The organism is Streptomyces calvus (assembly GCF_006782915.1).
GTDB lineage: Bacteria > Actinomycetota > Actinomycetes > Streptomycetales > Streptomycetaceae > Streptomyces > Streptomyces calvus.
Genome location: NZ_VCNP01000010.1, coordinates 230687 through 345294, shown reverse-complemented (window position 1 = coordinate 345294; position 114608 = coordinate 230687). Strand labels below are relative to the sequence as shown.

Annotated in this window: 103 protein-coding genes (2 of these 103 running past the window's edge); 45 read left to right on the top strand and 58 right to left on the bottom strand. The window is 72.7% G+C overall.

What is annotated here, in order from left to right; all coding sequences use genetic code 11:
- A protein-coding gene (locus FGW31_RS05815) for a winged helix DNA-binding domain-containing protein (protein WP_142192247.1) crosses the window boundary here: on the top strand, positions 1-1020 show its 3' portion. It extends 102 nt beyond the left edge of the window; the window shows 1020 of its 1122 coding nt (coding positions 103-1122); the start codon falls outside the window, past its left edge; its stop codon occupies positions 1018-1020.
- A 321-nt stretch (positions 1021-1341) separates the two neighbouring features.
- Here the strand turns inward: FGW31_RS05815 and FGW31_RS05810 are convergent, their stop codons facing one another.
- The 3 genes from FGW31_RS05810 to FGW31_RS05800 all read right to left on the bottom strand — a co-directional run bounded on the left by FGW31_RS05810 (position 1342) and on the right by FGW31_RS05800 (position 6158).
- Positions 1342-2133 (bottom strand): S1 family peptidase, encoded by a 792-nt coding sequence (locus tag FGW31_RS05810; RefSeq protein WP_142192246.1) that lies wholly within the window; start codon positions 2131-2133, stop codon positions 1342-1344.
- 200 nt (positions 2134-2333) lie between these two features.
- Positions 2334-5144 carry a helix-turn-helix transcriptional regulator gene (locus FGW31_RS05805; protein ID WP_142192245.1) on the bottom strand — a complete coding sequence of 937 codons (2811 nt, stop codon included), beginning with the start codon at positions 5142-5144 and terminating at the stop codon, positions 2334-2336.
- A 156-nt stretch (positions 5145-5300) separates the two neighbouring features.
- Positions 5301-6158, bottom strand: a complete 858-nt coding sequence (locus tag FGW31_RS05800; protein ID WP_142192373.1) for a response regulator transcription factor — start codon at positions 6156-6158, stop codon at positions 5301-5303.
- A gap of 141 nt (positions 6159-6299) precedes the next feature.
- On the opposite strand from FGW31_RS05800, the gene FGW31_RS05795 reads away from it, so the two are divergent.
- Together FGW31_RS05795 and FGW31_RS05790 are read left to right on the top strand one after the other, a co-directional pair.
- Positions 6300-7973 (top strand): AMP-binding protein, encoded by a 1674-nt coding sequence (locus FGW31_RS05795; RefSeq protein ID WP_142192244.1) that lies wholly within the window; start codon positions 6300-6302, stop codon positions 7971-7973.
- Complete coding sequence (locus FGW31_RS05790) at positions 7970-9562, top strand: AMP-binding protein (RefSeq protein WP_142192243.1); 1593 nt, start codon at positions 7970-7972, stop codon at positions 9560-9562. Before FGW31_RS05795 ends, FGW31_RS05790 begins: the two co-directional genes overlap by 4 nt.
- Before the next feature lie 94 nt (positions 9563-9656).
- On the opposite strand, the gene FGW31_RS05785 is transcribed toward FGW31_RS05790, so the two are convergent.
- Positions 9657-10121 carry a GNAT family N-acetyltransferase gene (locus tag FGW31_RS05785; protein WP_142192242.1) on the bottom strand — a complete coding sequence of 155 codons (465 nt, stop codon included), beginning with the start codon at positions 10119-10121 and terminating at the stop codon, positions 9657-9659.
- A gap of 42 nt (positions 10122-10163) precedes the next feature.
- Complete coding sequence (locus tag FGW31_RS05780) at positions 10164-10829, bottom strand: hypothetical protein (RefSeq protein WP_142192241.1); 666 nt, start codon at positions 10827-10829, stop codon at positions 10164-10166.
- A 257-nt stretch (positions 10830-11086) separates the two neighbouring features.
- On the opposite strand from FGW31_RS05780, the gene gcl reads away from it, so the two are divergent.
- A complete protein-coding gene (gene gcl, locus FGW31_RS05775; protein WP_142192240.1) occupies positions 11087-12871 on the top strand; it encodes a glyoxylate carboligase in 1785 nt (594 codons plus the stop codon).
- A 61-nt stretch (positions 12872-12932) separates the two neighbouring features.
- Here the strand turns inward: gcl and FGW31_RS35500 are convergent, their stop codons facing one another.
- From FGW31_RS35500 to FGW31_RS05680, 18 genes are all read right to left on the bottom strand, one after another.
- Positions 12933-13763: a TIGR04222 domain-containing membrane protein gene (locus FGW31_RS35500; RefSeq protein WP_233452400.1), complete on the bottom strand. Its 831-nt coding sequence runs from the start codon at positions 13761-13763 to the stop codon at positions 12933-12935.
- A gap of 161 nt (positions 13764-13924) precedes the next feature.
- Positions 13925-14161, bottom strand: coding sequence for a hypothetical protein (locus tag FGW31_RS05760; RefSeq protein ID WP_142192239.1), 237 nt, complete (start codon positions 14159-14161; stop codon positions 13925-13927).
- Between the two features lie 342 nt (positions 14162-14503).
- Positions 14504-15961: a catalase gene (locus FGW31_RS05755; protein WP_142192238.1), complete on the bottom strand. Its 1458-nt coding sequence runs from the start codon at positions 15959-15961 to the stop codon at positions 14504-14506.
- 187 nt (positions 15962-16148) lie between these two features.
- Entirely contained in the window at positions 16149-17042 is an 894-nt protein-coding gene (locus tag FGW31_RS05750) for a 2-hydroxy-3-oxopropionate reductase (protein WP_142192237.1), read from the bottom strand.
- 32 nt (positions 17043-17074) lie between these two features.
- Positions 17075-17914, bottom strand: coding sequence for a TIM barrel protein (locus FGW31_RS05745; protein ID WP_142192236.1), 840 nt, complete (start codon positions 17912-17914; stop codon positions 17075-17077).
- Positions 17915-18065: 151 nt separating this feature from the next.
- A complete protein-coding gene (locus FGW31_RS05740; RefSeq protein ID WP_142192235.1) occupies positions 18066-18989 on the bottom strand; it encodes a hypothetical protein in 924 nt (307 codons plus the stop codon).
- A 26-nt stretch (positions 18990-19015) separates the two neighbouring features.
- Positions 19016-19570 (bottom strand): hypothetical protein, encoded by a 555-nt coding sequence (locus tag FGW31_RS05735; protein ID WP_233288525.1) that lies wholly within the window; start codon positions 19568-19570, stop codon positions 19016-19018.
- Positions 19537-20817: an MCE family protein gene (locus FGW31_RS05730; protein WP_142192234.1), complete on the bottom strand. Its 1281-nt coding sequence runs from the start codon at positions 20815-20817 to the stop codon at positions 19537-19539. Before FGW31_RS05730 ends, FGW31_RS05735 begins: the two co-directional genes overlap by 34 nt.
- A complete protein-coding gene (locus FGW31_RS05725) occupies positions 20814-22142 on the bottom strand; it encodes an MCE family protein (RefSeq protein ID WP_142192233.1) in 1329 nt (442 codons plus the stop codon). Before FGW31_RS05725 ends, FGW31_RS05730 begins: the two co-directional genes overlap by 4 nt.
- Positions 22139-23239, bottom strand: a complete 1101-nt coding sequence (locus tag FGW31_RS05720) for an MCE family protein (RefSeq protein WP_142192371.1) — start codon at positions 23237-23239, stop codon at positions 22139-22141. Before FGW31_RS05720 ends, FGW31_RS05725 begins: the two co-directional genes overlap by 4 nt.
- Positions 23240-23247: 8 nt before the next feature.
- Positions 23248-24357: an MCE family protein gene (locus FGW31_RS05715; RefSeq protein WP_182674479.1), complete on the bottom strand. Its 1110-nt coding sequence runs from the start codon at positions 24355-24357 to the stop codon at positions 23248-23250.
- Positions 24354-25391, bottom strand: coding sequence for an MCE family protein (locus FGW31_RS05710; RefSeq protein ID WP_142192232.1), 1038 nt, complete (start codon positions 25389-25391; stop codon positions 24354-24356). Before FGW31_RS05710 ends, FGW31_RS05715 begins: the two co-directional genes overlap by 4 nt.
- Positions 25388-26632, bottom strand: coding sequence for an MCE family protein (locus FGW31_RS05705; protein WP_142192231.1), 1245 nt, complete (start codon positions 26630-26632; stop codon positions 25388-25390). Before FGW31_RS05705 ends, FGW31_RS05710 begins: the two co-directional genes overlap by 4 nt.
- Positions 26633-26637: 5 nt before the next feature.
- Complete coding sequence (locus tag FGW31_RS05700) at positions 26638-27462, bottom strand: MlaE family ABC transporter permease (protein ID WP_142192230.1); 825 nt, start codon at positions 27460-27462, stop codon at positions 26638-26640.
- Positions 27463-27465: 3 nt separating this feature from the next.
- Complete coding sequence (locus FGW31_RS05695) at positions 27466-28236, bottom strand: MlaE family ABC transporter permease (RefSeq protein WP_142192229.1); 771 nt, start codon at positions 28234-28236, stop codon at positions 27466-27468.
- A complete protein-coding gene (locus FGW31_RS05690) occupies positions 28233-29162 on the bottom strand; it encodes an ABC transporter ATP-binding protein (protein WP_142192228.1) in 930 nt (309 codons plus the stop codon). Before FGW31_RS05690 ends, FGW31_RS05695 begins: the two co-directional genes overlap by 4 nt.
- Positions 29163-29318: 156 nt before the next feature.
- Positions 29319-30383: a sigma-70 family RNA polymerase sigma factor gene (locus tag FGW31_RS05685; protein WP_142192227.1), complete on the bottom strand. Its 1065-nt coding sequence runs from the start codon at positions 30381-30383 to the stop codon at positions 29319-29321.
- Positions 30384-30435: 52 nt separating this feature from the next.
- Positions 30436-31515 (bottom strand): lytic transglycosylase domain-containing protein, encoded by a 1080-nt coding sequence (locus FGW31_RS05680; RefSeq protein WP_182674477.1) that lies wholly within the window; start codon positions 31513-31515, stop codon positions 30436-30438.
- A 195-nt stretch (positions 31516-31710) separates the two neighbouring features.
- On the opposite strand from FGW31_RS05680, the gene FGW31_RS05675 reads away from it, so the two are divergent.
- The 7 genes from FGW31_RS05675 to FGW31_RS05645 all read left to right on the top strand — a co-directional run bounded on the left by FGW31_RS05675 (position 31711) and on the right by FGW31_RS05645 (position 37535).
- Positions 31711-31962 (top strand): thiamine-binding protein, encoded by a 252-nt coding sequence (locus tag FGW31_RS05675; protein ID WP_142192226.1) that lies wholly within the window; start codon positions 31711-31713, stop codon positions 31960-31962.
- On the top strand, positions 31959-32327 hold the full coding sequence (locus FGW31_RS05670; RefSeq protein ID WP_142192225.1) for a helix-turn-helix domain-containing protein: 369 nt from the start codon (positions 31959-31961) through the stop codon (positions 32325-32327). The genes FGW31_RS05675 and FGW31_RS05670 overlap by 4 nt, the downstream gene beginning before the upstream one ends.
- Before the next feature lie 214 nt (positions 32328-32541).
- A complete protein-coding gene (gene uraD / locus FGW31_RS05665; protein WP_142192224.1) occupies positions 32542-33051 on the top strand; it encodes a 2-oxo-4-hydroxy-4-carboxy-5-ureidoimidazoline decarboxylase in 510 nt (169 codons plus the stop codon).
- A gap of 7 nt (positions 33052-33058) precedes the next feature.
- Positions 33059-33460 carry a hydroxyisourate hydrolase gene (gene uraH / locus FGW31_RS05660; protein ID WP_142192223.1) on the top strand — a complete coding sequence of 134 codons (402 nt, stop codon included), beginning with the start codon at positions 33059-33061 and terminating at the stop codon, positions 33458-33460.
- Between the two features lie 6 nt (positions 33461-33466).
- Complete coding sequence (gene pucL / locus FGW31_RS05655; RefSeq protein WP_142192222.1) at positions 33467-34390, top strand: factor-independent urate hydroxylase; 924 nt, start codon at positions 33467-33469, stop codon at positions 34388-34390.
- A 122-nt stretch (positions 34391-34512) separates the two neighbouring features.
- A complete protein-coding gene (locus FGW31_RS05650; protein ID WP_142192221.1) occupies positions 34513-35892 on the top strand; it encodes an 8-oxoguanine deaminase in 1380 nt (459 codons plus the stop codon).
- A 254-nt stretch (positions 35893-36146) separates the two neighbouring features.
- Positions 36147-37535 (top strand): nucleobase:cation symporter-2 family protein, encoded by a 1389-nt coding sequence (locus tag FGW31_RS05645; protein WP_142192220.1) that lies wholly within the window; start codon positions 36147-36149, stop codon positions 37533-37535.
- A 44-nt stretch (positions 37536-37579) separates the two neighbouring features.
- Here FGW31_RS05645 and FGW31_RS05640 read toward each other — a convergent pair whose 3' ends face one another.
- From FGW31_RS05640 to FGW31_RS05615, 6 genes are all read right to left on the bottom strand, one after another.
- Positions 37580-38242, bottom strand: a complete 663-nt coding sequence (locus tag FGW31_RS05640) for a peptidoglycan recognition protein family protein (protein ID WP_142192219.1) — start codon at positions 38240-38242, stop codon at positions 37580-37582.
- 92 nt (positions 38243-38334) lie between these two features.
- Positions 38335-39216: a lysozyme gene (locus FGW31_RS05635; RefSeq protein WP_142192218.1), complete on the bottom strand. Its 882-nt coding sequence runs from the start codon at positions 39214-39216 to the stop codon at positions 38335-38337.
- Between the two features lie 544 nt (positions 39217-39760).
- Complete coding sequence (locus tag FGW31_RS05630; RefSeq protein ID WP_142192217.1) at positions 39761-40183, bottom strand: acyl-CoA thioesterase; 423 nt, start codon at positions 40181-40183, stop codon at positions 39761-39763.
- A gap of 111 nt (positions 40184-40294) precedes the next feature.
- A complete protein-coding gene (locus FGW31_RS05625; RefSeq protein ID WP_142192216.1) occupies positions 40295-40924 on the bottom strand; it encodes a hypothetical protein in 630 nt (209 codons plus the stop codon).
- 75 nt (positions 40925-40999) lie between these two features.
- Entirely contained in the window at positions 41000-44530 is a 3531-nt protein-coding gene (locus tag FGW31_RS05620; protein ID WP_142192215.1) for a serine/threonine-protein kinase, read from the bottom strand.
- 77 nt (positions 44531-44607) lie between these two features.
- Positions 44608-45498, bottom strand: coding sequence for a serine/threonine-protein kinase (locus FGW31_RS05615; protein WP_142192214.1), 891 nt, complete (start codon positions 45496-45498; stop codon positions 44608-44610).
- Positions 45499-45656: 158 nt separating this feature from the next.
- On the opposite strand from FGW31_RS05615, the gene FGW31_RS05610 reads away from it, so the two are divergent.
- The 4 genes from FGW31_RS05610 to FGW31_RS05595 all read left to right on the top strand — a co-directional run bounded on the left by FGW31_RS05610 (position 45657) and on the right by FGW31_RS05595 (position 48903).
- On the top strand, positions 45657-45983 hold the full coding sequence (locus FGW31_RS05610; protein ID WP_142192213.1) for a hypothetical protein: 327 nt from the start codon (positions 45657-45659) through the stop codon (positions 45981-45983).
- A gap of 57 nt (positions 45984-46040) precedes the next feature.
- The gene (locus tag FGW31_RS05605) at positions 46041-46742 is read left to right on the top strand and encodes a hypothetical protein (RefSeq protein ID WP_142192212.1); all 702 of its coding nucleotides are present in this window, start codon (positions 46041-46043) and stop codon (positions 46740-46742) included.
- A 174-nt stretch (positions 46743-46916) separates the two neighbouring features.
- A complete protein-coding gene (locus tag FGW31_RS05600; protein ID WP_142192211.1) occupies positions 46917-48158 on the top strand; it encodes a hypothetical protein in 1242 nt (413 codons plus the stop codon).
- Positions 48130-48903, top strand: a complete 774-nt coding sequence (locus FGW31_RS05595) for a hypothetical protein (RefSeq protein ID WP_142192210.1) — start codon at positions 48130-48132, stop codon at positions 48901-48903. Before FGW31_RS05600 ends, FGW31_RS05595 begins: the two co-directional genes overlap by 29 nt.
- A gap of 29 nt (positions 48904-48932) precedes the next feature.
- On the opposite strand, the gene FGW31_RS05590 is transcribed toward FGW31_RS05595, so the two are convergent.
- Complete coding sequence (locus tag FGW31_RS05590) at positions 48933-50141, bottom strand: pyridoxal phosphate-dependent aminotransferase (protein WP_142192209.1); 1209 nt, start codon at positions 50139-50141, stop codon at positions 48933-48935.
- Positions 50142-50222: 81 nt separating this feature from the next.
- On the opposite strand from FGW31_RS05590, the gene FGW31_RS05585 reads away from it, so the two are divergent.
- Positions 50223-50852 (top strand): winged helix-turn-helix transcriptional regulator, encoded by a 630-nt coding sequence (locus FGW31_RS05585; protein ID WP_142192208.1) that lies wholly within the window; start codon positions 50223-50225, stop codon positions 50850-50852.
- A 42-nt stretch (positions 50853-50894) separates the two neighbouring features.
- On the opposite strand, the gene FGW31_RS05580 is transcribed toward FGW31_RS05585, so the two are convergent.
- Genes FGW31_RS05580 through FGW31_RS05570 form a run of 3 tightly spaced genes read right to left on the bottom strand, consistent with a single transcriptional unit; the run spans position 50895 to position 54547 of the window.
- Positions 50895-51704 carry a hypothetical protein gene (locus FGW31_RS05580; protein WP_142192207.1) on the bottom strand — a complete coding sequence of 270 codons (810 nt, stop codon included), beginning with the start codon at positions 51702-51704 and terminating at the stop codon, positions 50895-50897.
- Positions 51704-52984, bottom strand: a complete 1281-nt coding sequence (locus tag FGW31_RS05575; protein WP_142192206.1) for a VWA domain-containing protein — start codon at positions 52982-52984, stop codon at positions 51704-51706. Before FGW31_RS05575 ends, FGW31_RS05580 begins: the two co-directional genes overlap by 1 nt.
- A gap of 45 nt (positions 52985-53029) precedes the next feature.
- On the bottom strand, positions 53030-54547 hold the full coding sequence (locus FGW31_RS05570; protein ID WP_142192205.1) for an IucA/IucC family protein: 1518 nt from the start codon (positions 54545-54547) through the stop codon (positions 53030-53032).
- 100 nt (positions 54548-54647) lie between these two features.
- Here FGW31_RS05570 and FGW31_RS05565 point away from each other — a divergent pair, with 100 nt between their 5' ends.
- From FGW31_RS05565 to FGW31_RS05545, 5 genes are all read left to right on the top strand, one after another.
- Positions 54648-56189 carry an IucA/IucC family protein gene (locus FGW31_RS05565; protein WP_142192204.1) on the top strand — a complete coding sequence of 514 codons (1542 nt, stop codon included), beginning with the start codon at positions 54648-54650 and terminating at the stop codon, positions 56187-56189.
- 149 nt (positions 56190-56338) lie between these two features.
- A complete protein-coding gene (locus FGW31_RS05560; RefSeq protein WP_142192203.1) occupies positions 56339-56713 on the top strand; it encodes a VOC family protein in 375 nt (124 codons plus the stop codon).
- A gap of 78 nt (positions 56714-56791) precedes the next feature.
- On the top strand, positions 56792-57397 hold the full coding sequence (locus FGW31_RS05555; RefSeq protein WP_233288524.1) for a GNAT family N-acetyltransferase: 606 nt from the start codon (positions 56792-56794) through the stop codon (positions 57395-57397).
- Positions 57394-57777: a hypothetical protein gene (locus FGW31_RS05550; protein WP_142192202.1), complete on the top strand. Its 384-nt coding sequence runs from the start codon at positions 57394-57396 to the stop codon at positions 57775-57777. Before FGW31_RS05555 ends, FGW31_RS05550 begins: the two co-directional genes overlap by 4 nt.
- A gap of 187 nt (positions 57778-57964) precedes the next feature.
- Positions 57965-58879, top strand: coding sequence for a HipA family kinase (locus tag FGW31_RS05545; protein ID WP_142192201.1), 915 nt, complete (start codon positions 57965-57967; stop codon positions 58877-58879).
- A 55-nt stretch (positions 58880-58934) separates the two neighbouring features.
- On the opposite strand, the gene aceB is transcribed toward FGW31_RS05545, so the two are convergent.
- On the bottom strand, positions 58935-60560 hold the full coding sequence (gene aceB / locus FGW31_RS05540; RefSeq protein ID WP_142192200.1) for a malate synthase A: 1626 nt from the start codon (positions 60558-60560) through the stop codon (positions 58935-58937).
- Between the two features lie 209 nt (positions 60561-60769).
- A complete protein-coding gene (locus tag FGW31_RS05530; protein ID WP_142192198.1) occupies positions 60770-61384 on the bottom strand; it encodes a nucleotidyltransferase family protein in 615 nt (204 codons plus the stop codon).
- A 202-nt stretch (positions 61385-61586) separates the two neighbouring features.
- Here FGW31_RS05530 and FGW31_RS05525 point away from each other — a divergent pair, with 202 nt between their 5' ends.
- Positions 61587-61901 carry a DUF5955 family protein gene (locus FGW31_RS05525; protein WP_142192197.1) on the top strand — a complete coding sequence of 105 codons (315 nt, stop codon included), beginning with the start codon at positions 61587-61589 and terminating at the stop codon, positions 61899-61901.
- An 80-nt stretch (positions 61902-61981) separates the two neighbouring features.
- On the opposite strand, the gene allR is transcribed toward FGW31_RS05525, so the two are convergent.
- Positions 61982-62788: an allantoin degradation transcriptional regulator AllR gene (gene allR / locus FGW31_RS05520; protein WP_142192196.1), complete on the bottom strand. Its 807-nt coding sequence runs from the start codon at positions 62786-62788 to the stop codon at positions 61982-61984.
- Positions 62789-63027: 239 nt separating this feature from the next.
- Between allR and allB the strand changes: the two genes are divergently transcribed.
- Positions 63028-64368 (top strand): allantoinase AllB, encoded by a 1341-nt coding sequence (allB, locus tag FGW31_RS05515; RefSeq protein WP_142192195.1) that lies wholly within the window; start codon positions 63028-63030, stop codon positions 64366-64368.
- A 32-nt stretch (positions 64369-64400) separates the two neighbouring features.
- A complete protein-coding gene (gene alc / locus FGW31_RS05510; protein WP_142192194.1) occupies positions 64401-65516 on the top strand; it encodes an allantoicase in 1116 nt (371 codons plus the stop codon).
- Between the two features lie 124 nt (positions 65517-65640).
- Here the strand turns inward: alc and FGW31_RS05505 are convergent, their stop codons facing one another.
- Positions 65641-66393 carry an SDR family NAD(P)-dependent oxidoreductase gene (locus FGW31_RS05505; RefSeq protein ID WP_142192193.1) on the bottom strand — a complete coding sequence of 251 codons (753 nt, stop codon included), beginning with the start codon at positions 66391-66393 and terminating at the stop codon, positions 65641-65643.
- Between the two features lie 143 nt (positions 66394-66536).
- On the opposite strand from FGW31_RS05505, the gene FGW31_RS05500 reads away from it, so the two are divergent.
- Both FGW31_RS05500 and FGW31_RS05495 read left to right on the top strand, forming a co-directional pair.
- Positions 66537-67163, top strand: coding sequence for a dihydrofolate reductase family protein (locus tag FGW31_RS05500; RefSeq protein ID WP_142192192.1), 627 nt, complete (start codon positions 66537-66539; stop codon positions 67161-67163).
- Between the two features lie 141 nt (positions 67164-67304).
- Positions 67305-67730, top strand: a complete 426-nt coding sequence (locus FGW31_RS05495; RefSeq protein WP_142192191.1) for a guanyl-specific ribonuclease — start codon at positions 67305-67307, stop codon at positions 67728-67730.
- A 39-nt stretch (positions 67731-67769) separates the two neighbouring features.
- Here FGW31_RS05495 and FGW31_RS05490 read toward each other — a convergent pair whose 3' ends face one another.
- Positions 67770-67970 (bottom strand): hypothetical protein, encoded by a 201-nt coding sequence (locus FGW31_RS05490; protein ID WP_142192190.1) that lies wholly within the window; start codon positions 67968-67970, stop codon positions 67770-67772.
- 178 nt (positions 67971-68148) lie between these two features.
- Between FGW31_RS05490 and FGW31_RS05485 the strand changes: the two genes are divergently transcribed.
- Positions 68149-69399, top strand: a complete 1251-nt coding sequence (locus tag FGW31_RS05485; protein WP_142192189.1) for a sensor histidine kinase — start codon at positions 68149-68151, stop codon at positions 69397-69399.
- Positions 69400-69460: 61 nt separating this feature from the next.
- A complete protein-coding gene (locus FGW31_RS05480; protein WP_142192188.1) occupies positions 69461-70132 on the top strand; it encodes a response regulator transcription factor in 672 nt (223 codons plus the stop codon).
- A gap of 223 nt (positions 70133-70355) precedes the next feature.
- Here the strand turns inward: FGW31_RS05480 and FGW31_RS05470 are convergent, their stop codons facing one another.
- Positions 70356-71378: a Gfo/Idh/MocA family protein gene (locus FGW31_RS05470; protein WP_142192186.1), complete on the bottom strand. Its 1023-nt coding sequence runs from the start codon at positions 71376-71378 to the stop codon at positions 70356-70358.
- Between the two features lie 128 nt (positions 71379-71506).
- Here FGW31_RS05470 and FGW31_RS05465 point away from each other — a divergent pair, with 128 nt between their 5' ends.
- The 8 genes from FGW31_RS05465 (at position 71507) to FGW31_RS05430 (ending at position 82785) form a co-directional block, all read left to right on the top strand.
- Positions 71507-72244, top strand: a complete 738-nt coding sequence (locus tag FGW31_RS05465; RefSeq protein ID WP_182674533.1) for a GntR family transcriptional regulator — start codon at positions 71507-71509, stop codon at positions 72242-72244.
- 160 nt (positions 72245-72404) lie between these two features.
- Entirely contained in the window at positions 72405-73409 is a 1005-nt protein-coding gene (locus FGW31_RS05460) for a sugar ABC transporter substrate-binding protein (protein WP_142192185.1), read from the top strand.
- Positions 73406-74488: an ABC transporter permease gene (locus FGW31_RS05455; RefSeq protein WP_142192184.1), complete on the top strand. Its 1083-nt coding sequence runs from the start codon at positions 73406-73408 to the stop codon at positions 74486-74488. The genes FGW31_RS05460 and FGW31_RS05455 overlap by 4 nt, the downstream gene beginning before the upstream one ends.
- Complete coding sequence (locus tag FGW31_RS05450) at positions 74485-75327, top strand: ATP-binding cassette domain-containing protein (protein WP_142192183.1); 843 nt, start codon at positions 74485-74487, stop codon at positions 75325-75327. Before FGW31_RS05455 ends, FGW31_RS05450 begins: the two co-directional genes overlap by 4 nt.
- Before the next feature lie 64 nt (positions 75328-75391).
- Positions 75392-76540, top strand: a complete 1149-nt coding sequence (locus tag FGW31_RS05445) for an ROK family glucokinase (RefSeq protein ID WP_142192182.1) — start codon at positions 75392-75394, stop codon at positions 76538-76540.
- Entirely contained in the window at positions 76537-77115 is a 579-nt protein-coding gene (locus FGW31_RS05440; RefSeq protein WP_142192181.1) for a sugar kinase, read from the top strand. Before FGW31_RS05445 ends, FGW31_RS05440 begins: the two co-directional genes overlap by 4 nt.
- 517 nt (positions 77116-77632) lie before the next feature.
- Entirely contained in the window at positions 77633-80701 is a 3069-nt protein-coding gene (locus FGW31_RS05435; protein WP_233288523.1) for a DEAD/DEAH box helicase, read from the top strand.
- Positions 80698-82785 (top strand): SWIM zinc finger family protein, encoded by a 2088-nt coding sequence (locus FGW31_RS05430; RefSeq protein ID WP_142192180.1) that lies wholly within the window; start codon positions 80698-80700, stop codon positions 82783-82785. The genes FGW31_RS05435 and FGW31_RS05430 overlap by 4 nt, the downstream gene beginning before the upstream one ends.
- 98 nt (positions 82786-82883) lie before the next feature.
- Here FGW31_RS05430 and FGW31_RS05425 read toward each other — a convergent pair whose 3' ends face one another.
- The 7 genes from FGW31_RS05425 to FGW31_RS05395 form a co-directional block, all read right to left on the bottom strand.
- Entirely contained in the window at positions 82884-83438 is a 555-nt protein-coding gene (locus tag FGW31_RS05425) for a hypothetical protein (protein WP_220510648.1), read from the bottom strand.
- Positions 83439-83534: 96 nt separating this feature from the next.
- Positions 83535-83945 (bottom strand): hypothetical protein, encoded by a 411-nt coding sequence (locus FGW31_RS05420; RefSeq protein ID WP_142192179.1) that lies wholly within the window; start codon positions 83943-83945, stop codon positions 83535-83537.
- 640 nt (positions 83946-84585) lie between these two features.
- Entirely contained in the window at positions 84586-85596 is a 1011-nt protein-coding gene (locus FGW31_RS05415) for a DUF5914 domain-containing protein (protein ID WP_142192178.1), read from the bottom strand.
- Positions 85597-85810: 214 nt separating this feature from the next.
- Positions 85811-87352, bottom strand: coding sequence for a phytoene desaturase (locus FGW31_RS05410; protein ID WP_167530002.1), 1542 nt, complete (start codon positions 87350-87352; stop codon positions 85811-85813).
- Positions 87349-88500, bottom strand: coding sequence for a polyprenyl synthetase family protein (locus FGW31_RS05405; protein WP_142192177.1), 1152 nt, complete (start codon positions 88498-88500; stop codon positions 87349-87351). Before FGW31_RS05405 ends, FGW31_RS05410 begins: the two co-directional genes overlap by 4 nt.
- Before the next feature lie 134 nt (positions 88501-88634).
- The gene (locus FGW31_RS05400) at positions 88635-88988 is read right to left on the bottom strand and encodes a hypothetical protein (RefSeq protein WP_185907419.1); all 354 of its coding nucleotides are present in this window, start codon (positions 88986-88988) and stop codon (positions 88635-88637) included.
- Between the two features lie 298 nt (positions 88989-89286).
- Positions 89287-90936 (bottom strand): CocE/NonD family hydrolase, encoded by a 1650-nt coding sequence (locus FGW31_RS05395; RefSeq protein WP_142192365.1) that lies wholly within the window; start codon positions 90934-90936, stop codon positions 89287-89289.
- Between the two features lie 186 nt (positions 90937-91122).
- Between FGW31_RS05395 and FGW31_RS05390 the strand changes: the two genes are divergently transcribed.
- The 6 genes from FGW31_RS05390 to FGW31_RS05365 all read left to right on the top strand — a co-directional run bounded on the left by FGW31_RS05390 (position 91123) and on the right by FGW31_RS05365 (position 100746).
- Positions 91123-91839 carry a TetR/AcrR family transcriptional regulator gene (locus FGW31_RS05390; protein WP_142192176.1) on the top strand — a complete coding sequence of 239 codons (717 nt, stop codon included), beginning with the start codon at positions 91123-91125 and terminating at the stop codon, positions 91837-91839.
- 388 nt (positions 91840-92227) lie between these two features.
- Positions 92228-92632, top strand: coding sequence for a hypothetical protein (locus FGW31_RS05385; RefSeq protein ID WP_142192175.1), 405 nt, complete (start codon positions 92228-92230; stop codon positions 92630-92632).
- Between the two features lie 87 nt (positions 92633-92719).
- Positions 92720-93445: a DUF6766 family protein gene (locus FGW31_RS05380; protein WP_142192174.1), complete on the top strand. Its 726-nt coding sequence runs from the start codon at positions 92720-92722 to the stop codon at positions 93443-93445.
- Between the two features lie 391 nt (positions 93446-93836).
- Positions 93837-95261 carry a non-reducing end alpha-L-arabinofuranosidase family hydrolase gene (locus FGW31_RS05375; RefSeq protein ID WP_142192173.1) on the top strand — a complete coding sequence of 475 codons (1425 nt, stop codon included), beginning with the start codon at positions 93837-93839 and terminating at the stop codon, positions 95259-95261.
- A 141-nt stretch (positions 95262-95402) separates the two neighbouring features.
- Positions 95403-96938, top strand: a complete 1536-nt coding sequence (locus FGW31_RS05370; RefSeq protein WP_142192172.1) for a glycoside hydrolase family 43 protein — start codon at positions 95403-95405, stop codon at positions 96936-96938.
- Positions 96939-97653: 715 nt separating this feature from the next.
- The gene (locus FGW31_RS05365) at positions 97654-100746 is read left to right on the top strand and encodes an amidohydrolase family protein (RefSeq protein WP_220450336.1); all 3093 of its coding nucleotides are present in this window, start codon (positions 97654-97656) and stop codon (positions 100744-100746) included.
- 194 nt (positions 100747-100940) lie between these two features.
- On the opposite strand, the gene FGW31_RS05360 is transcribed toward FGW31_RS05365, so the two are convergent.
- From FGW31_RS05360 to FGW31_RS05315, 10 genes are all read right to left on the bottom strand, one after another.
- Positions 100941-101540 (bottom strand): dihydrofolate reductase family protein, encoded by a 600-nt coding sequence (locus FGW31_RS05360; RefSeq protein ID WP_142192171.1) that lies wholly within the window; start codon positions 101538-101540, stop codon positions 100941-100943.
- A 295-nt stretch (positions 101541-101835) separates the two neighbouring features.
- Positions 101836-102489, bottom strand: a complete 654-nt coding sequence (locus FGW31_RS05355; protein ID WP_142192170.1) for an HAD family hydrolase — start codon at positions 102487-102489, stop codon at positions 101836-101838.
- A 42-nt stretch (positions 102490-102531) separates the two neighbouring features.
- The gene (locus tag FGW31_RS05350; protein ID WP_142192169.1) at positions 102532-103308 is read right to left on the bottom strand and encodes an SDR family NAD(P)-dependent oxidoreductase; all 777 of its coding nucleotides are present in this window, start codon (positions 103306-103308) and stop codon (positions 102532-102534) included.
- A gap of 28 nt (positions 103309-103336) precedes the next feature.
- Positions 103337-104221, bottom strand: a complete 885-nt coding sequence (locus tag FGW31_RS05345) for a TIGR03619 family F420-dependent LLM class oxidoreductase (RefSeq protein ID WP_182674473.1) — start codon at positions 104219-104221, stop codon at positions 103337-103339.
- Positions 104222-104238: 17 nt separating this feature from the next.
- Positions 104239-104850 (bottom strand): VOC family protein, encoded by a 612-nt coding sequence (locus tag FGW31_RS05340; RefSeq protein ID WP_233288521.1) that lies wholly within the window; start codon positions 104848-104850, stop codon positions 104239-104241.
- A 25-nt stretch (positions 104851-104875) separates the two neighbouring features.
- Positions 104876-105304 carry a cupin domain-containing protein gene (locus FGW31_RS05335; protein ID WP_142192166.1) on the bottom strand — a complete coding sequence of 143 codons (429 nt, stop codon included), beginning with the start codon at positions 105302-105304 and terminating at the stop codon, positions 104876-104878.
- Positions 105301-106050, bottom strand: coding sequence for a cupin domain-containing protein (locus FGW31_RS05330; protein ID WP_142192165.1), 750 nt, complete (start codon positions 106048-106050; stop codon positions 105301-105303). The genes FGW31_RS05335 and FGW31_RS05330 overlap by 4 nt, the downstream gene beginning before the upstream one ends.
- Positions 106040-107311: a sedoheptulose 7-phosphate cyclase gene (locus tag FGW31_RS05325; RefSeq protein WP_233452398.1), complete on the bottom strand. Its 1272-nt coding sequence runs from the start codon at positions 107309-107311 to the stop codon at positions 106040-106042. Before FGW31_RS05325 ends, FGW31_RS05330 begins: the two co-directional genes overlap by 11 nt.
- Positions 107308-108012, bottom strand: coding sequence for an SDR family NAD(P)-dependent oxidoreductase (locus FGW31_RS05320; protein WP_161175672.1), 705 nt, complete (start codon positions 108010-108012; stop codon positions 107308-107310). Before FGW31_RS05320 ends, FGW31_RS05325 begins: the two co-directional genes overlap by 4 nt.
- 42 nt (positions 108013-108054) lie before the next feature.
- On the bottom strand, positions 108055-109332 hold the full coding sequence (locus FGW31_RS05315) for a glycosyltransferase (RefSeq protein WP_161175673.1): 1278 nt from the start codon (positions 109330-109332) through the stop codon (positions 108055-108057).
- A 608-nt stretch (positions 109333-109940) separates the two neighbouring features.
- Between FGW31_RS05315 and FGW31_RS05310 the strand changes: the two genes are divergently transcribed.
- A complete protein-coding gene (locus FGW31_RS05310; protein ID WP_310740008.1) occupies positions 109941-110939 on the top strand; it encodes an NAD-dependent epimerase/dehydratase family protein in 999 nt (332 codons plus the stop codon).
- Positions 110936-112672: an alpha-amylase family glycosyl hydrolase gene (locus FGW31_RS05305; protein WP_202432250.1), complete on the top strand. Its 1737-nt coding sequence runs from the start codon at positions 110936-110938 to the stop codon at positions 112670-112672. Before FGW31_RS05310 ends, FGW31_RS05305 begins: the two co-directional genes overlap by 4 nt.
- On the opposite strand, the gene FGW31_RS05300 is transcribed toward FGW31_RS05305, so the two are convergent.
- Positions 112622-113464, bottom strand: coding sequence for a hypothetical protein (locus tag FGW31_RS05300; protein WP_142192161.1), 843 nt, complete (start codon positions 113462-113464; stop codon positions 112622-112624). The two genes, FGW31_RS05305 and FGW31_RS05300, sit on opposite strands and share 51 nt — an antisense overlap.
- A 24-nt stretch (positions 113465-113488) precedes the next feature.
- Positions 113489-114235: a GntR family transcriptional regulator gene (locus FGW31_RS05295; RefSeq protein ID WP_202431928.1), complete on the bottom strand. Its 747-nt coding sequence runs from the start codon at positions 114233-114235 to the stop codon at positions 113489-113491.
- A 365-nt stretch (positions 114236-114600) separates the two neighbouring features.
- On the opposite strand from FGW31_RS05295, the gene FGW31_RS05290 reads away from it, so the two are divergent.
- Positions 114601-114608, top strand: partial view of a zinc-dependent alcohol dehydrogenase gene (locus FGW31_RS05290; protein ID WP_220450337.1) — the 5' portion only. The gene runs 1144 nt beyond the window's last position; 8 of the gene's 1152 nt are visible here — the first part of the coding sequence; the start codon lies at positions 114601-114603; its stop codon lies off the right edge, out of view.

Sequence of the window (114608 nt, the reverse complement as noted above, 5' to 3'; positions counted from 1 at the left end):
TCTCCGATGCCGGCCCGGGACGCGGTCGCCCACCTGGTCGGCCTCCAGGCGCAGAACGTCAAGCCGCCCTACTACGCGCTCGCCGCCCGCCTCGACGGCTTCACGCCCGAGGCGCTGTCCCGGCCCCTGGCCGACCGCGAGGTGGTCCGTATCGTCACCCTGCGCTCCACCGTCCACACCCACACCGCCGACGACTGCCTCACGCTGCGTCCCCTGGCGCAGCCGGCCCTCGACCGCGAGCTCGCCATGTTCCGCAAGGGACTCACCGGCGTCGACCTGGACCGGCTCGCCGCCCTCGCCCGTCACCTGGTCGAGACCGAGCCGCGCACCATGAAGCAGCTGCGCGAGGCGCTGCTGCGGGAGTGGCCGCACGCCGACCCGCAGGCACTGTCCCTCGCCGCCCGCTGCACCCTGCCCCTGGTGCAGACCACTCCGCGCGGGCTGTGGGGCCGCAGCGGTCAGGTGGTGCTCACCACCGCCGAGCACTGGCTGGGCCGGCCCGCCGAACCGGCGCCGCGGCCGGACCGGACCGTGCTGCGCTACCTCGCCGCGTTCGGGCCGGCCTCCGTGAAGGACATGCAGACCTGGGCCGGACTGACCCGGCTGCGCGACACCTTCGAACGCCTGAGGCCCCGGCTGGTCACCTTCCGCGACGACAACGGCACCGAACTGTTCGACCTGCCCGACGCGCCCCGCCCCGACCCCGACACCCCGGCCCCGCCGCGCTTCCTGCCGGAGTTCGACAACCTGCTCCTCTCCCACGCCGACCGCACCCGCGTTGTCCCGCCGGAGTTCCGCGGCCGTACCTGGCAGGGCAACCTTGCGCACCGCGCCCTGCTGGTCGACGGGTTCCTGGCGGGACTGTGGCGGCTGGACGAAGACGTCCTCGTCGTCGAGCCGTTCGTCCGACTCGACGCGGCACGGCGGGCGGAGGTCACCGCCGAGGCGGAGCGGATGCTGCGGGTGCTGCACCCGGGCACGGGCCACGACATCCGCTTCGGGACGGTACGGGCGGCCTGAGCCGCGCCCGGCAGACCCCGGCGCCCTCCCTGGCAGATCCCGGCCCCCGGCGGATCACGGCCCCTCGGCTGATCCCGGCCGCCCAGCAGATCCCGGCGACCCCGGCCGCCCAGCGGATCCCGGCGACCCCGGCCCCCCGGCAGATCCCGGCGACCCCCGGCGGCCCAGCAGTTCCCGGCGACCCCGGCGGATCCCGGGTGACCCCCGGCGGATCCCGCCGGACCCTGCGGACATGGAGAGGGGGCGTTGCGGGCTGCTCGTGGAAGCCCGCAACGCCCCCTGGTTCGCTACCTGAGGGTCACTCAGGAAGCCGTGGCCGCGCTACGAATTGACCTGCGCGGTGACCTGGGAGGAGAAGGTGGTCAGCCGGGTGTAGACGCCCGGGTAGCCGGCCGCCGCGCAGCCGTCGCCCCAGGAGGTGATCCCGGCGAGGCGGCCGCCGATGATCAGCGGGCCGCCGCTGTCGCCCTGGCAGGTGTCCACCCCGCCGGAGGTGTAGCCGGCGCACACCATGTCGCTCTGCACGAACCGGGAGCCGTAGGAGGTGCGGCAGCTGGTGTCCGAGACGGTCGGCACGGTCGCGGTGCGCAGCTGGTTGGACGAGCTGCCGCCGGACGACGTGGTGCCCCAGCCGAGGATGCGGGCGGTGGTGCCGGCCGCGTACACCGAGGTGTCCGTCGAGGAGACGTACCCGACCGGCGTGTACGGCATCGACGTCGACAGCGTCAGCACCGCCACGTCGTCGCCGCGGGTGGCGCTCGAGTAGTCCGGGTGGATCCATATGCGGCTGACTCTGGCGACGGTGCCGTCGGTGCCGTTGCGGTAGGTGCGGCCGCCGACCACGCGCACGCTGCTGGTGGTCTCGCCGACCATGCAGTGCGCGGCCGTGACGACCTTGGTGGGAGAGACCAGGGTGCCGCCGCAGAACTGGCTCTGGTTGGCGTCGGTGATCTGCATGACGTACGGGTACGCCGAGGCCGTGGTCGTCGTACCGCCGACGATGGGCTGCGGAGCGGCGACGGCGGAGGGGGCGGCGAGCAGCGCGGTGGCGGCGGCAGCGGCGGCGGCCACGCCGACGGCGGCGGCCTTCTTGGCACGGGTGAGCCCGAACATGGGTCTCCTCACGGGATTGCCGGTGGGGGTTCGCACGGGGTGGGGGTCGAGCACGAGAGCCTGGGGTGACCCTCGTGTGCCCGGCGAGCGGCACGTGAGAAAGCTACGACCGGCGGCCTGACCCTCCCAATGAGGGAACCCCCTAGGTGAGTTGGACAGGGAAAACCCTCGGTCGACCCCGTACTCGCCCCGCCCTGAGGTCAGTTGGTGCGGCGGCCCGCCGCCAGTCGGACGATGTCGACCCGCGAACGGATCCCCAGCTTGCGGTACACCCGGGTGAGGGTCGCCTCGACCGTCTTGACGCTGATGAACAGGCGGCCCGCGATCTCGCGGTTGGTGGCGCCCTCCATGACCAGCGCGGCCACCTGGCGTTCCATCGAGGCCAGCCCGTCCAGGACGGCCGGTGCGGCGGCGGGCACGGCCTCCGCCTGCGCGGGACCGGCCGCCACGGCCTCGTCGACCTGGCGCAGCCAGGGCAGCGCGCGGCAGCGGCGGAACAGCCGGGCCGCCTCGTCGTACGCCGCCGGCGTCGTCCCCCGGGCGCGCAGCCGGGCCAGCGCGAAGGCCGCCCGCGCCTCCTCCAGCCCGTAGCCGAGCCGGGCCAGCCGCTCCTGCGCGGACGCCAACTGCGCCAGCGCCGCCTGGTGTTCGCCGCGCGCCGCCCGCACCAGCGCCTCCGCGCGGTCGAGCACCGCCAGCACGCTCGCCCGGTCCAGCCGCGCCGCGTGCACCCGCGTCCGGTTGATCAGCTCCTGCGCCTCACCGGGCTCGCCGATGCGCACCAGCGCCTCGGCGAGATCGCCCTGCCAGCGGCCGCGCGCCGGGTCGTTGATGCCCATCGACTGCTCCAGCTCCCGCACCCGGCGCAGCGAGCGGACCGCGGCCTGCGCGTCCCCGGACACCAACTGGGCGTAGCCGAGGGCGGCCAGCGCCAGGGAGAGGTACAACTGGTCGCCGTCCACCTCGGCGTGGTCCGCGGCCTCCCGGGCCAGCGCGAGCGCCCGCTCCACGTCCCCGCCCGACGCCTCCGCGAGCGAGGCGAGCATCGCCGAGGCGCTCTCGCCGATCCCGGAGTCCCGGGCCAGGCGCAGGCTCTCCCGGGCCAGGTCCAGGGCCCGCCCGCAGTGCCCGACGCGCAGTTCGGTGTCGGCGAGCAGACGCGAGTAGTGCACCTCGCTCTCGACCATGCCGCGCCGCCGCGCCTCCCGCAGCAGCGCGGTGATGGCCGTACGGGCCTCCGGCAGCTGGTCGCTCATGAGCAGCCACCGGAACCTCGACGCGGCGGCCCCGTTGTGGTGGCAGGCCACGTCCGGGTCCTGCGGCTCCTGCAGCGCCCGCCGGATGGTGGCCGGCGCGTCCGGGTGGCCCATCAGGGTCTCGGTGGACGACTGGAAGGCGAGCGCCAGCAGTTCGGTGCGCCGGTCCCCGGCCCGGGCGGCCAGTTCCGCCGCGTGCGCCGCCTCCTGGCGGGACTTGGCGAAGTCGCCGTCCACCACCACCTCGCGCCAGGCCAGCTGGTAGTGGACCAGCGCGAGCAGCCGCGGGTCGTCGCCGGCGTCGGCCAGCACCTGCGGGAACACCGCGTCGACCTCGCCGAGCGCCTGCCCGGCCGCCTCGATGACCACCATCCAGGCCCGCACCCGCTCGGCCGGCACCGTCGCCCGGGTCAGCACCTCGCGCGCGATGTCCCGGGCCAGGTCCACCTCGCCCGCGGTGATCGCGTCCTCGGCGGCCTGCAACCGCCGCTCGTCCGGGCCCGGCTCGCCGTCGGCCGGGGTGTGCCGGGCGGCGAGCAGCCCCAGCGACGCCGCCACCGACGGCGCGCCCCGGTCCCGGGCCAGCGCGGCGGCCTCGGCGAGCCGGGTCGCCACCTCCGGGTCGGCGCCGGTGGCGGCCAGCGCCAGGTGCCGGGCCCGCTCGATGGGGTCGGAGGCGGCCGTGGACAGCGCCAGGTGCGCGGCCCGCCGCTCCTGCGCCGGGGCCTCCGCGTACAGGGCGGCGGAGATCAGCGGATGCGCGAAGCGCACGGCCGATTCCTCCGCGTCCGTCGCCAGCAGTCCGAGGGCGGCGGCCTGCGCGGTCTCCGCCTCGGCGTCGTCCCGGCCGGCCGCGTGCAGCAGCGCCAGGGTGGGGCGGGCGCCCGCGCTGGCCACCAGCAGGGTGCGGCGCGCCTCGTCCGACAGCATCTCCAGGCGGCTGAGGACCAGCGCCCGCAGTGAGGTCGGCACCGGCAGCGGCTCGCCCGGCCTCGGTCTGGTGGGGCTCTCCGCCAGGGCCCGGCCCAGCTCCAGCGCGAACAGCGGGTTCCCGGCGCTGGTGCGGTGGATGTCACGGACCGTGGAGCGGGACAGTCCGGTGTAGCCGCGGTGGTCGAGGAGCGCGGACACCTGCGTCCGGGAGAACGGGCCGAGCCGCACCGCGACCGTGTCCGGCGGGCAGGCGCGCAGATGACGGTCGTACTCCTGGCCGTCGGTGCGCACCGCGCACAGCATCCGCACCGGGCTGTCGCCGAGCCGCCGGGCGGCGAAGCCGAGGAGTTCGGCGCTGGCCGAGTCGAGCCACTGCAGATCGTCGGCGACGACCAGGACCGGCCCCTCGGCGGCCAGGGCGCGCAGCGTGGACAGCACCGCGAGGCGCAGTGCCAGACCGTCCCGCTGGAGCGTGGACTCGCCGCGTCCGGTGAGCGCCGACTCCAGCGCGGTGCGCTGGGCGGCGGGCAGCCGCGCGGAGACCTCGTCGAGGACCAGGCCGAACAGATCCGCCAGCGCGAGGAACGGAAGATGCGATTCGGACTCCGTGGCCGAGCAGCGCAACACCGTGCGCGCCGCACCGGCGTTTTCGGCCGCAAGTGCCCGCAGCACGGTCGACTTTCCTATTCCGGCAGGACCGTGGAGCAGCACGCTGCCCCCGCGGGCGAGCTGCTCCCGGGCGTCGGAGAACAGCTCCTCCCGGCCGATGACCAGGTCGGGGCGGCTCCTGGCAGGCTCCTTGAAGTCCCGTCGCACGGTCACCGCTCCCCTCCGTGTGGCGTGTCCTGGCCAATATTAGGCAACGGGTTCCTTAATTCCGGGCGGACCGTGTAGTGAGGCAAATTACAGCGAGCGGGGCAACGGTAAATCGGAAACCGTACCGCTGGTAATGAACGGTCAGGGGAAAACGCCGCAAACCTACGGCAACCCCCCCGCCCGGCGGGCCGCGACGACCGCCTGCCCCCGGGTCCGCACCCCGAGTTTCCGCATCGCCGACCGCAGGTACGCCTTCACGGTCTCCGCCGTCACGCCCAGCCGCTCGGCGGCCACCGCGTTGGTCGCCCCCGACGCCACACAGGCGAGCACGTCCACCTCCCGGGGCGCCAGCCGCACCGCCGCGACCGGGCCCTGGGCCCCGGCGGTGAGCAGGGCGCACGCGTCGAGCAGCTCGGCCCGCAGCGCCGGGTCGGCGATGCGCGGGGCCAGCGCCCGCAGCGCCGCGTGCGCCTCCCGCACCTGCTCCCGTGCGGCCCCCGGGACGTCCTCGGCGGCCCCGGGCGCCGTCCCGGGCCGCTCCGGCCGCGGCCGGGCCGCCGCCAGCAGCTCCGCCGCCTCCTCCCGCACCACCAGCGCCTGCTCCACGTCCCGCGCCGCCTGCACCGCCTCGCCGAGCGTGCGGTCGCCCAGCGGCTGGGCCGCGCGCAGCGCGCCGTACAGCACGGCCCGCACCCGCCGCCGTACGACCACCGGGACGGCGACGACGGCGCGCAGGCCCTCGGCGGCGACGGGGACGTCGTACTCGTGGCTGATGTGCCGCGCGACGGAGTAGTCCGTCACCGCGCACGGCCGGGCCAGCGCCACCGCCTTGCCGCCCAGGCCGTTGCCCGGCGTCACCGCGAGCGCCCGCAGTGCGGCGGTCGCGGTGCCGCTCAGCTCGCTGATGCGTACCTGGAGCCGCCCGGGCTCCACCAGTCCGCCGAAGGCGACCGGCAGCCCGGTCGTGCGCCGCAGCCGCGCGAGCGCGCCCCGGATCTCCACCGCGTCGCCCGTCCGCATCGGGTCAGCTGTCACCTGTTCGCCCCTTCACCACGACCTCCGCGCGGGCGCACACCCCCGTTCGGGGGTAGTGAGACGCGCATCACGGATTACACGATGAGGATGAGCCGCCCGGCAATGGTCCGGCACCGAGGAGGACAGATGACGACGGCGACCGATCAGTTCCGCAGGGCCCGGGACTTCCTGCTGGAACACCGCGAGGACTACGCCACCGCCTACCGGGACTTCACCTGGCCCCGGCCCGAGCGGTTCAACTGGGCACTCGACTGGTTCGACGCGATCGCGGACGGCAACGACCGCACCGCGCTGCACCTCGTCGAGGAGGACGGCTCCGGGACCCGGCTGTCCTTCGCCGCGCTGGCCCGCCGCTCCGACCAGGTCGCCAACTGGCTGCGGCAGCGCGGCGTGGGCGCCGAGGACCGGGTGCTGGTCATGCTCGGCAACCAGGCCGAGCTGTGGGAGACGGCGCTGGCCGCGATGAAGCTGCGCGCCGTGGTCATCCCGGCCACCCCGCTGCTCGGCCCGGCCGACCTGCGCGACCGCGTCGACCGGGGCCGCGTCCGGCACGTGGTCGTGCGCGCCGCCGACACCGCGAAGTTCGCGGAGGTGCCCGGCGACTACACCCGCATCGCGGTGGGGGAGGGCGCCGGTGACGGCTGGCTGCCCTACGCGGACTCCCACGCCGCCGCCGAGCACTTCACGCCCGACGGCCCCACCTACGCCGACGACCCGCTGATGCTGTACTTCACCTCGGGCACCACCGCCCGGCCCAAGCTGGTGGAGCACACCCACACCTCGTACCCGATCGGGCATCTGGCGACCATGTACTGGATCGGCCTGAAACCCGGTGACGTGCACCTGAACATCTCCTCGCCCGGCTGGGCCAAGCACGCATGGTCCAACCTGTTCGCGCCGTGGAACGCCGAGGCCACCGTCTTCCTGCACAACTACACGCGCTTCGACGCGCCCCGGCTGATGACCGAGATGGACAAGGCCGGCGTCACCACCTTCTGCGCCCCGCCGACCGTGTGGCGCATGCTCATCCAGGCCGACCTGACCCAGCTGCGCACCCCGCCCCGCGAGGTCGTCGCCGCGGGAGAGCCGCTGAACCCCGAGGTCATCGAGCAGGTGCGGCGCGCGTGGGGGGTGACCATCCGGGACGGCTTCGGCCAGACCGAGACCGCCGTGCAGGTCTCCAACAGCCCCGGCCAGGTCCTCAAGACCGGCTCCATGGGCCGGCCCAGCCCCGGCTACCGCATCGAACTGCTCGACCCCGTCTCCGGCGCGCCCGGCGCCACCGAGGGCGAGATCGCGATCGCCCTCGCCGACCGCCCGGTGGGCCTGATGACCGGCTACCACGGCGACCCGGACCGCACCGCCGAGGTGATGGCCGGCGGCTACTACCGCACCGGCGACATCGGCTCCCGGGACGAGGACGGCTACATCACCTACGTGGGCCGCGCGGACGACGTCTTCAAGGCGTCCGACTACAAGATCAGCCCGTTCGAGCTGGAGAGCGCGCTGCTGGAGCACGAGGCGGTCGCCGAGGCGGCGGTCGTGCCCGCACCGGACGAGCTGCGCCTGGCCGTGCCCAAGGCGTACGTCGTGCTGGCGGAGGGCTGGCAGCCGGGCCCGGACACCGCGAAGGTGCTCTTCGAGCACTCCCGCGAGGTGCTCGCCCCCTACAAGCGCATCCGCCGCCTGGAGTTCGGCGAGCTGCCCAAGACGGTCTCCGGCAAGATCCGCCGCATCGAACTGCGCGAGGCCACGGCGGCGGGCTCCGCCGACGAGTACCGCGAGGAGGACTTCCGGTGAGCGCACTCCTGTCGTACAGCCACGGCACGGGCACGACCCCGCTGCTCGGCGACACCATCGGCGCCGATCTCGACCGGGCGGTCGCCGCCTGGCCCGACCGCGAGGCCCTGGTCGACGTGCCGTCCGGACGGCGCTGGACCTACGCCGAGTTCGGCGCGGCCGTCGACGCGGTGGCCCACGGCATGCTCGCGAAGGGCGTCACGAAGGGCGACCGGGTCGGGATCTGGGCGGTCAACTGCCCGGAGTGGGTGCTCGTGCAGTACGCCACCGCCCGCATCGGCGCCGTCATGGTGAACATCAACCCGGCCTACCGCACCCACGAGGTCGCCTACGTCCTGCGGCAGGCCGGCGTCTCCCTGCTCGTCGCCTCCCTCCGCCACCGGACGAGCGACTACCGGGCGATGGTCGAGCAGGTGCGCGGCGAGTGCCCGGCGCTGCGCGAGACGGTGTACATCGGCGACCCGAGCTGGGAGGCGCTGGTGGCGGGCGGCACCCCGGTGCCGTTCCCGGAGCTGTCCTGCGACGACCCGATCAACATCCAGTACACGTCGGGCACCACCGGCTTCCCGAAGGGCGCCACCCTCTCCCACCACAACATCCTCAACAACGGGTTCTTCGTGGGGGAGACGATCGCCTACAGCGAGCAGGACCGGGTGTGCATCCCCGTGCCCTTCTACCACTGCTTCGGCATGGTCATGGGCAATCTGGCGGCCACCTCGCACGGCGCCTGCATGGTCATCCCGGCCGCGTCGTTCGACCCGGCCGCCACGCTGCGCGCGGTCGAGCAGGAGCGGTGCACCTCCCTGTACGGCGTCCCGACCATGTTCATCGCGGAGCTGAACCTCCCCGACTTCGCCTCCTACGACCTGTCCTCCCTGCGCACCGGCATCATGGCGGGCTCGCCGTGCCCGGTGGAGGTGATGAAGCGGGTGGTCGCGGAGATGCACATGGAGCAGGTCTCCATCTGCTACGGCATGACCGAGACGTCGCCGGTGTCGCTGCAGACCCGGCAGGACGACGACCTGGAGCACCGCACCGGCACCGTCGGCCGGGTGCTGCCGCACATCGAGGTCAAGGTCGTCGACCCGGCGACCGGCGCGACCGTGCCGCGCGGCACCGCGGGCGAGCTGTGCACCCGCGGCTACAGCGTGATGCTGGGCTACTGGAACGAGCCGGAGAAGACCGCCGAGGCGATCGACGCGGGCCGCTGGATGCACACCGGGGACCTCGCGGTGATGCGCGACGACGGGTACGTGGAGATCGTCGGCCGCATCAAGGACATGATCATCCGCGGTGGGGAGAACATCTACCCGCGCGAGGTCGAGGAGTTCCTCCACACCCACCCGAGGATCGCGGACGTCCAGGTCGTCGGGGTGGCGCACGAGCGGTACGGCGAGGAGGTGCTCGCCTGTGTCGTCCCGCGCGACCCGGCCGACCCGATCACCCTGGAGGAGCTGCGCGCCTTCTGCGCGGACCGGCTAGCCCACTACAAGATCCCGAGCCGGCTGGAACTCCTCGACACCTTCCCGATGACGGTCTCCGGGAAGGTGCGCAAGGTGGAACTGCGGGAGCGGTACGCGGCCGGGTGAGGGCCCTGGCCGAGGTGCGCGCGGCCGGGACGGGGACGCCTCCCCGGGGCGGCGAGTGCGGCAGCCGCCCCGCCGCGGCCCGGGGCCCCGGCGGTCAGTCGACGGTCCGCCGGAAGACCTGCCGTGAGCCGCCCTCCGGGCCCGGGGCGGCGGCCTCGGCGGGCGTGAAGCCGAGGCGTTCGTAGAAGACGCGGGCGCCGCCGACGACGGCACCGGGGTGGTCGGCACCGAAGGTGACCACCTCGATCACGCCCGGCCCGTGCACCCACCGGCGCACCGCCTCCTCCATCAGCGCCCGGCCGACGCCCGTCCCGCGCGTCCGGCGCGCCACGACGAGCCAGTGCACGTGATACGTCGGCGCCCGGCCGCCGAAGAGCAGCCCGCCGAGGAGACCGGGCGCCGCCGACGGGGCGACCAGCGCCCTGGAGTCCGCGATGTGCCCGCGCAGCGCCGCGTGGAAGCCGGGTTCCCCGACCATCGGGCCGAACCACTCCTCGACCTCGGCCGCCAGGCCGAGGAACCCGGGCACGTCCTGCTCGTCCGCCAGTCTGATCGCCATCCCGACAGTGTGGCGTCCGCGCGGGCGCGGCCCGGCGGGTTTTCAGGTTCGATCGGCGTCCAGCGCCTCGGCCGGAGGGTTCACCGGGCGCGGGGTGCCGGTGGGGTCGAGCAGGAACAGCGGGACGCCCAGGGCGTCCGCGCGGGCCCGGGCCTCGTCGGCGTATCCGGCGAGGGAGACGTACAGGCACGCGGCGGACTCCGTCATCGCCGCCAGCCACAGGCACTCCACGTCCCGCGCGGTCGCCGGGCGCGCCGAGGGGTCGACGTGGGCGAGCACGCCCCGGCCGGCCAGTGCGATCGCGGACGGGGGCCGCTGATCGGCGCGGCGTACGTCCTCGTGGCCGAGCCGGCGCAGATACCGCACGGCGGCCGTGACCGCGTCCCGCGCGGTGCGGAGGGTGACGGGGCGCGCCCGCGCGGACCGTCCGGCCGGCGCCGTGTCCCGCGGACCGGCCAACGGGATCCGCAGCACCGTGCCGCAGGGGCAGCCCAGTTCCGGCCGGGGCCACTGGCCGCGCAGCCCGCAGCCGCCGCACCGCACGGTGACCCACTCCTCCTGCCAGGAGCGGTGCTCGACCGGGCCGGGCACCCCGTCCGGGTCCAGCCGCCAGGTCACCGGCGCGCCGCAGGCGCACGGGTACGACGGTGCCGTGTAGCGGTGCGCGCGACGGCAGGCCGGGCAGCGCACCGGCAGGCTCTCGGGCATGGGCCCACTCCCGGACGAGACGGCTTGCGGGTGCTCCCATCGTCCTCCGGATGCCCGCCGTGTGTCCGGCACTTGGCCGCACCGACTCATGCGGGCGGCCTCGGTCTCGTGCCGGCCTCGGTGGCCTCTCTTGACGGGCCTCGGCGACCCGACCTACATTTATTCCAGATAGTAGAACTTAATTTCCATCATACGGAAGAAGCTCACCGCGGGGCGCGACGGGAGTGCGAATCCGACAGCCGAAGCAGGAGTACTCGATGGCTCGAATGACCGCTGCCCGCGCGGCAGTTGAGATCCTCAAGCGGGAGGGCGTCACCGACGTGTTCGGTGTCCCCGGCGCGGCGATCAACCCCTTCTACGCGGCCCTCAAGGCGTCCGGCGGCATCACCCACACCCTCGCCCGTCATGTGGAGGGTGCCTCGCACATGGCCGAGGGCTACACCCGCACCCACGCGGGCAACATCGGCGTCTGCATCGGCACCTCGGGACCGGCCGGCACCGACATGATCACCGGGCTGTACTCCGCGACCGGCGACTCGATCCCGATCCTCTGCATCACCGGCCAGGCCCCGACCGCCGTGATCCACAAGGAGGACTTCCAGGCCGTCGACATCGCCTCCATCGCCGCACCCGTCACCAAGATGGCGGTCACCGTCCTGGAGGCCGCGCAGGTCCCCGGCGTCTTCCAGCAGGCCTTCCACCTGATGCGCTCCGGCCGCCCCGGCCCCGTCCTGATCGACCTGCCGATCGACGTGCAGCTGACGGAGATCGAGTTCGACCCGGACACCTACGAGCCGCTCCCGGTCTACAAGCCGGCCGCCTCCCGCGCCCAGATCGAGAAGGCGATCGGCATGCTCAACGCCGCCGAACGCCCGCTGATCGTCGCGGGCGGCGGCGTCATCAACGCGGACGCCGCCGAACTGCTCGTCCAGTTCGCCGAGTTGACCGGCACCCCGGTGGTGCCGACGCTGATGGGCTGGGGCGTCCTGCCCGACGACCACGAACTCAACGCCGGCATGGTCGGCCTGCAGACCTCGCACCGCTACGGCAACGCCACGTTCCTGGAGTCGGACTTCGTCCTCGGCATCGGCAACCGCTGGGCCAACCGCCACACCGGCCGGCTCGACGTCTACACGGCCGGGCGCACGTTCGTCCACGTCGACATCGAACCCACCCAGATCGGCCGGATCTTCGCCCCGGACTACGGCATCGCCTCCGACGCGCGCGCCGCGCTGGAGCTGTTCGTCGAGGCCGCCAAGGAGATGAAGGCCGAGGGGACGCTGCCGGACCGCTCCGCCTGGGCCGCCGCCGCGCAGGAGAAGCGGGCCACGCTCCAGCGCCGTACCCACTTCGACGACGTGCCGATCAAGCCGCAGCGGGTCTACGAGGAGATGAACAAGGCGTTCGGCCCCGAGACCCGGTACGTCTCCACCATCGGCCTGTCGCAGATCGCCGGCGCGCAGATGCTGCACGTCTACCGGCCGCGCCACTGGATCAACTGCGGCCAGGCCGGCCCGCTCGGCTGGACCGTCCCCGCCGCGCTCGGCGTGGCCAAGGCGGACCCCGGCGCGCAGGTCGTCGCCCTCTCCGGCGACTACGACTTCCAGTTCATGATCGAGGAGCTGGCCGTCGGCGCGCAGCACAAGATCCCCTACGTCCACGTCCTGGTCAACAACGCCTATCTGGGCCTGATCCGGCAGGCGCAGCGCGCGTTCGACATCGACTTCCAGGTCAAGCTGGAGTTCGAGAACATCAACACCCCCGAACTCGGCGTGTACGGCGTCGACCACGTGAAGGTCGCCGAGGGCCTGGGCTGCAAGGCGATCCGGGTGACCGACCCCGGCGAGCTGGGCGCGGCCCTGGAGCGGGCCAAGCAGCTCGCGGCCGAGTTCCGGGTGCCGGTCGTGGTGGAGGCGATCCTGGAGCGCGTCACCAACATCTCCATGTCGACGACCAACGACATCGGCAACGTCGTGGAGTTCGAGGAACTGGCGACGGAGCCGGCGCACGCCCCGACGTCGATCAGGACGCTGAAGGCCTGACGCCGGCGAGGACGGTCGAGGGGGGGGCCCCCCCCCCCCCCCGCGGCGTCCCGGCCCGTACTCACTCCGAACCGCCGCCTCCGCATCCGCCGCCGCCGCAGTACGTGTGCCCGGCCCCGCCGCTGCCGCCGCGGGGCCAGTGGCGGAGCATGTCCTTCTCCGTGATCCGCACCCGGTCGGTCAGCCCCGCCCGCAGGGCGAAGCGCGGCACGAGCACCCGCAGGGCGGCCTCGCCGTGCAGCGCGACGGCGAGCAGTCTGTCGCGGTCGGACAGGCCGCGCCGGTTCGCGGGCACCGGGAACGCCGTGCGCAGCACCCGCAGCCGGCGGCGGGCCGCCGCGGTCGGCCCGAGCCGCAGCGGATAGCGCAGCATCCCGGCCTCCGCGAGCCCGACCCGTACCTCGGCCAGCGCCCAGCGGACGTCCGGGTGCCGCACCAACTCCCGTATGCCGGACGGCTCGGCGAGGCAGGCGTACACGGCGCTCTCCAGGTACCGCGCCCTCAGCTCGCCGTCCACGGGCCCCGCCGGCCCGGTCCCGCCCGCGACGAGCCCGTCCGCCACCCGCCCGACGGTCACCGGCGCGTCCGCCACCGTCCCGTCCGCCACCGGCCCGTCGGTCGCCGGCCCCTGCGCCTCCTGCCCATCATGCAGCTGCCCGTTCGTTACCGCCCCGTCCGTCACCGCCGTGTCCAGCGGTACGCCCGGTGGCGGCAGTACGGGCAGGGCGCGTGCCGCGTCGCCGTCGACCGCCTGCAGCGTTCCCGGAGCGCCCGCCTCGACCGCACCGCGCAGGTGCAGCGCGACCACGGCGACCGTGACCGCGGCCCGCGGACCGCCGCCCAGCAGGGCCAGCTCGTGCGGCGTCCCCCGGACGCCCGTGCTGCCGTTCATGGCATGGCACCCCCTGGTCCGGAGCCCGCCGCCCCCGTGCCGGCGGGCCCCGTGTGCGAGGAGTGTGCCCGCCGCCGGGGGTGGTCGAAGCCTCCGGGGCCACGTTCTGAGCATCATTTGAGGGTGCCGTAGCCGGCGTACGGCCGATGCCGTACCGGCGCTCAGGTCCCGTGGTGCTCGGACAGTCCCGGCCAGTCGTCGGGACCGCCGCCCTGCCACTCGATGAGGTCGGTCGCCTCCAGGTCGGTCACGTACAGGTCGGCCAGCCGCAGGATCTCGCTCACGTCGTCGGCATGCGTGGCGATGCCCAGCGTCTCGTCGCCGGAGGTGACCCGCCGGGAGCCGTCCAGGGCCGGGGAGTGCACCACGATGTGCGGATGCTCCGTGGGATGTGCCATGCCCCCAGGCTGCTGCGCGCGCGGCGGATCCGCACCCCGGACACCGCAAAGCGCCCGGATGCGGGACCGTCCGCATCCGGGCGCCGCCCGGTGGCCGAGGGGCTGCCGTGAGGGTGGGGCTCGGGACCGCGGCGGCCGCGACGGCCCGCGGCGCGCCTCCCCTCAGGTCGAAGGAGGACCTGCCGCGGCCTTCACCACCGCACTGGCTCGCACGCCGCCGCGGTGCCCTTGCCCCGCCCGCGGTGTCCGTACGGCCACCCCTCATCCGGGCCGTACGCGGTCGCCGCGGGCTGCGCGCACGGCCCCGACCTCCCGTCGGGGGCCGTACGCGAGTCGTCCGGCTCAGTCCTCGCGCAGGGCGTGGACCGCCTCCTGCACGCGCCGGCCGTACTCGGGGTCGGCGGCGTGGAAGTGCGCGAGGTTCTTCTCGATCACGTCGTCGCGGCCGACCTGGGACAGGCCGCCGGCGATGTTCGCGATCAGGCGGGACTTCTCCTCCGCCGACATCAGCCGGTACAGCTCGCCGGCCTGGAAGAAGTCGTCGTCCTTGGTGTGCCGCGGGGCCTCGTGGGTGCCGGTGTGCCCGGACACGGCCAGCGGGGCCGACAGCGGACGGCCGGTCTCGACGGGGCCGTCGTAGGAGTTCGGCTCGTAGTTCCTGGCGCGGCGGCCCTGCGGGTTGGACGCCATGAAGCCGTCCCGGCCGTAGTTCTCGGCGGTCGTCGCCCGCGGGGCGTTCACGGCGAGCCGGGTGTGGTTGACGCCCAGGCGGTAGCGGTGGGCGTCCGCGTAGGCGAACAGCCGGCCCTGAAGCATCTTGTCGGGCGACGGGCCGATGCCGGGCACGAAGTTGTTCGGGGAGAACGCGGCCTGCTCGACCTCGGCGAAGACGTTGTCCGGGTTGCGGTCGAGGACCAGCCGGCCCACGCGGCGCAGCGGGTGGTCGGCGTGCGGCCACACCTTGGTCACGTCGAACGGGTTGAAGCGGTAGTCCGCCGCCTCGGCCACCGGCATGATCTGCACGTACAGCGTCCAGGACGGGTGCACGCCCCGCTCGATCGCCTGGAGCAGGTCCGTCTGGTGGGAGGCGGGGTCCTGGCCGGCGATTTCCTGCGCCTGCTCGGTGGACAGGCAGCGGATGCCCTGGTTCGTCTTGAAGTGGTACTTGACGAAGAAGGCCTCGCCGTCGCTGTTCGTCCACTGGTAGGTGTGCGAGCCGTAGCCGTTCATGTGCCGGTAGGACGCGGGGATGCCGCGGTCGCCCATCAGCCAGGTCACCTGGTGGGTGGCCTCGGGCGAGTGCGCCCAGAAGTCCCAGACGTTGTCCGGCTCCTGACGGCCCGTGAACGGGTCGCGCTTCTGCGAGTGGATGAAGTCCGGGAACTTGATCGGGTCCTTGACGAAGAACACCGGGGTGTTGTTCCCGACGAGGTCGTAATTGCCCTCCTGCGTATAGAACTTGACCGCGAAGCCGCGCGGGTCGCGCACCGCGTCCGCGCCGCCGAGCGAGTCCGCCACGGTGGAGAAGCGCACGAACACCTCGGTGCGCTTGCCGACGGTGTCCAGGAAGTCGGCGTGGGTGAAGCCGGTGACGTCGTCGGTGACCTCGAAGTGGCCGTACGCGCCGGAGCCGCGGGCGTGCACCACGCGCTCCGGGATGCGCTCGCGGTTGAAGCGCGCGAGCTTCTCCAGCAGGTGCTGGTCCTGGAGCAGCAGCGGGCCGCCGGCGCCGGCGGTGGCGGAGTTCTGGTTGTCGGCGACCGGGGCGCCGGACTCGGTGGTGAGCACGCGCTTCGACATCGTGGACCTTCCGTGCGAGGGGGCAGCGGAAACCTGATTCCGCTTCGTGGAGCCTAGGTTTGTGGCGGTCGAAGCGTCAACAGTTTGTTGAAGTGGTGGGTGGAGTTCCGGGCGGCGCCGGCGCCTTGGGCGCGACAGGACAGGTGTCGGCGGCGGCGCCGCCCGGAGGTCTTCGGCGGTACGGGGCTCAGACCTGTGCGCCGGACAGGCGCTCGACCGCGCGCAGCAGCGCGGAGTGGTCCAGGCCGCCGTCGCCCTGCGCGCGCAGGCTCGCGACCAGCTGTGCGACCACGGCGCCGACGGGCAGCGCCGCGCCGACGGTGCGGGCGGCGTCGGTGACGATGCCCATGTCCTTGTGGTGCAGGTCGATGCGGAAGCCCGGCGCGAAGTCCCGGTTCAGGAAGTTGTCCTTCTTGCGGGTCAGTACCGTCGAGCCGGCCAGGCCGCCGTTCAGCACGTCCAGGGCCGCCGCCAGGTCCACGCCGGACTTCTCCAGGAAGACCACGGCCTCGGCGCACGCCTGGATGTTCACGGCGACGATCAGCTGGTTGGCGGCCTTCACGGTCTGTCCGGAGCCGTGCGGGCCGCACAGCACGATCGTCCTGCCCAGCGCCTCGAAGACCGGCCGGGCCTCGTCGAAGTCGGCCTGCTCACCGCCGACCATGATGGACAGCACGGCCTCGACGGCACCGGCCTCACCGCCCGACACCGGGGCGTCGAGCACCCGGATGCCCTTGTCCTTCGCGGCGGCCGCGAGGTCGATCGAGGTCTGCGGGGTGATGGAGGACATGTCGATCAGCAGGGCGCCGGACCGGGCGTTCTCCAGGATGCCGTCGGGGCCGTACGCGATCGCCTCGACCTGCGGGGACGCCGGGACCATGGTGATGACCACGTCCGCGTCGCGCACCGCCTCGGCGACGGACGGGGCGGCGGTGCCGCCGGCGGCGGCCAGCCGGTCCAGCTTCTCCCGCTCCAGGGTGTAGCCGGTGACGTCGTAACCCGCCTTGATCAGGTTCTCGGACATGGGCGAGCCCATGATGCCGAGGCCGATCCAGGCGATCGTGGGGAGGTTGTTGCTCATGGTGAGGGTGCCTCTCGGTGCGGGGGTGGTGATCAGCGGGCGGCGCGGGCCTCGCGGGGCAGCCAGTCGAAGGACTCGGCGCTCGGACGGTCGCCCGGCTTGTACTCCAGGCCGACCCAGCCCTCGTATCCGGCCTCGCGCAGCCGGTCGAGCAGGTCCTCCAGCGGCAGCGAACCGGTGCCCGGGGCGCCGCGGCCGGGACTGTCGGCGATCTGCACGTGGCCGGTCTGCGCGGCGAAGCGCTCGATGACCCGCGGCAGGTCCTCGCCGTTCATGGCCAGGTGGTACAGGTCCATCAGGAACCGGGCGTTGTCCAGCCCGGTCGCCGCGTTGACCTTGTCCACGACGCCCACGGCGGCCGGCGCGGAGACCAGCGGGTAGCGGGGCGACTCGGGCGCGTTCAGCGCCTCGACCAGCAGGACCGCGCCGATCCGGTCGGCGGCGCGGGCCGCCAGGGTGAGGTTCTCCAGCGCGAGCGCGTCCTGCTCGGCCGGGTCCACGCCCTCGATCCGGTTGCCGTACAGGGCGTTGAGGGCCGTGCAGCCGAGGGATCCGGCGAAGTCGGCGGCCACGTCGACGTTGGCGCGGAACCGCTCCGACTCCTCACCGGGGACGGACAGCGCGCCGCGGTCGGGGCCCGGCAGCTGCCCGGCGTAGAAGTTCAGGCCGGTGAGCCGTACTCCCGCGTTCTCGATCGCGGCCCGCAGTGCGTCGAGTTCGGCCTGCGCGGGGGTGGGCGAGTCGATCCAGGGCCACCACAGCTCGACCGCGGTGAAGCCGGCCGCGGCGGCGGCCGCCGGGCGCTCCAGGAGCGGGAGTTCCGTGAAGAGGATCGACAGGTTGACGTTGAAGCGCTGGTCGGCGAATCCCATCGGTCCGCGCTCCTCCCAGTTATTATTTCGTATTGCGGAAGTTGAATTCTGCGTACTGGAAGATTGCCCGTGAGGGGAAGGGGCTGTCAAGAGCGCTCGCAAAAAAGCGCCCCCGCGCGGGGGCGCGGGGGCGCAAGGACGGGAGGATCGGTCAGAGTGCGTCGACGGCACTCACCTTCCACCCCTGTGACGTGCGGCTGAGCGTCATCCTGACCCGGTTCAGATCCAGACGCGGGCCGGTGACCTGGGTGCTCTCGGTGACCTGGTTGACGAAGAGCAGCACCACGACCCGGTCCGGCGCGGCGGACACCACGGACGCGGCGGGAGCGCCGCCGCCCGGCGGCTCCACCACCGTCGCCTGCACCGTGCCCTTGTACTTCTTCGCGGTCGGGGCCACCACGGTCTTCGTGGTCCGGCGGTACTCCTCGCGGAAGTCGCCGGTCAGATGGGACAGCGCGCGGGCGAAGTCCCGGTCCAGGTGACGGTGGTCGTACGACAGCACCACCGGCGCCGCCTTCCGCGCGGCCGCCAGCGCCTCGTCCCGCGCCGCGTCGGCCCGCCCGGCGTCCAGGTACCGCAGACCGAGCACGGCCACCGCGACCAGCCCGGCGACCAGCAGCAGCGCCAGGAGCGCGGCATACAGCCCGCGCCGCGACCGCCCGGCCCGCTCCGGCCGGGAGCCGGCCGACCCGTCGGGGTTACCGGACGCCTCGGACGCCTCAAACGTGTCGGGGTCGCCGGCCTCGCGCACCTCCGCGGCGTCCGCGGTGTCCGCCGCCCCGGCTTCAAGGCTCTCCTTCCGCCCGCCCCGGACACTCTCCTCGCGCCCGTCCTCGGGGTTCTCCGCGTCGCTCCCGGAGGACGGCTCGGGCGGGTCGTCCCAGCCGTCCGCGGGCTCGATCACCACCGTGCGCCCGGACAGCGCCTCCGGCGGCGGCGCGTCGGCCGACGCGCCGCCGCCGGAGGCCGTGCGCCGCGGACGTTCGGTGCGCTTGGCCGCCGCGCGGGCGGCGGCGGCCAGGGTGCGGCGGGCGGGTGCGCCGGCGCCGCGCACCCGGGTGCTCGGGTTGGTCATGGTCCTGCTCCTCGGTGTGTCGCGGGTCAGCCGACGAACTCGACGTCGGAGGTCAGCCAGCGCCCGTCCCGGTGCACCAGGTCGAGCTGCAGCCGGTAGGTGCGCGCCTCGCCGTCGGGCACGGCCGTGTTGGTCACCTTGCTGTCGGCGACCACCAGCACCCGGGCCGAGCGCGCGTCGGAGCGGACGATGCCCGCTTCGAGGACCTGCCCCTGCGAGACCGACTTGTTCTGCGCGACCAGCTTCGTCAGCTCCTCCGTCTGCGCGGCGAACTCCTTGCGGAAGTCACCCGTCGCGCCCTTCAGCACAGTGGCGCTGTCGCGCTCGTAGTGCCGGTAGTCCAGCGAAGTGAAGTTCAGCGCCGACTGGCGGGCCGCGGCCAGCACGTCCTGCCGCCGCTGCTCCGCCTCCCGCTGTTCCTGCACCCCGAACGCGAGCCAGAGCGCCGACCCGGTGGTCAGCACCGTCGCCACGACGAGCCCCGTGGCCACCGCCCGGGAACGCCCCGCCCGCGCCAGGCGGCGGGCCGCCGCGCGTATCCGTCCGCTCACGCCCGTGCCATCGGTCCGACGAGCAGCCATTGCCACGACTCCTTTCCGAACATGCTCTGTTCGCCGCCGGTCGAGCCGATCTCGACGGGCCTTCCGTCCGGGCCGGTCGCCATGCCGGTCGCCGGGTCGTACGGGGTGACGTGCGCCGCCGGTTCCGCCCCGCCCCGTGCGGAGGTGGCACCGGGCGCGTTCTGCGCGCCGCGCACCGAGGTCTCGCTGCCGCGCGGCTCCGCGCAGCGGGCGCCGGTGTTCGCCCCGCGCGTGCTCGTGTCGGCCGGGTCGCGCCGCCGGGTGTCGTAGCCGCGGGTGCACGGCGGCGGGTCGTCGGCGCCCACGACCATCCCGAAGTGCGTCGTGCCGTCGCCGGGAATGACCGTGTAACTGCCCGACACCACCACGGGGAACGTCACCAGCGCCTGTTCCACGCCGGGCAGCCGCGCCACGGTGACCCGGCCGCCGCTGATGAGGTTGGCCAGCAGCACCGGCACGCTCGACCCGGTGGACTTCAACAGCGAGTTGATCTCCACCGCGGCCGGGGTCGCGTTGCCGATGAGCCGGCGCAGATCGCCGTCGCTGGACTTCAGCTGCTCCGTCAGCGCCGCCAGGTCGCGGGAGAACGCCTTGATCGCCGAGCCCTGGTCGGCCTGCGTCTTGAGGACCGTGCGCGAGTCCTCGATCAGCGCCACCGTCTCCGGCAGCGCCTCGGACGCCGACTCCACGAGCGCGTTGCCCGAGTCGACCAGCTTGCCCAGGTGCGGTCCCGTACCGGCGAACGCCTTGCCCAACTCGTCCACGGTGATGCGCAGATCGTCCTTGCCGACCGAGTTCACCAGCCGGTCCAGGCCCACCACCAGGTCCGTGGTCGGCAGCGGCACCCGGGTGTGCGCCTTCGGGATGGTGCTGCCGTCCAGCAGATACGGTCCGCCGCCGCGGCGCGGCTGGAGGTCGACGTACTGCTCGCCCACCGCCGACCGGTTCGCCACCACGGCGAGCGTGTCGGCCGGGATGCGCGGCGCCTCGTCGTCGATCTCCAGCGCCACCGACACTCCGTCGCCGGTCAGCCGCATCGCGCCCACCCGGCCCACCGGCACACCCCGGTAGGTGACCTCGGCGCCGGAGAAGATCCCACCGGAGCCGGTGAACTGGGCCCGCACGGTGTACCCGCGGTCCAGGAGGGCGTCCGCCAGTCCCGTGTACTCGGTGCCCACGTACGACACGCCCACCGCGGTGACGGTGGCGAACGCCAGCAACTGGGCCCTGACCGTTCTGGTGATCACGGCTGCATCCCCTTCAGCATCAGCTCGGCCAGCGCCAGGTCGATCCCGGGCGGCAGACGGCGGGTGTCCCCGTCGCCAAAGCCGGCGGTGCACACCGGCGGGCACAGCGGGCCGCCGGCCCCCGGCGACGACGGCTCGCCGGGCGCGTCGGGCAGCGTGGGCGCGGACGGCTCGGGCAGCGGAACGTCCGGCACCTCCGGTACGCCGGGCAGGTCCGGCACCTCCGGCAGCTCCGGTGCGTCCGGCGCCCCGGGCCCGTCCTCGTCCTTCTCCGGCTCGTCGGTCAGGTTGCCGTAGATGTGCGACAGGTCGAGGTCGGCGGTGATCTGGAGGTTGACGTAGTCGCCCTTCACGGCGTCCACGACATTGCGCGGGAACGGGTAGGTGGTCAGCAGCTCCAGAGAGTTGGGCAGGTCGTCGCCCGCCTTGTTGAGCTGCTGGAGGATCGGGCGGAGCTGCTTGAGGTTGGCGACCATGTCGTCGTGGGAGGCGTTCACGACCCGGGTGCCGGTCCTGCCGAGCTTCGACAGCGCCGTCAGCATCTTCGTCAGGTCGCGGCGCTGGTCGGCGAGGACCTTCAAGGCCGGCGGCATGGTGTCGACCGCCTCCGCGATGGTCTCCTTCTCCTTGCCGAGCCGCTTGGCCAGCCGGTCGATGCCCTCGAGCGCGCGGACGATCTCCTTGCGCTGCCCGTCCAGGCCGCCGAGGAACGTGTCGAGCTCCTTCAGCAGCGACTTCACCCGGTTCTCCCGGCCGTCCAGCGCCTTGTTCAGCTCGACGGTGATGGTCTTCAGCTGCGCCACGCCGCCGCCGTTGAGCAGCGCCGACAGCGCGGACAGCACCTCCTCGATCTCCGGGTTGCGGCCGCTGCGGGACAGCGGGATGCGGTCGCCGTCGGCGAGGCGCCCGACGGGTGCGGTGCCGGCGGGCGCGGACAGCGCCACGTACTTCTCGCCGAGCATGCTGGTCTGCCGCAGTTCGGCGACCGCGTTGGCGGGCAGCTTCACCGAGTCCGCGACGCGCAGCCGCACCCGGGCGTGCCAGCCGTCCAGTTCGACCTCCTCCACCGCGCCCACGGTGACGTCGTTCACCTTCACGGCGGACTGCGGCACCAGGTCCATCACGTCCCGGAACTCGACGGTGACGTGGAAGGCGCGGCCGTCGGCGGCGGCGCCGCCGGGCAGCGGCACGTCGTGCCAGCCGTTGAACTCGCAGCCGGACAGCAGCAGGGTGCCCGCCGCCGCCCAGGCCACCACGCCGGTGCGCCGGCGCGCCGCCGCGGGCCGTGTCACCGCGGGCCGCGCGCCCGTGTCTCGTGCGCTCATGCGTCGGCCTCCAGGATCCCGCCGAGGGTGCGGTCGACCGAGCCGGAGGCCGGTGCCTTCGGCAGTTCGGGCAGGGAGTCGAAGAGCCGCTGGAGCTCCCGGCAGTCGGGGTTCTCGCCGCCCTCGTCGCCGGTGGTCCGCAGCAGCGAGCACAGCAGCGCGGCCGGGTCCTGCGGGTGCTCGGGGTTGTTGCGGGTGTCGAGCGTGCCGGACGAGGCGTTGTAGGCGTTCTGCAGGTTGGACAGGCCGGTCGGCGCGACCTCCAGGAGTTCCTCCAGGGCGGCCCGCTGGGTGACCAGCACCTTGGTGACCTCGCTGAGTCCCCGCACGTTCGCCGTCAGCGACTTCTTGTTCTTCTTCACGAAGTCGGCCACGTCCCCGAGGGCCGTACCGAGGTTCTTCAGCGCCGCCGCCAAGTCCTTGCGCTCACCGGCCAGTTGCTCCGCCACCTCGGCGAGGCTGGTGTTGAACGCCCGCACCTCCTTGTCGTCGGCGGCCAGCGCCGTGGTGAACACCTGGAGGTTGCGCACGGTCCCGAACAGGTCGCCACGGTGGTCGGCGAGCGTGCCCGCCGCCTCGGAGAGGTCCTTCACCGTGCGGTGCAGATTCCCGCCCTGCCCCTCGAGGTTGTCGGCGCTCACGCCGAGCAGCCGGGACAGCGAGCCGTCCTTGTTGGCGCCCTCCGGGCCGAGCGCCTCGGCCGTGGTGCGCAGGCTGTCGAAGATCCGGTCCAGCTCGACCGGCACGGCCGTGCGCGACTCGGGGATCACGTCGCCGTCCCGCAGCGCCGGTCCCTTCCGGTACACCGGCAGCAGCTGCACGTAACGGTCGCTCACCACCGAGGAGTTGATGATCGCGGCCTGCGCGTCGGCCGGGATGCGGCGGCCCGCCCCGTACTCCAGCTCCACCCGCACCCGGCCGCCCTCCGGCACGATCTCCTTGACCTCGCCGATCCGCACGCCCAGGACGCGCACGTCGGAGCCGGGGTAGATGCCGACGGTGCGCGGGAAGTACGCCGTGACGCGCACGGTGTCGGGGCGCGGCCACAGCGCGTAGGCGAGCCCGGCGACCAGCGCCAGGGCGGTGAGCAGCGCGATGCGTTTCCTCACGGGGTGCCTCCCGTCCTGGGCACCACGGGTGCCGCGACCAGGTTCTGGATGTAGCTGTCGAACCAGCGGCCGTTGCCGAGGGTGTTGGAGAAGACCCGGACGTAGGGGGCGAGCAGGGCGACGCTGCGGTCCAGGCTCTTCTGGTTGCGTTCCAGCATCCTCACGAACGTGTTGAGGTTCTTCAGGGCGGGACCGATCTCCTTGCGGTTGTCCTCCACCAGACCGGACAGTTCGACGCCCAGCTCCGCGGAGGTCGTCAGCAGCTTGTGGATCGCCTTGCGGCGCTTGCTGATCTCCTTGAACAGCTCGTTGCCGTCCTTGACCATGGCGCTGAAGTCGCCGGAGCGTTCGGCCAGCACACCGCTGACGCCGTTCGCCCGGTCGAGGAGTTCACCGAGCTCCTTGTCGCGCGAGGCGACCGTCCGGGAGATCTTCGACAGGCCCTTGATGGAGGCGCGCACCTCCTCGGGCGAGTCCTCGAAGGTCGCCGACAGGGTGTCCAGCGCCTTGGCCAGCCGCTGCGTGTCGACCTCCTCCGTGGTGGTCGTCAGATCGCTGAACGCCTCCACCACGTCGTACGCCGGGACGGTGCGCCGCAGCGGGATCTCGCTGCCCGCCGGGAGCTGCCCGGGACCTTCGGGGTGCAGGGCCAGGTACTTGGCGCCGAGGATGGTCTCCACCCGGATCGACGCGCCGGTCTCCCGGCCGAACTCCGGTTCGCCGCGCAGCTTGAAGACCACCTCGACGTGGTCGCCGTCCAGGTCGACGGTCTCCACCTTGCCGACCTTGACCCCGGCGATCCGCACCTCGTCGCCCGGCTTCAGCCCGCCCGCCTCGGAGAACGCCGCGCTGTAGCGGGTGCCGCCGCCGATCACCGGCAGGCTGTCCGCGTTGAACGCGGCGACGGTCAGCAGCGCCAGGACGGTCAGCCCGACGGCACCGATGACCACGGGATTGCGTTCCCGGAACGGCTTCGTCCGGGGACCGCCGCCCTTGCGGCGCCGCAGCCTCGGCAGCCGCGGGCGCGGCAGCCTCGGCGGGTCGATCCGCACCTTCATCAGCGGCTCCGGCCGGCGCCGGCGGCGCGGCAGGAAACGTGTGCTCATGAGCCGCACCTCGCCCGTGCCACGTGCAGTCCCGGTTCGAGCACCCGGTCGCTTCCCGGCAGCACCACCCGGCCGTCGAAGTCGCACAGGTAGAAGTTGAACCACGAGCCGTAGGACGCCGTCCCGGTCAGCTCGTTGAGCTTGTTAGGCAGCCGCTTCAGCACGCCCTCCACGGTCTTCTCGTTGTCGTTCAGGGTTCCGGTCAGCTCGTTCAGTTCGGCGATGTCGTCCTTCAGCGGCGGCCGCGCGTCCTTCAGCAGCCCCGAGGTGGCCTCCGTGAGGTCGCCGATGCCCACCAGCGACTCGCCGAGCGGTTTGCGGTCCGCGGACAGCCCCGAGATCACCCGCCGCAGCTGCTTCAGCAGCCCGGAGAACCGGCCGCTGCGCTTGTCGAGCGTGGTGAGCACCGTGTTGAGGTTGGTGACGACGGAACCGATCAGCTCGTCCCGGTCGGCGAGCGTCGTAGTGAGCGACGCGGTGTGCGCCAGCAGGCTGTTCACCGTGCCGCCCTCGCCCTGGAGCGTCTTGATGATGTCGGTGGCGAGCCTGTTGACGTCCTCCGGGCTGAGCGCGGCGAACAGCGGCTTGAACCCGTTCAGCAGCACGTTGAGGTCGAGCGCGGGCTGGGTCCGCGACAGCGGGATGGTGCCGCCCGGCCGCAGCCGGGAGGCGCTGCCCGCGCCCTCGGTGAGCGCGACATAGCGCCGGCCGACCAGGTTCCGGTAGCGCACCACCGCGCCGGTCGTCGTCAGCAGCGGCCGGTCGGCGCGGACGCTGAAGGTGATCTCCGCCCGGGTCCGGTCCTTGATCCGGATCTCCTCGACCTCGCCGACGCGCACCCCGGCGACCCGGATGTCGTCGCCCTCCTCCAGGCCGGTGACATCGCTGAACACCGCCCGGTAGGAGTGCTTCGGCTCGAAGGAGATGTTGACGATGGTGGCGGCGAGCAGGGCCGTCGCCAGGATCGTCACCACGGCGAACAGGCTGAACTTGACCAGTGGGGCCACGGTCCGGCGGGCCTTGGACGTGCTCATGCGACGCTCACCGCCGTTCCGCGGGCCAGCGGGCCGAACAGCAGGGTCGTCACCGGCGGCACCTCGTCCGCCGGCACGCCCAGCACGGGCGCGACGAGCGAGCCGACGGCCCGCTGCTCGGCGGCCGTGGCGGACACCGGCGAGGAACCGCCGACGCCGCCCGGAGCACCGGACTTCGCCCCGTCGTCCAGGTCGATGTGCGGTGCCGGCACCTGCGGATGGGGCAGGCCGTGGCAGTTCGGGCCGGACCGCTCGCCGTGGACGGGCTCCTCACCGGGCTCGTACGCCGGCCGTGCGCGGACCACCTCCAGGGTGATCCGCATCCTGCCGCCCCGGTACGTCTCCTCGGCGGCCTTGTTCTGCCGGACCAGGCCGGCCAGCAGGCACGGGTACTCGGGGGAGTAGCGGGCGAACAGGTCGAGCGTGGGCCGGGAGACCCGGCCCAGGGTGATCAGGCGGTCGCCGTTGGTGTCGAGGAACTCCCGCCCGGTCCCGGCGACGGTCGCCGTGGTGCGCAGCGCCGAGGCCAGCCGGTCCTTCTTCTCGACCAGGGTGCGGCTGGTGGTGACGGTGTTGCGCAGGATCCGCAGCAGGTCCGGTGCCGCGTCGCCGTACACCTCGGCGACGTCCGCGAACCGCGAGATGTCCTCCTTCAGCGACGGCAGATGCGGATTGAGCTTGCGCAGGTAGGCCTCCAGCCGCGTGAGGTTGTCGCCGATGCGGTCGCCGCGGCCCTCCAGGGCGCCGGCGAACGCGGACAGCGTGGCGTTGAGTTCACCGGGTTCGACCGTGCGCAGCAGCGGCAGCAGGTCGTTCATCAGCTGCTGGACCTCCATGCCGACCGTCGTGCGGTCCTGGGTGATGACGTCGCCGGCCCGGATCGGCCGGGCCGCGGAGCCGCCGGGCGCCACCAGGTCGACGTACTTCTCGCCGAACAGCGTCTTGGGCAGCAGCCGGGCCCGTACGTCCGACGGGATGCGGCCCACGTGCTCGGGCTTCAGGGCCAGGTCGAGGGTGGCCCCGGTGCCGTCCGCGTGGACCTCGCGCACCTCGCCGACCAGCAGCCCGCGCAGCTTCACGTCGGCCCGCGGGTCGAGCTGGTTGCCGAGCCGGCCGGCCTCCAGCGTGACCTTGACGACGGGCGTGAACGCCTGCTGGTAGACGGCCACCGCGAGGGACAGCAGCAGCGCCAGCACGGCGATGAAGGCGATGCCGTACAGCCTCAGTCTCAGCACTCTCACCGCGCTCACCCCGCGATCCGTACGGTCGTGTTGGCGCCCCAGATCGCCAGGGACAGGAAGAAGTCGAGGACGTTGATCGCCACGATCGAGGTGCGCACCGCGCGGCCCACCGCGACGCCCACCCCGGCCGGACCGCCGCTCGCGTGGTAGCCGTAGTAGCAGTGCACCAGGATGATCAGCACCGCGAAGACGATCACCTTGCCGAACGACCAGAACACGTCGACCGGCGGCAGGTACTGGTGGAAGTAGTGGTCGTAGGTGCCCGTCGACTGCCCGTAGTAGCCGGTGGTGATGGTCCGCGCGGCCAGGTACGACGACAGCAGCCCCACCACGTACAGCGGGATCACGGCGACGAATCCGGCGATCATCCGGGTCGTCACCAGGAACGGCAGCGAGGGCACGCCCATCACCTCGAGGGCGTCGGTCTCCTCGCTGATCCGCATCGCGCCGAGCTGCGCGGTGAACCCGGCGCCGACCGTCGCCGACAGGGCCAGCCCGGCCACCAGCGGCGCGATCTCCCGGGTGTTGAAGTAGGCCGACAGGAAGGCCACGAAGTTGGAGGTGCCGAGCTGGTTGAGGGCCGCGTAGCCCTGGAGCCCGACCTCGGTGCCGGTGAAGAACGACAGGAAGGCGATCACGCCGACCGTGCCGCCGACCACGGCGAGCGCGCCCCGGCCGAAGCTCACCTCGGCCAGCAGCCGCAGCACCTCCTTCTTGTAGCGGCGCAGCGTGCGGCCCGTCCACGCCAGTGAACGGCCGTAGAAGACCAGTTGGGTGCCCAGCTCCTCCAGGGAGCGCAGGGGGCGTTCGAGAAGTCGTCGTGAGCGCACCGGTCAACCCCTCTGCGGGACGACCTGGAAGTACACCGCGGTCATCACGAAGTTGGTCACGAACAGCAACATGAAGGTGATCACCACGGACTGGTTCACGGCGTCGCCCACACCCTTGGGCCCGCCCTTCGCGGTGAGTCCCTTGTACGAGGCGACGATCCCCGCGATCGCCCCGAACACCAGCGCCTTCAGCTCCGCCGCCCACAGGTCGGACAGCTGGGCGAGGGTGGTGAAGGAGGCCAGGTAGGCGCCCGGGGTGCCGTTCTGCAGCACCACGTTGAAGAAGTAGCCGCCCGCCACGCCGACCACCGACACCAGGCCGTTGAGCAGCACGGCCACCACCATGGAGGCCAGCACGCGCGGCACGACCAGCCGGTGGATCGGGTCGATGCCGAGCACCTGCATCGCGTCGATCTCCTCGCGGATCTTCCGCGCCCCGAGGTCCGCGCAGATCGCCGTGCCGCCCGCGCCCGCGATCAGCAGCGCGGTGACGATCGGCGAGGCCTCCCGCAGCACGGCGAGCACCGAGGCCGCGCCCGCGAAGGACTGCGCACCCAGCTGCCGCGTCAGGCTGCCGATCTGCAGCGCGATGACCGCGCCGAAGGGGATGGAGACCAGGGCGGTCGGCAGGATCGTGACGCTGGCGACGAACCACGCCTGCTGGATGAACTCCCGCGCCTGGAACGGCCGTCGGGGCAGGGTCCGCAGCACGTCCAGTGCGAGCGCGAACAGGCTGCCGGAGTGGCGCAGCGCGCCGGTGGGCGACAGGCTCACGCGCCGGCCCCCTCGGCGCAGTGCAGCTCGGCCTCGCGCCGCGCGATCGCCTCCCAGCGGGGCGGGCGGGTGATGCCGGGGCCCGGCAGCAGGCGCGGCGTGATTTCCGGGACGCGCCCGGTGTCGTCGAGCTGCGCGAGCTCCTGCTCGACCTGTGCGGCGTCCTTCTCCTCCGCCATGCCGATCGGCCCCTGCATCCTGCCGTGCAGGAACTGCCGTACGACCGGCTCGTCACTGGTCAGCAGCCGCTCCCGGGGACCGAACATCACCAGTTCGCGGCGGAACAGCAGCCCGATGTTGTCCGGCACCTGCCGGGCCGAGGCGATGTCGTGCGTGACGATCAGGAACGTCGCGTCGATTTGGGCGTTGAGGTCGACGATCAGCTGGTTGAGGTAGGCGACCCGCACCGGGTCCAGGCCCGAGTCCGGCTCGTCGAACAGGATGATCTCCGGGTCGAGCACCAGCGCCCGGGCCAGCCCGGCCCGCTTGCGCATGCCGCCGCTGATCTCGCCGGGCAGCTTCGACTCGGCGCCGATCAGCCCGACCATGTCCATCTTCTCCAGCACGATGCGCCGGATCTCGCTCTCCGGCTTGCGGGTGTGCTCGCGCAGCGGGAAGGCGATGTTGTCGTAGAGGTTCATCGAGCCGAACAGGGCGCCGTCCTGGAACAGCACCCCGAACAGCTTGCGCACCTCGTACAGCTCGTGCTCGCGCAGCTTGGTGATGTCGCGCCCGGCGACCTTCACCGAGCCCCGGTCCGGCTTGAGCAGCCCGACGAGCGTCTTGAGGAACACCGACTTGCCCGTCCCCGAGGGGCCGAGCATCACCGAGACCTCCCCGGCGGGCAGCGTCAGTGAGACGTCCTGCCAGATGACCTGACGGCCGAAGGACTTGGTCAGCCCCTCCACGCAGATCTCGACACCCATCCGGTTCACCCTTCGCCCACGGCAGCAGCTCCGACATCTGCTCTACGGGGAGGGGCGGGCCGTCCGTCGCGACGGACCCGAATTTTTTTGCGACGGCGCTCCGCGGGAGGTTCTACGGGTGCGCCGCGGGCCTCCTGCGGGCGCGGCGCGGGCGGTTCACGGCAGCGGAACGGAGGGTGCGCCGGGCAGCGGTGCGGAGTCCTGCCCGGGCTCGGGGACGTCCGCGGACGGCAACGGCGGCGCGGAGGGCAGTGCGGGCGCCGACGGCATCGACGCCCCGGCCGACCCGGCCGGCAGGTCCGGCACGCCGGGCAGTTCCGGCAGGCCCGGCACGCCGCCCACCTCGGGCACCTCCGGCACCTCGGTCCGGGCCAGCTCGGACACCTCGGGCAGCACCGGCAGGACGGACGTGAGCAGCGAGCCGTCGGCGGGCGCACCCGTGGCCTCCGGGCCCGCCGCCCCCGGCGCAGGCGTCCGGTCCGGGCGGGCCGCCGGGTGCGACGGCGCGGCGGTGCCGCCGGTGGCGGGCGCCTCGGCGTCCTGCGAGCTGGAGGACCGCGGCGTCGAGCCGCTGCCGCCGTCGTCCAGCGTGTGCGGCACCACGAACCCGGCCACCGCGAGCGTGGCCGCCGTGGAGGCGACGGCGACGGCCTGGGCCTTGCCGCCCGTGCGGGGCCGCCCCCGGCCGCACAGGAACAGCGCGAGGCCGAGCGTCCCGGCCAGCGAGTTCCTGAGCGTGCGCCGGGCCCTGGCCAGCAGCGACTCCACCGTCCGGTAGCTCAGTCCCATGTGCACCGCGACCTGGCCGACGTCCAGGTCCAGCGACTTCAGCCGCAGCGCCTCCGCCTGCCGTGCGGGCAGTTCGCCGCTGCGTACCGCCAGCCACCTGGCCTCGGCCCGGTCGCACACCGCCTCCTCGACGGGCACCGGGCCGGGCGCGACCAGCGTGGGGCTGGTGCGCACCTCGGCCTCCCGGTGGACCTGCCGGTACCGGTCGACGCACAGCCGCATGGTCACGGTGGTCAGCCAGGCGCCGAGCCGCTCGTCGTCCAGGTCCGGACGCTCGGCGGCCCGCAGCATCGCCTCGTGCACCGCGTCCTCGGCGTCCTCCTGGCTCATCGACCGGCGCCGGGCCACCTTGAGCAAGTGCTCACGGTGGCCCCACATCCGCTCCCAGCGCTCCTGCGCCGCCTGTGCCTGAGCAGGCATGTCCGTCGCCATGAGGGCCCCTTCGCTCACCCACCGGTCCCGTGCCGTCCGGCGGTGGGCGACATTACCGTCCGGTAGCGGCAATTGGGGAGGGGGTGGCCGGTATCGAGTCCGCACCGTTGCTGGTCAGCGGGCCGCCCTCGGGCAGCAGCCCGCCGTCGGGGACGACGGGAGCCGGGGCGGGCACCGGCAGGCCGGTCCCGTCGGCCGGGGCCGGGTCGTCCGCCGGGCGGGACCGGGTCGGGGCCGGCGAGGCGGGCGGCGCGGAGGGCGCCCGGGTGGGGGCGGTGTCCGGGCGGGCGGACGGCGCCGGCTTCGGGGCCGGTGACGGGGACGCGGTGCCGCGCAGGCGTTCCGGGGCCCCGGCGGAGGCGTCCGGCACCACCCGGTGACCGGTCAGGTAGTACGCGTACCAGGCCCGGACCGTGCGCAGATACGCCGTCGAGTGGTTGTAGCCGAGGATCGCCCGGTCCAGCTGGGCGGGGTCGGACAGGTCCCGGCCGCCCGCGCACAGGTAGCGTCCGGCGGCGAGCGCCGCGTCGAAGACGTTGTTCGGGTCGCTCCGTCCGTCGCCGTTGCCGTCGGCGCCCCAGCGGGCCCAGGTCGACGGGATGAACTGCATCGGGCCGACCGCGCGGTCGTACACCGTGTCCCCGTCGTGCGCGCCGCCGTCGGTGTCCCGGATGAGCGCGAAGGCGACGCCGTCCAGCCGGGGCCCGCGGATCGGCGTCACGGTCGTACCGTCCGGGGTGACCCGGCCGCCGCGCGCCTGCCCGGACTCCACCTGGCCGATCGCCGCCAGCAGGTGCCACCGCAGCCGGCAGCCCGGCGCGCTGCGGGCCAGCTCCGACTCGGCCCGGCGGTAGGCGGCGAACACGGTCGCCGGCAGGGCGGCGCCCGCCGGCGTGAGGCGGTGCCCGTCGGGCTCGCCGGTGCGCAGCGGCGGCAGCTCGGTGCGGTACGGGGTGTCGCCGGAGACGCTCGGACCGTGCCCGGACGGCGTCGGCCGCGCCGCCGCCGGAGCCGGTGTCCCGCTCGCGTCCGCCGCCTGCGACCCGGTGAGCAGCACCATCGCCGTCACCGCCGCCGCCGTGCCCCGGGCGCCCCGCGCCGCACCGGCACCCCGAAATCCCTGTCCCGCCATGTCGTGTCCCCTCCCTGCGGATGTCCTCCGCCTGCTCTACGCGGCACCGGGGCGGGTCCGTCGGCCGGGATCCGGGGATTTCCGGTGGGGCGCTGCCCGGCACGCAGGTCCGTTAAGGTCTCCCCAAGCGGCCGGCCGGCCCGGGCCGCGGACCTGGCGCAACGCACGGGTCGGAGCGGATGCCATGGGGGCACAGTGCGACTGAAAGTGGAGTTCACGACCGAGCCCTTCGACCTCGACGAGGCGCCCGCGCACGCGGTGGTGGCCCGCGAGGTGATCGAGGCGGCCGAGCTGGACGCCGTGGACGTCGGGCCCTTCGGCAACACCGCCGAGGGCGACGCCGACGCGGTGCTCACCGCCGTGGACGCGCTGCTGCGCCGCTCCCTGACGGCCGGCGCCACCCGGATCTCCCTCCAGGTCAACGTGGTCGAGGAGGGCGACCGGTGACCGGCACGGGCGACGAGGACTTCATCACCGCGGTGAAGCCGCTGGTCGACGCCATGGGCGGCGAGATGGTCCCGCCGGACGAGGCCGGCGCCGACGACGTGGTGCTCTCCTGGCGGGGGGCCGGCGTGGTCGCGGTGCGCCTGCCGCAGCTCGCGGACTCCCTCGATCACATCCTGGCGGCCCTGGAGCGCGGGAAGGGCATGCCGCTGGCGGACCTGGACCGCAAGGCGAAGCAGGAGATCGTGCGCAGTCTGGAGGCGCGCGGCGCCTTCGCCGTGCGGCACGGCGTGGAGACCGTGGCGAGCGCGCTCGGGGTCAGCCGCTTCACCGTCTACAACTACCTCAACCGCGAGAAGGACTCCTGAGCACGGTCCTGCGGAACCGGAGGACGGCGGGCGGCGAGGGGCGGACGGCGGACGGCGGGGCGACGGACAGCGGGACGACGGACGACGGACGGCGAGCGTTCCCCTTCGTTACCCCGAATTTTCAACAAACTGTTGACGCGCTGGGCGTGACGGCGTTCACTGTCGGCACGCCCGTTCCGCAGCACGAAGGCCGTTCGCGGCCACGGAGGCTCCCGTGACGTCGACTTCCACGCCCTCGGGGCTGGCCCGCTTCAACGCCCTGGAGGAGCACGCCGCCCTCGCCGCGCTCCACGAGGCATGCGCCTCCAGGGCATGGGCCCGGCGCCTGCTCGCCGCCCGCCCCTACGCCACCGCCGAGGACCTGTACGCCGCCAGTGACGCCGCCATGGCCGACCTGACCACGGAGGACCTCCACGAGGCGATGGCCGGGCACCCGCCGATCGGCCGCCCCGAGCCGGGCGACCCGGCCTCCGCCCGCGAGCAGAGCGGCATGGCCGGCGCCCCGGACGCGCTCAAGGCCGAGATGCTCGAACTGAACCTGGCCTACCAGGAGAAGTTCGGCCACGTGTTCCTCATCTGTGCCACCGGCCGGACCGGCGAGCAGATGCGCGACGCCGTCAAGGAACGCCTCGGCAACGCGCCGGAGCAGGAACGCGAGATCGCCCGCACCGAACTGGGGAAGATCAACCGCATCCGGCTGGCCCGACTCGTCGAAGAGGACTGACGCAGACATGAGCACCGACACCACCGCTTCCGTGTCCACGCACATCCTGGACACGAGCGCGGGCCGCCCCGCCGAGGGCGTCGCCGTCCGGCTCTCCGCCCGTGCGGGCCGGGAGGCGGACTGGCGGGAGCTCGGCGGTTCCGCGACCGACGCGGACGGGCGGTGCAAGGACCTGCCGGCCCCGCCGGAGGGAACCACCCACGTACGGCTCGACTTCGCCGTCGAGGCGTACTTCGAAGAAACCGCGAAGAAGCAAGCCGATGCGCAGCAGGACGCCCCCGCGAATCGGGACAGCGGTGCCGCGTTCTTCCCCGAGGTGGCGATCACCTTCGCCGTGAACCCCGGGGAGCACTACCACGTACCGCTGCTGCTCAACCCGTTCGGCTACTCCGTATACCGAGGGAGCTAGCGAGCAATGCCCACCTTTCTGGGACAGAACCAGTACGGCAAGGCAGAGAACCGAGTCGTCAGGATCACGCGGGACGGCGCCACCCACCACATCAAGGACCTGAACGTCTCCGTCGCCCTGTCCGGCGACATGGACGAGGTCCACTACTCCGGTTCCAACGCCAACGTCCTGCCGACCGACACCACCAAGAACACGGTGTACGCGTTCGCCAAGGAGCACGGCATCGAGTCCGCCGAGCAGTTCGGCATCCACCTCGCCCGCCACTTCGTCACCTCCCAGGAGCCCATCCACCGGGCGCGCATCCGCATCGAGGAGTACGCCTGGGAGCGCATCGCCACCTCCGACGCCAACTCCAGGTTCATCGGCGCGGACGAGATCAAGCACTCCTTCGTCCGCAAGGGCCAGGAGACCCGGCTGACCCAGATCACCTACGACGGCGAGCAGTGGGAGGTCGTCTCCGGTCTGAAGGACCTGACGGTGATGAACTCCACCAACTCCGAGTTCTGGGGCTACGTCAAGGACAAGTACACGACGCTGAAGGAGGCGTACGACCGGATCCTCGCCACCTCGGTCTCCGCCCGCTGGCGGTTCAACTGGACCGACGACGAGCAGAAGATGCCCCACTGGGAGAAGTCCTACGAGCAGACGAAGAAGCACATGCTCCAGGCCTTCGCCGAGACCTACTCCCTCTCGCTCCAGCAGACGCTGTACCAGATGGGCGCGCGGATCATCGACCACCGCAGCGAGATCGACGAGGTCCGCTTCTCCCTCCCGAACAAGCACCACTTCCTGGTGGACCTGGAACCGTTCGGGCTAAAGAACGACAATGAGGTCTACTTCGCCGCCGACCGGCCCTACGGCCTGATCGAGGCCACCGTCCTGCGGGACGGCTGCGAACCGCGGATCCCGGTGGACCTCACCAACCTCTGACCGCACCCACCGACCGCACCTCACTCGGCACCCGTGGCCGGGGAGGACGTCTCCCCGGCCACGGCACTCAAAACCCCCGGGGTCCTGCCGTGCCCTCTCCACGAAAGCGAAAAGGACGCACCATGGCAGCAGCCCAGCGCATCGTCATCGACAACTGCGCCATCGCGACCGTCGACGCCGAGGACACCGAGTACGCCTCCGGCCACCTCGTCCTCGCCGGCAACCGCATCGAGTCGCTCGGCGCGGGCCCGGCCCCCGACGGCCTGGAGAACGTCGCCCGCCGCATCGACGCCGCCGGACACCTGGCGACGCCCGGACTGGTCAACACCCACCACCACTTCTACCAGTGGATCACCCGGGGCCTGGCCACCGACCACAACCTCTTCGACTGGCTCGTCGCCCTCTACCCGACCTGGGCGCGCATCGACGAGCCGATGGTGCGGGCGGCGGCCCGGGGCTCGCTCGCGATGATGGCCCGCGGCGGCGTCACCACCGCCATGGACCACCACTACGTCTTCCCGCACGGCTCCGGCGACCTGTCCGGCGCGATCATCGGCGCCGCCCGCGACATGGGCGTCCGCTTCACCCTCGCCCGCGGCTCCATGGACCGCAGCGAGAAGGACGGCGGCCTGCCCCCGGACTTCGCCGTGGAGACCCTGGAGGACGCGCTCGCCGCCACCGAGGAGACGGTGCGCACGCACCACGACCCCTCCTCCGACGCCATGACCCAGGTCGCCGTCGCCCCCTGCTCCCCGTTCTCCGTCTCCACCGAACTGCTCCGCCGGGGCGCGGAACTGGCCCGCCGGCTCGGGGTGCGCCTGCACACCCACGGCTCGGAGACCGTGGAGGAGGAGAAGTTCTGCCACGAACTGTTCGGCATGGGGCCCACCGACTACTTCGAGTCCACCGGCTGGCTCGGCGAGGACGTGTGGATGGCGCACTGCGTCCACATGAACGACTCCGACATCGCCGCCTTCGCCCGCACCCGGACCGGCGTCGCCCACTGCCCCTCCTCCAACGCGCGCCTCGCGGCCGGCATCGCCCGCGTCCCCGACCTCCTCGCGGCGGGTGTCCCGGTCGGCCTCGGCGTGGACGGCACCGCCTCCAACGAGTCCGGCGAACTGCACACCGAACTGCGCAACGCCCTGCTCGTCAACCGTCTGGGCGCCCACCGCGAGGCCGCCCTGAACGCCCGGCAGGCCCTGCGGCTCGGCACCTACGGCGGTGCCCGAGTGCTGGGCCGCGCCGACGAGATCGGCTCCCTGGAGCCCGGCAAGCTCGCCGACCTGGTGCTGTGGCGGATGGACACCCTCGCCCACTCCTCCATCGCCGACCCGGTCGCCGCGCTGGTCCTCGGCGCCGCCGCGCCGGTCACCGCCTCCTTCGTCAACGGCCGGCAGATCGTGGAGAACGGCCGGCTGCTCACCGCCGACGAGGACGAGATCGCCCGCTCGGCCCGGGCCGAGGCACAGCGGCTCGCCCGGATCGCCGGCCGGGACTGAGCACCCCGAAGTCTCCGGCCGGGAGGGACGGCTCCCGGCCGGTGACCGTGGACCCCGCGAGGGGTTCCACGGCGGCCGTCTCCGGGGCGCGCGTCCACGCGCGCCCCGGAGACGGTCCACCCGTCCGCCCCGGTCCCTCCCCCACTCTCGGCTTCGCTCGAGCGGGAGGTACCCGCATGCCCACCCGCACCACCTCCTTGACACCCACGACGGCCGTGTCGCGCCGCCGTGTACCCGACCGGAGGAGAGCCGCAGTGGCCGACCACCCCGTTGACGAGAAACTCCCCGCGCTGAAGATGGCGACGACCGGCCTGCAGCACGTGGCCGCCATGTACGCGGGCGTCGTCGCCCCACCCCTGATCGTCGGCGCGGCCATTGGTCTCACCGGCACCGAACTGACCTTCCTCACCGGCGCCTGCCTGTTCACCGCGGGCCTCGCCACCTTCCTGCAGACCCTCGGCATCTGGAAGATCGGCGCCCGGCTGCCGTTCGTCAACGGCGTCACCTTCGCCGGTGTCGCCCCGATGACCGCGATCGTCGCCTCCACCGACGACAAGGACGACGCACTGCCGATCATCTTCGGCGCCGTCATCGTCGCCGGCCTCCTCGGCTTCCTCGCCGCGCCGTTCTTCAGCAAGGCCGTGCGCTTCTTCCCGCCGGTCGTCACCGGCACCGTGATCACCCTCATCGGCGTCTCACTGCTGCCGGTCGCCTTCGGCTGGGCCCAGGGCGCGAGCCCCGCGGCGGACGACTTCGGCTCGGCCACCAACCTCGGCCTGGCCGCCGCCACCCTGGTGATGGTGCTGCTGCTGCGCCGCTTCACCCGCGGCTTCGTCAAGCAGATAGCCGTCCTGCTCGGACTCGTCGGCGGCACGCTGCTCGCCGTCCCGTTCGGCGTCACCGACTTCTCGCCGGTCGCCGAGGCGGACATCGTCGGCTTCCCGACGCCGTTCCACTTCGGCGCCCCGCAGTTCCAGCTCGCCGCGATCATCTCGCTGTGCGTGGTGATGGTGGTCTCGATGACCGAGTCCACCGCCGACATGCTGGCGCTCGGCGAGATCGTCGACCGCCCGGCGGACGAGAGGACCATCGCCGCCGGCCTGCGCGCCGACACCCTTGGCTCCGCCCTCAGCCCGCTGTTCAACGGCTTCATGTGCAGCGCGTTCGCGCAGAACATCGGCCTGGTCGCGATGACGCGGATCCGCAGCCGGTACGTCGTCGCCACCGGCGGCGGCTTCCTCGTCCTGATGGGCCTGTGCCCGATGGCGGCCTCGCTGATCGCCGTCGTCCCCCGTCCGGTGCTCGGCGGCGCGGGCGTGGTGCTGTTCGGGTCCGTCGCGGCCAGCGGCATCCAGACCCTGGTCAGGGCCGGGCTGGAGAAGGACAACAACGTCCTGATCGTCGCCGTGTCGCTGGCCGTCGGCATCATCCCGATCAGCGCACCGGAGTTCTACCACTCCTTCCCGGAGACGGCGCGGATCGTCCTGGACTCCGGCATCTCCACCGGCTGCGTGGTGGCGGTCCTGCTGAACCTCGTCTTCAACCACCTCGGCAACGGCGGCCGCGAGGCCGCCGACGTCACCCACCCGATGGAGGCCGGCGAGGAGATCTCCGGATCCGCGAAGGCCCCGGCCACGCCCTGAGGCGCGGCCGGGACGCCGTCGCCCGGACCGCCGGGCGGCGGCCGTCAGGCCGACCGGGCCACCGCCACCTCCTCGCGCAGGCGGGGCAGACGGTCGTGGTAGATGCCCGGGCAGAGGGTGTCGCCGTAGTCCTTGTGGCCGAAGATCTGCGTGGCGGGAATGCCGTAGCGGGCGCACACGTACGCGCACAGGGTCACCAGGACGTCCCACTGGGGGGTGGGCGGTACCGCGCCGTCGTGGTAGGCGCCCTCGCACGCGATCCCGATGGCCGAGGTGTTCTGCCCGGAGGTGTGCGCGCCGAGGACGAAGTTCCGCCCGCCGGTGAGCGCCTGGAGGCTGCCGTGCCGGCCCTCGGTGATCCAGCCGCCCCGGCTGACCAGGAAGTTGTAGCCGGTGTCGACCCAGCCGTTCTTGTCCATGTGCAGGTCCTGCACCCAGTGGGCGTGGGAGTGGGCCTGGGCGCGGGAGTAGTCGGAGGTGTTGGCGCTCACCGTGTGATGGACGACGATCTTGCTGGGCCGGTACTGCAGGACGCTGATGGTCCCTTTCGGGGACCGGGCGCCCCAGGCCGAGGTGGAGTCGATGTCCGGCTCGACGGCGGCGGTGCCGGCGAACGCGCTGCCCGGCAGGGCGCCGGCGGCGGCCAGGCCGGCCGCGCCGGCGATCAACAGGCGGCGCCGGATGGCGTTTTCGGGACGCACGATCACTCCTGTGGGGGGAGAGGGAGGGTGGGGGAGACGGGGGAGCCGGCGGCGGGCGGCCGCCGGCTCCGCCGGGTGATCGCGTACTGCCTACGACGTCACGTGTTGTTGGCGAGCGCCAGGAGCCGGTCGCGGGAGCCGTTGAACTGGTTGCGGTCCACGTTGCCGGAGACGCCGCTGACCGAACCGGTGGCGGTGTACTGCCACACCGTCCAGGTGGGGAAGCCGGCCGGGATCGTCGGCGAGGAGGCACCCCAGTGCGCGGCCCACAGCGGGCTCTTGCCGCCCATGCCGGTCCAGTTGCCGGTGCAGGTGTTCCACCAGCTGGCCGTCGTGTAGATCACCACGTCGCGCGAGGTGCGCGCCTTGTACGTGTTGTAGAAGTCGGTGATCCAGGTGCGCATGGCCGTGGTGGACAGGCCGTAGCACATCGCCCCGTAGGGGTTGTGCTCGATGTCGAGGACGCCCGGCAGGGTCAGGTTGTCGCGGGACCAGGCGCCGCCGCTGGAGGCGAAGAAGTTCGCCTGGGTGGCACCGTTGGAGACGTTGGGGCGCGCGAAGTGGTACGCGCCGCGGATGACGCCCGCGTGGTAGGCGTTCGTGTAGTTGCTGTTGAAGCGGTCGTCCTTGTAGGTGGTGCCCTCGGTTGCCTTGATCCAGGCGAACTGGATGCCCGCGTTGCGCACCGACGTCCAGTTGATGGCGCCCTGCCAGTGCGAGACGTCGATGCCCTGGACGCCGTCGGTCGGGGCCATGATGCCCATCGACGGTTCGTCCGCCGGGGCGCCCTCGTGGATGCGGGCACCCACACCCATGTACGCTTCGCCGGGCTGGACCTTGGCGCGGTCCCGGTCGGGCTGCGGGGCGGCGGTCGCGCCGCCCGCGGTGGTGGCCGTCAGCGCGAGTGCGGCGCCGAGGACGCCGAGCGCCGTGGCCACCTGTCTGCGGGTGCCGGTCCGGCGGGTGGGGAGAGAGAACATGACTGCCTCCTGACACTGTGGGGATGAGAGAAGGACGTGACGTCGGCCGCTGCCACCTGGCAGTTCCTGCTTTTTGACGTGCGCGCGTCATTAGTTACGCACGTAGATCTACGCGTGTAAAGGGTTACCGGGTCTCTCTGGTGGTCTGGTCCACTGCAGGAGCGGATGGCCTGGAAAGTTGGGCCCGTACGACGGAAACTTTCACCGCGTGAAAGCTGGACCGGCCCGCACCGCCGCAGCCGGCCCTGAGGGTTCCGCCCTCCCGGACGCCTGTCCGCACGGCCCGGGAACACCTCCCCGTCCAGGCCGAAAAGCCGGGCGTACGCGGCGAGTTCGGTTCTCTGACCCGCGCGGCGCGCCCGCGGCCGGCGCGGCCCCGGGCGGCCGGTTCACCGGGCCGGCCCCGCCCCGGAGCCGGGGCCGGTCGAGAGGCCGGCGCACGGACCGCCGCGAACGACGTGACGCGGGCCGACCGGCCGGATCGGCAGGGACGTCACGGTGCCGGCCCCGGGGCGAGGCGGAGCCGCACCGACGCGTGGCCGTGCTACAGGCCGAGCAGTCCCGGGTCCTTCGCCAGGTCCCGGAAGACCTCCTGCGGGTTCGGCACGAGCTTGCGCTGCGCGAGGTCGAGCAGACCGCCCACCGCCGTGATCTCGGCCGCCACCGTGCCGTCGGCCCTGGTGACGGTCTGCGCGATGTCGAAGATCTTGCCGCCGCGCCAGGTGAACGCGCAGCTCACGTCGACCTCGTCACCGGCCAGCAGCTCCCGCCGGTAGCGGACGGTCGTCTCCAGGGCGACCGGTCCCACGCCCTGCGCGAGGAGGCCGGACTGGGTGATCCCCGCCTCCTGGAGCAGGGACCAGCGCGCGTGCTCCGCGTAGTTGAGGTAAACGGCCTGGTTGAGGTGGCCCTGCACATCGGTCTCGTATCCGCGCACGGTCACACGGACGGAAAACGGCTCGCTCACTGCGTCCCCTTCACGCCGGCGCGACGCGTCGTCCGGCTCCCTCCGTCGTCCGGCTCGACCCGTCGTCCCGCTCGATCGGTCGTCCAGCACACCGATCCTGGCACGCCCCGCTCACACCCGTCGCGGAGACGCCAGGAGATGGCGCGCCCGGGTGCGCGGCTCCGTGTGCTCACCGACCTGCCACCCGGCCCGCTCCAGCGTCACCGCGCAGGCGCGCAGCGCCTCGGCGTCCGGCTCGTGGACGGCGACGGCCTCCGGCTGCGGAGTCTCCCGCACCCGGTAGCCGCTCCCGGCGTCCGGGCCGGCCGGCCGGTGCCCGGCGGCCTCCAGGGCGAGCGCGGCGGCCTGCACCAGATGCGCGCGCTCCCAGCCGCACGGCCGGTCCGTGGCACCGTCGGAGTTGGTCATCCGGCGCAGCTCCAGCAGCCCCTGCCAGGCACCGCGCACCTCCCGCAGCCGGGCGGGCCCCGCGGCGGGCGCGTCCTCCCCGCCGACCCGCGCGGCGAACACCCCGGCCGCGTCCGGCGCCCGCACCGCCTCCGGCGCCGGTTCCGCCCGCCCTTCCCGTATCCGGTGACCGGCCGGCGTCAGGAAGTGGTCGTGCGGCGGCCGCGGATGACGGAAGGCCAGCCCGCGCTTCACCAGCGCCGAGAGCAGCGCCGGCGTGCCCTTCAGCCGCCCGGTCACGGGATCGGCGTCCTCGATGACCCGCCGCTGCGCGGCGGTCGGCGGTCGGCTCACACCCCGCTCCTCTCCCCGGCCTTCTCCCTTGCGCGCACAGTACGCCGCGGCACCGACAGCGGGGTCGGGCACCCGCTACGGCCGCCGGAACGAGGCCAGGGTGCGGCGGGCGCGCGCCGACCAGGCCGCGGCCTGGGCCGGGACGACGGCGGCGAGCCGGCCGTCCAGTTCACGGACCGTCCGCGCGGCCCCGGCCTCGTCACCCCGGAAGACCTGCCAGGACGCCAGCGCCATATGCGCGTTGACCCACTGCTCCAGGTGGTTCCGCCGGCCCCGGTCCCGTACCAGGACGCGCCCGTGGTCGATCGCCAGCCGGAACCCGCGGTCGGCCGCGCCGCTGCGTCCGCAGCGCATCGCGGTGATGCCGGACAGCAGCCCCGTCGTCATGCCCGCCTCGTACACCGGGTCCCCGGGGTGCCTCTCCGCCAGCCAGAGCAGGCTGCCGCACAGGTCCTCCAGGGCCTGCGACACCTGGGCCGGCTCCATGAACGCCATCGAGTCCGACACCAGCCGGTCCCGCTCCCGGACGAGATCGGCGAGCAGCCGTTCCAGGTTCCGCGGCCTCACCGTCCGTACCTTCGCCAGGTCGGCGATCCGGTGGTCCAGGCCCTGGAGCAGCAGCGCGTTGGGATCGGCACCCAGGGAGGCCGCCGTGCTCACCGCGTGCGCCGGGAGCAGCCGCTGCCACGGGTACGTGGTCCGCTCGGCGAAGTGCCGGCGCATCGCCTCCAGCTCCCGGGCCGCGCCGTCGAGGTCGCCGGACCGCTGGAGTGCGACGGACAGGGCGCCGCGCAGCCGGGCCGCCTCGCTCACCAGGTCGCCACGCCCCGCGTCGATCAGAGTGCGGTAGTCCCGCAGCGCCCGGCGCGCCGGCTCCCGCGCCTCCTCCGCGCAGCCGAGCTGCAGCAGGGCGTTGGCCCGGCGCTGGCGGGCGTCCGCGACATCGCGCAGTGACGTCTCACCGCGCGCGAACAGCGACTCCACCGCCGCGGTGATGTCGTCGACGACCGCCAGCGCCTCCTCGTGCCGTCCCAGGTTGCCGAGCGAGGCGTTGAGGGTCTGCAGGCACTGCACCCGGACCTGCTCCTCCTGCGGGGTGCCGGGCGCGCCGAGCGCCTCCAGCGCCGCCCGGGCCTCGCGGCAGGCGGCCTCGGTCCGTCCGGACCTGCGGTGGAGCACCGCCCGCCCGTTGCGGATCAGCGTGGCGACCAGCCGGGCGCCCGAGGACGGCCCGGGAGCCGTCCCCAGCACCCGCTCGGCCTCGTCCAGCTCCCGTGCGGCGGCGTCCATGTCGCCGGCGTCGATGAGCGCGTCGCCGAGCTTGTGCCGGGCGTCGGCCCGTTCGACGGCCCAGGCGCTGCGGCCGTCCGTGACGCTGAGCCGGTCCCACACGTCGACGGCCCGCCGGGCGAGGGCCACGGCGGCGGCCGGGTCCTCCAGTTCCCGCACCAGGGTCGCCTCGTGGTCGTGGGCCTGTGCCAGGAACCGGGTGTACTCCAGCCGGCCGTCCCGCAGCACCGCGTCCTCCAGCACCGAGCGGGCCGACCGGTACGCGGCGAGCGCCTCCTGCGGATGTCCGGAACGCTCGTGCCCCAGGCCGGACAGCAGCAGGGCGTGGCCCAGGTCCCCGGCCACCTCGTGCCGGCCGCTCTCCCGCACCAGCGGCTCGTACAGCTCGATCGCCTCGCGGGCGTACCGGGCCGATTCCCGGGCGCCGTCCGCGGTGATCGCCCGGTTGAGGCGCAGCATGGCCCGTACGGCGTCCAGGTCCGTACGGCCCGGCGCGGCGGCGGCTTCGAACATCGCCTCGGCCCGCTCCCACACCGCGGCCGCCTCGTCCGGCCGTCCCGCCTCCTCCAGCGCCCCGGCCCGCCCGGCCAGTGCCACGGCCAGGGCCTCGTCGTCACCGGCGGCCGTCAGGGCCTCGACGGACCGGTCGATCAGCGCGATCCGCTCGTGCGGGTCGTCGACGGCGTTCGCCTTCGTGCCGAGCGCCATGCCGCGGACCCGGGCGGCCTCCACCGGATCCGGGAGCGCGGCGGACGCCTCGGTGACCCGGTCGCAGATCGCCCTCGACTCACCGGCCGCCCCCGACAGCCGCAGGACGATGGCGAGCGAGTGCAGCACCGAGAGCCGCAGGCTGAGGGCGTACTCCGCGTCCGGTCCCTCCAGGCCGACGAGGTCCTCCAGCGCCCGGGCGCTCGACCGGTACGCGTCGACGGCTCCGGGCAGGTCGCCGAGGCTGTGCCGTACCCGGCCCGACTCGGCGGTCGCCCGCGCCCGCAACAGCCGCACCGGTACATCGGGGTCGGGCAGGGTGTCGAGGACCCGTAGCGCCTCGGTGAGCGCGCGGAGGTCCTCCATGGCCTGCGAGGCGCGGCTGCCGTGCCCGCTCGGCCAGAACCGCACGGACTCCCCGGGGTCCAGGCCGGCGGCACCGTAGGCGGCACCGAGCAGTTCCCTCGGGTCCTGCCAGGCGGAGCCGCCGGGCATCCGGCGTTCGAAGCCGCCCTTCAGGGAGGGCCGGGGCAGGGCGGGCGGCGGGTCCCCGGGCAGTGGGATCCCGCACTCCCGCACGGCGGTCCGCACCAGGCTGTCCGCCGCGTCCCGCAGCGACTCCGGGCGCTCCCGCGGATCGTTGCGGAAGCAGGCCCGCAGCAGCGCGGCCACCCCGTCGGGCATGGCGACCGGTCCGGCCGCACCACCGGCCTGCGCCTGGAGGAACGCCTCCAGCGCGGGACCGGCGAGCGTTCCCGACGGCCAGGTGCGGCCGCCGGTGAACATCTCCAGCACGGTGACGGCCCAGCTCCACAGGTCGGCGGGCCGGCCCAGCGGACGTCCCTCGGCCTGTTCGGGAGAGGTGTAGCCGGGGGTGATGCCCTCGGCGACCGCGGTCGGCGGCGGCGCCTGCGCGGCACGTGCCTCCGCCAGCGTCTGCCGCAGCACGGTCCTGAGCACCTGGCTCGTCTCGGCGTCGATGCCGTCGCCCTCCCGGGTCAGCAGGTCCAGCACGAACTCCGTGCCGATGGCGTCCTTGACGTCCCGTTCGCCGCCCGTCGCCAGTCCGAAGTCGGTGATGCGCGCGCCGCCGTCCTCGGTGAGCAGCACGTTGCCGGGTTTGGTGTCGAGGTGCAGCAGGCCGTGGGCGTGCGCGGCGTCCAGTCCCCAGGCGGCCTCCACGGCGATGCGCAGCACGGTGCGCAGCACCTCGCGCGGGCCGCCCGCGTACAGGCGGCCGTCGGCGATCCAGTCCGCCAGGGACCCTCCGGCGACGAACTCGCTGAACACCGCCAGCTGGTCGCCCACGGTCCGGGTGAAGTGGCAGGGAGTGATGTGGGGGTGCGGCGGCAGGCCGATCCAGCGCTGCGCCTCGGTCAGGAACCGGCCCTGCTCCACCGGGTCGGCGCGGTGCACCCGTTTGACCGCGTACCGGTTCCCGGTGCGCCGGCTCACCGCCAGCACGACCGTGCCGAAACCGCCGCTGCCCAGGGCCCGTTCGACGACGAACTCGCCCAGCACCGTGGCTCCGGCGCGCCAGCCGCTGTCGCCACCCGCCGGGGTGTGCCGTCCGGACGACGGCCAGGAGCGTGAGCTGTCTGCCGGCATGAGACGGGTCCTTCCGCGAGAGGCAGGTGGGGGAGGCGGCCGGGTGGCGCCGCGGTGGCGGGACTGCCGTGGTGGGACTACAGCGCGGCCAGCGCCGACCGGAGGGCGGCGGCGGTGGCGAAGCGGATGTGCGGAGTGTCGGTCAGGGCGTCGTCGACGAGGCGGGCCAGCCGCGCGGGCGTGTCCGGCGCCCGCTCGGACAGCGGGACGGGCGCGCCGTGCCAGGCGGTGAGCCAGGGGTCGCGGCCCGGTGGGAAGTCCCGCGGGGTGCAGCCGCCGCTCAGGACGTAGTACAGGGACGCCGCGACCGCCCAGACGTCCACGTCGGGCCGCGCGTACTTGAAGTTGACGACCTGCTGCCGGGGCATGAAGGCCGGTGTCCCCGCCGACGCGCCGGTACGGGTCAGCCCGCTCGCCCCGGCCAGTTCGTACGACTTGGCCAGCCCGAAGTCGGCGATCTTCACGCGGGGCGCCGACGGGTCGCCCGTCAGCAGCAGGTTGTGCGGCTTGATGTCCCGGTGGACCACGCCGGTGACCGGGACCCGCCTGCCCTCGGCGTCGAGGGCCTCCAGGGGCGCGGTGTGCGCGTGGTGCAGACCGTCCAGCACGTCGAGGAACAGGGCGACGGCCGCGTCCGGGCCGAGCGGCCCGCCGCGCCGCACCCGCTCCTCCAGGCTGCCGCCCTCGCACAGCTCCATCACCAGGAAGTACCGCCCGTCCGCGTACCCGCAGGCATGGGTGCGCACCACATGGGGGTGGATGAGGGCTTCGGCCGTACGCAACTCCCGCAGCACGCGCGGATCCCCGCCCGCAGGGTGCGAGGAGGCGTCACCGCGCAGGACCTTCACGGCGCACCGTGCGCCGGTGGCCCGGTCGACGGCGCGGTAGACGGTGCCCGTCCCGCCCCGGCCCAGCCGCGGGCCGATCGCCCAGCGGTCCATGAGCAGCGTCCGGTTTCGGGTGTCCATCGGCGCTCTCCCCGTGTTCGCGCGGACCGGAACGGACCCTGTGATCCATGTCGCACTCGTATAGTAGGCGGACGCGCCCCAACCGGGACGGTCTGCGTGCAAAGCCGCCCAACAGGGTGATGTGGTGCGATGGTTGTGTCGCTTCAGGGAGGACCGGGATGTCCAGGGACCACTCCGTGGATCCGTTCAGTACGTTTCTCGACGCGACGAGCCGTCAGTTCCCGTCCGGCCGGGCACCGGCCGGGGACGCCCGCTCCACGGACGCGCTGCCGCCCCACGCGACGCGGGTGGTGCACGCCCTCGACGGCCGGTCGCGCACGGCGGTCGGCGAGCTGCGTGCCGAACTCGGGCTCACCACGCTGCAGATCGCCGAGGCGGTGGAGGTGCTCCGGCGCCTGGAACTGGTGGAGGTGATCCCGGCGGGCGCCGACGAGGCGCTGGAACTCACCGCCGCCGGACGGCGGTTCGTCGAGGGGGCGCGGTAGTCCGTACGACGGTGCAGGGACCGGTTCGGGCACGCGAGAAGGGCGGGAGGCCACCAGGTGCAGGGATTTGTCGCGGCGGGCGTACTGGGGGCGCTGGTGGGCACGGCGGAGCTGATGTCACGCTACCGCGACCGTCCCTCCGCCCTCCTCGGAGTCGCCAGCGCCTGGTTCTACGTCCTGCTCAACACGGCGGCGAGCGTCGGGGTCCTGTGGATCATCCGTGCCTTCGACTGGCGGTTCGGTTCGAACGCCCCGGACCAGACGGCGGCGCTCCAGGTGCTGGTCGCCGGACTGGCCGCGCTGGCCCTGTTCCGCAGCTCGCTGTTCAACGTCCGCATCGGGGACCAGGAGGTCGGCGTCGGCCCCAACCTCATCCTCGCGCTGCTGCTGGGCGTCGCCGACCGCGGTGTGGACCGGGTGCGTGCCAAGGACCGCTCCCAGCAGGTCACCCGGATCATGCGCGGGGTGCGGTTCGAGCGGGCCCGCGTCGCCCTCCCCGCCTTCTGCCTGGCCCTGCTGCAGAACCTGCCCGAGCAGGAGCAGCAGGACCTGGCGACGGCCGTGGAGTCGCTGGCCGCGAGCGAGATGACGGACACGCAGAAGTCGTACGCGCTCGGTCTGCTGCTGATCAACATCGTCGGCCCGGACGTCCTGGAGGGTGCGGTGACGGCGCTGGGGGAGGAGATCGGGGTACGGGTCTCGTCCCCCGGACGGCAGCAGGCACCGGGCCACCCCGACACGGATCCGCTCACCGCCTGACGGCGCCCGTCCAGCAGAACCCGTTGCCCGCTGTCGAACCCCCGTGAGATCATCACGGTTCGACGGTCCGTCTCCTTTCGTTCGCGTTGCGCGACGCGATGAAAGAGTGCGGGCCGTTTCCATGCCCGCAGGTGTGAGAGATCCGCGAGATCGTCGAATGACAGGTACCGCTTGATGTGCACGACAGACCCGGCAGAAGCCGTGATCGACGGTGCGGACAACATCCTGGTCGCGCCATCGGGGTTGCAGGACAACGACGCGATCAGGGACTTCTTCGGGTCCGTCGTCACACCGGAGGATCTGGCTTCCGGCTCGCCCGACCTCGCGCGGCGGACCGTCTACCTGTGTGGTGACGTGTCCGGGATCAACATCGGTCAACTGCGGGCGGCTGCCCGGGTGTTCGTCCTCCGTGAGCTGTCGCACGGTTACCACGAGGCCGTCGCCGGTGCCTGGACCCTCGTCGACCTCGGCCGGGTTCCGCTCCGTGTGCACGGCGTCGGCGTGTACTACCGCCGTTTTTTCGACCCCGGCGACGATCACTTCGGACGGATCCGTGCGGAGCACGCGTTCCAGTCCCTGACGGAGTCCACCAAGCCCGGAACGGCCCATCGCAGCGGCATCTATCTCACACCGGTCACACGGAACGGTGACGCACTGCATTTCCGCCTGCTCCGGTGCTCCACGAATCTCTCGGGGCCGACCGAGGGATTCGGTCCGACCGACACGCGCATCGTCGAGGCGCTGAACCGTGAGGCCGCCACCGTCTTCCGGAACCAGGCACCGCTGAACCACGTGCTCGCGCAGATCTACCACAACACCCGTGCCACGGCCGAGCGCAAGCAGACCAAGGCCAGAATCTCGGCCCATGCCGACAAGACCAAGGACATGCCCGTCAACGGCATCATGGCCTTCTGCACCTTCTATGACCGGCTCGACGGGCTGCAGCCCCTGGCCGACGACGCCTTCGACCGCGGTGTGAAGGGCGTCAGCGGGCTGACCCGGCTCCACTTCCGCCTCAAGGAGCCGACCCGGGAACGCGGCACGGTCGCGCTCCCGCCGCAGTTCACGCTGACTCTCCACGCCGGTTCCGTGTTCTTCGTGCCGCTGTCCACCAACCGCCTGTACACGCACGAGATCCGGCCCTCGACGTTGGACGCCGAGCTGCTCCCGACCCGCCTGGGATACGTGGTGCGCTGTTCGAGCACCGAAGCCGTGCACAAGGACGGCCACACGTTCCTCGCACGGGCCGACGGCCTGGTGAAGCTGGAACCACCCACACCGGACGGCTTGGACGAGCTGCGCAGGCTGTACGCCGAGGAGAACAGGTCCTCGCGCTTCATCGATTACGGCGACGGATTTCGCTTCAGCATGAACAAGGGAGACTACGGTGCCCCCCGAGTCCACGATCGCGGATGAGATCCTCTCGTGCGCCGTGCCGGCCGACGGGAATCTCTTCGCGGAACTGTCCGCGTCGGTTCGCTGGGAGGACGTGGGAAAGGGACGGCGAGGGGCCGTGCTCACCAGGACCGACGAAGCGGGTGGTGTGCCCCTGGTCCGCACCACCACTCGATACGGCAGCCCGGCGCAGCGTTTCCGGGCGGTGCACGAACGGCTGGCGCGACGGATCCAGGAGCGTACGGCGCTCTCGGCCGGCTTCAACAACGCCCTCATCGAGAGCTACACGAACGCGTACACGACCATGGGCGGCCATTCCGACCAGGCCCTCGATCTGGCCGACGAGTCGTTCATCGCCGTCTTCTCCTGCTACCGCGATCCCGAAGCGGGCCCGTCCAGGAAGCTGATCTTCGAATCGAAGGGGTCCGATGGTGGTGAGAAGTTCGAGATTCCTCTCACCCACCACGGTGTCGTCGTGTTCTCCGTCGACACGAATCGGCGGCTCAGGCACAAGATCGTGTTGGACGCGTCCGCCCGGGCGGTGGACAACCCATGGCTGGGTGTCACGTTCCGAACGTCGAAGACCGTCGTCCGGTTCCGCGACGGAGACGCATGGCTCCCGCAGGGGGAGCGCCTGACCTTGGCGGACGACGAGCAGAGCCGCGAGTTCTACCAGCTGCGGCGCCGTGAGAACCGTGAAACGGACTTCACCTACCCCCCGCTGACGTACACCGTCAGCGAGAGCGATCTGATGCCGCCCGTCTGACCCGCCCGCCCCGGCGACGGTTTCCGGGTCTATTGCCGGTAGCCGCTCAGGAAGCGTCCGATCCGGCCGATCGCCGCCTCCAGGTCCTCCGCGTGCGGCAGGGTGAGGATGCGGAAGTGGTCGGGGGACGGCCAGTTGAAGCCGGTGCCCTGCACCACTTGGATCTTCTCCCGCAGGAGCAGGTCCAGGACGAACTTCTCGTCGTCGTGGATCCTGTGCACGGCCGGATCGATGCGCGGGAACGCGTACAGCGCGCCCTTCGGCTTCACGCAGCTCACGCCGGGGATCTCGTTCAGCTTCTCCCAGGCGATGTCCCGCTGTTCGCGCAGCCGCCCGCCCGGCGCGGTCAGCTCGCGGATGGACTGCCGGCCGCCGAGCGCCGCCTGGATGGCGTACTGGGCGGGCGCGTTGGCGCACAGCCGCATGGAGGCCAGCATGGTCAGGCCCTCGAGGTAGTCCTTCGCGTGCTGCTTCGGACCGGTGACCACCAGCCAGCCGGAGCGGAACCCGGCCACGCGGTAGGTCTTGGACAGGCCGCAGAAGGTCAGCACCACCAGGTCGGGGGCGAGCGCGGCGGCCGAGTGGTGCACGGCGTCGTCGTAGAGGATCTGGTCGTAGATCTCGTCGGCGAGGACCATCAGGCCGTGCCGGCGGGCGAGATCGAGGATGCCCTCGACGATCTCCTTCGGGTACACCGCGCCGGTCGGGTTGTTGGGGTTGATGACGACCACGGCCTTGGTGCGGTCCGTGATCTTCGACGCCATGTCGTCCAGGTCCGGGTACCAGTCGGCCTGTTCGTCGCACAGGTAGTGGACCGCCTTGCCGCCGGCGAGGGTGGTCACCGCCGTCCACAGGGGGAAGTCGGGCGCCGGGATCAGGATTTCGTCGCCGTCCTCCAGCAGCGCCTGTACGGCCATCGACACCAGCTCGGAGACGCCGTTGCCGAGGAAGACGTCGTCCACGTCCACCTCCAGGCCCAGGGTCTGGTAGCGCTGGGCCACCGCGCGGCGGGCGGAGAGGATCCCCCGCGAATCGGTGTAGCCGTGCGCCTGCGGCAGCATCCGGATCATGTCCTGGAGGATCTCTTCCGGCGCCTCGAAACCGAACAGGGCCGGGTTGCCGGTGTTGAGGCGCAGCACGCTGTGGCCCGCCTCCTCCAGCGCGTTGGCGTGCTCGATGACCGGACCGCGGATCTCGTAACAGACCTCGCTGAGCTTGCTCGACTGCCGGAACTCCATGCGCCCCTCCGGTTTCTGGTGTTGCTTGGTTTTACCAAGTAGGAGCTTGGAAAGTCCAACAACATGTCTAGACTGCGTCGCATGTCACCTCGCCGAAGCTACGACCAGTACTGTTCCGCCGCGCGTGCGCTCGACGCCGTCGGCGACCGCTGGACCCTGCTGATCGTCCGCGAACTGCTGGCCGGCCCGCGCCGCTACACCGACCTGCACGCGGACCTGCCCGGCGTCAGCACGGACGTACTGGCCTCCCGGCTGAAGGACATGGAACGCGACGGCCTCGCCACCCGGCGCCGGCTGCCCCCGCCCGGAGCGGCGTACGTGTACGAACTCACCGCCCGCGGACGGGCGTTGCTGCCCGTGCTCCAGGCCCTCGGCGCCTGGGGCGAGGCGGAACTCGGGGAGCGGGGGCCCACGGACGCGGTACGGGCGCACTGGTTCGCGCTGCCCCTGCTGCGGGCCCTGGACGGGGAGACGGGCCTCGTCGAAGTCCGCCTGGAGGAGGGCAGGTTCCATCTGCACGCCGGTGCCGGGGACGGGCCGGTGTACGGCGACGGCCCCGCCCCAGGGGAGCCCGACGCCCTGCTGTCCCTGGACACCGCGACCTGTACGGCGATCAGCCGCGGCGAGCTGACCCTGGCCGACGCCGTGCGCGCCGGCCTCGTACGGGTGGCCGGCGACGGCACGCTCGCCAAGACCCTGCGCGAACCGTGAGACGACGGAAGGCCCGCACGGGGCGGGCCTTCCGGTGGGACGTCACGCGTTCGGCGGCACCCCGGGCGGACGCCCGGACCCCCGGGTCAGCCGGTACCCGGCGACCCCCGCCAGCGCGGCCAGCGCGCCGCCCGCCGCCGTCCATATCCAGCGGTCGGACCACCAGCCGGAGGCCCAGCCGTCCTCGGGCTCCAGACCCGCCAGCACGGCCGAGGGCGAGTCGTCGTCCTCCGCGCCGTCCGTCCCGGCGCGGGCCGCGATGCCCGGCACCAGCGGCTGCGACAGCGCGCCGTCCACCGCGGCCGCGCCGCCCATGTCCTTGGACTCGACCCGCAGTTCGGCGTCCACCGCCTGGCCCAGGTCGGCCGTGGGCACCCGCAGCGCCGTGAGCCGGACGTAGTACGTCCCCGGCAGCGGGTCGTCGGACCACGGCTCTGCCCAGCCGCGCACCGTGCGCAGCACGCACGCCAGTTCCACGGAGGCCGCGTCCGGCCCGGCGGTGCGGGTCTGGGCGCCGTACTGGCAGGCCTGACGGCGGCGCAGACCGTCGTACACGTCGATCTGCCAGGTCTGCGCCGCGTGGCTCTCCGGCAGCTTCACCGACGCCCGGACGGTGGGGCGCTGCCCGGCGTCCGCCGGGAACGACCAGTACAGGTAGTCGCCGGTGGAGGCGCGCGCCGTGGCCGTCCGCCCCTGCGCGACCTCCGCCGCGGTGCGGAACGAGGTGCCCGCGCGCGTGGGAGCCCCGCCGTCCTCGGACGCGCTCGGGGAGGGGGAGGAGTCGGCCGCGGCGGGAGCGGCGGCCGACCCGAGCAGCAGCAGGGCGGCGCTCACAAGACGTACCAGGCGCATCAGTTGGTCCTCCAGACGGCGACCCGCCAGCGTGACAGCCAGCCCCACACGAGACCGGCGAGGAAGCCGGTGACGACCAGCGCGCCCAGCAGCCACCAGCCCCGGCCCAGCCCGAACGACGCCACGTCACTCGCGCCGTCCGGCCCCTCCACCACGTCGACGGTCAGCTCCAGCGGCAGACCGGGCGTGGTCTTCACTCCGGTGTCCGCCGAGAACGAGTTGGTCACCACCAGGCACACGGTCTCGGCGGCCGGCTTGTCGCCGTCGCCGTCCGCGTCGTCCCGCTCGGGCTCGGGATGGCGCAGACCGGTGGACAGCACGTCCGTACGGCCGTTGCCGGTCGCCTCGCCGCGCACGGTCTCACGGCCGTGCACCGTGACGGCCCGCAGCAGCACGCCGTGGTCCGGGCGCACGGCCCGGTCCGCGGCCACGCTCACCGAGGCGCGCAACTCCTGCCCCGGCAGCACCTCCACCCGGTACCAGCGCTGCTGCCCGAACTCCTCCCGGTCGGTGTAGAGACCGGACGTCAGCACCGGCGCCCGGTCGCAGGAGTCCGCGCCCTGCGTGGCCACCGGCGTCACCACCGGATCGGCCGCCCGGTCCACCAACTCGTTGACCCGGTCGGTGAGTTCGTCCTGGTGCTCGACCGAGGTGTAGGTGCCGCCGGTCGCCTCCGCGATACAGCTGAGTTGCCGGCTCATCTTGACGTTCGGCACCAGGCCCAGGGTGTCGATGGTGAGGCCGATGCCCTTGGCCGCGATCTCCCGGGCCACCTCGCACGGGTCGAGCGGGGCGCAGGTGTCCTCGCCGTCGCTGATCAGCACGATCCGCTTGGAGCCGTCGCCGCCGTCGAGGTCGTCGGCCGCCTCCAGCAGGGCGGGGCCGATCGGCGTCCAGCCCGTCGGGACGAGCGTGGCCACCGCCGTCTTGGCCTCCGTGCGGTCCAGCGGGCCGACCGGGTAGAGCTGCGCGGTGTCCTTGCAGCCCTCCTTGCGGTCGTCGCCCGCGTAGTCCGCGCCCAGGGTCCGGATGCCCAGCTCCACCTCCTCGGGCGTCGCGTCCAGCACCTCGTTGAACGCCTGCTTCGCCGCCGCCATCCGGGACCGGCCGTCGATGTCCCGGGCCCGCATCGAGCCGCTGACGTCGAGGACGAGGTTCACCTTGGGCGCGTCCTGGCTCGTGGGTTCACCGGCGGCCGCCCCGGCCGGGAAGGCGATCCCGGCCGTCAGGGCGGCGAGCAGGGCACAGGCGCCTGCCACCGGCCGTTTTCTTCTGATCATCGGCGGATCCTATTGATCAGACGTGTCGGGCTCCAAAACGGTCCGTCACATGGCCGGCAACCGCAACGGATTGGGCAGTTCCGCCCACTGGTCGCCGGCCGTCCGCGGCGACAGCCGCATCAGCGTCAGCGCCTTCGCGGGCAGCGGCCCGTCGACGAGCGCCGCCCGGTCCGGGGTGCGCGGCAGGTCCCGTACGGCGCTCTCCAGGGCCGCCCGCAGCACCGGCCCGGACCCCGCCGTCCCGGCCAGCGCACCCGCGACCAGCGAACCGAACAGCTTGCGCCGCAGGACGCGTTCGTCGTCCGTGACCATGCGCGCCGGCAGCTCCGGCAGGGCCAGGCCGTGCCGGGCCAGCCGGGCCGGACCGACCCGCAGGTCCGCCAGGTCGCGGTAGACCAGCCGTACCGGCTCACCGGCCGGCGACAGCACCACCAGCAGGTTCTGCCCGTGCGCTTCCAGCGCCACCCCCAGCTCCAGCAGCCGCAGCCCGACCGTCAGCGCGAGCCGGGCGAACCGGGCCGACCAGTCGGGAGAACGCGGCAGCCCGGTCGTGGCCAGCGCCGCCACCGGCACCACCCGCTCCCCGTCCGCCGCGTACACCTCCGGCGACTCGCGCAGCACCGCCGCCAGATCCGGCGAACCGGCCGCGACCGCGCCCAGCGTGCGGGTGATGTGCAGCAGCCCGTCGGTCCGTGCCGCGACCGCCGCACCGAAGTCCGACAGCACCGCCGACGCGGCCACCGAGCCGATCGAGATGTCCCGCACCGACGACGTCAGCCGGGTGCTCAGCGCCGTCTTCACGTGCGGCCCGCCCGGCAGCGCCAGAGTGCGCAGCGCCATCAACGGATGTGCGGCGAGCCGCTGTTCACCCGCCCGCCCGCCCCGCCGCTCCAGCACGTGCGCCGCCTGCCAGGGATGCACCGGCACCACCACCCGCCCCGCCTCCCGCAGCCACCCCGGCCACACCCCCGTCACCAGGCACTGCGCGGCCGGCACCGGCACCAGTTGCAGCTCCACCACCGGCCGGTGCTCGGGCCCGTAGGCCAGTTGCTCGGCCACCGAGAAGCCCGGTCGGGAGCGGCAGCCGGGATGGAACGGATGCCCGTCGACCACCCGCTGCTCCCACTCCCAGTCCCGCGCCGGCCACGCGCCCGGGCCGCCCTCCGAGCCCGCCCGGGACAACGCCAACGACGCGACACCGCCCGCGAGTTCCGCCGCGAACGCGTCCGCGTGCGGCACGCCGAGATCCGCCATCAGCCGGGCCGGATCGTCGTGCACCACCCCGTCCAGCCGCACGGCGGTGACGTACGCGTCCGTCGCATACGGATCCGCCCGCGGGCCGTGCAGCCGCCGCCCGTCCGCCAGGCACAGGGTCAGTTCGTCACGGCCGTGCTCGCGGCGGGCGATCCACGGCAGCGGCTCGTGCGCCAGGCCGCGCCACAGCCGGGTCAGCACGGCCGCCCGGGCGCCGGGCAGCGCGCCCGTGTACCCGGGCACGAGGCCGGGCCGTACGGCGCTCAGCTCGTCGGCGATCTCGGCCTCGACGGTGGAGGGACGGTGCACGGGACGACTCCTCGGGTACGCACGGAGTGGGACGTGGGGGCGGACGACGAGCGACATACTGATCGTCTCCGCCCGGACAGACCGTAGGGAACCAGAACGCGTGACCCTCATCCCCCCGCCCGCAGACGACGCGGCGCGCCGCGCAGACCTCGCCGGGCGTGCCGACGCGTACGCGGCCGTGCCGCTGCTCAACTGCCTGCTGCGCGAGGTCGCCCGGCCCCTGCCCGCTCCGGACCGAGGCCCGCACCGCACCTACCTCCTCGCGGGTGTGGACCGGCTGCTGCGGGTGCGCGGCACCCGGCGCCCCACCGCGCCCGAGGTGTACACGGCCGGTGCCTGGCGCCGCGTCGGCCACACCGAACTGGTGAAACTCGTCGCCGAGGAACTGCGCCGGCACACCGGCCTGTCCAACCACGAACTGCCCGCCGAGATGCTCGACAGCCGGGATGCGGTGGCCGCGCTGCTCGCCGCCCGCGACCGCGCCACCCCGCCCGACGACCCCTACCTGCGCTCCGAGCAGTCCCTGCTCACCGGCCACACCCACCATCCGGCCCCCAAGGCACGCGGCGGCGGCCCGGCGGCCGGCTGGCTGCCGTACGCGCCCGAGGCGTACGCCCGTTTCCCGCTCGCGCTGCTCGGCGTGCGGACGGACACGGCCGTCGACGAGGGCGACACCGGCGCCCTGGACCGGCTGGGCACCGCACCGCCCGGCTACCGCCTGCTGCCCGCCCACCCCTGGCAGCTGGACCTCGCCGCCCGCGACCTCGCGCCCGCCTTCGCCGACGGGCGCCTGATCCGGCTGGGCACCACCGACTTCGAGGCGTGGCCCACGGCGGCGATCCGCACCGTGTACGCGCCCGGCCCCGACCTGTTCCTGAAGTTCAGCCTGGACGTGCGCATCACCAACGACATCCGCCGCCTGTGGCGCCACGACCTGCGAAGACTGCGCGCGACCGACACGGCCGCACGCGACGCCTTCGCCGGGCTCGACGCGGCCTGGCTGAGCGACCGGGGCCACCGCACCGCGGACTTCGCCCACGAGCAGCTGGCCGTGGTCGTACGCGACGGCCTGCGCGGACACCTGGCGCCCGGTGCGACGCCCTTCCTGGCCGCGGCGCTGGCGGAGGGCTTCGACGGCAACCCGCTCGCCGGCACCACGTGTCCGGCGGACTGGTGGCGGGCGTACCTGGCGCGGGTGGTGCCACCGGCCCTGACGGCGTTCGCCGGACACGGCGTCGTCCTGGAGGCCCACCTGCAGAACACGCTGATCGCCGTCGACGCCGACGGAATGCCCGTACAGGCGCTGTTCCGGGACGCGGAGGGCGTGAAGCTCCTCGCGGACGCGACGCGCGGGACGGCGCTGCCCGCGGTGTCCCGGGAGGCCGGCTGGGAACGGCTGGTGTACTGCCTCGTCGTCAACCACCTCACCGAGATCGCCGCCGCCCTGGCCGAGCACCACCCGGGCCTCGACCCGTGGCCCGCGCTCCGCCGCGAACTCGCCCGCCACGACCTCCCGGAGAGCACCGCGCTGCTCACCGCGCCGACCCTCCCCGCCAAGACCAACCTCCTGCTGCGCTGGACCGGCGCGGACGGCGCCGACGCCCGCTACCTGCTGCTGCCCAATCCGCTGGCCGGCGACTGACCGCGTACGGCGCCCGGCGTCCGGACCGGCAGCCCGGGTGAAGCGCGGCGGCGGCCCGGCGCGCCGCCGGGCATGCCCGCGGCGGGGACGGGTACGACCCCACCCGTACGGGCGTCGCGGAAGCGGCCGAAGCGTGAGGGGTGTCGCAAGTGATTCGAAAGCTGCAGGCGGTCGCGCTGGACTGCGACGATCCGGTACGGCTCGCGCAGTTCTACGCGGAGCTGCTCGGCGGCCGGGTGGTCGAGAACCCGGAGGAGCCCGACTGGGTCGAGGTGCACGGGTTCGAGGGAGTCCCGCTGGCCTGTCAGCGGGCGGAGGGCTACCGGCCGCCCGAATGGCCCGGCCAGGAGCGCCCGCAGCAACTCCACCTGGACTTCGACGTGGACGACCTCGACGCGGAGGAGGAGCGGGCGCTCGCCCTCGGCGCGACCGTGCTGGAGCGGACGGACCAGATCCGCCCGGGCACCAACTGGCGGGTCTACGCGGACCCGGCCGGCCACCCGTTCTGCCTCTGCGAGCACTGAGCCCTCGGCCCCACCGTCCGCCCGGTCCGGCCCACTAATCGTTTGCCGGGGGCCGGACCGGTCGGATAGGAAGCCCGCATGCTGAAGGGCGACACGGTCGGGCTGCGGGCCCGGCACGAGGACGACATCCCGGTCCTGCGGGCCGAGCTCTACAACGACGTGGTCAACGCCTCCCGGGCGGAAAGCGGCCCGTGGCGGCCGATCTCCCCCGACGCGAAGGACCCGCGGCTCGTCGTGGACGACAAGGAGCAGGCGAGTGTCCCCTTCTCCGTGGTGGAACTGGCGGGCGGCACGCTGGTCGGCACCGCCACACTGTGGGGCATCGACAACCACAACCGGTCCGCGCACATCGGCCTCGGCCTGCTGCCGGCCTCGCGCGGCAAGGGCTACGGCACCGACGTCGTCGCGGTCCTGTGCCACTACGGATTCGTCGTGCGCGGCCTGCAGCGGCTGCAGATCGAGACACTGGCCGACAACGCCGCCATGCTGCGCGCCGCCGAGCGCAACGGCTTCGTCCGCGAGGGCGTCCTGCGCTCCTCGGCCTGGGTGATGGGCGAGTTCCTGGACGAGGTGCTGCTCGGCCTCCTGGCCCGGGACCACAAGGCCGCCGCGGAGGGACGGCCGGACCGACCCGTACCCGTACCGCCCGGGCAGACCGAGGCGTCTGGCAGCATGGGCCCGTGAACGGTGCGAACGACCCGGACGACCCGCTCCGGCTGCTGAGGGGCTCGGAGGTCAGCGCCGTGTCCTTCGTGCGCGACCACGTCGAGCTGCACTTCGACGGACCGGTGCTGCGGTCCCTGAGCGACCCGGTGGGGGTGTACGGGGGCCGCGCGTGGCGCTTTCCCGCACCCGGGTCGCCGGACCTCATGCGCAGCTACATCGGCGAGACCGTCGACGGCTGTGAACTGGATCCGGAACGGATGCTCGCCCTGCACTTCGGGGAGCACCGCTTCGTCATCCCGCTGGACGACGAGACGAGCGGCGGACCCGAGTCGGCCCACCTGATCGGCGTCGACGACCACGGCCGGACCTCCGTCCTCGGCGGGATGTGGATCTGGTAGCAACCGCGGCACCGGTCCCCGGGCCCCGGTGCCGGGAAAAACCGGGACCGCGCCCGGGCCTGTGCCGATATCCTCGCGGGGTATCCGGTCACGAGCACCGTTTCCGTTTCACGAACCGACGACCGGCCGCAGCGTGACGACGTTCGCAATGCGGAGCGCCGGTGAATACGCGACAGGACCTTCGAATATGTTGAGAGAGGTCACCGCGACCCGCTACCTCGAGCCCCTGCGTACCGGCGGCTCCGTCCCCGGTGTCTTCGAGGCGGACGACCTCGGCACCTACGTCGTGAAGTTCACCGGGTCCGCGCAGGGGCGCAAGGCGCTGGTCGCCGAGGTGATCGTGGGGGAGCTGGCGCGGGCCCTGGGACTGCGGTTCCCCGAGCTGGTGCTGGCGCACTTCGACCCGGCGATCGCCGCCGACGAGCCCCACCAGGAGGTGCGGGAGCTGCACACCTCCAGCGCAGGGGTCAATCTCGGCATGGACTACCTGCCGGGCGCCCGGGACTTCACGCCGGAGGTCGCCGGGGTGTTCCCGGTCGACCCGCTGGAGGCCGGCCGGATCGTCTGGCTCGACGCGCTGACGGTGAACGTGGACCGCACCGTCCACAGCTCCAACCTGGTGGTCTGGCCGACGCTCGGGGTCGCACCGCCGCGGCTGTGGCTCATCGACCACGGCGCCGCGCTCGTCTTCCACCACCGCTGGGACGGCTCCGACCCGGCCAAGGCCTACGACTTCCGCCACCACGCGCTCGGCCACTACGGCCCCGACGTGCGGGCGGCGGACGCCGAACTGGCGCCGAAGGTGACCGAGGAACTCCTGCGGGAGATCACCGCCGAGGTGCCCGACGACTGGCTGGCCGGCGAACCGGGGTTCGCCACACCCGCGGAGACCCGGGCGGCGTACGTGCGGTACCTGCACGCGCGGGCGCGGGCGTCCGCGGCCTGGCTGCCGACCGACTTCCCGAGCGCCCAGGAGCTGGCCGAGGAGAACGCCCGGCGCGCGGAGCGGACCCAGCGGGGCCGCCCGGACTGGCTCAAGCGCGTCCCCGACCTGCACGGCAAGCCCGCGGCCGCCCAGGACTGGTCGGTCCACCTCGGATGACGGACGCACGGACGGCCCCGGGCGGCGGCGCGCCACCCGGGCCGTCCGACCGGGTTCAGCCCTTGAGCTGCTCGTACGCCGGCAGGGTCAGGAAGTCGGCGTAGTCCTCGTCCAGGGAGACCTTCAGCAGCAGGTCGTGGGCCTGCTGCCAGTTGCCCGCCGCGAACGCCTCCTCGCCGATCTCCGCGCGGACGTTCGCCAGCTCCTCGGCGGCCACCTTGCGGGCCAGCTCGGCGGTGACCCGCTCGCCGTTGTCGAGGACGACACCGGCGTTGATCCACTGCCAGATCTGGGAGCGGGAGATCTCCGCGGTCGCCGCGTCCTCCATCAGGTTGAAGATGGCGACGGCGCCGAGCCCGCGCAGCCAGGCCTCGATGTAGCGGATGCCGACCTGCACGGCGTTGACCAGGCCCGCGTACGTCGGCTTGGCGTCGAGCGAGTCGATCGCGATGAGGTCGGCGGCCTCGACGCGGACGTCCTCGCGCAGCCGGTCCTTCTGGTTCGGCCTGTCGCCGAGCACCCGGTCGAAGGACTCCATGGCGATCGGGACGAGGTCGGGGTGGGCGACCCAGGAGCCGTCGAAGCCGTCGTTCGCCTCGCGGTCCTTGTCGGCGCGGACCTTCTCGAAGGCCACCTTGTTGACCTCGGCGTCCCGGCGGGACGGGATGAACGCCGCCATGCCGCCGATCGCGTGCGCGCCGCGCTTGTGGCAGGTACGCACGAGGAGTTCGGTGTACGCGCGCATGAACGGGGCCGTCATGGTGACCGCGTTGCGGTCCGGCAGGACGAACTTCGCGCCGCCGTCACGGAAGTTCTTGACGATGGAGAACAGGTAGTCCCAGCGGCCGGCGTTCAACCCGGAAGCGTGGTCGCGCAGTTCGTAGAGGATCTCCTCCATCTCGTACGCGGCCGTGATCGTCTCGATGAGGACGGTGGCGCGCACCGTGCCCTGCGGGACGCCCAGGTACTCCTGCGCGAAGACGAACACCTCGTTCCACAGCCGGGCCTCGAGGTGGGACTCCGTCTTGGGCAGGTAGAAGTACGGGCCCTTGCCGAGGTCGATCAGCCGCTTGGCGTTGTGGAAGAAGTACAGGCCGAAGTCGACGAGCGCGCCGGGCACCGGTGTGCCGTCGGCGTCGGTGAGGTGACGCTCGTCCAGGTGCCAGCCGCGCGGCCGCATGACGACCGTCGCCAGCTCCTCGTTCGGGCGCAGGGCGTAGGACTTGCCGGTCCGCTCGTCCGTGAAGTCGATGTTCCTGGTGTAGGCGTCGATCAGGTTGAGCTGGCCGAGGACCACGTTCTGCCAGGTGGGCGCCGAGGCGTCCTCGAAGTCCGCGAGCCAGACCTTCGCGCCCGAGTTGAGGGCGTTGATGGTCATCTTGCGGTCGGTGGGGCCGGTGATCTCGACGCGGCGGTCCTCCAGCGCGGGCGGCGCCGGGGCCACCCGCCAGGAGTCGTCCGCGCGGATCGCGGCCGTCTCCGGGAGGAAGTCGAGGGTGGAGGTGCGGGCGATCTCGGCGCGGCGCTCCGCGCGGCGGGCGAGGAGTTCGTCACGCCGGGGCGTGAACCGCCGGTGCAGTTCGGCCACGAAGGCGAGGGCCGCCTCGGTGAGGACCTCCTCCTGCCGGGGCAGGGGCTCGGCGTCGACGATGGCCAGCGGGGACGGCGCTGGTGCGGACATGAGCTGTCACTTCCTTCGGCGTGCATGGCACCGGGTGCCAGTCGACCCGGGTACGGCGACGGACGCCCGTGCGGAGGTCGGGCGCTTCTGAACAGTGGATAGTAGTTTCCTCATGGTGGAAGTTCAATGTTTTGTTGACGTCGAGATTCTCCGGGTCGAGGGAACGTGGCGCTCGGTGCCACCCCGCTCACGCACTGCCACACCCGGACTCACTCCAGGTGCGCCAGATCCGCCTCCGTGTCGATGTCGTACGCCTCGGCCACGTCACCGCACTCGACGAGGGTGAGCCGGTCGGCGTGCTCCTTCAGATAGGCGCGTGCCCCTCGGTCGCCGGTCGCGGTCGCCGCGATGCCCGGCCAGTGCGCCGCCCCGAACAGCACCGGATGGCCGCGCACGCCGTCGTAGGCCGCGGAGACCAGCGACCCGGGCGAGGTGCCGGCGGCGAGCACCCGGGCGATCGCCTCCGGGCCGATGCCGGGCTGGTCGACCAGCGAGACCAGCGCCGCCCGCGCGCCCGTGCCGGCCAGCGAGTCGAGGCCGGCCCGCAGCGAGGTGCCCATGCCCTGCTCCCAGTCGGGATTGTCGACCAGGACGCAGTCCGGCAGCAGCGCGCGGGCGCGCACCTCGTCCGCCCGCGCCCCGAGCACGATGTGCACGCGGGCGCAGCCGCCCGCGCGCAGTGTCGCCACCGCGTGCTCCACCAGTGGCCGCCCGCAGTGGGTGAGCAGGGCCTTGGGCCGGCCGCCGAGCCGCCGCCCGCCGCCCGCGGCGAGCAGCAGTCCCGTGACGGCCGCGGTGTCCCGGCCGGTGTCGGATGTCGTCATACGTCCTGCATACCGCACCCGTCGCCCGCTGACGGGGTGCCGCGGGACGCGGAAGCCGGGGCAGGGGCGTCACGCTCCGGAACAAGTCGATGACGCAGCGGACTGGCGCAAAGGCCCCGGGGTGGCGTTTACTGGCGCGCACCGGTCGGCGGGGCGCTGGACCGGATGGGGAGGCGCACAACGGCGCGTCTGGGGGAGGACTGTGTTGCGGAGCGTGGAACAGAGGCGTGTGCCCGGCAGTCAGTCGGACCCGCGGGTGGGGGAGCTGTCCTCCGCCGTGGCCCGGTTACGCCGCCAACTCGCCGCACATCCCGGTGAGTTCCGGGACCGGAGCATCGCGGAGGAGGAACTGGCCGCGCTGGCCGCGCTGGCCGCGACAGGCAGCCCGGACGTCGGGAGGCTGCGCCGCTCGCTGCTGCTGATCGCCGGTGCGATCGGCTCGGTGAGCGCACTGGGCCAGGGCGTGCGCGAACTGCGCGAGGCCGTCGACCTGTTCGGCCGGCCCTCGCACAACTGACCGGACCCGCGCCCGCACGCCCGCGTCCACGGGCCGTGCGGGCGCGCGGGAGTGTCCCGGCGGCGGTCCCGGCGGCGCGGTCAGCCGGCCGGGGTGGTGCCCGGCGTGGTGAGCGCCTCGGAGAGTTCAGCGGCGACCTGCTGGAGCACCGGCACGATCCGCTCCGTCGCCGACTCGGTGACCCGGCCGGCCGGGCCGGAGATCGAGATGGCCGCGGCGGTGGGGGAGTCGGGCACGGGCACCGCGAGGCAGCGGACGCCGATCTCCTGCTCGTTGTCGTCGATCGCGTAGCCCAGGCGGCGCACCTCCTCCAGGGCCGCGAGGAAGCCGTCCGGCGTGGTGATGGTCTTGTCCGTCGCGGCGGGCATGCCGGTGCGGCCGAGCAGGGCCCGTACCTCCTGCGGCGGGAAGCCGGCCAGCAGGGCCTTGCCGACGCCCGTGGAGTGCGGCAGGACGCGCCGCCCGACCTCGGTGAACATGCGCATGGAGTGCTTGGACGGCACCTGCGCCACGTAGACGATCTCGTCGCCGTCGAGCAGCGCCATGTTGGCCGTCTCGCCGGTCTCCTCCACCAGGCGGGCCAGATAGGGCCGCGCCCAGGTGCCCAGCAGCCGGGAGGCGGACTCGCCGAGCCGGATCAGCCGGGGGCCGAGCGCGTACCGGCGGTTGGGCTGCTGGCGCACGTAGCCGCACGCCACGAGCGTGCGCATCAGGCGGTGGATGGTCGGCAGGGGCAGTCCGCTGCTCGCGGACAGCTCGCTCAGCCCGACCTCGCCGCCCGCGTCCGCCATCCGTTCGAGCAGGTCGAAGGCGCGCTCGAGGGACTGCACGCCACCATTGGCGGGAGACCGGGCGGAGTCGGAGGTGCTGGCGCTGGACGTCGGCACGGCGCGTTCCTTTCGGGGCTGGCGGGAAGGGCAGAAGCCTACCCGGCGGCCGGTTGACTGCCCGCTTGTGCATAGCTATGTTCTGCGTACCGAAACTGTAATTCCGCGTTGTGGAATCGTCCAGTGGGTGCCCCGTTGTGGGCCGCCCGGAGGCCGCACCCTTGACGGAGTGGGGCCCGCGATGAAGACTCCTTCAACAGAACGTTGAATTTCGCTGGTGGAAGCCGAGGAGGATCCGGTTGTCCGACGTCGAACTGGTGCTGCGCTCGACGCGCGTCATCACCCCCGAGGGCACGCGCCCCGCTTCCGTCGCGGTCGCCGACGGCACGATCACCGCCGTGCTGCCGTACGACGCGTCCGTCCCCGGCGGTGCGCGGCTGGAGGACCTGGGCGACGACGTCCTGCTGCCCGGCCTGGTCGACACCCACGTGCACGTCAACGACCCCGGCCGCACCGAGTGGGAGGGCTTCTGGACGGCCACGCGGGCCGCCGCGGCCGGCGGCATCACCACGCTGGTCGACATGCCGCTCAACTCCGTCCCGCCCACCACCACCGTCGACCACCTGCGCACCAAGCAGCAGGTCGCCGCCGACAAGGCCCACGTCGACGTCGGCTTCTGGGGCGGCGCGCTGCCGGACAACGTCAAGGACCTGCGCCCGCTGCACGAGGCCGGCGTCTTCGGTTTCAAGGCCTTCCTGTCGCCCTCCGGCGTGGACGAGTTCCCGCACCTCGACCAGGAGCAACTGGCCCGCTCCCTCGCGGAGATCGCGGCGTTCGACGGACTGCTGATCGTGCACGCCGAGGACCCGCACCACCTCGACGCCGCCCCGCAGCAGGGCGGCCCGAAGTACGCCGACTTCCTCGCCTCCCGCCCGCGCCACGCCGAGGACAGCGCCATCGCGCACCTCGTCGACCAGGCCCGGCGGCTGGACGCGCGGGTGCACGTGCTGCACCTGTCCTCCAGCGACGCGCTGCCGCTGCTCGCCGCCGCCAGGGCGGACGGGGTGCGCGTCACCGCCGAGACCTGCCCCCACTACCTCACCCTCACCGCGGAGGAAGTCCCGGACGGCGCGAGCGAGTTCAAGTGCTGTCCGCCCATCCGCGAGGCCGCCAACCAGGACCTGCTCTGGCAGGCCCTGGCGGACGGCACCATCGACTGCGTCGTCACCGACCACTCCCCGTCCACCGCCGACCTGAAGACGGACGACTTCGCGACCGCCTGGGGCGGCATCTCCGGCCTCCAGCTGAGCCTGCCGGCCGTGTGGACCGAGGCCCGCAGGCGCGGCCACGGCCTGGAGGACGTGGTGCGCTGGATGTCGACGCGCACGGCCGCGCTCGTCGGACTCGACGGGCGCAAGGGCGCCATCGCGCCCGGACACGACGCCGACTTCGCCGTCCTCGCCCCCGACGAGACGTTCACCGTCGACCCGGCGGCCCTCCAGCACCGCAACCGCGTCACGGCGTACGCGGGCAGGACCCTGTACGGCGTCGTCCGATCCACCTGGCTGCGCGGCCGGCGCATCGTCGCCGACGGCGCGTTCACCGAACCGAAGGGCCGACTCCTCACCCGCTCCCACTGACACCGACACCCGAAAGGCAGGAACAGATCACCGTGACGGCGATCGAGAGCTTCACCGGCGACGCGCACCCCTACAGCGGCGGTGACCCGTACGCGGACTACCGCACCGCCGACTTCCCCTTCACCCACCTCGCCGACCTCGCCGACCGCCGACTCGGCGCCGGTGTCATCGCCGCCAACGACGAGTTCTTCGCCGAGCGGGAGAACCTGCTGCTGCCGGAGCGCGCCGAGTTCGACCCGGAGCACTTCGGGCACAAGGGCAAGGTCATGGACGGCTGGGAGACCCGGCGCCGGCGCGGCACCTCCGCCGAGCACCCCTGGCCGACGGACGAGGACCACGACTGGGCGCTGATCCGCCTCGGCGCGCCCGGAGTCGTCCGCGGCATCGTCGTGGACACCGCGCACTTCCGCGGCAACTACCCGCAGGCCGTGTCGGTCGAGGGCACCGCGGTTGAGGGCTCCCCGTCGCCGGAGGAACTCCTCTCGGACGACGTGAAGTGGACGACGCTGGTGCCGCGCACCCCGGTGGGCGGCCACGCCGCCAACGGCTTCGCCGTCGCCTCCGAGCAGCGCTTCACCCACCTGCGCCTCAAGCAGCACCCCGACGGCGGCATCGCCCGGCTGCGCGTGTACGGCGAGGTCGTCCCGGACCCGGTGTGGCTGACGGCGCTCGGCACCTTCGACCTCGTCGCCCTGGAGAACGGCGGTCAGGTCGAGGACGCCTCGAACCTCTTCTACTCGCCGGCCACCAACACCATCCAGCCGGGCCGCTCCCGCAAGATGGACGACGGCTGGGAGACCCGGCGCCGCCGTGACCGGGGCCACGACTGGATCCGCTACCGGCTGGCCGCCCAGGCGCAGATCCGCGCCCTGGAGATCGACACGGCCTACCTGAAGGGCAACAGCGCCGGCTGGGCCTCGGTGTCCGTGCGCGACGGCGAGGAAGGCGACTGGCGCGAGATCCTCCCGCGCACCCGCCTCCAGCCCGACACCGACCACCGCTTCGTCCTGCCGGAACCGGGCGTCGCCACCCACGTGCGCGTGGACATCTTCCCCGACGGCGGCATCTCCCGGCTGCGCCTGTTCGGCTCGCTCACCGACCGGGGCGCGACCGACCTGGCGACCCGTCACCGGGAACTGGGCGCCTGACCTTGCGGGAGCCGACGGCGGACGGCGGCCTCGCGCCGCCGCCCCTGTCCGCCCCCGCCCCCACGATCCACTCCGCCGCGCGGCGGGCAGGCGACGCGGCCCCGCCCGCCGCGCGGCCGGTGTGTCACGCCGAGTGGCCGCCGTCGACGGTGAACTCCGCGCCGGTGACGTAGGCGGCCCCGGCCAGGTGGGTGATCGTGGCGGCCACCTCCTCGGCCGTGCCGAAGCGGCCCAGCGCCGTCATCGCCGCCTGGCCGGGCCCGTACGGGCCGTCCGCCGGGTTCATGTCGGTGTCGATCGGCCCCGGGTGGACGATGTTCGCCGTGATCCCGCGCTCGCCCAGCTCCCGTGCCAGGGCCTTCGTCAGCCCGACCAGCGCCGACTTGCTCATCGCGTACAGCGTCCCGCCGGGGCCGGGCACGCGCTGGGTCATGCAGGTGCCGACGGTGATGATCCGGCCCCCGCGCGGCAGATGGGCGACGGCGGCGCGGGAGGTCAGGAAGACCCCGCGCACGTTCACCGCGAGCACCCGGTCGACATCGGCGGGCGACAGCGTCTCGACGGGGCCGAGCAGGCCCACGCCCGCGTTGTTCACCAGGATGTCGAGCCGGCCCAGCGCCCGCACGGCCTCCGTCACCGCACCGGCCGCCTCCTGCGCGTCGGCGGCGTCCGCGCGCAGGGCCACCGCCCGGCGGCCCAGCGCCTCGACGGCCCGTACGACCTCCTCGGCCGCCTCCTTGCCGTTCACATAGGTCACGGCCACGTCCGCGCCCTCCCGCGCGAGCCGCAGCGCCGTCGCCGCTCCGATGCCGCGGCTGCCGCCCGTCACCAGGGCCGCCCGGCCGAGCAGGTTCTTCTCCGTCGTGTGTGTCGTCATGCGTCCATCCCAGCGCCCCCGCTCCCGCGGCGCTGGCGGCCGACGGACGTCGACCTCGCGCACGACCGATGAGTTGCGGGCCCGGCCGGGGTCTGAGCTGATGACGTCACGTCCTTCCGCGCACCGAAAGGCAGGAACCCGCCATGGGCAAGCTCGTCGTCACCTCGTTCGTCACTCTCGACGGCGTCTACCAGGCGCCCGGCGGTCCCCAGGAGGACACCAGGGACGGCTTCGACCAGGGAGGCTGGAGCGTCCCGTACGGGGACGAGGACTTCGGCCGCTTCGTCGACGAGGTCTTCTCCCGGGTGGGGGCCTTCCTCCTCGGCCGCCGCACCTACGACATCTTCGCCTCGTACTGGCCGAAGATGACCGACCCCGCCGACCCGGTCGCCGGCAAGCTGAACTCCCTGCCGAAGTACGTCGCCTCCACCACCCTCACCGATCCCGGGTGGGCCGGCACCAGCGTGCTCGGCGGCGACCTCGCCAAGGAGGTCACCGCCCTGAAGGAACGCACCGACGGCGAGCTGCAGGTGCACGGCAGCGGCGCACTCGCCCGCTTCCTGTTCGCGCACGACCTGGTGGACACCCTCCACCTGCTGACCTTCCCGGTCGTCCTCGGCGCCGGCCGCCGGCTGTTCCCGGAGGGCTCGGTGCCCACCGCGTTCCGGCACGCGGGCGGCCGGATCACCGGCGCGGGCGTCTCCATCCAGACGTACGACTTCGGCGGCCGCCCCGAGTACGGCACGTACGACCTGCCGGAGGACGCCTGACCGCGGCCGGCGCGGTCGGCAACCGCCGCCCGGACGGGGGTCGGGCGGCAGGTTACGTCCCGGAAAACTCATCGGACCCGACCGAAAAATCCATGTACTTGTCATTGACATGCCAGTGTCTACGCGCGTCATCATGGAGCCATGCGATTCCCCCCACGCGCCGCTCGGACCGGCGCCGCAGCCGTCATCCTGTCCACCCTGCTGCTGGGCGGCACGGTCTCCGCGACCGCCGCCCACGCCGCCCAGCCCGCCGCCGTCCAGGCCGCCTCCTCCGTCCAGGCCGTCGGCGACATCTGCTACACCGACCTGCCCGCCGAGGCGCACGACACGCTCGACCTGATCGAGCAGGGCGGCCCCTACCCGTTCGAGCAGGACGGCACCGTCTTCCAGAACCGGGAAGGCCTGCTGCCCGGTCAGTCCAGCGGCTACTACCACGAGTACACGGTGATCACGCCGGGCTCGGACGACCGCGGTGCCCGCCGCATCGTCACCGGTGAGCAGTACCAGGAGGACTACTACACGGCGGACCACTACGCCTCGTTCGACCTGGTCGACTACGGCTGCTGAGAACCCGCCCCGGGGCACGGCCGGAAGTCCGGAAGGGGATCATCCGGACTTCCGGCTCTCGGCGGCGGCGAACAGGGCCACGCCCAGCACGAGCAGGGCGAGGCTCCCGTACAGCTCGTAGCCGTCGAGAAGGCCGATCCGCCGCACGAGGCCCCCGTTCCAGTCGGAGAACTCGCCGACCAGGCCCATGATCCCCTGCACCACGGCGAGGAACCCCAGTAACTCCAGCAATTGCTTCATGGCACAGACTCTCGCCCCGCGGACCCCCCACCCACATCGGCCGCGGGGCGAGCCCGGCCCGACCGAAGACGGCGATCCGCGGCCTCCCGCGCGCCGAAAGTCTGCGGTCGTGCTACTTGGGTAGCGCATTCCGTCACGACCCGGCCGTCCGGGCCGGCGCTGCGTAGATTTGCCGACCGTGACTGGTGACAAGGCGCCGCGCGGCGCCGCGGAGTTCACGGAACGACGGTGGTTCTTCCCGTCCGCCCTCCTCCACGAACTCGCCCCCGACGAAGCCCGCACCGGACGCCGGCCCCGGCGCACCGTGCGCGACTGGCTCGTCGACTTCTCCTGCTTCCTGCTGGCCACCGGGGTGGGCCTGCTCGGCGCCGACGCGCTCAGCGCCAACCCCCGCGTCCCCGAGTCGCTGGCCGCCGCCGACCAGGTGCTGGGCGCGCTGTCCTGCGCCGCGATCTGGCTGCGCCGGCGGTGGCCGTTCCACCTGGCCGCCGCGATGGTCCCGGTGGGCTTCGTCTCGGAAACCTCCGGCGGCGTCGCCGTGATCGCCCTGTTCACGCTCGCCGTGCACCGGCCCTTCCGGTACGTCGCCTGGATCGGCGGCGCCCAACTCGTCCTCGTACCGCTCTACTTCTGGTGGCGGCCCGACCCCGACCTGGCGTACCTGCCCTCGGTCGTCCTCTTCGTGGTGCTCACGGCCGCCGTCGTCGGCTGGGGCATGTTCGTCCGGTCCAAACGGCAGTTGATGCTGAGCCTGCGGGACCGGGCCCGGCGCGCCGAGACGGAGGCGCGGCTGCGGGCCGAGCAGGCGCAACGGCTCGCCCGCGAGGCCATCGCCCGGGAGATGCACGACGTGCTGGCACACCGGCTGACCCTGCTCAGCGTGCACGCCGGCGCCCTGGAGTTCCGGCCGGACGCCCCGCGCGAGGAGATCGCCCGGGCGGCCGGCGTCATCCGGGAGAGCGCGCACGAGGCGCTGCAGGACCTGCGCGAGATCATCGGTGTGCTGCGGGCCGGGGACGGCGACGACACGGGCCGGCCGCAGCCGACGCTGTCGGCGCTCGGCACACTGGTCGCCGAGTCCCGGCAGGCCGGCATGAAGGTGATCCTGGACCACCGGGTCACCGGCCCCGCCGACGTCCCCGCCTCCGTGGGCCGCACCGCCTACCGGATCGTCCAGGAGGGCCTGACCAACGCCCGCAAGCACGCCCCCGGCACCGAGGTCACCGTGACCGTCACCGGCGGCCCGGGGCAGGACCTCACCGTGACCGTGCGCAATCCCGCTCCGGAGGGGGACGTACCGGATGTTCCCGGGGCCGGACAGGGGCTGATCGGGCTCGCCGAACGGGCGACCCTCGCGGGCGGCACCCTGGAGCACGAGCCCACCGCCGACGGCGGGTTCGAGGTACGGGCACGGCTGCCGTGGCGCTGAACCGGCCCCGGGGCGGCCGGCGGGCGGCGCGGACCGGCCCGGCCGTGATTACGTACCGCCCATGACTGCCATCCGAGTGCTCCTCGTCGACGACGACCCGCTGGTGCGGGCCGGGTTGTCCTTCATGCTGGGAGGCGCCGACGACATCGAGATCGTCGGCGAGGCCGCCGACGGCGGCGAGGTCGCGGACCTCGTCGACCGCACCCGCCCCGACGTGGTCCTCATGGACATCCGGATGCCGGCGGTGGACGGCCTCACCGCGACCGAGGCGCTGCGCCGCCGCGAGGACGCGCCGCAGGTGGTGGTGCTCACCACCTTCCACGCCGACGAGCAGGTGCTGCGGGCGCTGCGCGCGGGAGCCGCCGGCTTCGTCCTCAAGGACACCCCGCCCGCCGAGATCGTCACCGCGGTGCGCCGGGTCGCGGCCGGCGACCCGGTCCTCTCGCCCGCCGTCACCCGGCAGTTGATGGCCCACGCGGCCGGCTCCTCCGCCGACGCGCGGCGCACCCGCGCACGCGAGCGGATCGCCGGACTCAACGACCGCGAACGCGAGGTCGCCGTCGCCGTCGGCCGCGGCCTGGCCAACGCCGAGATCGCCGCCGGGCTCTACATGAGCGTGGCCACGGTCAAGACCCACGTGTCCCGCATCCTGGCCAGGCTCGGCCTCAACAACCGGGTGCAGATCGCCCTGCTCGCCCACGACGCCGGCCTGTTGGAGGACACCGACAGCTAGGGTCTGTCGTTTGGATCATCCCGGGGTCGCGGGGTCCGGCACGCGCATCTGCGGCGTTGTCGTCGGTTGCCAACGCTCCGCGTTGTCGCCCTCCTCCGCCTTGCAGCTGCACGCACCGGACCCCGCTCGGGCCGGTCGATAGAACACCGCACCTCACAGCCGCGCTGATCCGAACGACAGACCCTAGGTCCGCAACAGCCGCAAGGAGCGCCGGCGTCCCGTCTCAGGTGAACGCCGCCGTCGCCCCGCCCACCAGCTCCGCCGGCCGGACGGGTCTGCGCTCGCGGCGGGACCGTTCGCACGCCTCCGCGATCAGCAGCGCCTGGAGGGCCTCGCGCCCGTCGCAGGGGTTGGCCCGCTCGCCCCGCACCACCTCGACGAACGCGATCAGCTCCGCCTCGTACGCGGGCGCGAACCGCTCCAGGAACCCGGTCCACGGCTTGTCCGCGGCCGGCGGGCCGCTCGGCTCGGTGGATGCGATCGGCGTACGGTCGTCGAGGCCGACGACGATCTGGTCGCGCTCCCCGGCGAGTTCCATGCGCACGTCGTAACCCGCGCCGTTCATCCGGGTCGCGGTCACCGTGGCCAGGGTGCCGTCGTCGAGGGTGAGCAGCGCCGCGCCGGTGTCCACGTCGCCCGCCTCCCGGAACATCGGCGGCCCGGCGTCGGAGCCCGCGGCGTAGACGTCCACGACCTCGCGGCCGGTCACCCAGCGCAGGATGTCGAAGTCGTGGATCAGGGTGTCCCGGTACAGCCCGCCGGACAGCGGCAGATAGCCGGCGGGCGGCGGCTCGGCGTCACTGCTCGTCGCCCGTACGGTGTGCAGCCGTCCGAGCCGCCCGGAGCGCACGGCCTCGCGCGCGCCGGTGTAGCCGGCGTCGAACCGGCGCTGGAACCCCATCTGCAGGACCGTGCCTGCGGTCTCGACCTCCGTGATCGCCTGTAACGTGCCCGGCAGGTCCAGGGCGATGGGCTTCTCGCAGAACACGGGCAGCCCTGCACGGGCCGCCCGGCCGATCAGGTCGGCGTGTGCGGAGGTGGCCGTCGTGATCACCACGGCGTCCACCCCCCAGGTGTAGATCTCGTCCACCCCGGGCGCCGCCGTCTCACCGAGCCGGTGGGCGAGGGCCTGGGCCCGCGCCGGCTCCACGTCCGTGAGGATCAGGGAGCCGACGTCGCGGTGCCTGCTGAGTGTGTGGGCGTGAATGGTGCCGAGACGGCCCGTACCGATGACCCCGATGCGCATGGAATCAAAGTGGAGCCCGCGCCGCTCCCTGTCAATCCGTATGTCCGGACAATCGAACTACACAACTTCCCGTCAACAGCGTGCGGAGCTACGCTCGGGCCGTGCCGAAACCAGAAGTGGACCCGACCGTGCAGCTGGACCTGAGCGTGGACCGCGGCTCTCCCGTGCCGTTGTACTTCCAGCTGTCCCAGCAGCTGGAGGCCGCCATCGAGCGCGGCGCGCTGACGCCGGGCACGCTGCTGGGCAACGAGATCGAACTCGCCGGGCGGCTCGGCCTGTCCCGGCCGACCGTGCGCCAGGCCATCCAGTCCCTCGTCGACAAGGGACTCCTGGTGCGCCGCCGCGGCGTCGGCACCCAGGTCGTGCACAGCCAGGTCAAGCGCCCGCTGGAACTCAGCAGCCTCTACGACGACCTGGAGGCGGCCGGGCAGCGACCCGGCACCAAGGTGCTGGTCAACACCGTGGTCGCGGCGTCGGCCGAGGTCGCGGCGGCGCTCGGGGTGGCCGAGGACGGCGAGGTGCACCGCATCGAGCGGCTGCGGTTCACGCACGGCGAGCCGATGGCGTACCTGTGCAACTTCCTGCCGCCCGGCCTGCTCGACCTGGACACCGGGCAGCTGGAGGCCACCGGTCTGTACCGGCTGATGCGGGCCGCCGGGATCACCCTGCACAGCGCCCGCCAGACCATCGGCGCCCGCGCCGCCACCGCGGGCGAGGCCGAGCGGCTGGACGAGCAGACCGGCGCCCCGCTGCTCACCATGCAGCGCGTCACCTTCGACGACACCGGCCGCGCGGTGGAGTTCGGTACGCACACCTACCGGCCGTCCCGCTACTCCTTCGAGTTCCAGCTGCTCGTACGGCCCTGAGGAGCGGGCGGCGCTTCGTCGCAATGTCCGGACAATGTGACCGGCGGTCCGTCCCCGCGCGGAGCCGCCCGGTGCCCGTGTTCGAGAATGGGGCGTTTGGGGCTGGTGTGGTCATCAGCCCCATGCGCACGCAAGAGCACAGCAAGAAGGGCACGTCCTCGTGGCACGGTTTCGGACCTGGGTGGGCATCGCGGTGGCGGGGGCGCTGGGCCTCACGCTCGCCGCGTGCAGCAGTACCGGCGGCAAACGGGCGGAGGACGCCCGCGCGGGCGCGGCGGCCCAGGGCCGGGCGGCGGTGAACACCCCGCGCTGGACCTTCGCCATGATCACGCACGCGGGAGACGGCGACACCTTCTGGGACATCGTCCGCAACGGTGCCGAACAGGCCGCCGTGAAGGACAACATCCGCTTCCTGTACTCCCACGACGACGAGGCGCAGCAGCAGGCGCAGCTCGTCGACGCGGCCGTCGACAAGAAGGTCGACGGCATCATCGTCACCCTGGCCAAGCCGGACGCGATGAAGGCGTCGCTGGCCCGGGCCCGCGCGGCGGGCATCCCGGTGGTCACCGTGAACTCCGGTTCCGCCGAGTCGAAGGAGTTCGGCGCGCTCACCCACATCGGCCAGGACGAGTCGATCGCCGGCGAGGCCGTCGGCGAGGAGCTGAACACGCGGGGCCGCACGAAGGCCCTGTGCGTCCTGCACGAGCAGGGCAACGTCGGTCACGAGCAGCGCTGCGACGGCGTGGCCGGGACCTTCGACGGCACGCTCGTACGGCTGCACGTCAACGGCACGAGCATGCCCGACGTGCAGTCGGCGATCGAGGCCCGGCTCCAGTCCGACCCGGCCGTGGACGCCGTCGTCACGCTCGGCGCCCCCTACGCCGACACCGCGGTGCAGGCCCGCGAGGGCGCGGGCAGCGACGCCGAGGTCGACACCTTCGACCTCAACGCCAAGGTGGCCGCCGGCCTGAGGGACGGCAGCCTCGGCTTCGCCGTCGACCAGCAGCCGCACCTCCAGGGCTACGAGGCGGTCGACCTGCTGTGGCTGTACCGCTACAACGCCGACGTCCTGGGCGGCGGCCGGCCGGTGCTCACCGGGCCGCAGATCGTCACCGGCAAGGACGCCGCCGCGCTCGAGGCCTACACGAAGCGGGGCACCCGATGAGCACGACGACCGCCGAGGTGGACGAGGAGACGGTCTCCCGAAGCTCCGACACCTCTGATGAAAGGTTTCTGCGCGGTGCGGCGTCGCCGCTGCTGCGGCGACTGCTGAGCCGCCCCGAGCTCGGCTCCCTCGCCGGTGCCGTCGCCGTCTTCTGCTGCTTCGCCCTCGCCGCCGACAGCTTCCTGCGCGCCTCCAGCCTCGGCACGGTGCTCTACGCGTCCTCCACGATCGGCATCATGGCCGTCCCCGTCGCGCTGCTGATGATCGGCGGCGAGTTCGACCTGTCGGCCGGTGTCCTGGTCACCTCCTCGGCGCTGATGTCGTCGATGGTCAGCTACCAGATGACCGCCAACGTGTGGGTCGGCGTCGGCGTGTCCCTGCTCCTCACGCTCGCCCTCGGCGCCTTCAACGGCGTCGTCCTCGCCCGCACCCGGCTGCCGAGCTTCATCGTCACCCTCGGCACCTTCCTGATGCTGACCGGCCTCAACCTCGGCCTCACCAAACTGATCAGCGGCACCGTCTCCACCAAGACGATCGCCGACATGGAGGGCTTCGCCGGCGCACGAGCCCTGTTCGCCTCGTCGTTCACCGTCGGCGGCATGCAGATCAAGGTCACCGTCGTGTGGTGGCTCGCCCTGGTCGCCCTCGGCAGCTGGATCCTGCTGCGCACCCGCGCAGGCAACTGGATCTTCGCGGTCGGCGGCAACGAACACGCCGCCCGCGCGGTCGGCGTCCCGGTGACCGCTACCAGGACCGCCCTCTACATGGGCGTGGCCCTCGGCGCCTGGATCTGCGGCCAGCACCTGCTCTTCAGCTACGACGTCGTGCAGTCCGGCGAGGGCGTCGGCAACGAGCTGATCTACATCGTCGCGGCCGTCATCGGCGGCTGCCTGATCACCGGCGGGTACGGCAGCGCGGCCGGCTCGGCGGTCGGCGCGCTGCTGTTCGGCATGACCAGCAAGGGCATCGTCTTCGCCGAGTGGAACCCGGACTGGTTCACGTTCTTCCTCGGCGCGATGCTCCTCCTCGCCACCCTCCTCAACACCTGGGTACGCCGCCGCGCGGAGGCCACGGCATGACACGCACCGACCCCCGCACACCGCTCGTGGAACTGTCCGGCGTCGGCAAGCACTACGGCCGGGTCCGCGCCCTGGACGGCGTGTCCCTGGAAGTGCACGCCGGTGAGATCACCTGCGTGCTCGGCGACAACGGCGCCGGCAAGTCCACCCTGATCAAGATCATCGCGGGGCTGCACGGCCACGACGGCGGCACCCTCGCCCTCGACGGCGAGGAAACCCGCCTGACCTCCCCGCGCGACGCGCTCGACCGCGGCATCGCCACCGTCCACCAGGACCTCGCCGTCGTCCCGCTCATGCCGGTGTGGCGGAACTTCTTCCTCGGCTCCGAGCCGCGCAAGGGCATCGTCCCCTTCCGGCGCATGGACGTCGACCACATGCGCCGCACCACCCGGACGGAACTGCTCCGCATGGGCATCGACCTGCGCGACGTCGACCAGCCCATCGGCACGCTCTCCGGCGGCGAACGCCAGTGCGTGGCGATCGCCCGCGCCGTGCACTTCGGCGCGAAGGTCCTGGTGCTGGACGAGCCGACGGCCGCGCTCGGCGTCAAACAGTCGGGCGTCGTCCTGAGGTATGTGTCGGCGGCACGTGAGCAGGGCCTGGGCGTCGTTTTGATCACACACAACCCGCATCACGCGTATCTGGTGGGTGACCGATTCGTCCTGCTGAAGCGGGGCACCATGGTCGGCAACCACCGACGGGACGGGATCACGCTGGAGGAGCTGACACGGCAGATGGCGGGCGGCAACGAGCTCGACGACCTGCGCCACGAGCTGCAACGCCGCCAGGGGAACGGGGGAGAAGGCGAACCGCCCCGACCGACCGGAACCCGGCCATGATCCGCACCACCCCCCACCCGCCCCGCACCACGATCGGGGCACGGGTGCGGCAGAATCGCACACGATGAGCACCTACCGCGACTTCACCGCCCCCATCGGCTCCCGCCGTGCCACGGTCCTGAGAACCGTCGGCACCCGGGAGCGCCGCTCGCACCTGACGGCGCCCCGGGTCCCGACGGTGGGCATCGACATCGGCGGCACCAAGGTCATGGCGGGCGTCGTCGACGCCGACGGCAACATCCTGGAGCGGCTCCGCACGGAGACGCCGGACAAGTCCAAGAGCCCGAAGGTGGTCGAGGACACCATCGTCGAACTGGTGCTGGACCTGTCCGACCGGCACGACGTGCACGCCGTCGGCATCGGCGCGGCCGGCTGGGTCGACGCCGACCGCAACCGCGTGCTGTTCGCCCCCCACCTGTCCTGGCGCAACGAACCCCTGCGCGACCGCATCGCGGGCCGCCTCGCGGTCCCCGTCCTGGTGGACAACGACGCCAACACCGCCGCCTGGGCCGAGTGGCGCTTCGGCGCCGGCCGCGGCGAGGACCACCTCGTCATGATCACGCTCGGTACCGGCATCGGCGGCGCGATCCTGGAGGACGGCCAGGTCAAGCGCGGCAAGTACGGCGTCGCCGGCGAGTTCGGGCACATGCAGGTCGTCCCCGGCGGCCACCGCTGCCCGTGCGGCAACCGCGGCTGCTGGGAGCAGTACAGCTCCGGCAACGCACTGGTCCGCGAGGCGCGCGAACTGGCCGCCGCCGACTCACCGGTCGCCTACGGGATCATCGAGCACGTCAAGGGCAACATCGCCGACATCAGCGGCCCGATGATCACCGAGCTGGCCCGCGAGGGCGACGCCATGTGCATCGAATTGCTCCAGGACATCGGGCAGTGGCTCGGCGTCGGCATCGCCAACCTCGCCGCCGCCCTCGACCCGTCCTGCTTCGTCATCGGCGGCGGCGTCTCGGCCGCCGACGACCTGCTCATCGGCCCCGCCCGGGACGCCTTCAAGCGCCACCTCACCGGCCGCGGCTACCGCCCCGAGGCCCGTATCGTCCGCGCCCAGCTCGGCCCCGAGGCCGGCATGGTCGGCGCCGCCGACCTCGCCCGGCTGGTCGCCCGCCGCTTCCGCCGCGCCAAGCGCCGCCGGGTCGAGCGGTACGAACGCTACGAGCGGTACGCGGAGGCCCGTCGCACCACTCAGGAGTCGCTGTGACCGCGGAGTTCCCCCAGCAGGCAGGCGTCCCGGAGGCACCGCACCCGGCCGAGGACCGCCGGCACATGATCCGCCGCCGGGCCCTCACCCTGCTGATCATCGTGCTGCTCATCGGCATCCCGGCCGGCTATCTGGTGATCTCCGCGGGCCAGAGCCGGGCCAGCGGCAAGGACAAGGAGGCCAGGTACTCCGCGACCGGCCTGACCGAGGGCTGGCCGTCCAAGCTCCAGCGCCGCCTCTACCAGGTGCCCATCCCCAACCCGGCCTGGTGGGTGGCCAGTTACGAGACCAACAACTGGAAGACCAGCCGCCTGTACGTCGAGTTCGAGACGACGGACGCGGGCCTGAGCGCCTTCCTCACCGCCATGGGCGTCCAGCAGAGCGATCTCGAGCGGGACGACATCACGATCAGCGACCGCGACCGGGACGTCACCGGCTGGACCTTCGACGGTCCCGGCACCTGGTCGGGCCTCGTCCACGAGCAGGAGAACCCGGCGCCCACGCACGACGTCGTCGTCAACCACGACAAGCCGGGCTACCCGAGGGTGTACGTCGTCTCCCGCACCGTGCCCTGAGCCTCCGGCGGGGTGGTCGGAGGCTTGGGGTGGTGTGTGCCCGCGTCTCCGGCGGCTCGGGCGGCGTGGTCGGGTCTCCGGTCGTGTGCCTGCGTTTCCGGCGGGGTGGTCGGAGGCTCAGGGCGGTGTCTGCCTGTGTCTGCGGCGGCTTGGGCGGCGTCGTGGGGTCTCCGGTCGTGTGCCTGCGTTTCCGGCGGGGTGCGTGGAGGCTCGGGGTGGTGTGTGCCCGCGTCTTCGGCGGCTCGGGTGGCGTGGTGGGGTCTCCGGTCGTGTGCCTGCGTTTCCGGCCCGGTGCGCGGAGGCTCCGGGTGGTGTGTGCCCGTGTCTGCGCCGGCGGGGCCTTGAGGCCTCTGCGCGGGCGCGGACCGGGCGCGTCGTGCCGTGAGCCGCGGCGCTGCGCGCACCGCGCCGTCGGCCCGCGTGCCGTGCCGGGCCGGCCGCCGGGGCCGGATGTCAGACCCCGCCCGTAGAGTCGAAGACGACTGATCCGACACGCGGGCGGGAGGTGACCAGACGTATGAGTGAGCGGACCGTGACGGCCGGCCGGGAGACCACCGGAGGCGACGGCGCGGGCGGGGCGGAGGTCCCCGTCCGGCTCGCCGCCGTCTTCCTGCCCGCGCCCCTCCCGCGCGAGGGCAGGATCGCCTTCTACGACCCCGAGCCGGGCCCGGACGGGACGACCGGTGCCGGCACGCCCGGCAAAGGCCCGCTGGGCCCCGAACCGCTGGACACCGCGCCGCTCACCGACGGCCCGCTCGCCGAGGGCCCGCTCGCCGAGGGCCCGCCCGGTGACGACCCGCTCGCCGGCGACCCGCTCGACCACGGGCTGCTCGATCATGGTGGGCCGGAGGTCGGTGGGGCGGGCGGCACGGGGGCGGTCCGGCGCACCGAACTCACCGTCGTCCGGCCGCACGGCAGCGGGGTCCGGCGGCGGACGGTACCGGCCTTCTCCCTCCCCGTCGACGAGGCGCTGCCGCTGCTGGTCCGCGCCCGGCACGACCCCGCGGCCCACCCCGCCACCGCCTGCTGGGGCGCCGCCGCCCTGCACGCCCTGCGGCTCACCGCCCGCGGCCGGCTGCTGCCCGGCCTGACCGCCACCGGACACGACGCCTGGCGGGCCGGCCCGCTCGACCGGGACGACGTGGCGCACCTGCGCGCGGTGGCCGCCGCCCTGCCCCACGAGGGCCACGCCGTGCCGCTGCCCGGCCCCGGCCCGCTCCGCCTGCCCCGGCCGGAGGCGCTGGTGCGCGCCTTCCTGGACGCGGTCGCCGACACCCTGCCCCGCACACCGGCCGCGCCGTACGCCTCCGGACTGCCGTTCGCCGCGCGGAAGGCGCAGCGGCTGCCCGACGCCCACGACTGGGCCGCCGAGGTCGCCGCCGGCATGGACGCCGGGGTACGGATCTCGCTCCGCCTGGACCTGTCCGCGTACGACCTGTTCGACGCCGGCGCGGCCCCCGGCGGCGGGCGCGGCGCCGCGCGGGGTGCGGGCGCGGCGATCGTGCAGGTGCACAGCCTCGCCGACCCGACCCTGGTGGCCGACGCGGCGGCGCTGTGGGCGGGCGACGCGGACGGCGACTTCGGTCCCCGCGCACGGGTGGACGCGGCGCTCGCGGTGCGCCGCGCGGCCCGCGTCTGGCCACCTCTGGACCGGCTCTGCGACCAGGACGTGCCCGATGTGCTGGCACTGTCCGAGGACGAGCTGAGCGATCTGCTCGGCGTGGCGGCGACCCGGCTCGCCGCGGCGGGTGTCGCGGTGCACTGGCCCCGTGACCTCGCCCAGGACCTCACCGCCACGGCGGTGGTCCGACCCGCGCCCGGTTCCGCGACCGACGGCACCGGCTTCTTCGAGAGCGAGGACCTGCTGCGGTTCGGCTGGCAGCTCGCCCTCCGCGGCGACCCGCTCACCGAGGCGGAGATGGACGCGCTCGCCGAGGCCCACCGGCCGGTGGTGCGGCTGCGCGACCAGTGGGTGCTGGTCGACCCGGCGCTGGTGCGCAAGGCCCGCAAACGGGACCTGGGCCTGCTCGACCCGGTCGACGCGCTGTCCGTCGCCCTCACCGGCACCGCCGAGGTCGACGGCGAGACGGTCGAGGCGGTCCCCGCCGGCGCCCTCGCCGCCCTCCGCGACCGCCTGATCACCGGCGTCGTGCCCGCGGAACCGCCGCCCGGCCTCGACGCGACCCTGCGCGACTACCAACTCCGGGGCCTGGCCTGGCTCGACCTCATGACGTCACTCGGCCTCGGCGGCTGCCTCGCCGACGACATGGGCCTCGGCAAGACGATCACCCTGATCGCGCTGCACCTCAAACGCGCCCGCAGCGAGCCCACGCTGGTCGTCTGCCCGGCCTCGCTGCTCGGCAACTGGCAGCGGGAGATCACCCGGTTCGCGCCCGGCGTCCCGGTGCGCCGCTTCCACGGCCCCGACCGCAGCCTGGACGACCTGGACGGCGGCTTCGTCCTCACCACCTACGGCACCATGCGCTCCGCCGCGCCCGCGCTGGCCGAACGCCCCTGGGGCATGGTCGTCGCCGACGAGGCACAGCACGTCAAGAACCCCCACTCCGCGACCGCGAAAGCCCTGCGCACCATCCCGGCGCCCGCGCGCGTGGCCCTCACCGGCACACCGGTGGAGAACAACCTCTCCGAGCTGTGGGCCCTGCTCGACTGGACGACGCCCGGACTGCTCGGCCCGCTGAAGTCCTTCCGCGCCCGGCACGCGCGCGCGGTGGAGACCGGCGAGGACGAGGAGGCGGCCGAGCGCCTGGCCCGACTCGTCCGCCCCTTCCTGCTGCGGCGCAAGAAGTCCGACCCCGGCATCGTGCCCGAACTCCCGCCCAAGACCGAGACGGACCACCCGGTACCGCTCACCCGCGAACAGGCCGCGCTGTACGAGGCGGTGGTGCGTGAGTCGATGGCCGCCATCGAGACGGCGCAGGGGATGGGCCGGCGCGGTCTGGTGCTGAAACTGCTGACCTCTCTGAAGCAGATCTGCGACCATCCCGCGCTGTTCCTGAAGGAGGAGGCCGCACGGGCCGGAGGCGACCGGCTCGCCGCCCGTTCCGGCAAACTCGCCCTGCTGGACGAGCTGTTGGACACGCTGCTCGCCGAGGACGGTTCGGCCCTGGTGTTCACGCAGTACGTCGGGATGGCTCGGCTGATCACCGCGCACCTCGCCGGACGCGCCGTCCCGGTCGACCTCCTCCACGGCGGTACGCCGGTGCCGGAGCGGGAGCGCATGGTGGACCGCTTCCAGAGCGGGGCCACCCCGGTGCTCGTGCTGTCCCTGAAGGCCGCCGGCACCGGACTCAACCTCACCCGCGCGGGCCATGTCGTCCACTTCGACCGCTGGTGGAATCCCGCGGTCGAGGAGCAGGCCACCGACCGCGCCTACCGCATCGGCCAGACCCAGCCGGTGCAGGTCCACCGTCTGGTCACCGAGGGCACGGTCGAGGACCGCATCGCGGAGATGCTGGAGTCCAAGCGCGCCCTCGCCGACGCGATCCTCGGCTCCGGCGAGTCGGCCCTCACGGAGCTCTCCGACCGTGAGCTGTCCGACCTGGTGTCCCTGCGGAGGCCGGCATGACACCCCGCCCGTCCGACGAGGCCCGGGAGGCGCTGCGCGCGGCGCGCGAGCGGGCGCGCCGCGGACCGGTGCCGTCCGGCACACCCGATCACCCGCACACCGGTGCGGAGCCCTCCGAGAACCGGGCGTCGGACCAGCCGGCCGCCGGGGCGGAGACGACCCCGGGCCGGACGTCTGACCAGCCCGCCTCCTCGGGCCAGTCGGCCACCGCTCCGGCGCCCCGTCCGGCCGACGAGCCCCGTCCGGCCGACGAGTCCCGTCCGGCCGACGAGTCCCGTCCTGCTCGTCGGCCCGGTGACATCGCGCGGGAGGCGTTGCGGTCGGCGCGTGCGGAGGCGCTGCGCGCCCGCGCCGAGGCGGACGACCGGCCGCCCCGTACGCGGCCCGCGGCACCCGCTCCCCGCCTCCCGCGCACCACCCGCGGCGACCGTGCGGCCGACGACCGGGCGCGTGCGGTCCGCGCGGCCCTCGCCGACGCCTTCCGCATGCCCGACGCGGCGGACGACCCGCAACGGGACCCGGCCCCCGCCGACCGCCCACGGCGCACGGCGACTTCACGCACCACGACACCCCAGGCACCCACGCCGCCCGACACCCGCCCAGGCCGAGGAACTTCAGGCCCTCCGGCACCCCACACCCCGGCTCCGGATCCGGCCGCCCCCCGCGACCTCTCCGGCCCCGCCCACCGCGACCCCGCCCACACCCCGCGCGACGGCGTCCGCGACTCCACGCCCGACCCCGGCGACCCCGCCCACTCCCAGGCCTCCCTCGAGCCCGCCCACGCTCCCGCGCCCATGCCGCACGCGCCCCGTTCCATGGCCGCGCCCGGCCGGGACGGGGACCACCGGCGTACCTTCCCCGCGTTTCCGCCCCGCCCCTCGGACGGTGAAGGGTTCGCCGAGACCTGGTGGGGGAGGGCGTGGGTCACCGCGCTGGAGGACGGGGCGCTGGATGCCGCCCGCCTGGCCCGCGGCCGCGGCTACGCCGAGCAGGGCCACGTCGACGCCATCACCGTCACGCCGGGGCTCGTTCTCGCCTACGTACGGGGCAGTCGCCCGCGGCCGTACCGCGTGCAGGTGCGGCTGCGGACGTTCGGGGACGCCGACTGGGAGCGGTTCCTGGACGCCGCCGCCGAACGGCCCGGCCACATCGCGGCCCTGCTGGACAAGGAGATGCCCCAGTCCCCCGCCGACTGCGGGGTCCCGCTGCTGCCCGGCCCCGGCGACCTCGACCCGCGCTGCAGCTGCCCCGACTCCGGTCACCCCTGCAAGCACGCCGCGGCCCTGTGCTACCAGACCGCCCGGCTGCTCGACGCCGACCCGTTCGTACTGCTCCTGCTGCGCGGACGCGGCGAACGCGAAGTGATCGACGCGCTGTCCCGGCTCAGCGCCGCCCGCGCGGCCCGCGCCGCCCGGGACAGGGACCCCGAGCCGCTGCCCGGCGTACGCGCCGCGGAGGTCCTCGCCCGGCGCGACCGCGTCCTGCCCCCGCTCCCGGCCCCACTGCCTCCGCCGCCGCACCCCGAACAGCCGCCCGTGTACCCCGCGTCCCCGGGTGGACCGGACCCGTTCGCGCTGGACCAGCTGGCCACCGACGCCGCCGCCCGTGCGCACGCCCTGCTGACCACCGGCCGCGACCCGGTGGGCGGGCTCACCCTGTGGCACGACGCGGTGCGCCTGGCCGCGGCCCGGCCCGGGTCCGGCCTGACCGCGGCGACACGCGCCCTGTACTCGTCCCTCGCCACCGCCGTCGGCCGCACCCCCGCCGAGCTGGCGCGGGCGGTCGCCGCCTGGCGCCAGGGCGGACGCACCGGCCTCGCCGTCCTGGAGGAGCCCTGGGACCCGCCGGCCGGCCGTTTCGACCGCGCCCGTCCCCTCCTCCTCGCCGCCGACCTCCCCGCCTTCCGTCCCTGGCGCAACCGCCTCACCCATCCCCGCGGTCACGTGCAGCTCCGCCTCGGCCGCGACAACCTGTGGTACGCCTACGAGTCCGAGCCGGGCCACGACGACTGGTGGCCCCGCGGCACCCCGGACCCCGACCCGGTGGGCGCCCTCACCGGCCTGGACACACCGGACGACCTGTGAGGGACGGCGGCGGAGCCGCAGGTGACGTCGTAGGGCGGTGCGCCGCGCGGTGCCGCGCCCCGCACCGCACCGGGGACGTGGCACCGCGCGGGACGGCGTCAGTTGCAGGAGCCGACGGTGAGGTAGTTGTCGACGACGGCCGTGCCGCCGATCTCCATGTAGGAGTACGCCTTTCCGCAGTAGCCGCGCTTCTGGTACACGGGCCCGGCGTAGGAGCGGTACGCACCGAAGTCCTCGACGTCGGCCGTGGAGGTGTAGTTGTCCTTCAGGCGGATGCCCATGTAGCGGGTGTAGCCGGTGTCGTTGAAGAAGACGGCACAGATCGGCTTGTCGTAGTACGAGTCGCCGGTGGTGGTGCCGTTGGTCCAGGTGTAGGTGGTGCCGTAGGTGCCGTAGCGGGCGGCGCCGGTGGAGATGGTGTAGCCCGAACCGCACACATTGGCGGTGGCGGTGGCGACCCGGGCGTCGGACTCGATGATCCGCTTGGTCTCCGCCGTCGCCTGCCGTTCGACCTTGATGCCCTGGATCTCCACGATCCCGGCCGACCGGTCGGCCTTTGCGCCGGACAGGTCGGCCGCGGACGCGGCGGGTGCGACGAGCAGGGCGGTGAGCAGCACGGCGCAGGCACTGCCCAGGCGTATCGCGGTCTTCATTCGGTCCCCTTGCGTTGACGGCCGGGTCGCCCCGGCGCGGCGGGCGTTGACACCGGTGACGGCGCCCGAGGGGCGGGCCGTCCCGGGAGGATCCCGTCAGCCGTTGTCGGCCGGCGGGTCGGTGCTGGGAGGTGCGGGCAGTTCGCCGGCGCAGGTGGCGCGGCCGTAGGAGCCCGACGCGGTGGAGCTCTGGACGTGCTTGCCGCGGATGGCGAGGGCGCAACGGGCCTGCCCGCCCTCGGCGTCCAGGACGATGCCGACCGTGGGCGGCCGGCCCAGCGGCACCTGCACCGTCTTCTTCCAGGGCAGTTCGACGTTCTTCTCGACGGTCGCCGTGCCCTTCTCGCTGCGGCCGAGGTAGCTGACGTCGACGCTTCCCTCACCGGTGACCTCGTAGGTCACGGCGGCCGTCGGCACCTTCGGCTCGTCGTCGCCGGTTCCGTCCTCCGTGCCCAGGACGCCGTACAGGACGAGGCCCAGGCAGGCGACGAGCACCGCACCGGCCACGATGAAACCGGCCCGGTCGCCACGACCGCCCTTTTCGGTCGTTCCTCCGGCCGGGTCGGCCGAATCCTTTCCGGCGCCTTCGGTGCTTTCAGGGCTGACGGAGCCTGATGTTCTCGCTTCTTCTTCCGTGGTTTCGGCCATTGCTGTGGATGCGGCTTTCGTCGGGCGCGTGATTCTCGCGCGCCTTTCCGGCAAGGAACCGGGGGTTTATACCGCACGGCAGCACGCCTGGTCCACCGCCTGGACAAAGCGGGCAAAAATTCGATGTTTGAGGCGGTGGCCTTCCGAATTCTTCCGCAATACCCCTGTACCTGACGTCAGTTGACAGGACTCTCGACGGCTGACCGGACTGGCACAGCGCTGTTTCGGTGGATCGGCGAAGACGCCCGGTTCGGAAATGCCGACCGGTGGTTCGACGCGGGCAGGAGAATCACGTCCTGGAGATCGAATACTTCGAGTTCGGCGGTGCAGACGAATTCAGTGAATACCTCCAGCCGCGGGCGGCGGCACATCACAACAGATCGCGGGTGCTCCCACGCGGCGCGCCGGGACGACCGCCCTCCCACAGCGCACGGTGTGCCGGTGCCGGTGCCGGTGCCGGTGCCGGTGCCGCGCGGCCGTCCGGGCGCCCGGCGCCGGGTCAACCGTGGAACCGTCCGGTGCTGCGCAGCGCCCAGCGGCGTTCGGCGTACGCCAGGTCGTCCCGCCACAGACGCCCCGCGGTACGGCGCATCAGCGGGCGCAGCACGGGGGCGGCGGCCCGGGCGAGCGCGAAGCCCGGCCGGTCCGATACGGCGACCACAGCCTCGATCACGGCGGTGCGCGGACGGTCGTCGTCCGGACCGGTCAGCGGCGTCGCATGGGTCTCCACCACCGACGTGGCGCCCTCGCCGTCGGTGATCCGCATGACGACCGTGCGCGGCTCCGGCGCGGCGAACTCGGCCCGCACCGGCACCACCAGACGCCCGGCCACCCGGAAGGAGACGTCGACGACGAACACGTCGTCCTCCTCACCCCCCGGCTCCCGCACCACGGTCAGGTCGACGAACGAGTAAGGGTGGAACCACGATCCGTGCCACGGGTCGAGCCGGTTGGCCACCACGTCCTGCGGTTCGCACCGGCCCGTCGCCGTGAACACGGCGTCCACCCCGCTGCCCGCCGCCGGGCGCACGGGCACCACCGGCCGGGCGGTGGGCTCCTCGCCGCCGACTTCGTCCAGCCGCACCCACACCAGTACGCCGTCGTCGTGCACCGGGAACGGCTGCCAGCCGGCGAACGGCGAACCGTTCAGGGCCAGTCCGTGCCAGTGGCACACCAGGGTGCCGCACACCACCCGGCTGTCGCGCAGGGGAGCGCCCAGATGCGGACAGGCACCCGGACCCGCCCGCAGCTCACCGCCGTCCGAGCGCCACAGCACCACCTCCGCGCCGCCGACCGTCCTGCCGAACGGACGGCCTCCGGCGCGCACCTCCCGGGAGGCGCAGACCACGAACCAGTTGCCGGACGGGCGGGCGGACGCCCGCTTGAGCGCGTCGGCGATGAGCGCCGGCCGCGCCCGCTGCCACGTCGGCGTCTGCGCCGCCCAGCCGGGACCCCGACGGCGGCGCCGCAACGGCGGTGTCCAACGCCTCCCGCCCGCCCGGCCGCTCATCGCACCCCTCCCTTCCGCCCGACGACACACCCCGCCATCGCGCTCCACCCATCCACTCGCCCATCCACTCGGCCACCCACTCGGTCATCCACTCGGTCATCCACTCGCCCATGCGCACGGCAGCTCTTCGCACTGCGTCCACCCGTTCGGCCACGCGGCCACCCGCGGCTCATCGCGTTCCTCGCACCCGTTCGGCCACGCGGCCACCCGCGGCTCATCGCGTTCCTCCCACCCGCTCGGCCACGCGCCCGTGCGTCGCGCCCGTCCGCCGGCCGGTGCCCCCGGTGACGCGGGCGGCGGCCAGCTTGCCGCTGACGAGCACGGTCGGCACGCCGACGCCCGGAGTGGTCCCGCACCCCGCCAGCACCACGTTCTCCACGCCGCGCACGAGATTGCGCGGCCGGAACGGCCCCGTCTGGGCGAACGTGTGCGCGACCGAGAAGGGACTGCCCGCCGCATGGCCCTGTGCGGTCCAGTCGAGCGGTGTCACCAGCAGTTCCTCCCGCACACTGTCCGCGAAGCCGTCCAGGCCCCGGCGCTCCAGTTCGCCGACCAGGCGGTCGCGGTAACGGGGACCGAGGTCCCGCCAGGCCTCGGCCGAGGGCCCGACGGTGGTGTTCGGGCAGGGCGCGAGGACGTAGTGGAGGTGGCCGCCGGGCGGTGCCAGCGCGGGATCGTGCGCGGTCGGGCGGGTGATCAGCAGGGACGGGTCGCTCATCAGCTCTCCCGAACGCGTCAACTCGTCGAACGTGCGCTCCCACGCGGCGCCGAACGAGATCGTGTGGTGGGCGAGGTGGGACCAGGTGCGGTCCGTCCCCGCGTGCAGGACCACCGCGGACGGCGCGTGACGCAGACGTGCCGGACGCCGGGGCGTGCGGCCCAGCAGCCGGTAGGCGGCGGGCAGTTCACAGGTCAGCACCACCGCGTCGCACGGGATCCGCTCGCCGGACGCCAGGCGGACCGCTCGCACGCGGCCCGCCGAGCGTTCCAGCGTGCTCACCTCGGCCGACCAGCGCAGGTCGGCACCGGCGTCCGCCGCCGCGTCGGCCATCGCCCGCGGCAGCGCGTGCATGCCTCCCTTCGGGAACCAGACGCCGGCCACGGTGTCCATGTACGCGATCACCGCATAGGCCGCGAGCGCCCGCCCCGGCGCCACGCCCGCGTACAGGGCCTGGAAGGAGAAGACGCGGCGCAGCCGGTCGTCGGGGAGGAAGCGGCCGATCCGGCCGTCCAGCCGTCCGAAGCCGCCCAGCGCGGCCAGGCGCGCCAGATCCGGGTGCAGCAGCTGGACGGGCGAGTCGAAGTTCGTGTCGATGAAACGGCGCATCTGCGCCCGGTACAGACGCTCCAGCCACTGCCGCAGGGCGCGGTAACCGGCCGCGGCCACCGGTCCGGCGAACCGCCGCACCTCCGCCTCCATCGCCTCACCGTCGGAGTGCACGTCGAGCGAGGACCCGTCGGCGAAGCACGCCCGGTAGGCCGGGTGCAGCGGCATCAGCTCGACGCGGCGGCGCAGGCTGTCACCGACGGCCGCGAACGCCTCGTCGGCCAGGTGCGGCATGGTCAGCACCGTCGGGCCGGTGTCCACCTGGAACCCGCCGAGGTCCACGCGGCCGGCCCGGCCGCCCGGGCCCGCGTCCCGTTCCAGCACGGTGACGCGGCGTCCCGCGCCCAGCAGGTGCAGCGCGCAGGCCAGCCCGGACAGACCGGCACCGACCACGACGACATGGTCACTCGGCCCCGGCACCGTCCTCACGCGACCTCCTCCGCCCGCCGCGGCACCACGCCCGACGCCCGTTCGACCAGCGCGGCGAACTCGCGCCGCACGGCCGGGCGCGCGCCGCAGGACGCGAAGTGCCGCAGACTCGCCGCCGCCAGCTCGCCGATCTTCGTCTCCACCACCTCCACGGCGCCGGTGCGCCGCAGCGCCGCCCGGATCCGCTCCACGGCGTGGTCCTGGTGTTCCGGCGGCGGTTCCGCGTCAGCGGTCAGTACGGCGGCGGCGCGGTGGTCCCCGGCGGCGTCGGCGAGCCGGCGGGCGGTGGCCAGCAGGTAGGTGGGCTTGCGCGACCGCAGGTCGTCGTCGGCCGGTTTCCCGGTCAGCGCCGGATCGCCGAAGGCGCCGAGGAGGTCGTCGCGCAGTTGGAAGGCCAGCCCGGCGCACCGGCCCGCCGCCCGCAGCGCGTCCGTGGTGCGGTCGTCCGCCCCGGCCAGCGCCGCGCCCAGGGCGAGCGGACGGGCGACGGTGTACAGGGCGCTCTTCAGGGTGGCGATGTCCAGCGCCTCGTCGGCGCCGGACGTGCGGGCGGCCTGGGCGTGCAGGTCGCGGTACTGTCCGGCGACCATCTCGGTGCGCATCGCCCGCCACTCACGGTGCAGGCGCGGGCCGTGCGGCGTGCCGAGCGCCGTCTCCGTGAGCAGGTCGTCCGCCCACGCCAGCGCCAGGTCACCGGCGAGCACCGCGGCGGAGGTCCCGAACGACTCCGCGGAGCCGCGCATGCCGGAGGCCCGGTGGGCACGCGCCAGCTGGACGTGCAGGGCGGGAGCGCCCCTGCGCCGCAGGGATCCGTCCATCACGTCGTCGTGCACCAGGGCGCACGCCTGGAGCAGTTCGAGGGCGGCACCGGTACGCAGGACCGGGCCGGTGTCGCCCGAGCCGCCGGCCGCGCGCCAGCCGCAGAACGCGAACGCCGTACGCAGCCGTTTCCCGCCCCGCGCGACCAGCGCGGCCAGGCGCTCGGACAGGTCCCGGGCGGAGACGGGATCGACGGCCCGCGACTCGCGCAGCCGCGCCTGGACGATCTCCTCCAGGACGGCTCCGACGGCGCGTGCGGCGTCCGGAGCGGTGAGCGGGTCGTCGACGGGTCCGGCCGGTGCGGCCGCCGTCGGCGGCAGTCCAAGCATCGCAACCTCTTCTCGCTCTCGGTCATCCGCACCTCAGTGCGTCTGCCGGGTGCCCCGATACGGATGCGCGGATTCCTGCCCGGTACGGCGCCGGTCCCGTGGACTCTCACCCCAGTGGCCCAGCGACACGCGCCTCACGGCGGCGCGTCGCCTCGCACCGTCCCCTCGCCCCGGGCCGTCCCGCGGTCCCACGCCGTTCCGCGGTGCCACTGCTTCCGGATCACCGCGTACGTCTCCCCGTCTCCCGGCGGCCGCGTCCAGGAGCGGGTGGTGAACGTGAGCAGCCGCCCGCTGGTGATCGCGTGACGCGGCAGTCCGGCGCCGAACTCCCGGGCCACCGCCTCCAGCAGCGGACGTTCCGCATCTGCGACGTTCCGCCCGTCACCGAAGAAGCGGCTCGGCTCCAGCGCCCCCGGTACGTCCCCGCAGTGCCGGACCTCTCCGTCCGCGTACGTGAAGGCGTACTCCTGCGCACCGTCCCGCGCCACCGGGAGATGGACTGACCCGCCGTCCCTCGGGTTCGCCCGCAGCGCGTGGAACTGCCGGTGCATGTGCGCCCGAGGGTGGCAGCCACCACTGACAGTGCCCGGCCGCCGGGGACGGCGGGAGCCGCCGGGGACGGTGCGGGTGATGCCGAGGACGGCGGGTGGTGCCGAGGACGGCGGGTGGTGCCGAGGACGGCGGGTGGTGCCGAGGACGGCGGGTGGTGCCGAGGACGGTGCGGGTGGTGCACGGGACGGCGGGCGGCGGGCACGGGACACCTCCGCCCGCGGACTGTGCGGCAGGTCAACGGCCGTGTGCGGGGCGGTCGTGCGGGGGAGGGGCGGGGAGCAGGGCGGGTCGGGAGCCGTGGGGGAGGCACAGGGTCGAGTCCGTGTGGAGGGTGATGTGCGTCGGCGTGAGGGCGGTGGCGTCGAGCGGCGGCTCCCCGGTGCCGGGATTGCGGGCGAAACGCGGATGGGCGCCCCCGCTGATCTGCCAGCGGATGCGGTGACCGACGGCGAAGCGATGGGCGGTGGTGCCCATCGGTACGGTGACCTGGGCGGCCGTCCCTCCGGTCGTCCGGAGACTGCTCAGGCCGTCGCAGACGTTGACCGAGCGGCCCTGCGCGTCCACGTCGCACAAACGGGTGAAGACGTGGGCGTGCCCGGTGTCCGTGGAGACGCTCAGCCGTGCCGCGACCGGGCCGAGCACGTCCAGGGGCTCGGTCAGCGGAGGGCCGGTGAACGTCAGGACGTCGTCCCTGGCCTCCAGGACACTGTTGTCCCGGGCACCGGCGGTGCCGGAGAGCAGGGGGCCGCCGAGGGACGGGGTGGGGTCGGCCGGGTCGTAACGGAACGCCGTCACGGGCGTGGAGTCCGTGGGGGTCTGCCGGGTGAGCCGGCCGTCCGGCAGCGGGTACCACGAGGCGGTGGTCCGGGCCGGCGGCCAGTCGGCGAGGTCCCGCCAGGCGTTCGCGCCGCCGAGGTGCACGCGCACCGGTGTGGGGCGCAGGCCGGAGGGGTCGGCGCACAGGTGGGCGCGCAGCCACGCGAGGCTCTCGGCGAACACCTCGGGCCACCCCTGCTGCAGGGCGGAGGTGTGGGTCCAGGGTCCGACGAGCAGCGAGGCCGGGCAGCCGGCCCGGCGCAGTCGGCCGTACTGCTCGAAGGTCTGGTCGGCCAGCGTGTCGTGCCATCCGGTGATGAGGGCGGTGGGCACGCGCAGCCGCTCCGCCGCTCCCGCCGAGGAGGCGCCGCGCCAGTAGGGGTCCTCGGCGTCGGGGTGGGCCAGCACGTCGGCCAGCCAGGGCGGTTCCGTCCCGAGGGCGGACGCGTACGCCCCGCGCAGCGGCAGGGCGGTGGTGGCCGTGCGCAGGCGCCGCCGCAGGCGCAGGGCGGCCCGCACCGAGGGGACCAGGCCCTGGTGCTGGTAGGTCATGCCCACGCCGACGGCAAGGGCGTTCTCCAGACGCGGCACGCCGTCCGCGTGGAACAGGGCGTACGGATCGTGCAGGCCCACCTGGACCACCATCGCCTTCAGTTCCGGCGGCGGATCCGCGGCGAGGGCCCATTGCACGTAACCCAGGTAACTGGGGCCGACGGTCCCGAGGGTGCCGTCGAACCAGGGTCGCCCGCGCAGCCACGCCACCGTGGCCAGGCCGTCGGCGGCCTCGTTGCGCCACAGGTCGAACGCACCGCCCGAACCGCCGGTGCCGCGGCAGCTCTGCAGCACGACGTGGAAGCCCTGTTCGGCGAAGAGCAGCCCGTACATGGGTGCCCAGGGCAGGCCCCGGCCGTAGGGCGAGCGGACCAGGAGGGTCGGGAAGTCGCCCCGGGTGCGCGGGAAGTAGTGGTCGGTGATCAAAGGGCTGCCGTCGGCGGCCGGCACCACCAGTCCGGCTTCCCGTCCCACGGCATGTCGTCTCGCCGGAAGCCCCCGCCAGGTCGCCCTCATCAGACGGGCGGACAGCGGCGGCCTGCCGGCCGGTCGCATCCGGTCGGGTCCGGCCCCGGCGTCGGGCGTGCGTGATGGCATCGTTCCCCCTCCATCCTTCATTTCCGTACGGTGTACGAGAATAGAGGATGCTTGGATGGCCCCGGCAAGGGCCGCCAGGCAAACCCGGGGAAGGAGCACGCAACCGTGTCCGACGACGCACGGTCCGGCGCCGCGGGCGTCGACCCCGAACAGCTCTGGCTGCGCCCCGCGAAGCCCCGCAGGGGCCGCAGGCCCTCGTTCAGCCGGGAGGCGATCACCGCGGCGGCCGTCGCCCTCGCGGACGCCGAAGGCCTGGAAGCGGTCACCATGCGGCGGGTGGCCGCCGAGGTCGGGGCCGGCGTCATGTCGCTCTACAGCTACACCCCCGACAAGGAGACGCTGCTGGAGCTGATGGTCGACCACGTCAGCGCCGAACTGGAGATCACCGATCCGCTCAGCGGCGACTGGCGTGCCGACCTGAAGACCGTCGCCCACCTCCAGCGCGCCCACATGCTGCGCCACCCCTGGCTGCCCGCCGCCCTGTCCACCCGCCGCGTCCCGGGCCCCCGCACGCTGGCCTTCCTCGAACACGCGCTCGCCGCCCTGCGGCCCACCGGACTGGACGGCGCGGCCAAGCTGGAGGTCTTCGCCCAGCTCACCGCGTTCGTCGCCGGACACGTCGCCCACGAACTCGCGCAGAGCGCGGCCTCCCGCTCCCCGGAGCGCGCCGCGGCCGAGGCCCGCTACCTGGCGGCCGTCGCCGCCGACGGCCGCCACCCGGAACTGGCCGAAGCCCTGTCCGCCCCCGGACGCCCCCTCACCCCCGACGCCACCTTCACCCGCTTCCTCAACCGCCTGATCGACGGCCTCGACACCGACTGACCGGACACCACCCGCCCCCGGACACCTCGACCCAGGCGCCCTGCGCCCGCGCCGGCCCCGCCGTGGCGCCGGCCGGCGGCACGGGGTGCGGTGGGTGCGGCTGTGTGACGGCCCACATGCGCCGCGCTGCAACTGTGGACACGATGTACCTGCTGCCGGACCGTTACGGCGGGTCTCGCCGGGGAACCGGAGAGGGCGGACCGGACCGGCCGGTGGCCCTCTGTGCTGGACGTACGAGACGACTCCGGTCCAGCGTCGGTACCGGCCGGAAAGCGAGGCGTGGCGACATGGCGGAGCGAGGCGGCAATCCGGTCGGTCCGCGGACGGACGACGACCAGGTGACCGGAACCGGCGGCGCACTCGGTCACCGGCCGGCACAGTGTCGGCGATGAGTGGCCGCACGGCGTCCGTCGCGGCGCTGGCGGTGCTCGTCACCGTGAGCTCGTGCGGTACGCCGTCCGAGCGGCGCGGCCGTGTCACCGAGGACGTCACACGCTTCGAGCGGGCTCTGGACGCCGGGCAGCCTGCGCAGCTGTGCGCGGCTCTCGCGCCGTCCACCAGGGAGGAGTTGGAGCAGGCGGCGAAGACCCGGTGCGAGCGGGCGATCGGCGAGCAGGGCCTCCCGCGGGCCGGTGCCGTGCGGAGCGTGGACGTGTACGGCGGCCAGGCCCGCGTGGTGCTGGAGCACGACACGGTCTTCCTGGCGCGGTTCACCGACGGGTGGAAGGTGACCGCCGCCGGATGTCGGCCACGTCCCCAGCAGCCCTACCAGTGCGAGATCAAAAGCGGGTGACCGGGCCATGAGAACGATGTTCACGGGGACGCTCCTGCTGATCGCCGCCGGCTTGGTGTACTTCACGGCGTTGGGGCTGATGCACCGATGAGCGCCGCCCCGGAGACACGCGAGGGCACCGCTCCGATCGGGCGCCGTGTCCGGCTGTTCCTGCGCCACAACAGTCTGGGCCTGTTCTTCGTCACGGCGTTCCTGCTCGCGTTGTCGGGGCAGGCGGTGGCGGGGCACGCGGAGTTCAACAACCAGCTCGTCGCCGACGGCCTGGAGCCCATCGGCTTCGGCGCCTACCTGACCACGTCGGACTTCGGCGTCGACGTCATGGAGAACTGGCAGTCGGAGTACCTGCAGTTCTTCCTCTACATCTTCGGCACCGTCTACCTGCTGCAGCGTGGCTCGCCGGAGTCCAAGGAACTCGGCAGGGCCGGCATCGAGTCGGACCAGGACCAGATGGTCGGCGAACACGCAGCCGACGACTCCCCGCGCTGGGCCGCAGCCACGGGGTGGCGCACGGCGGTCTACTCCCGCTCGCTGGGCCTGGTCATGGGAACCATCTTCCTGCTGTCGTTCCTGGCCCAGTCCGTCACGGGCGTGGCCGCCTACAACGAACAGCAACTGCGCCAACTCCAGGCGCCCGTGTCCTGGTCCGCGTATCTTTCCTCCGCGGACTTCTGGAGCCGTACCCTGCAGAACTGGCAGTCCGAGCTGCTGGCCGTCGCCTCCATGGCCGTTCTGGCCATCTACCTGAGGCAACGCGGATCGCCGGAGTCAAAGCCCGTCGGCGCCTCCCACTCCGCGACCGGCGTCGAGGGTTGAAGGCCATGATGGGTTGACCTGCGGCGTTCCCTGCCGGACATCGACGAATGTTTCGAAGTCACCCACGAATCATGCGAGATGTATTGACGCCGCCCGTCCGGTCCCTAATCATCCAAGCGATCGGAACTTCGACATCCGTTCGACATTGCGAACATGTCGAAGGTGCTCCACTCGTACAGCAAGGAGGCCGCCTCCGTGCCGCACCCGCCGCGACGGGCAGAACCGGCTGTCATGCCCACGTCATTCCGTCATTCCTGCTCGTCGTGCCGGCCGGCCGGACGGGATCCGGCCGGCCCGGTGCCCACGGACCGCCAGGAACCGCACCACCACGACAGTCCAGACCGCCCGCCTCTGACGAGGCCGGCCGCAACTCGAGGATGACGAGGTCCCCATGCGTAGACGAAGTTTCGGCCGCGGACGTCTGTCCGTGGTGCTCGCCGCCGCGGTCACGGCCCTGGTCGCGTTGGCGGCGGCGCTCGTCGCCAACCCGGCTCAGGCGGCCACCAGCGGCGCCCTGCGCGGCGTCGGTTCGGACCGGTGCCTCGACGTGCCGGGTGCCGCCCAGGCCGACGGCACGCTCGTGCAGATCTACGACTGCTGGGGCGGGAGCAACCAGCAGTGGACGTCGACGGACACCGGCCAACTGACCGTGTACGGCAGCAAGTGCCTCGATGTCCCGGGCCACTCCACCGCGGCCGGTACCCGGGTGCAGATCTGGACCTGTTCCGGCGGAGCGAACCAGCAGTGGCGGGTGAACTCCGACGGCACGGTCGTCGGCGTGGAGTCCGGGCTGTGCCTGGAGGTCGCGGGCGCCCGTACGGCCAACGGCACAGCGGTGCAGATCGGCACGTGCAACGGCGGCAGCAACCAGAAGTGGACCGGCCTGCCGGGGACGCCACCGACGGACGGCGCGTGTTCCCTTCCGTCGACGTACCGGTGGACGTCGACGGGTGTGCTGGCGCAGCCGGCGCACGGGTGGGTCTCGGTGAAGGACTTCACCACCGTGACGCACAACGGCAAGCACCTGGTCTACGCGTCGAACGTGTCGGGATCGTCGTACGGATCGATGATGTTCAGTCCCTTCACGAACTGGTCGGACATGGCGTCGGCCGGCCAGACCGGGATGAACCAGGCCGCGGTGGCGCCCACGCTGTTCTACTTCGCGCCCAAGAACATCTGGGTGCTGGCGTACCAGTGGGGCTCGTGGCCGTTCATCTACCGCACGTCGAGCGACCCCACCAACCCCAACGGCTGGTCCGCTCCGCAGCCGCTGTTCACCGGGAGCATCTCCGGCTCGGACACCGGGCCGATCGACCAGACCCTGATCGCCGACGGCCAGAACATGTACCTGTTCTTCGCCGGCGACAACGGCAAGATCTACCGGGCGAGCATGCCGATCGGGAACTTCCCGGGCAACTTCGGCTCGTCGTACACGACGATCATGAGCGACACGAAGGCCAACCTGTTCGAGGGCGTACAGGTCTACAAGGTCCAGGGCCAGAACCAGTACCTCATGATCGTCGAGGCGATGGGCGCGAACGGGCGCTACTTCCGCTCCTTCACGGCCTCCAGCCTGAGCGGTTCGTGGACCCCGCAGGCCGCGAGCGAGAGCAACCCCTTCGCGGGCAAGGCCAACAGCGGTGCCACCTGGACCAACGACATCAGCCACGGTGACCTGGTCCGCAACAACCCCGACCAGACCATGACCATCGACCCCTGCAACCTGCATTTCCTCTACCAGGGCAAGTCCCCGACGGCGGGCGGCGACTACAACCAACTGCCGTGGCGGCCGGGGCTCCTGACCCTGCGGCGCTGACCGACACCCACCACCTCGACGGACCCCGGCCGTGCACCGGCTGGGGTCCCCTCGCTCCACCCGGGCCGAGACGCCGTGCCGAGGATCCGCACCTTGGGACTCGCGCCGCGTAACCCGGGGACTCGAAGGGAACACGCTTCCATGCCCACGTACGACAACCCTGTGATCAGCGGGTTCCACCCCGATCCGAGCGTGTGCCGGGTCGGTGACGACTACTACCTGGTGTGCTCCAGCTTCGAGTACTTCCCCGGGCTGCCGATCTTCCACAGCAAGGACCTCGTCCACTGGGAGCAGATCGGCAACGTGCTCGACCGGCCCGGGCAGCTGCCGCTGCCCCTCCCCGGCGCCAAGGCGTCCGGCGGCCTGTACGCCCCCACGATCCGTCACCACGACGGCCGTTACTGGGTCATCAACACCAACATCGACGGCGGCGGCAACTTCGTCGTCTCCGCCGAGCGTCCCGAAGGGCCGTGGAGCGACCCCGTCTGGATCGACCTGCACGGCATCGACCCCGATCTGGCGTGGGAGGAGGACGGCACCTGCTGGTGCGCCTTCTCCGGGCCCGCGGGCGGCATCAACACGGCCAGGATCGACCCGGTCGGGGGCGAGGTGCTGGAGGGGCCCTTCGCCACCTGGTCGGGCAGCGGCCTGAAGTACCCGGAGGCGCCGCACCTCTACCGCATCGGCGACTGGTGGTACCTGCTGATCGCGGAAGGCGGCACGGAACGCGGCCACAGTGTGTCCGTCGCCCGCGGCCGCTCGCCGCGCGGCCCCTGGGAGGGCGCACCCGCCAACCCCCTGCTGTCCCACAGCGGTACCCCCCGCTCCATCCAGAACACCGGCCACGCCGACCTGGTGGAGGCGCCCGACGGCAGCTGGTGGACGGTGCTGCTCGGCGTCCGGCCGCGCGGCTTCACACCGGACGTGCACGTGCTCGGCCGCGAGACGTTCCTGACCCCCGTGGAGTGGGACGCGGACGGCTGGCCCCGGATCGGGCCCGTTCCCGAGAGCCACGCCGCCCCGGGCGGCGCCTGGCACCCCGTTCCGGCCCCGCCCGCCCGCGACGACTTCGACGACTCCGCTCTCGCGCCGCACTGGATCTCACCGTTCGCCCGCCCGGCGGGCTCCTGGTCGCTCACCGAGCGCCCCGGCCGGCTGGTCCTCCGCGCCACCGGCCCCACCCTCGACCGCCCCGGATACACCTTCGTCGGCCGCCGCCAGCAGCACCACGACTGCCGCGCCACCGCCGAGATCGACCCCGGTACGGGACGCGGCGGGCTCTGCGTACGCCTGGACGAGGCCCACCACTACGAACTGGAGGTCGGCAACGGCGAGGCCGCCGTCGTCGCCCGGATCGGTCCGCTGCGCCAGACCGTGGCCGCCCGACCCGTCCCGTCCGGGCCGCTGACCCTCACCGTCACCATCCGGACGTCCGATCTCGTGCCCGCTTCGCCCGAACTCACCGACGGCGGGACCACCGGCCCCGACACCGTCGCCTTCTGGATCGGCGACCCCGACGCCCCGGCCGCCCGGCCGCTCGCCGAACTGGACGGCCGCTACCTGTCCACCGAGGTCGCCTGCGGCTTCACCGGCCGCGTGATCGGCATGTACGCCACCGAGGGCACGGTGGCCTTCGACTGGTTCGAGTACGCCCCGGTCCCGGCGCCTCCCGCCTGACGCCCGGCGCGCGGCCGCCCGCGGCATCCCCGGGACATGACGTGGATGCCGCAGGCCCGTCGGCCGCGGCCAGGACGCGTGCGTCGCCCTCCACCGCGCCCCTTCCGGACGCTACCGACGGTCTCCCGGATGGCGGTCAGCCGTCGCACCGCCGGGAGCGCGCCCGGGACGGGAGCGCGCCCGTGAACTGTTCGCGCGAGGCGCCACCGCCCGTCCTGAACGCCGACGCGCCGCGAACCCACCGCCCGTCCTGAACGCCGACGCGCCGCGACCCACCGCCCGTCCTGAACGCCGACGCTCCGCCACCCACCACCGAACTGAACGCCGACGCTCCGCGACCCACCGCCCGTCCTGAACGCCGACGCTCCGCCACCCACCACCGGCCTGAACGCCGACGCCCAGCCACCCACCGCCCACGTGAGCGGTGTTCGCGTCCGCTCGGGAAGAGGCGCCCTGCCGACCACCGCCCGCACCGTCCGTCAGCAGGCCGCCCACCCTCATACCCCCATCCCGAGGCCGGGCCCGTACCGGCAGGCGTGCCGAGTGACACCACGCCCGGAATTCGGGTAAACCCTCCGCCGGGCACAGCAACTCATGAGCGGAGGCGCCCGGCGGCGGGCGCCCCGCACGGCTGAAGGGATGTGCTGTGAACGTAGCGGATTCTGCGACATCACCGGACGAAGCCGAGACCGGACGACGGGCGGGGACGTCGCCGGTGTCCCGCCGCGGGTTCCTGGCGGGCGCCGGCGCCGCGGTGGCGATGACCTCGCTGGCCGGGCCGAGCGCCGTCGCGGCCGGCACCCGCACCGACGGCGACCTGCGGCTGGGCACGGGCACCACCTTCGCGGCACGCATCTCGCCCGACGGCCGGTGGATCGCCCTCGACCTGCTGGGGGTCCTGTGGGTCATGCCGGCGTCGGGCGGGCAGGCGCGGCGGCTGACCAGCGACCTGTTCGACATCGCGCAGCCCGACTGGTCGCCGGACAGCAGCCGGCTGGTCTTCCAGTCCTACAGAGACGGAGTCTTCGACCTCTGGACCGTACGGCCCGACGGCAGCGGGCTGCGCCAGTTGACCGAGGGCCCCTACGACCACCGCGAGCCCCGCTGGTCACCGGACGGGCACACGATCCTCTTCTCGGGCGACGCGTCGGGCAGTTACGCGGTCCACACGTACGACGTCGACAGCGGACGGGTCGGCGCACTCACCGACGGCCCCGGTCAGGAGTACGAGCCGGCCTGGTCGCCGGACGGCAACCGGGTGGCCTTCGTCGTGGACAACACCCGTATCGACGTCGTGGACCGCACCACCGGCCGGCGCAGCACCCATGTCACCGTGCCCGCCGGCCAGGTGATCCACCAGCCGGAGTGGACCCCGGACGGCACCGGCCTGGTCCACCACCTGACCTACGACGGGCGCTGCCACCTCATGAGGGGTGACACGCCCCTCGTGGACGACCAGGAGACGTTCCCGTTCAGGGTGTCGTGGCTCGACGGCGAGCGCTTTCTCTACACCGCGGACGGCCGCATCCACGTGCGGTCGCTCACCGGCAGCGGCACCCGGACCATCGGCTTCTCCGCCGCCGTCACAACCCGACGGCCGAGGTACACCAGGCGCCGCTCCGACTTCGAGAGCACCGGCCCGCGGCCGGTGCGCGGCATCGGCAGCCCGGTGCTGTCCCCCGACGGCGAGCACATCGCCTTCCGCGCGCTCAACGACATCTACGTCATGCGGATCGGCCGTGCGCCGCAGCCGTTGACCCGTGACCACTGGTGGACGTGCGATCCCGCCTGGTCGCCCGACGGGAAGCGGCTGGCGTACTCGACGGACCGCGGCGGCACGCTCGACCTGTGGATCAGAGACCTCGACACGGGCCGCGACCGGCAACTGACCGACCTCGGCACCAGGGCCGCGGTGTCGGCGGCGTGGTCGCCCGACGGCAAGGAGATCGCCTTCCTGGACCAGGACGGCGCGCTGTGGACCGCCGACGTGGCGAGCGGTGACGTACGCCGCGTCTTCACCGCGACGTTCGAGCCCGGCAGACCCACCTGGTCCCCCGACGGCCGGACGATCGCCCTGGCAGCAGTGAAACCGTACTCGGCGAGATTCCGCGAAGGACTCAGCCAGATCCTGCTCGTCGACCGGACCACCGGGCAGGGCAGATACGTGGAGGCCGTGGCCGGCCGCTCGATCCAGACCCGGGGAGACGACGGACCGGTCTGGTCCCCGGACGGCAGACGCATGGCGTTCGCGGTCGCCAGCGTCCTGTACACCGTGGACGTCGCCGAGGACGGAACGCCGGTCGGTGAGCCCCGGCAGATCACCGGCGAAGTGACCGACGCACCGTCATGGAGCGGCGACTCCAGGCATCTGCTGTACCTCAACAACGGCAGGCTGCGCCTCGTCCCGGCGGACGGCGGGCGGCCCCGCACCGTCGCCGTGCCGCTGACGTGGACCGCCGTCCGGCCGCCGGCGCGCACCGTGGTCCACGCGGGCCGGATGTGGGACGGCGTCCGCCGGGAGATCCGGCGCGACGTCGACATCGTCGTCGAAGGGCACCGGATCAGGTCCGTGGAGCCGCACGACGACCGCCGGGCGGGCCAACGCATCGACGCGCGCGACCGGTTGGTGATGCCCGGGCTCATCGACATGCACCACCACCGGGAGATGCAGGGCTACGCCTACGGCGACCGCCAGGGCCGGCTCTGGCTCTCCCTGGGCGTGACCACCACGAGGTCTCCGGGAAGCCCCGCCTACCACATGGTCGAGGAGCGTGAGGCGACCCGTTCCGGCGCCCGGATCGGGCCCCGGTACTTCGCGACGGGCGAGGCGATCGACGGGCCGCGCATCTACTACAACTTCATGCGCCCCACCTTCACCGACGCCCAGCTGAAGCTGGAACTGGAGCGCGCGAAGAGCCTGGAGTACGACCTCATGAAGTGCTACGTCCGGCTGCCGGTCATGTGGCACAAGCGGGTCGTCGCCTTCGCGCACGACGCCGGGATCCCCGTCACCTCGCACTACCACTACCCGGCCATGGCGTTCGGCGGTGACGCGATGGAACACACCGGGGCGACGAACCGCTTCGGCTACTCGCGCACCGTGACACCGCTCGGAACGGGCTACTCCGACATCACGGACCTCTTCGTGGCGTCGGACATGGCCCGGACACCGACCCTCTTCGGCTCGACCACCCTGTACCGGGAGGACAGGTCCCTGGTCGAGGACCACCGGGTGCGGACACTGAACCCGCCGTGGCGGATGGCCGCCCTCCGGGAGAGCGCCGACGCGGCGGCCCGGACCGACCAGACGGCGCGGCGCGCGAACCTCCGGGCGCAGGTCCGGCAGGCCCTCGACATCTTCCGCAGGGGCGGCCGGATCGTCCTCGGCACCGACGCCCCGATCGACCACGCGGCAGTCAGCCTGCACATGAACCTGCGCGCGATGGTCACCTACGGCTTCACCCCCTACGAGGCGCTGGTGACCGCGACGAGCCTGGCGGGCGAGACACTGCACGAGGACCTCGGCCGCATCGCACCCGGCATGTACGCCGACCTCGCCGTCGTCGACGGTGATCCCCTCACCGACATCAAGGACGCCGCCAACGTCGCACAGGTGCTCGTGTCGGGCATCGCGCACACCGTCGAATCCCTGCTGCAGCCGTTCTCCGAGACGCCGCCGGCCGACTCCCGGAAGACGGCCGGCAGCAGCGTGCTGCCTCCCGTCCCCGACCACCCGGCGAACCGGAAGTTCTGGTGGCACGGCCACCAGTACGTGGAGACGGCACGGCACGCCTGCTGCAGCGGGTGAGGAATGCCGCGCGTCCCGCCGGGACGCGTCGCCGCGCGGCCCGACGCAGGGTCGGGGCGGCGGGCCGCGCGGCTGTCCCTCAACGCCGGTCGGTGCGTGGGCCGGTGGGGCATGCGTCGCTCCTCGACGAGCATCTCACCGGGGAACCTGCTGACCGTCGGGTACCGCACACCGCGCTGCGGCGTTCCGGTGCGCTAGTGCCCGAGCGGCGGGTGCTCGAGCACGCGGGGCTTGTACTCGACCAGCTGGATGCGGCCGTCGAAGGTGCGGTGCCCGGTCATCTCGAGGGCGACGTCCGGATAGCCGTCGTAGATGCGTTCCTTGCCCGTGGCCCCGGTGATCACCGGGAACATCACGACCCGGAAGCGGTCGACGAGTCCGGCTCGCAGCAGGGACCGGCACAGGCTGAGGCTGCCGATCGTGCTGAGGAGCCCCGAGCCACCCGACTTCATGGCGCGGACCGCCTCGACGGCGTCGTCGCGGACGAGCGTGGAGTTGGCCCACGTCAGTGGCTCCTCGAGCGAGGAGGAGAACACCACCTTGGACGCTCGCGTGAGCTCGTCGACGGACGCCTCTTCTTCGGGCCGGAACTCGTCCTGGCCCTTCGGGACCTCTCCTGCGGCGAAGCCCGACATCAGACGGTAGGTGTTCGCTCCCATCAGGTAGGTGGCCTCGGGCTGCTCGCCGAGCCATGCGAGGTACTCCGGGCCCTCGAGACCCCAGAACCCGGGCCATCCCTCTCCCGACGCGTAGCCGTCGAGGGACGTGATGAAGTCGACGAGAAGCTCCGACATGGCGGTGGTCCTTTCCTGGGGTGTCACGAGTTTGGACCGGCCCGGAGCCGTAAACTCATCGGCCGCGCTGTTCAGTGACGAGAACACCCATGACGCTGCAGCCGATCAGGTGGCGGAGCGGCACTGCTTCGAAGGGCCTGGAGCCCTGCACGACTGCGCTGCTCGCAGCACTCCGGTGACCAACGCTGCCGGTCCGCCGCACAGGACAGGCGCCTGGAGACCTCGAGATGCTCGCCCCAGCTGTGCGGGTGCAAGGCCCGGATCGATCCGCCCGCGACAGTGACATCACGGGCACTCAGGCCGTGAGAAGACGCGCGGCGAGGTCGTCCGGTGTGTCCAGCACGAGGTCTGCCCGCGCCGATGCGTCATAGAGGTGTCCCCATCCGGCCGCCGCCGCGAGCGCGCCCGCACGCCGGGCCGCTTCCAGGTCGGTGGGCGCGTCCCCGACGTACACACATGCTCCGGTGGGCACTCGGAGGAGGGAGCAGGCGCGCTGGATGCCTTGGGGGTCGGGTTTGGGCCGTTCGATCTCGTCGCCTCCGACGACGACCGGGAAGTGGTCCCGCAGCCCGGCGGCGCTCAGCAGGATGTCGGCGGCGCGCCGGCTGGCCCCGGTGAAGACGGCCATGGGCACGAGGTGTCGGAGCCGGTCGAGCGCGGCCTCCACTCCCGGGCAGGTGGTCACCCGTGCGGCACACCGGGCGAGGATCTCGTGGTAGAGATCCACTTCCTCGTCGCGGCACGGACGCTCCAGCATGCGGCTCAGCATGGCGCGCGGTGGTCCGAGCGAGTAGAGAGCGACGACCTCCGCGCGGCTGTGCACGGCCCCTCCCAGTGCCGTGACCGTCTCGATGAACGCGTCCGGCACCGCCGACGAGGAGTCGATGAGCGTGCCGTCCATGTCCCACACGACGGCGGACGGACTCCGGTCAGGGAGGGGTTCCCGCATCTGGCAGTGTCCTTTCCGGCAAGGCGCGTGATGGCGTCCGCGTCAGGAGGTGGTCATGCCGCCGTTGACATGGATGATCTGACCTGTGATCTCCGTGGCCTCGGGCGAGGCCAGGAAGGCCACCGCGTCGGCCACCGCCGATGCCTCCTGGAAGCGCCCGAGAGGAATCGCGGCCAGAGTCCGCTGCCGTACGTCGTCCGCGGTGACTCCCAGCAGTTCCGCCTGCCGCGAGAAGTCGCGTTCGATCATCTCCGTTTCGATGATGCCCGGGCACACCGCGTTCACGCGGACGTGCGGCGCCAGCTCGAGTGCCATGCACTTGGTGAGTCCGATGAGCGCTGCCTTGGACGTGGCGTAGTGGGAGACCAAGGCCTGCCCCTGGTGGCCGGCCTGGCTCGAGATGTTGATGACGGCGCCGCCACGGCCTGCCATGCCCCCGGCGATGTGCTGGGACAACAGGAAAGGGCCGCGGACGTTGACGGCCAGGACGTCGTCGAGGTCCGCCACCGGCACATCGAGGAAACGGTGGAGCGTCGCGATGCCCGCATTGTTCACCAGCACGTCGACCTCACCGAGCAGCTCCTCGATACGGGGTGCGGCGGCGCTCACCTCCTCGACGGAGCCCATGTCGAACCCCAGGCCGTAGGCCTTTCCCGGCCCCTCCTCGGACAGCGCCTGCGCCGTGCTGAGTGCGGACTCCTCGGTCCTCCCCGTCACGACGACCGTGGCTCCTTCCGAGACCAGCCGGCGGCCGATCGCCTCGCCGATGCCCCGAGTTCCCCCGGTGACCACACACTTCATGCCGGAAAAGCGGTGCATGTCCCCTCCTTGTCCACAGTGGGCGTGCTCAAGAGACGGCCTTCACAGCGTGCCGCAGGCACCGCAGCGCACGTTCCGGAACCGACCAGGGAAGGTCGAGTACGGCCTCGTCGAACCCGGCCTGTCGCGCGGCGACCGCGGCGGCCACCACCTCGGCGTCCGATGCGCGCGAACAGTTGATCTTGAGGATGCTGGTGAACGGACCCGACCGCGAGTACGTCTTCCGCAGCTCGGTGATCTCCGCCAGACGGGGCTGGAAGGCGGTCACCGAGGAAGCGTCGGCGTCCGTGACCGGCAGCCAGCCGTCACCCACCCGCGCTGCCCGCCTCCTCGCCGCGGCGCTCGCACCGCCCACGAGGACCGGCGGACCGGGCTCCTGCAAGGGCCGGGGTTCCATGACCAAGCCAGGCGGTGTCGTGAAGTGCCGGCCGTCGAATCCGTCGACTCTCCCCGTCCAGCAGGCTCGCAGCAGCCGGATGCACTCCTCCATTCGTGACGTACGTTGCTCGAAGCTGTAGCCGAGTGCGTGCATCTCCTCGGCGAGCCAGCCGGCGCCGACCCCGAGCGTCAGCCGCCCTCCTGACAGGACGTCTATGGTCGCCACGGCCTTGGCCACCTCGACGGGGTGACGCTGCGGCAGCACCAGTACGGCCGTGCCCAGGCGGGCGGTGGTGGTGACGGCGGCGACATGGGCGAGGGAGGCGAATGCCTCCAGCTGAGGCTCGCTGACGTCCCAGGTGATGTGCCCGTCGGCACTGTACGGATACGACGACCGAGCGCCTGCGACCATGGCCAGGTGGTCATTGACCCACAGGGATGCGGCGCCCTCCTCCTCCGCGTGTTGCGCCGCAGACGCCAGGCCCGGGCTGAAGGCCTCGCGTGATGCCGTCGGCAGGGAGATACCGATCTTCATGTCCGGGACGCCCTTCCTCATCGGCCTTCGGCCCATGCCGCGCAGGGGCCGAACCGGCGATGTGGGGTCGTGGCCTCGTAGGGGAGCCGGGAAGGCAGGCTGATCAACTCCATCTGCATCCCCCACGGTGTGAGGAAGTACAGCCAGCGGTCGCCCGCGATGGGCCCGTGCGGGACCGTCCGAGGTTCCCCGAGCAGCCGCACACCGGGCTGACGGCGCAGGTAGTCGGCGGCGGCGTCGATGTCCCGCACGTAGAAGGCGATGTGGTGCCCGCCGTAGTCGCTGTTGCGCGGCATACGACGGATCTGGTCGGGGGCCGAGTACTGGAACAGCTCGATGTTCGTGACCGGCCCCAGCCGGAGCATCGCGATGTCGGCGGTCGCCCGGGGATGGACGTTGAGCGCCTCCGCCATCCACTCGTCGTCCGACTGGACGGTCTCCTCCTGGTAGAGCAGTTCGGCTCCGAGGACGTCGACGAAGAAGCGCACCGCCTCGTCCAGGTCGGGCACGGTGTAAGCGATGTGGTCGACGTTGGTCGCGGTGGGGATGCCCCTCGCCGGGCTCACCGGCTGGGCGAGGTCCCCGGCAGAGCCGGTGGGTGGGGCGGCGGGAGCGTGGGAATCCTGCACGGGGATTCTCCTCCTCGTGGGAACGTCAGTGGGCCTGGCAGGTGTCGGCGTCCGGCACATCGGACGTGGGCGCGCTCAGCGACGGGGCGCGGTGCGGAAGACGGCGCGCCACCGAGTCCGGCACACACGTCACGACGATGACCTCGCAGGTCCCGGCGGCCGACAGGAGGCCCGGGACACCGGCCGGCAGGAGGACGGCGTGCTCCGCGGGCACCGGGTGCACCGTGTCGTCGGTGCCGTTCCGGAAGCACGCCCGACCGCTGACGACGTACCACAGGGTTTCGGTGCGGTCCTCCGGGTCGGCGCTCAGCGTCCCGCCGTCCTCCAGGACGACATGGTCGATCGACTCGCACTCGCTGAACAGCATTCCGCGCCGGGCCACGGACCGCCACCGCCGCACGGCTCCGTCGTGAACGATCACCGTGGTGGCGGCACCGCGCTCGGTCACGATCACCGCAGGTCGCCGCCTTCCGAAGGCTGAAGGGGGATCGCAAAGCTGGCGCAGACCACCCGGAGTCCTTCCGCGTCCGCGTCGAGCCGCAGATCCTCGCCGCCGGAGGTGGTGACCGCCGTGCCCTGCCGTACGGGCACGGTCACGGACTGGGCAGACGCCGAACCCTGCCCGTCCAGCACGAAGACGGTGTGCTCGAAGCCACGACCGGGCAGGTCCAGCGACGCACCGGGTACCACGCGCAGCATGCGGATGCGGCGCAGAGGGCCTTGGAGTACGGGCCTTGGGTCGACGTCGAGTTCCCGGCCGAGGTCGACGACCGTCGCCCTGCCCGCGGGCACCTGCATGGATGTGATCTCCTTTCGCTGGGAACGGGCGAGCGTGACGGTCCTGGGCGCGGGAACCTCCAGTGTCAGCCAGCTCAAGGGCTCGCTTCCGACGTTGCGCAGGCCGTGCGTGGCGCCCAGCCCGGTCAGGATCAGCTCGCCCGCCCGCACCCGCTGCGGACGGCCGTTGAGGAGGGCTTCTCCCTCCCCGGTCAGCAGGACGTAGACCTCCTCGGTCCTGCTGTGCAGATGCTCGCCGCTCAGCCCGCCGGGAGGGACACAGGCCCATTCGACCGCCTCGTACGGGCCGCGCAGTCCCTTGCCGCCGGCGAGCGACCTCCAGCGGGTCAGTCCGGCGGCTCCGTGGACGCCGTAGACGCTGGAGGGCATGTCGAGGTCTGCGACCAGGAGTTCACCTGGCATCGAGACCTCCCGCGGCGAGCGTGTCCACGGCCCGGGCGATCTCCTCGGGCGTCACGTCGTTGACGAAGCGGGCGTCGCCGATGCCAACCGGCAGCGGCAGCCGCTGATAGCCGTCACGATGGCGGACGGTGTCCTCCAAGGCCGTGATCAGACTCGTCGCGTCGCACACCGGGTGGTACTGGGGCAGGCGCAGCCGTCGCATGACCCGGCCGATCCGGGAAGTGTCCTGTTCGGTCACGAGCCCGCGGCCATGCGCGATGACCGTCGTCAACGCCATGTCCACGTTGACCGCCTCCCCGTGCAGCAGGTCGGGGAGGGCACGCATCTCGATGCTCGGGCTGAAGGTGTGGCCGTAGTCGACCAGACGGTGCAGCTCGTGCTCCCAGAGATTGGGCTGAAGCTCCTGCAGCATGCCGTGGATCGCTCGTTCCAGCACTTGCTGACCCGTGTCGTCCTGGACGGACGTGGGCTGCAGCCGCGTCCTCAGCAACTCGGGTCCGTGCGCCTCCAGCAGCTCGAACAGCTCCCGGTCCTTGATGAGTGCGATCTTCAGGATCTCGGCGAGTCCGTTGCAGACGTGACGCTCGTCCAACGTCCGCAGGAACGTCTTGTCGAGGAGGGCCAGAGCAGGAGCGAAGTAGGTGCCCAGCCGGTTCTTGTGGCTTTCGAAGTTGACGCCCGTCTTGACGCCCACCCCCGCGTCCACGATGCCGATGAGGGTCGTGGGTACCCGCACATAGGGTGTGCTGCGCCGGTAGAGACTGGCCGCGAAGCCGACGATGTCCAGCAGCACGCCGCCGCCGACGGCGATGACGGGATCGTGCCGGCGCGATATACCGAACTTGTCCAGTTCCTTGACGACCCGGGTGACGCTGTCCATGGTCTTGCTCCGCTCCTCGACGGCGAGCGTGCAGAACCACGGCTCCAGGCGGTGCGCCTCGAAGTAGGCCCGCAGGCGCCGGCCGTAGTGGGCCTCGACATTGGCGTCGATCACGACGAACCTGCGGTGGTCGGTGCGTTCCGTGACGCCCGCCTCGGCCAGATCGCTGCGGGACGGATCCAGTAAGTCGTCGACCATGCGGACCTCGTACTGAACGGGTTTCTCCGCCCGGACGAGCCACGTCGGCTCGCGCTCGCCCTGCCGGACGAGTCCGGTGATGCCGTGCTGAGGCACACGGGAGGTACGAGGGGCGGGGCGCACGGCGCTTTCCATGTCGCGGTGTCCAATCTGATGTCGGCGGTGACTTGCCTGTCCGGTCACGTCCACGCGGGTGGACGAGCGTCCAGCACCTGTCCGGAGACGTGCCGGGACTCGGGACTCAGGAGGAAGCGGGCGGAGGGGAGGTTGTCGCGGACATCGGGCAGCGGGGGATAGTGCGCGTCCTTCCCCAGTGCCTCCTCCTTCCGCCGCAGGTGTTCACGTGCCAGCGGTGTCTCGGCGGCGATGCCGAGGGCGTTCACCCGGACGCCGCTGTCGGCGAGCTCCTCGGCCAGGCAACGCACGTGTTGTTCGAGTGCGGCCTTCGCCGCGCAGTAGGCGGCGAGCATGTCCACGGGCACGCGAGCCCCACGCGACCCGATGGCCACGATGCTCCCGCGGCCCGACCGGACCATGGCAGGGATCACCTGACGGATGCACCGCACGAACCCGAGGAAACTGACGTCCAGGACTCGTTCGACCTCGTTGACGGGGACCTCCCACCCGTACCCGACTGCTGACGCGTCGGACGGGCAGTACACGAGCCCATAGGGGGCCGGGTAGCCGGTCTGCACACGGGCGAAGAATTCGGCCACACTCTCGTCCGAGGTGACGTCGATCCGGTGGTACTCCACCTCCTTTCCGAGATCCACGGGAGTACGGGCACCAGCCAGCACGGGGATGCCGTCGGCGGCCAGGTCCTGGGCGAGCGCGGCGCCGAAGCCGCTGCTCGCGCCGATGACAACGATGGGCGGTGTGCTCACGGTCAGTCCTTGAGGTGAGTGGTGTGACAGGGGCCCGGAGGGTCAGAGGCACTGGAGCAGCTCGCCGTACAGCGAGCAGTAACCCCGGAACTCGTGTCCGACGAGGAACCGTTCGGCGCAACGGCTGTGGGCGGCAGTGCCGAGCCGTTCGCGCAGCGTGTCGTCTCGCAGCAGCCGCAGCACCGCCTTGCCGAACGTCCTCAGGTCGCGCGGATCGTCGACCAGCAGACCCTCGTGGCCGTCCCGGATCTGCGTCGGAATGCCGCCCACCGCGCTGGCCACGATCGCCTTGCCCTTCCACATGGCCTCGGTGACGGTGAGGCCGAACCCTTCCTTCAGGCTCTTCTGGAGGACGACGTCGGCACGCGTCTGCAGAGCGTTGACGACGCGTGCGTTGGCTTCCGCGTCCTTGAGGGACAGGTTCACGAGATGAACCCGCTCGCGGACCGGTGCGGGCAGCAACCGCCAAGTGTCCACCACGGAGCCGTGGATGGCGGCTCCCTCCGGATCGTCCGGGATGTCCGCGGGTTCCGGCCCGGCAAGCACCAGGTGGGCGTCGGGCCGGGCCGGCGCCACGTGGTCGGCGAAGGTGCGCAGCACACCGGTCATGTCCTTGAGCGGATCCCACCGGGACACCTGGAGGATCACGGGGGCTCCGGGAGGCAGCTGTTGCTCCTGAAGGACGTGCGCTGCACGAGCAACAGCCCGGTCCGGGGTGCTCGGCGAGCCGGCGGATGCGGGAGCCCTCTGCAGGCCGATGGCGCTCAACAGGGCCTGGACCTCGGCGCCGTCCAGGCGGAGGTTCTTCGGGGCGGACGGATCGATCGACGGTGGAAGAACGACGATTCTCTCGCGCTCCATCCACGGCGGGGCGTAGCCGGCCACGGAGAACCCGCAGCGCACGGGCGCGCTCAGGTACGGCTCCAGGAACCGCCAGGTCTCCTGGGTGGCCTCGGCGTGCAGGGTGGTACCGATGTGGCAGCGCCAAGCCACTCGCAGTCCCAGGTCGGCAAGGTGGGGGGCGAGGCCGAGGGTCTGCGGGTCGTGGAGGACGCAGAGGTCGCCGGGCGCCACCCGGCCGAGGAGTTGCTTCGCCTGGCTCCGGGCGGTCGTCTCGTAGACATTGCGCTCGGCCGGACCGAGCTCGCCCACCGGGTCCGGACTGCCGTGCAGTCGATGGTGCAGCCGTTTCGTCACCGCGAAGAAGTCCGGCTCACCGGTGAGGACCAGCCATCTGGCGCGCAGTCCGTGGTGGTTGTGGAGCCGGATGGACCGGTGCAGCAACTCTGCCACGCCACCGCCGGTGGCCGTGCTGTTCATGTGCCAGACCGTGCGGTCCCCCACGAGGTCGGCCAACCTCGCGGGAAGGGCACCGGGCGTGGTGCGGATATCTCCGGAGAATGCTGAGTCGACTTCGTCGACCAACGTATGCAAGACCATCACCTTTTCGGAGGATCGGTCAATTGAGGAGGGCGGCCAGAAGGCCTGCGCTGAGAGATGTCCCTGATTGCTACAGCTGATGCATTCACGCAGAAAACATGCGTCCAGGAACGACGGCGTCGATCGTAGATTGACCTTTTCGTGAGTGTCAAGCATCCACTATCGGTCAGAATTGATCGAGCCTTTCCGTTGTGGACGGCAAGCGCTTCGAAGGGTGTTCGTCATTCCGAACGTCTCTCCGTGGAGTGGGTTGACCTGCGGTGATGGCGCGTCGTCGGCGATGCTCAGGAGGGAGGGGCGGTGGTGAGCCGTGTTCTTTGGTCACAGGAGGAGTATGGGTGGCGGTCGGGCCTATTCGAGCGATCCTGGCCATAATCGGACGCTCGCCCTGATTCCTCGTCTGGTGACGCCCGACGTCGGGGCACTAGCCTTGCAAACCGTTCCGTACACGATTTCGAAAGGGATCGTGCATCCGAAGAGGAGAATCTGTGGTGAGTTCCTCGAAAAGTCGGGTAATAGCTGTCACGGGCGGTCTCGGATTCGTGGGCAAGAACCTGGTGCGGAGTCTGGCCGCCGCTGGGCATCAGGTCCGGGTGCTCGACATCGCGAGCGAGGACCGGGTGGGCACGCTGCCGGCGCGGGTGTCGTACCGCGAGGCCGACCTCCGTGACGGACGGCGGACCTCGGAGGCTCTCGCGGACGCCGATCTCGTCTTCCACCTCGCCGGAAACTCCAGCGGGACCGTGTCGGTGGAGGACCCCCGGCTGGACTTCGAGACGAACGCCCTCGGAACCTTCAATGTCTGCGAGGCCCTGCGCGAGAAGGAGGGCAGTCGTCTCGTCTACCTGTCGTCGGCCATGACCTACGGGCAGCCGCAGCGCTTTCCCATCGCCGAGGACCACCCCGTCGCCCCCTACTACCCCTACGGAGCGTCCAAGCTCTCCGGCGAGCTCACCGTGAAGGCCTTCGTCGAGACCTACGGGCTCTCGGCGGTCATCGGACGCGCCTTCGTCATCTACGGGCCCGGTGAGGACCCTCGACGGGCCGGCGCGGAGGTGGGGCAGTACCTGCGCTGGCATCTGAACGGCCTGCCCATCGAGGTGACCGGTGACCCCGACCGTAAGACGAGGGACTTCGTCCACGTCAGTGACATCGTTGCCGGACTGACCCTCATCGCCGACGCGGGCGAGGACGGTGAGGTCTACAACCTCGGAACGGGGGAGGAGACCTCGCTGGCCGAACTCGTGACGGCCATCGGGCGCGTGTCCGGGAGTGTTCCCGACACAGTCGTGAACGACAGCATCACCGACGACACCTACCGGCTGGTGGCCGACATCTCCAAGCTCCGCGGACTGGGGTACAAACCGTCCGTCCCACTGGACAAGGGTCTGACGGATCTGATCCAGCATCTCGGGGATCATCCGGCGCCGCCCATGCTCGACACCATCTTCCGGCCCTCGCAGCGCGACGCGAGGAGCGCGTCGTGAAGGGCCGGCACCGCCCGATGGACACCGACTGGTGGCGGACGGCCGTCATCTACCAGATATATCCCCGCAGCTTCGCCGACTCCGGCGGCGACGGCATCGGTGACCTCGCCGGCATCACGGGACGCCTCGATCACCTCGTCGACCTCGGGGTCGACGCGGTGTGGATCTCGCCGTTCTACCGCTCGCCGATGCGGGACTTCGGCTACGACGTCAGTGACCACCGTGCGGTCGATCCGCTCTTCGGTGACCTGGATGATTTCCGGCGGCTGCTGGGAGAGGCCCACCGACGGGGCCTCCGCGTGCTGGTGGACCTGGTGCCCAATCACACCTCCAGCGACCACCCCTGGTTCCAGGAGTCCGCCGAAGGCAGGGACAGCGCTCGCCGTGACTGGTACGTGTGGCGCGACCCGGCGCCGGGCGGCGGCCCTCCCAACAACTGGCTCAGCGTTTTCGGCGGCGGCCCGGCCTGGACCTTCGACGAGCGTTCCGGTCAGTACTATCTGCACTCCTTCCTGCCCAGCATGCCGGACCTCAACTGGCGCAACCCCGCGGTCGAACAGGCCATGTTCGACGTGGTCCGGTTCTGGCTCGACCTGGGCGTGGACGGCTTCCGTGTCGACTGCGCCCACTTCGTCATGAAGGATCCGCTCCTCCGTGACAATCCGCCGGCCGCGCAGGGCGCCCAGGCGATGCACCGGCCCTACGGCGCATACGACGAGCAGGTCCATGTGCATGACAAGGGCCACGCGGATGTGCATGCGGTCTACCGCAGGCTCCGTGCCCTGCTCGACTCCTATACGGGCGGGTCCAGTCGGATAGCCATCGGGGAGGTCCATGTCTTCGACTGGGAGGAGTGGGCCGGCTACTACGGTGCGGAGCTCGACGAACTGCACATCCCTTTCAACTTCGGCCTCCTCCGGGCGAAATGGGATGCCGCAGAGGTGACGGAGCTCGTCAGGGCCGTGGAACAGGCACTGCCGCCGGGCGCCTGGCCGAACTGGGTGGTGGGCAACCACGACGAACCCCGCGTCGCCTCCCGGCTGGGGGCCGCCCAGGCGCGCGTCGCGATGCTCCTGACGCTCACCCTGCGCGGCACCCCCACCCTGTATTACGGCGACGAACTCGGACTGCCCGATGCCCATGTCCCGCCGCACCTCGCCCAGGACCCCTGGGCGAGGACGGCGGCGGGCCTCGGTCTGGGACGGGATCCGCAGCGCTCGCCCATGCTGTGGCACAACGCGCCGAACGCCGGCTTTACGGCGGACACGGCAACGCCCTGGCTTCCCCTGGCCGCTGACCCCGCGACGCACAGTGTGGCGGCGCAGTGGGAGCGGCCGGGCTCCATGCTGCTGTTCACGCGGTCGGCACTGCACCTGCGTCGTTCCCTGCCCGCTCTGCACCGGGGGGACCAGAGGCTGCTGGACGCGCTTCCGGATGGCGTGGTCGGCTACGTCAGGTACGCGGGCCGGACAGCGGCCCTGGTTCTGCTGAACCTCACGGGGTCCGAGATACGCGTCTCCCGGAAGGTGCTTGACGGTCTCCGCGGTTTCGAGGAGTTGCTCGGGCACGTGCTGCACACCGTCCTGTCGACTGTCGACCGGCCCGCGGGCCGGGTCGAGTGGCCCCTGCTGCTCCGCGGGAACGAGGGGCTGGTGCTGGTCCCGCCCGCCGCTGCCGACGGTTCAGCCACCGGCGGATCCGGTGCTGTCGAAGCGGCAGAAGACGGCGGTTGAGTCGTCACTGGCCTTGTAGCGAGGCCACCGCTCACCGCTCGGATCGGTCGACTCGGCCTGCCGGACACGGGAGATGAGCTCGTCGGGGCCGTCGGCCTCGAGGAGATCCAGCAGGCCGGCCCAGTCGGTGAGCCGGTAGTCCTCGGCGAGGCAGGAGGCCCCGTCGCTCAGGACGGCCGCTCGGGTGACCTCCGCGCGCGGCACCGATCCCGTCACGGCGTTGGTGGCCGCAGCGGGGTTCGCCGCGGCCACCCAGTAGCCGTCCGGGACGTTGCGGTGCGGGCGCTGCGCGGCGACCAGTCGGCTGACGGCCTGCTGATGTTCGGGGGTGCCGATCCGGTGCCGGGTGGTCTCCTTGTGCTCCTGCTGGGCATAGCCGTCCACGCGCAGGTCCGAGAACACCTTCAGGCCCCGGGGCCCGTCGAGCAGGATCACCGAGTCGAAGATCGACAGATGGTCGACGGTGTCGGCGCCCTCCCGCACCAGAGCCACCGAACAGGAGGGGGTTCCGAGGTGGGAGAGGTCGCAGGTGTCACGGTGAAGGTCGGCCACCCGGGTGATGGCCTCGGCCACGCAGTCGGCCAGCGGAGCCTCCGGTCGACACGTCGCCTCGCGCAGCAGCTGCGTACCCAACCGACTCACGAACCAGGGAGTGCCGTGAATGCAGCCGGACCCCAGCTCGGGCGGCGAGGTCAGTCCGTCCAGGACGAGCGCGACGCGTGGACTGACCGCCAGGAAGTCCTCGTTGGGCTTGTGTGCGGAGCCCGCGACGGAGGCGAACGACACGTGCATGGAGGGGTTCCTTTCCGGGCGGCCTCAGGACTGGGCCGGCCCTTCGTTGTGCTCGACCTCGAACGTCACGTCGAGTGCGTATCGGTCTCCGATGTACCTCGACTCCGTCCACTCGAGTGGGTCGCCCTGCTGGTCGAGGATGAGCCGTTGCTCGACGAGAAGTGCCCGGCCCGGATCGAGCCCGAGCAGCTCGGCCTCCAGGTCGCTGGCGTTGTCGGCGGACAGCGAGGCGTGGCCGATGGTGGGGACGTACCCCAGGTCCCGCAGCGTCTCGTGGAGCGACTCACTGGCCAGGTCGTGGTCCAACAGGCCGGCGACGGACAGGGGGAAGACGGAGCGTTCGAGGGCGATGGGGACTGTGTCGGCCAGTCGCACCCGCGTGACGGCCACGACGTGAGCGCCCTTTTCGAGTCGCAGTCTCGAGAGTTCGGTGTCACGGCCGGCCCGCGTCTGGGCGGCCACGACCCGGGAGGAGGGGTGTTTGCCCTGCGCCCGCATCTCCTGGCTGAACCTCACCAGGCTGTCGGCGCGACGGCGGGTGGGCGGGACGGCCACGAACGTACCGCGTCCCGACTCGCGATAGACGAGACCGTCGGCCACGAGCCGCATGACGGCAGCTCGCGCCGTCATGCGACTGACCTGGAATTCCTTCGCGAGCTCGGCCTCGGAGGGCAGGGCGTCATGAGGCTGGAGTTCCTGGATTTGGGCTCGCAGCGCCTGCTCGATCATGTAGTAGCGGGGTGCGAAGTCCGGGCGCACATGGTTGGTCACGCAAGCAGTCTATACAGCTATCCCTGTAGCAGCCAGTGTTACCCGTGTGGCTGATAGTGATGGACGCGCTTGACATGTATATGCACTTGTCATTTAACTCGGGCCCCGGCTCGATCGGTTGTCCCTGCTGAGGTGGTCTGCCGCCGGTTCGTTGCTCATGGTCCGGCACAGTGCGCGCGGCCCGCCTCACGCGTCGCGCCACAACGGCGGGTGCGGCCGATGCAGCGTCACCCGGACGTCGGAAGCGCCCCGACGCTCCGGTGTTCTGCCCCGTTCCTCTCCGACCCCATGTCCCTCCGGCGCGGCCTGCCGTGCGGGCTCGCCACCGTCCCAAGGGAGTCAGGTTCCAGATGTACGCCTACACGATGAGTCA

What these genes read in the sequence shown, in the direction of transcription:
- FGW31_RS05810 (WP_142192246.1), bottom strand. Translation starts at nt 2,133, where the DNA reads ATGTTCGGGCTCACCCGTGCCAAGAAGGCCGCCGCCGTCGGCGTGGCC.
- FGW31_RS05800 (WP_142192373.1), bottom strand. Translation starts at nt 6,158, where the DNA reads ATGCGGACGGGCGACGCGGTGGAGATCCGGGGCGCGCTCGCGCGGCTG.
- FGW31_RS05795 (WP_142192244.1), top strand. Translation starts at nt 6,300, where the DNA reads ATGACGACGGCGACCGATCAGTTCCGCAGGGCCCGGGACTTCCTGCTG.
- FGW31_RS05785 (WP_142192242.1), bottom strand. Translation starts at nt 10,121, where the DNA reads ATGGCGATCAGACTGGCGGACGAGCAGGACGTGCCCGGGTTCCTCGGC.
- FGW31_RS05780 (WP_142192241.1), bottom strand. Translation starts at nt 10,829, where the DNA reads ATGCCCGAGAGCCTGCCGGTGCGCTGCCCGGCCTGCCGTCGCGCGCAC.
- gcl (WP_142192240.1), top strand. Translation starts at nt 11,087, where the DNA reads ATGGCTCGAATGACCGCTGCCCGCGCGGCAGTTGAGATCCTCAAGCGG.
- FGW31_RS35500 (WP_233452400.1), bottom strand. Translation starts at nt 13,763, where the DNA reads ATGAACGGCAGCACGGGCGTCCGGGGGACGCCGCACGAGCTGGCCCTG.
- FGW31_RS05760 (WP_142192239.1), bottom strand. Translation starts at nt 14,161, where the DNA reads ATGGCACATCCCACGGAGCATCCGCACATCGTGGTGCACTCCCCGGCC.
- FGW31_RS05755 (WP_142192238.1), bottom strand. Translation starts at nt 15,961, where the DNA reads ATGTCGAAGCGCGTGCTCACCACCGAGTCCGGCGCCCCGGTCGCCGAC.
- FGW31_RS05750 (WP_142192237.1), bottom strand. Translation starts at nt 17,042, where the DNA reads ATGAGCAACAACCTCCCCACGATCGCCTGGATCGGCCTCGGCATCATG.
- FGW31_RS05745 (WP_142192236.1), bottom strand. Translation starts at nt 17,914, where the DNA reads ATGGGATTCGCCGACCAGCGCTTCAACGTCAACCTGTCGATCCTCTTC.
- FGW31_RS05740 (WP_142192235.1), bottom strand. Translation starts at nt 18,989, where the DNA reads ATGACCAACCCGAGCACCCGGGTGCGCGGCGCCGGCGCACCCGCCCGC.
- FGW31_RS05735 (WP_233288525.1), bottom strand. Translation starts at nt 19,570, where the DNA reads ATGGCTGCTCGTCGGACCGATGGCACGGGCGTGAGCGGACGGATACGC.
- FGW31_RS05725 (WP_142192233.1), bottom strand. Translation starts at nt 22,142, where the DNA reads ATGAGCGCACGAGACACGGGCGCGCGGCCCGCGGTGACACGGCCCGCG.
- FGW31_RS05715 (WP_182674479.1), bottom strand. Translation starts at nt 24,357, where the DNA reads ATGAGCACACGTTTCCTGCCGCGCCGCCGGCGCCGGCCGGAGCCGCTG.
- FGW31_RS05710 (WP_142192232.1), bottom strand. Translation starts at nt 25,391, where the DNA reads ATGAGCACGTCCAAGGCCCGCCGGACCGTGGCCCCACTGGTCAAGTTC.
- FGW31_RS05690 (WP_142192228.1), bottom strand. Translation starts at nt 29,162, where the DNA reads ATGGGTGTCGAGATCTGCGTGGAGGGGCTGACCAAGTCCTTCGGCCGT.
- FGW31_RS05685 (WP_142192227.1), bottom strand. Translation starts at nt 30,383, where the DNA reads ATGGCGACGGACATGCCTGCTCAGGCACAGGCGGCGCAGGAGCGCTGG.
- FGW31_RS05680 (WP_182674477.1), bottom strand. Translation starts at nt 31,515, where the DNA reads ATGGCGGGACAGGGATTTCGGGGTGCCGGTGCGGCGCGGGGCGCCCGG.
- uraH (WP_142192223.1), top strand. Translation starts at nt 33,059, where the DNA reads ATGAGCACCGACACCACCGCTTCCGTGTCCACGCACATCCTGGACACG.
- pucL (WP_142192222.1), top strand. Translation starts at nt 33,467, where the DNA reads ATGCCCACCTTTCTGGGACAGAACCAGTACGGCAAGGCAGAGAACCGA.
- FGW31_RS05650 (WP_142192221.1), top strand. Translation starts at nt 34,513, where the DNA reads ATGGCAGCAGCCCAGCGCATCGTCATCGACAACTGCGCCATCGCGACC.
- FGW31_RS05635 (WP_142192218.1), bottom strand. Translation starts at nt 39,216, where the DNA reads ATGTTCTCTCTCCCCACCCGCCGGACCGGCACCCGCAGACAGGTGGCC.
- FGW31_RS05620 (WP_142192215.1), bottom strand. Translation starts at nt 44,530, where the DNA reads ATGCCGGCAGACAGCTCACGCTCCTGGCCGTCGTCCGGACGGCACACC.
- FGW31_RS05615 (WP_142192214.1), bottom strand. Translation starts at nt 45,498, where the DNA reads ATGGACACCCGAAACCGGACGCTGCTCATGGACCGCTGGGCGATCGGC.
- FGW31_RS05610 (WP_142192213.1), top strand. Translation starts at nt 45,657, where the DNA reads ATGTCCAGGGACCACTCCGTGGATCCGTTCAGTACGTTTCTCGACGCG.
- FGW31_RS05600 (WP_142192211.1), top strand. Translation starts at nt 46,917, where the DNA reads ATGTGCACGACAGACCCGGCAGAAGCCGTGATCGACGGTGCGGACAAC.
- FGW31_RS05590 (WP_142192209.1), bottom strand. Translation starts at nt 50,141, where the DNA reads ATGGAGTTCCGGCAGTCGAGCAAGCTCAGCGAGGTCTGTTACGAGATC.
- FGW31_RS05585 (WP_142192208.1), top strand. Translation starts at nt 50,223, where the DNA reads ATGTCACCTCGCCGAAGCTACGACCAGTACTGTTCCGCCGCGCGTGCG.
- FGW31_RS05580 (WP_142192207.1), bottom strand. Translation starts at nt 51,704, where the DNA reads ATGCGCCTGGTACGTCTTGTGAGCGCCGCCCTGCTGCTGCTCGGGTCG.
- FGW31_RS05575 (WP_142192206.1), bottom strand. Translation starts at nt 52,984, where the DNA reads ATGATCAGAAGAAAACGGCCGGTGGCAGGCGCCTGTGCCCTGCTCGCC.
- FGW31_RS05555 (WP_233288524.1), top strand. Translation starts at nt 56,792, where the DNA reads ATGCTGAAGGGCGACACGGTCGGGCTGCGGGCCCGGCACGAGGACGAC.
- FGW31_RS05545 (WP_142192201.1), top strand. Translation starts at nt 57,965, where the DNA reads ATGTTGAGAGAGGTCACCGCGACCCGCTACCTCGAGCCCCTGCGTACC.
- aceB (WP_142192200.1), bottom strand. Translation starts at nt 60,560, where the DNA reads ATGTCCGCACCAGCGCCGTCCCCGCTGGCCATCGTCGACGCCGAGCCC.
- FGW31_RS05530 (WP_142192198.1), bottom strand. Translation starts at nt 61,384, where the DNA reads ATGACGACATCCGACACCGGCCGGGACACCGCGGCCGTCACGGGACTG.
- FGW31_RS05505 (WP_142192193.1), bottom strand. Translation starts at nt 66,393, where the DNA reads ATGACGACACACACGACGGAGAAGAACCTGCTCGGCCGGGCGGCCCTG.
- FGW31_RS05500 (WP_142192192.1), top strand. Translation starts at nt 66,537, where the DNA reads ATGGGCAAGCTCGTCGTCACCTCGTTCGTCACTCTCGACGGCGTCTAC.
- FGW31_RS05495 (WP_142192191.1), top strand. Translation starts at nt 67,305, where the DNA reads ATGCGATTCCCCCCACGCGCCGCTCGGACCGGCGCCGCAGCCGTCATC.
- FGW31_RS05490 (WP_142192190.1), bottom strand. Translation starts at nt 67,970, where the DNA reads ATGAAGCAATTGCTGGAGTTACTGGGGTTCCTCGCCGTGGTGCAGGGG.
- FGW31_RS05480 (WP_142192188.1), top strand. Translation starts at nt 69,461, where the DNA reads ATGACTGCCATCCGAGTGCTCCTCGTCGACGACGACCCGCTGGTGCGG.
- FGW31_RS05470 (WP_142192186.1), bottom strand. Translation starts at nt 71,378, where the DNA reads ATGCGCATCGGGGTCATCGGTACGGGCCGTCTCGGCACCATTCACGCC.
- FGW31_RS05455 (WP_142192184.1), top strand. Translation starts at nt 73,406, where the DNA reads ATGAGCACGACGACCGCCGAGGTGGACGAGGAGACGGTCTCCCGAAGC.
- FGW31_RS05450 (WP_142192183.1), top strand. Translation starts at nt 74,485, where the DNA reads ATGACACGCACCGACCCCCGCACACCGCTCGTGGAACTGTCCGGCGTC.
- FGW31_RS05445 (WP_142192182.1), top strand. Translation starts at nt 75,392, where the DNA reads ATGAGCACCTACCGCGACTTCACCGCCCCCATCGGCTCCCGCCGTGCC.
- FGW31_RS05435 (WP_233288523.1), top strand. Translation starts at nt 77,633, where the DNA reads ATGAGTGAGCGGACCGTGACGGCCGGCCGGGAGACCACCGGAGGCGAC.
- FGW31_RS05430 (WP_142192180.1), top strand. Translation starts at nt 80,698, where the DNA reads ATGACACCCCGCCCGTCCGACGAGGCCCGGGAGGCGCTGCGCGCGGCG.
- FGW31_RS05425 (WP_220510648.1), bottom strand. Translation starts at nt 83,438, where the DNA reads ATGAAGACCGCGATACGCCTGGGCAGTGCCTGCGCCGTGCTGCTCACC.
- FGW31_RS05415 (WP_142192178.1), bottom strand. Translation starts at nt 85,596, where the DNA reads ATGAGCGGCCGGGCGGGCGGGAGGCGTTGGACACCGCCGTTGCGGCGC.
- FGW31_RS05405 (WP_142192177.1), bottom strand. Translation starts at nt 88,500, where the DNA reads ATGCTTGGACTGCCGCCGACGGCGGCCGCACCGGCCGGACCCGTCGAC.
- FGW31_RS05395 (WP_142192365.1), bottom strand. Translation starts at nt 90,936, where the DNA reads ATGAGGGCGACCTGGCGGGGGCTTCCGGCGAGACGACATGCCGTGGGA.
- FGW31_RS05385 (WP_142192175.1), top strand. Translation starts at nt 92,228, where the DNA reads ATGAGTGGCCGCACGGCGTCCGTCGCGGCGCTGGCGGTGCTCGTCACC.
- FGW31_RS05380 (WP_142192174.1), top strand. Translation starts at nt 92,720, where the DNA reads ATGAGCGCCGCCCCGGAGACACGCGAGGGCACCGCTCCGATCGGGCGC.
- FGW31_RS05375 (WP_142192173.1), top strand. Translation starts at nt 93,837, where the DNA reads ATGCGTAGACGAAGTTTCGGCCGCGGACGTCTGTCCGTGGTGCTCGCC.
- FGW31_RS05370 (WP_142192172.1), top strand. Translation starts at nt 95,403, where the DNA reads ATGCCCACGTACGACAACCCTGTGATCAGCGGGTTCCACCCCGATCCG.
- FGW31_RS05360 (WP_142192171.1), bottom strand. Translation starts at nt 101,540, where the DNA reads ATGTCGGAGCTTCTCGTCGACTTCATCACGTCCCTCGACGGCTACGCG.
- FGW31_RS05355 (WP_142192170.1), bottom strand. Translation starts at nt 102,489, where the DNA reads ATGCGGGAACCCCTCCCTGACCGGAGTCCGTCCGCCGTCGTGTGGGAC.
- FGW31_RS05350 (WP_142192169.1), bottom strand. Translation starts at nt 103,308, where the DNA reads ATGCACCGCTTTTCCGGCATGAAGTGTGTGGTCACCGGGGGAACTCGG.
- FGW31_RS05345 (WP_182674473.1), bottom strand. Translation starts at nt 104,221, where the DNA reads ATGAAGATCGGTATCTCCCTGCCGACGGCATCACGCGAGGCCTTCAGC.
- FGW31_RS05330 (WP_142192165.1), bottom strand. Translation starts at nt 106,050, where the DNA reads ATGCCAGGTGAACTCCTGGTCGCAGACCTCGACATGCCCTCCAGCGTC.
- FGW31_RS05315 (WP_161175673.1), bottom strand. Translation starts at nt 109,332, where the DNA reads ATGAACAGCACGGCCACCGGCGGTGGCGTGGCAGAGTTGCTGCACCGG.
- FGW31_RS05300 (WP_142192161.1), bottom strand. Translation starts at nt 113,464, where the DNA reads ATGCACGTGTCGTTCGCCTCCGTCGCGGGCTCCGCACACAAGCCCAAC.